At 37.6% G+C, this 115,343-nt stretch carries 105 protein-coding genes and 1 riboswitch (2 of these 106 cut by a window edge); of the genes, 21 read left to right on the top strand and 84 right to left on the bottom strand.

The features are described from left to right. The 4 genes from DS745_RS12550 to DS745_RS12535 all read right to left on the bottom strand — a co-directional run. Positions 1–10, bottom strand: the 5' end (the start) of a protein-coding gene (locus DS745_RS12550) for a sensor histidine kinase (protein WP_161568256.1). It extends 1,811 nt beyond the left edge of the window; 10 of the gene's 1,821 nt are visible here — the first part of the coding sequence; its start codon is at positions 8–10; the stop codon falls past the left edge of the window. Between the two features lie 139 nt (positions 11–149). Next, entirely contained in the window at positions 150–1,460 is a 1,311-nt protein-coding gene (locus tag DS745_RS12545; protein WP_129078588.1) for an ABC transporter substrate-binding protein, read from the bottom strand. 68 nt (positions 1,461–1,528) lie between these two features. Next, positions 1,529–2,356, bottom strand: coding sequence for a carbohydrate ABC transporter permease (locus tag DS745_RS12540; RefSeq protein WP_129078587.1), 828 nt, complete (start codon positions 2,354–2,356; stop codon positions 1,529–1,531). After that, on the bottom strand, positions 2,356–3,240 hold the full coding sequence (locus DS745_RS12535; protein WP_129078586.1) for a carbohydrate ABC transporter permease: 885 nt from the start codon (positions 3,238–3,240) through the stop codon (positions 2,356–2,358). Before DS745_RS12535 ends, DS745_RS12540 begins: the two co-directional genes overlap by 1 nt. Positions 3,241–3,534: 294 nt before the next feature. Here DS745_RS12535 and DS745_RS12530 point away from each other — a divergent pair, with 294 nt between their 5' ends. Beyond that, positions 3,535–4,074: a hypothetical protein gene (locus DS745_RS12530; RefSeq protein WP_129078585.1), complete on the top strand. Its 540-nt coding sequence runs from the start codon at positions 3,535–3,537 to the stop codon at positions 4,072–4,074. A gap of 281 nt (positions 4,075–4,355) precedes the next feature. Here DS745_RS12530 and DS745_RS12525 read toward each other — a convergent pair whose 3' ends face one another. The 10 genes from DS745_RS12525 to DS745_RS12480 all read right to left on the bottom strand — a co-directional run bounded on the left by DS745_RS12525 (position 4,356) and on the right by DS745_RS12480 (position 14,103). Beyond that, positions 4,356–4,988: a response regulator gene (locus DS745_RS12525; protein WP_129078584.1), complete on the bottom strand. Its 633-nt coding sequence runs from the start codon at positions 4,986–4,988 to the stop codon at positions 4,356–4,358. 2 nt (positions 4,989–4,990) lie between these two features. Beyond that, on the bottom strand, positions 4,991–6,022 hold the full coding sequence (locus DS745_RS12520) for a sensor histidine kinase (RefSeq protein ID WP_129078583.1): 1,032 nt from the start codon (positions 6,020–6,022) through the stop codon (positions 4,991–4,993). Further along, the gene (gene liaF / locus DS745_RS12515; protein WP_129078582.1) at positions 6,019–6,747 is read right to left on the bottom strand and encodes a cell wall-active antibiotics response protein LiaF; all 729 of its coding nucleotides are present in this window, start codon (positions 6,745–6,747) and stop codon (positions 6,019–6,021) included. The genes DS745_RS12520 and liaF overlap by 4 nt, the downstream gene beginning before the upstream one ends. A gap of 97 nt (positions 6,748–6,844) precedes the next feature. Then, positions 6,845–7,489, bottom strand: coding sequence for a PspA/IM30 family protein (locus DS745_RS12510; RefSeq protein WP_129078581.1), 645 nt, complete (start codon positions 7,487–7,489; stop codon positions 6,845–6,847). A gap of 26 nt (positions 7,490–7,515) precedes the next feature. Beyond that, the gene (locus tag DS745_RS12505) at positions 7,516–7,881 is read right to left on the bottom strand and encodes a lmo0954 family membrane protein (protein WP_129078580.1); all 366 of its coding nucleotides are present in this window, start codon (positions 7,879–7,881) and stop codon (positions 7,516–7,518) included. 278 nt (positions 7,882–8,159) lie between these two features. Beyond that, positions 8,160–9,611: an alanine/glycine:cation symporter family protein gene (locus DS745_RS12500; RefSeq protein WP_129078579.1), complete on the bottom strand. Its 1,452-nt coding sequence runs from the start codon at positions 9,609–9,611 to the stop codon at positions 8,160–8,162. 125 nt (positions 9,612–9,736) lie between these two features. Next, positions 9,737–10,225 carry a GNAT family N-acetyltransferase gene (locus DS745_RS12495; protein ID WP_161568255.1) on the bottom strand — a complete coding sequence of 163 codons (489 nt, stop codon included), beginning with the start codon at positions 10,223–10,225 and terminating at the stop codon, positions 9,737–9,739. A gap of 158 nt (positions 10,226–10,383) precedes the next feature. After that, on the bottom strand, positions 10,384–12,591 hold the full coding sequence (locus DS745_RS12490) for a TRAP transporter permease (protein WP_129078577.1): 2,208 nt from the start codon (positions 12,589–12,591) through the stop codon (positions 10,384–10,386). After that, positions 12,591–13,124, bottom strand: a complete 534-nt coding sequence (locus DS745_RS12485) for a DUF1850 domain-containing protein (protein ID WP_161568254.1) — start codon at positions 13,122–13,124, stop codon at positions 12,591–12,593. The genes DS745_RS12490 and DS745_RS12485 overlap by 1 nt, the downstream gene beginning before the upstream one ends. A 16-nt stretch (positions 13,125–13,140) precedes the next feature. After that, positions 13,141–14,103 carry a TAXI family TRAP transporter solute-binding subunit gene (locus tag DS745_RS12480; RefSeq protein ID WP_129078575.1) on the bottom strand — a complete coding sequence of 321 codons (963 nt, stop codon included), beginning with the start codon at positions 14,101–14,103 and terminating at the stop codon, positions 13,141–13,143. Between the two features lie 231 nt (positions 14,104–14,334). Here DS745_RS12480 and DS745_RS12475 point away from each other — a divergent pair, with 231 nt between their 5' ends. After that, positions 14,335–14,799: a DUF3052 domain-containing protein gene (locus DS745_RS12475; RefSeq protein ID WP_129078574.1), complete on the top strand. Its 465-nt coding sequence runs from the start codon at positions 14,335–14,337 to the stop codon at positions 14,797–14,799. Between the two features lie 171 nt (positions 14,800–14,970). Here DS745_RS12475 and DS745_RS12470 read toward each other — a convergent pair whose 3' ends face one another. Genes DS745_RS12470 through desA form a run of 3 tightly spaced genes read right to left on the bottom strand, consistent with a single transcriptional unit; the run spans position 14,971 to position 17,795 of the window. Further along, positions 14,971–15,570: a response regulator transcription factor gene (locus DS745_RS12470; protein ID WP_129078573.1), complete on the bottom strand. Its 600-nt coding sequence runs from the start codon at positions 15,568–15,570 to the stop codon at positions 14,971–14,973. Between the two features lie 3 nt (positions 15,571–15,573). Next, complete coding sequence (locus DS745_RS12465; RefSeq protein WP_129078572.1) at positions 15,574–16,707, bottom strand: sensor histidine kinase; 1,134 nt, start codon at positions 16,705–16,707, stop codon at positions 15,574–15,576. 47 nt (positions 16,708–16,754) lie between these two features. Beyond that, positions 16,755–17,795 carry a Delta(5) desaturase DesA gene (gene desA / locus DS745_RS12460; RefSeq protein ID WP_129078571.1) on the bottom strand — a complete coding sequence of 347 codons (1,041 nt, stop codon included), beginning with the start codon at positions 17,793–17,795 and terminating at the stop codon, positions 16,755–16,757. Between the two features lie 216 nt (positions 17,796–18,011). Between desA and DS745_RS12455 the strand changes: the two genes are divergently transcribed. Beyond that, positions 18,012–19,280 carry an S-layer homology domain-containing protein gene (locus tag DS745_RS12455; RefSeq protein ID WP_161568253.1) on the top strand — a complete coding sequence of 423 codons (1,269 nt, stop codon included), beginning with the start codon at positions 18,012–18,014 and terminating at the stop codon, positions 19,278–19,280. Positions 19,281–19,317: 37 nt separating this feature from the next. Here DS745_RS12455 and DS745_RS12450 read toward each other — a convergent pair whose 3' ends face one another. From DS745_RS12450 to DS745_RS12415, 9 genes are all read right to left on the bottom strand, one after another. Beyond that, complete coding sequence (locus tag DS745_RS12450; protein ID WP_129078569.1) at positions 19,318–19,926, bottom strand: class I SAM-dependent methyltransferase; 609 nt, start codon at positions 19,924–19,926, stop codon at positions 19,318–19,320. Between the two features lie 148 nt (positions 19,927–20,074). Beyond that, the gene (locus DS745_RS12445) at positions 20,075–20,341 is read right to left on the bottom strand and encodes a DUF6407 family protein (protein WP_129078568.1); all 267 of its coding nucleotides are present in this window, start codon (positions 20,339–20,341) and stop codon (positions 20,075–20,077) included. A gap of 17 nt (positions 20,342–20,358) precedes the next feature. Continuing rightward, positions 20,359–21,072, bottom strand: a complete 714-nt coding sequence (locus DS745_RS12440; protein WP_129078567.1) for a DUF2225 domain-containing protein — start codon at positions 21,070–21,072, stop codon at positions 20,359–20,361. A gap of 268 nt (positions 21,073–21,340) precedes the next feature. Further along, positions 21,341–23,830 carry a S8 family serine peptidase gene (locus tag DS745_RS12435; protein WP_129078566.1) on the bottom strand — a complete coding sequence of 830 codons (2,490 nt, stop codon included), beginning with the start codon at positions 23,828–23,830 and terminating at the stop codon, positions 21,341–21,343. A 66-nt stretch (positions 23,831–23,896) separates the two neighbouring features. Beyond that, positions 23,897–24,028, bottom strand: coding sequence for a hypothetical protein (locus DS745_RS25390; RefSeq protein ID WP_277750923.1), 132 nt, complete (start codon positions 24,026–24,028; stop codon positions 23,897–23,899). 1,606 nt (positions 24,029–25,634) lie between these two features. Continuing rightward, complete coding sequence (locus DS745_RS12430) at positions 25,635–28,067, bottom strand: S8 family serine peptidase (RefSeq protein WP_129078565.1); 2,433 nt, start codon at positions 28,065–28,067, stop codon at positions 25,635–25,637. A 143-nt stretch (positions 28,068–28,210) separates the two neighbouring features. Beyond that, on the bottom strand, positions 28,211–28,849 hold the full coding sequence (locus DS745_RS12425) for a response regulator (RefSeq protein WP_153188174.1): 639 nt from the start codon (positions 28,847–28,849) through the stop codon (positions 28,211–28,213). Positions 28,850–28,866: 17 nt separating this feature from the next. Continuing rightward, a complete protein-coding gene (locus DS745_RS12420; protein ID WP_161568252.1) occupies positions 28,867–30,516 on the bottom strand; it encodes a GAF domain-containing sensor histidine kinase in 1,650 nt (549 codons plus the stop codon). Between the two features lie 398 nt (positions 30,517–30,914). Further along, complete coding sequence (locus DS745_RS12415; RefSeq protein WP_129078563.1) at positions 30,915–31,676, bottom strand: transposase; 762 nt, start codon at positions 31,674–31,676, stop codon at positions 30,915–30,917. Positions 31,677–32,190: 514 nt separating this feature from the next. Here DS745_RS12415 and DS745_RS12410 point away from each other — a divergent pair. After that, positions 32,191–34,209 (top strand): alpha/beta fold hydrolase, encoded by a 2,019-nt coding sequence (locus DS745_RS12410; RefSeq protein WP_129078562.1) that lies wholly within the window; start codon positions 32,191–32,193, stop codon positions 34,207–34,209. A gap of 273 nt (positions 34,210–34,482) precedes the next feature. Here DS745_RS12410 and rlmD read toward each other — a convergent pair whose 3' ends face one another. Together rlmD and DS745_RS12400 are read right to left on the bottom strand one after the other, a co-directional pair. Further along, positions 34,483–35,868, bottom strand: a complete 1,386-nt coding sequence (gene rlmD / locus DS745_RS12405; protein WP_129078561.1) for a 23S rRNA (uracil(1939)-C(5))-methyltransferase RlmD — start codon at positions 35,866–35,868, stop codon at positions 34,483–34,485. After that, positions 35,865–36,734: a DNA-3-methyladenine glycosylase family protein gene (locus tag DS745_RS12400; protein ID WP_129078560.1), complete on the bottom strand. Its 870-nt coding sequence runs from the start codon at positions 36,732–36,734 to the stop codon at positions 35,865–35,867. Before DS745_RS12400 ends, rlmD begins: the two co-directional genes overlap by 4 nt. Positions 36,735–36,896: 162 nt before the next feature. On the opposite strand from DS745_RS12400, the gene DS745_RS12395 reads away from it, so the two are divergent. Next, positions 36,897–37,259 (top strand): GAF domain-containing protein, encoded by a 363-nt coding sequence (locus DS745_RS12395; RefSeq protein WP_129078559.1) that lies wholly within the window; start codon positions 36,897–36,899, stop codon positions 37,257–37,259. A gap of 47 nt (positions 37,260–37,306) precedes the next feature. On the opposite strand, the gene pdaA is transcribed toward DS745_RS12395, so the two are convergent. The 4 genes from pdaA to DS745_RS12375 form a co-directional block, all read right to left on the bottom strand. Next, complete coding sequence (pdaA, locus tag DS745_RS12390) at positions 37,307–38,098, bottom strand: delta-lactam-biosynthetic de-N-acetylase (RefSeq protein WP_129078558.1); 792 nt, start codon at positions 38,096–38,098, stop codon at positions 37,307–37,309. 138 nt (positions 38,099–38,236) lie between these two features. Beyond that, positions 38,237–39,772 (bottom strand): fumarate hydratase, encoded by a 1,536-nt coding sequence (locus DS745_RS12385; protein ID WP_129078557.1) that lies wholly within the window; start codon positions 39,770–39,772, stop codon positions 38,237–38,239. A gap of 329 nt (positions 39,773–40,101) precedes the next feature. After that, a complete protein-coding gene (locus tag DS745_RS12380) occupies positions 40,102–40,740 on the bottom strand; it encodes a histidine phosphatase family protein (RefSeq protein ID WP_129078556.1) in 639 nt (212 codons plus the stop codon). 28 nt (positions 40,741–40,768) lie between these two features. After that, positions 40,769–40,960: an SE1561 family protein gene (locus DS745_RS12375; RefSeq protein ID WP_129078555.1), complete on the bottom strand. Its 192-nt coding sequence runs from the start codon at positions 40,958–40,960 to the stop codon at positions 40,769–40,771. Positions 40,961–41,218: 258 nt separating this feature from the next. Here DS745_RS12375 and yfkAB point away from each other — a divergent pair, with 258 nt between their 5' ends. Next, positions 41,219–42,349, top strand: coding sequence for a radical SAM/CxCxxxxC motif protein YfkAB (yfkAB, locus tag DS745_RS12370; protein WP_129078554.1), 1,131 nt, complete (start codon positions 41,219–41,221; stop codon positions 42,347–42,349). A 15-nt stretch (positions 42,350–42,364) separates the two neighbouring features. On the opposite strand, the gene DS745_RS12365 is transcribed toward yfkAB, so the two are convergent. Both DS745_RS12365 and DS745_RS12360 read right to left on the bottom strand, forming a co-directional pair. Next, positions 42,365–43,162 (bottom strand): YfkD famly protein, encoded by a 798-nt coding sequence (locus tag DS745_RS12365; protein WP_129078553.1) that lies wholly within the window; start codon positions 43,160–43,162, stop codon positions 42,365–42,367. Positions 43,163–43,249: 87 nt separating this feature from the next. After that, a complete protein-coding gene (locus tag DS745_RS12360; RefSeq protein ID WP_129078552.1) occupies positions 43,250–43,858 on the bottom strand; it encodes a YczE/YyaS/YitT family protein in 609 nt (202 codons plus the stop codon). Between the two features lie 75 nt (positions 43,859–43,933). Here DS745_RS12360 and DS745_RS12355 point away from each other — a divergent pair, with 75 nt between their 5' ends. Together DS745_RS12355 and DS745_RS12350 are read left to right on the top strand one after the other, a co-directional pair. Beyond that, entirely contained in the window at positions 43,934–44,551 is a 618-nt protein-coding gene (locus DS745_RS12355) for a DUF421 domain-containing protein (RefSeq protein ID WP_129078551.1), read from the top strand. Between the two features lie 119 nt (positions 44,552–44,670). Next, complete coding sequence (locus DS745_RS12350; RefSeq protein ID WP_129078550.1) at positions 44,671–45,078, top strand: pyridoxamine 5'-phosphate oxidase family protein; 408 nt, start codon at positions 44,671–44,673, stop codon at positions 45,076–45,078. A gap of 48 nt (positions 45,079–45,126) precedes the next feature. Here DS745_RS12350 and DS745_RS12345 read toward each other — a convergent pair whose 3' ends face one another. Beyond that, entirely contained in the window at positions 45,127–45,519 is a 393-nt protein-coding gene (locus DS745_RS12345) for an OsmC family protein (protein ID WP_129078549.1), read from the bottom strand. A 144-nt stretch (positions 45,520–45,663) separates the two neighbouring features. On the opposite strand from DS745_RS12345, the gene DS745_RS12340 reads away from it, so the two are divergent. Next, complete coding sequence (locus DS745_RS12340; RefSeq protein ID WP_129078548.1) at positions 45,664–46,869, top strand: MFS transporter; 1,206 nt, start codon at positions 45,664–45,666, stop codon at positions 46,867–46,869. A 62-nt stretch (positions 46,870–46,931) separates the two neighbouring features. On the opposite strand, the gene cspD is transcribed toward DS745_RS12340, so the two are convergent. From cspD to DS745_RS12310, 7 genes are all read right to left on the bottom strand, one after another. Beyond that, complete coding sequence (cspD, locus tag DS745_RS12335; RefSeq protein WP_129078547.1) at positions 46,932–47,132, bottom strand: cold-shock protein CspD; 201 nt, start codon at positions 47,130–47,132, stop codon at positions 46,932–46,934. 133 nt (positions 47,133–47,265) lie between these two features. Further along, entirely contained in the window at positions 47,266–48,054 is a 789-nt protein-coding gene (locus DS745_RS12330; protein WP_129078546.1) for a VLRF1 family aeRF1-type release factor, read from the bottom strand. Between the two features lie 315 nt (positions 48,055–48,369). Then, positions 48,370–49,419 (bottom strand): Cj0069 family protein, encoded by a 1,050-nt coding sequence (locus tag DS745_RS12325; RefSeq protein WP_129078545.1) that lies wholly within the window; start codon positions 49,417–49,419, stop codon positions 48,370–48,372. Positions 49,420–49,798: 379 nt separating this feature from the next. Further along, on the bottom strand, positions 49,799–50,194 hold the full coding sequence (locus DS745_RS12320) for a hypothetical protein (RefSeq protein WP_129078544.1): 396 nt from the start codon (positions 50,192–50,194) through the stop codon (positions 49,799–49,801). 107 nt (positions 50,195–50,301) lie between these two features. After that, the gene (locus tag DS745_RS12315) at positions 50,302–51,267 is read right to left on the bottom strand and encodes an MBL fold metallo-hydrolase (protein WP_129078543.1); all 966 of its coding nucleotides are present in this window, start codon (positions 51,265–51,267) and stop codon (positions 50,302–50,304) included. Positions 51,268–51,383: 116 nt separating this feature from the next. Further along, complete coding sequence (locus DS745_RS24915; protein WP_196121246.1) at positions 51,384–51,533, bottom strand: hypothetical protein; 150 nt, start codon at positions 51,531–51,533, stop codon at positions 51,384–51,386. Between the two features lie 346 nt (positions 51,534–51,879). Next, positions 51,880–52,380 (bottom strand): ferritin-like domain-containing protein, encoded by a 501-nt coding sequence (locus DS745_RS12310; RefSeq protein ID WP_129078542.1) that lies wholly within the window; start codon positions 52,378–52,380, stop codon positions 51,880–51,882. 181 nt (positions 52,381–52,561) lie between these two features. On the opposite strand from DS745_RS12310, the gene DS745_RS12305 reads away from it, so the two are divergent. Beyond that, complete coding sequence (locus DS745_RS12305; RefSeq protein WP_129078541.1) at positions 52,562–52,702, top strand: FbpB family small basic protein; 141 nt, start codon at positions 52,562–52,564, stop codon at positions 52,700–52,702. Between the two features lie 58 nt (positions 52,703–52,760). Here the strand turns inward: DS745_RS12305 and DS745_RS12300 are convergent, their stop codons facing one another. The 7 genes from DS745_RS12300 to DS745_RS12270 form a co-directional block, all read right to left on the bottom strand. After that, positions 52,761–53,090 carry an SCP2 sterol-binding domain-containing protein gene (locus DS745_RS12300; protein WP_129078540.1) on the bottom strand — a complete coding sequence of 110 codons (330 nt, stop codon included), beginning with the start codon at positions 53,088–53,090 and terminating at the stop codon, positions 52,761–52,763. Between the two features lie 143 nt (positions 53,091–53,233). Then, the gene (locus DS745_RS12295) at positions 53,234–53,953 is read right to left on the bottom strand and encodes a lysophospholipid acyltransferase family protein (RefSeq protein WP_129078539.1); all 720 of its coding nucleotides are present in this window, start codon (positions 53,951–53,953) and stop codon (positions 53,234–53,236) included. A 105-nt stretch (positions 53,954–54,058) separates the two neighbouring features. Next, on the bottom strand, positions 54,059–54,217 hold the full coding sequence (locus DS745_RS12290) for a small, acid-soluble spore protein L (protein WP_241657806.1): 159 nt from the start codon (positions 54,215–54,217) through the stop codon (positions 54,059–54,061). A 220-nt stretch (positions 54,218–54,437) separates the two neighbouring features. Next, positions 54,438–55,673 (bottom strand): 2-oxoglutarate dehydrogenase complex dihydrolipoyllysine-residue succinyltransferase, encoded by a 1,236-nt coding sequence (odhB, locus tag DS745_RS12285; RefSeq protein WP_129078538.1) that lies wholly within the window; start codon positions 55,671–55,673, stop codon positions 54,438–54,440. Continuing rightward, positions 55,670–58,483 (bottom strand): 2-oxoglutarate dehydrogenase E1 component, encoded by a 2,814-nt coding sequence (locus tag DS745_RS12280; protein ID WP_129078537.1) that lies wholly within the window; start codon positions 58,481–58,483, stop codon positions 55,670–55,672. The genes odhB and DS745_RS12280 overlap by 4 nt, the downstream gene beginning before the upstream one ends. Before the next feature lie 195 nt (positions 58,484–58,678). Beyond that, complete coding sequence (gene adhE, locus DS745_RS12275; protein ID WP_129078536.1) at positions 58,679–61,282, bottom strand: bifunctional acetaldehyde-CoA/alcohol dehydrogenase; 2,604 nt, start codon at positions 61,280–61,282, stop codon at positions 58,679–58,681. A gap of 57 nt (positions 61,283–61,339) precedes the next feature. Beyond that, positions 61,340–61,567: a hypothetical protein gene (locus tag DS745_RS12270; RefSeq protein ID WP_129078535.1), complete on the bottom strand. Its 228-nt coding sequence runs from the start codon at positions 61,565–61,567 to the stop codon at positions 61,340–61,342. A gap of 166 nt (positions 61,568–61,733) precedes the next feature. Here DS745_RS12270 and DS745_RS12265 point away from each other — a divergent pair, with 166 nt between their 5' ends. Next, the gene (locus DS745_RS12265) at positions 61,734–62,912 is read left to right on the top strand and encodes a GNAT family N-acetyltransferase (protein WP_161568251.1); all 1,179 of its coding nucleotides are present in this window, start codon (positions 61,734–61,736) and stop codon (positions 62,910–62,912) included. A 178-nt stretch (positions 62,913–63,090) separates the two neighbouring features. On the opposite strand, the gene DS745_RS12260 is transcribed toward DS745_RS12265, so the two are convergent. After that, positions 63,091–64,242, bottom strand: a complete 1,152-nt coding sequence (locus tag DS745_RS12260; protein WP_129078533.1) for an FAD-dependent oxidoreductase — start codon at positions 64,240–64,242, stop codon at positions 63,091–63,093. A gap of 113 nt (positions 64,243–64,355) precedes the next feature. Between DS745_RS12260 and DS745_RS12255 the strand changes: the two genes are divergently transcribed. After that, the gene (locus DS745_RS12255) at positions 64,356–65,546 is read left to right on the top strand and encodes a GTP-binding protein (RefSeq protein ID WP_129078532.1); all 1,191 of its coding nucleotides are present in this window, start codon (positions 64,356–64,358) and stop codon (positions 65,544–65,546) included. 45 nt (positions 65,547–65,591) lie between these two features. On the opposite strand, the gene DS745_RS12250 is transcribed toward DS745_RS12255, so the two are convergent. The 3 genes from DS745_RS12250 to DS745_RS12245 all read right to left on the bottom strand — a co-directional run bounded on the left by DS745_RS12250 (position 65,592) and on the right by DS745_RS12245 (position 69,016). Next, on the bottom strand, positions 65,592–66,800 hold the full coding sequence (locus tag DS745_RS12250) for an SEC-C domain-containing protein (protein ID WP_129078531.1): 1,209 nt from the start codon (positions 66,798–66,800) through the stop codon (positions 65,592–65,594). A 3-nt stretch (positions 66,801–66,803) separates the two neighbouring features. After that, positions 66,804–66,932 carry a hypothetical protein gene (locus DS745_RS25385; RefSeq protein WP_277750922.1) on the bottom strand — a complete coding sequence of 43 codons (129 nt, stop codon included), beginning with the start codon at positions 66,930–66,932 and terminating at the stop codon, positions 66,804–66,806. Between the two features lie 191 nt (positions 66,933–67,123). Further along, positions 67,124–69,016: an ABC-F family ATP-binding cassette domain-containing protein gene (locus DS745_RS12245; protein WP_129078530.1), complete on the bottom strand. Its 1,893-nt coding sequence runs from the start codon at positions 69,014–69,016 to the stop codon at positions 67,124–67,126. Between the two features lie 76 nt (positions 69,017–69,092). On the opposite strand from DS745_RS12245, the gene DS745_RS12240 reads away from it, so the two are divergent. The 5 genes from DS745_RS12240 to cbiQ all read left to right on the top strand — a co-directional run bounded on the left by DS745_RS12240 (position 69,093) and on the right by cbiQ (position 72,131). Beyond that, entirely contained in the window at positions 69,093–69,413 is a 321-nt protein-coding gene (locus tag DS745_RS12240) for a DUF4870 domain-containing protein (protein ID WP_241657805.1), read from the top strand. A 90-nt stretch (positions 69,414–69,503) separates the two neighbouring features. After that, positions 69,504–70,121, top strand: a complete 618-nt coding sequence (locus DS745_RS12235) for a CbiM family transporter (RefSeq protein ID WP_129078529.1) — start codon at positions 69,504–69,506, stop codon at positions 70,119–70,121. After that, a complete protein-coding gene (locus DS745_RS12230) occupies positions 70,118–70,507 on the top strand; it encodes a hypothetical protein (RefSeq protein ID WP_129078528.1) in 390 nt (129 codons plus the stop codon). The genes DS745_RS12235 and DS745_RS12230 overlap by 4 nt, the downstream gene beginning before the upstream one ends. Positions 70,508–70,529: 22 nt before the next feature. Next, positions 70,530–71,351: a DUF4198 domain-containing protein gene (locus DS745_RS12225; protein ID WP_129078527.1), complete on the top strand. Its 822-nt coding sequence runs from the start codon at positions 70,530–70,532 to the stop codon at positions 71,349–71,351. A gap of 33 nt (positions 71,352–71,384) precedes the next feature. After that, positions 71,385–72,131 (top strand): cobalt ECF transporter T component CbiQ, encoded by a 747-nt coding sequence (gene cbiQ, locus DS745_RS12220; RefSeq protein ID WP_129078526.1) that lies wholly within the window; start codon positions 71,385–71,387, stop codon positions 72,129–72,131. A 41-nt stretch (positions 72,132–72,172) separates the two neighbouring features. Here cbiQ and DS745_RS12215 read toward each other — a convergent pair whose 3' ends face one another. From DS745_RS12215 to DS745_RS12205, 3 genes are all read right to left on the bottom strand, one after another. Further along, a complete protein-coding gene (locus tag DS745_RS12215) occupies positions 72,173–72,370 on the bottom strand; it encodes a hypothetical protein (protein ID WP_129078525.1) in 198 nt (65 codons plus the stop codon). Next, positions 72,345–74,114 (bottom strand): phosphomethylpyrimidine synthase ThiC, encoded by a 1,770-nt coding sequence (gene thiC, locus DS745_RS12210; RefSeq protein ID WP_129078648.1) that lies wholly within the window; start codon positions 74,112–74,114, stop codon positions 72,345–72,347. The genes DS745_RS12215 and thiC overlap by 26 nt, the downstream gene beginning before the upstream one ends. Positions 74,115–74,282: 168 nt before the next feature. Next, positions 74,283–74,391: riboswitch (TPP riboswitch) on the bottom strand. Positions 74,392–74,437: 46 nt separating this feature from the next. Beyond that, positions 74,438–76,024: an aspartate:alanine exchanger family transporter gene (locus DS745_RS12205; protein WP_129078524.1), complete on the bottom strand. Its 1,587-nt coding sequence runs from the start codon at positions 76,022–76,024 to the stop codon at positions 74,438–74,440. Between the two features lie 227 nt (positions 76,025–76,251). Here DS745_RS12205 and DS745_RS24590 point away from each other — a divergent pair, with 227 nt between their 5' ends. After that, positions 76,252–76,395, top strand: coding sequence for a hypothetical protein (locus tag DS745_RS24590; RefSeq protein WP_161568250.1), 144 nt, complete (start codon positions 76,252–76,254; stop codon positions 76,393–76,395). A gap of 129 nt (positions 76,396–76,524) precedes the next feature. Here DS745_RS24590 and DS745_RS12200 read toward each other — a convergent pair whose 3' ends face one another. Next, the gene (locus DS745_RS12200; RefSeq protein ID WP_129078523.1) at positions 76,525–76,965 is read right to left on the bottom strand and encodes a hypothetical protein; all 441 of its coding nucleotides are present in this window, start codon (positions 76,963–76,965) and stop codon (positions 76,525–76,527) included. A 137-nt stretch (positions 76,966–77,102) separates the two neighbouring features. On the opposite strand from DS745_RS12200, the gene DS745_RS12195 reads away from it, so the two are divergent. Beyond that, entirely contained in the window at positions 77,103–77,741 is a 639-nt protein-coding gene (locus DS745_RS12195) for a futalosine hydrolase (RefSeq protein WP_129078522.1), read from the top strand. Next, a complete protein-coding gene (locus DS745_RS12190) occupies positions 77,741–78,565 on the top strand; it encodes a 1,4-dihydroxy-6-naphtoate synthase (protein WP_129078521.1) in 825 nt (274 codons plus the stop codon). Before DS745_RS12195 ends, DS745_RS12190 begins: the two co-directional genes overlap by 1 nt. 227 nt (positions 78,566–78,792) lie before the next feature. Here DS745_RS12190 and DS745_RS12185 read toward each other — a convergent pair whose 3' ends face one another. From DS745_RS12185 to DS745_RS12115, 16 genes are all read right to left on the bottom strand, one after another. Next, on the bottom strand, positions 78,793–80,466 hold the full coding sequence (locus DS745_RS12185; RefSeq protein ID WP_129078520.1) for a PP2C family protein-serine/threonine phosphatase: 1,674 nt from the start codon (positions 80,464–80,466) through the stop codon (positions 78,793–78,795). Between the two features lie 153 nt (positions 80,467–80,619). Next, positions 80,620–82,089, bottom strand: a complete 1,470-nt coding sequence (locus DS745_RS12180; protein WP_129078519.1) for an acyl-CoA synthetase — start codon at positions 82,087–82,089, stop codon at positions 80,620–80,622. Positions 82,090–82,174: 85 nt separating this feature from the next. Beyond that, the gene (fabG, locus tag DS745_RS12175) at positions 82,175–82,915 is read right to left on the bottom strand and encodes a 3-oxoacyl-ACP reductase FabG (protein ID WP_129078518.1); all 741 of its coding nucleotides are present in this window, start codon (positions 82,913–82,915) and stop codon (positions 82,175–82,177) included. An 18-nt stretch (positions 82,916–82,933) separates the two neighbouring features. Then, a complete protein-coding gene (gene phaZ / locus DS745_RS12170) occupies positions 82,934–83,818 on the bottom strand; it encodes an intracellular short-chain-length polyhydroxyalkanoate depolymerase (protein WP_129078517.1) in 885 nt (294 codons plus the stop codon). A gap of 12 nt (positions 83,819–83,830) precedes the next feature. Beyond that, positions 83,831–84,853 carry a 3-oxoacyl-ACP synthase gene (locus DS745_RS12165; RefSeq protein WP_277750921.1) on the bottom strand — a complete coding sequence of 341 codons (1,023 nt, stop codon included), beginning with the start codon at positions 84,851–84,853 and terminating at the stop codon, positions 83,831–83,833. Continuing rightward, positions 84,850–85,017: a hypothetical protein gene (locus tag DS745_RS24585; protein WP_161568249.1), complete on the bottom strand. Its 168-nt coding sequence runs from the start codon at positions 85,015–85,017 to the stop codon at positions 84,850–84,852. The genes DS745_RS12165 and DS745_RS24585 overlap by 4 nt, the downstream gene beginning before the upstream one ends. Before the next feature lie 14 nt (positions 85,018–85,031). Next, on the bottom strand, positions 85,032–86,048 hold the full coding sequence (locus tag DS745_RS12160; protein ID WP_129078516.1) for a branched-chain amino acid ABC transporter permease: 1,017 nt from the start codon (positions 86,046–86,048) through the stop codon (positions 85,032–85,034). Continuing rightward, positions 86,045–86,914 (bottom strand): branched-chain amino acid ABC transporter permease, encoded by an 870-nt coding sequence (locus DS745_RS12155; RefSeq protein WP_129078515.1) that lies wholly within the window; start codon positions 86,912–86,914, stop codon positions 86,045–86,047. Before DS745_RS12155 ends, DS745_RS12160 begins: the two co-directional genes overlap by 4 nt. A gap of 24 nt (positions 86,915–86,938) precedes the next feature. Further along, a complete protein-coding gene (locus DS745_RS12150) occupies positions 86,939–87,643 on the bottom strand; it encodes an ABC transporter ATP-binding protein (protein WP_129078514.1) in 705 nt (234 codons plus the stop codon). Continuing rightward, positions 87,630–88,394, bottom strand: coding sequence for an ABC transporter ATP-binding protein (locus DS745_RS12145; RefSeq protein ID WP_129078513.1), 765 nt, complete (start codon positions 88,392–88,394; stop codon positions 87,630–87,632). Before DS745_RS12145 ends, DS745_RS12150 begins: the two co-directional genes overlap by 14 nt. 86 nt (positions 88,395–88,480) lie before the next feature. Further along, on the bottom strand, positions 88,481–89,746 hold the full coding sequence (locus tag DS745_RS12140) for a substrate-binding domain-containing protein (RefSeq protein ID WP_129078512.1): 1,266 nt from the start codon (positions 89,744–89,746) through the stop codon (positions 88,481–88,483). Positions 89,747–89,931: 185 nt separating this feature from the next. Beyond that, complete coding sequence (locus tag DS745_RS12135; protein ID WP_129078511.1) at positions 89,932–93,168, bottom strand: winged helix-turn-helix domain-containing protein; 3,237 nt, start codon at positions 93,166–93,168, stop codon at positions 89,932–89,934. 488 nt (positions 93,169–93,656) lie between these two features. Further along, positions 93,657–94,553: an IS3 family transposase gene (locus DS745_RS12130; RefSeq protein WP_241657731.1), complete on the bottom strand. Its 897-nt coding sequence runs from the start codon at positions 94,551–94,553 to the stop codon at positions 93,657–93,659. Then, positions 94,553–94,846 (bottom strand): transposase, encoded by a 294-nt coding sequence (locus DS745_RS12125; protein WP_129077324.1) that lies wholly within the window; start codon positions 94,844–94,846, stop codon positions 94,553–94,555. The genes DS745_RS12130 and DS745_RS12125 overlap by 1 nt, the downstream gene beginning before the upstream one ends. 670 nt (positions 94,847–95,516) lie before the next feature. Further along, positions 95,517–95,738: a YdbC family protein gene (locus DS745_RS12120; protein ID WP_129078510.1), complete on the bottom strand. Its 222-nt coding sequence runs from the start codon at positions 95,736–95,738 to the stop codon at positions 95,517–95,519. A gap of 235 nt (positions 95,739–95,973) precedes the next feature. Continuing rightward, positions 95,974–96,963, bottom strand: coding sequence for a sodium-dependent bicarbonate transport family permease (locus tag DS745_RS12115; protein WP_129078509.1), 990 nt, complete (start codon positions 96,961–96,963; stop codon positions 95,974–95,976). Between the two features lie 255 nt (positions 96,964–97,218). Here DS745_RS12115 and DS745_RS12110 point away from each other — a divergent pair, with 255 nt between their 5' ends. Continuing rightward, on the top strand, positions 97,219–97,419 hold the full coding sequence (locus tag DS745_RS12110) for an alpha/beta-type small acid-soluble spore protein (protein ID WP_129078508.1): 201 nt from the start codon (positions 97,219–97,221) through the stop codon (positions 97,417–97,419). Between the two features lie 94 nt (positions 97,420–97,513). On the opposite strand, the gene DS745_RS12105 is transcribed toward DS745_RS12110, so the two are convergent. The 11 genes from DS745_RS12105 to DS745_RS12055 form a co-directional block, all read right to left on the bottom strand. Further along, entirely contained in the window at positions 97,514–98,935 is a 1,422-nt protein-coding gene (locus DS745_RS12105; RefSeq protein ID WP_129078507.1) for a hypothetical protein, read from the bottom strand. Positions 98,936–99,056: 121 nt separating this feature from the next. Next, positions 99,057–101,285: a GGDEF domain-containing protein gene (locus tag DS745_RS12100; protein WP_129078506.1), complete on the bottom strand. Its 2,229-nt coding sequence runs from the start codon at positions 101,283–101,285 to the stop codon at positions 99,057–99,059. A 150-nt stretch (positions 101,286–101,435) separates the two neighbouring features. Continuing rightward, complete coding sequence (locus DS745_RS12095) at positions 101,436–103,796, bottom strand: bifunctional diguanylate cyclase/phosphodiesterase (RefSeq protein WP_129078505.1); 2,361 nt, start codon at positions 103,794–103,796, stop codon at positions 101,436–101,438. A 530-nt stretch (positions 103,797–104,326) separates the two neighbouring features. Next, positions 104,327–104,776, bottom strand: a complete 450-nt coding sequence (locus DS745_RS12090) for an NUDIX hydrolase (protein WP_129078504.1) — start codon at positions 104,774–104,776, stop codon at positions 104,327–104,329. A 119-nt stretch (positions 104,777–104,895) separates the two neighbouring features. Continuing rightward, the gene (hutG, locus tag DS745_RS12085; RefSeq protein ID WP_129078503.1) at positions 104,896–105,849 is read right to left on the bottom strand and encodes a formimidoylglutamase; all 954 of its coding nucleotides are present in this window, start codon (positions 105,847–105,849) and stop codon (positions 104,896–104,898) included. After that, on the bottom strand, positions 105,842–107,098 hold the full coding sequence (hutI, locus tag DS745_RS12080; protein ID WP_129078502.1) for an imidazolonepropionase: 1,257 nt from the start codon (positions 107,096–107,098) through the stop codon (positions 105,842–105,844). Before hutI ends, hutG begins: the two co-directional genes overlap by 8 nt. Further along, positions 107,098–108,765 carry a urocanate hydratase gene (hutU, locus tag DS745_RS12075; RefSeq protein ID WP_129078501.1) on the bottom strand — a complete coding sequence of 556 codons (1,668 nt, stop codon included), beginning with the start codon at positions 108,763–108,765 and terminating at the stop codon, positions 107,098–107,100. The genes hutI and hutU overlap by 1 nt, the downstream gene beginning before the upstream one ends. Then, positions 108,762–110,282 carry a histidine ammonia-lyase gene (gene hutH, locus DS745_RS12070; protein WP_129078500.1) on the bottom strand — a complete coding sequence of 507 codons (1,521 nt, stop codon included), beginning with the start codon at positions 110,280–110,282 and terminating at the stop codon, positions 108,762–108,764. The genes hutU and hutH overlap by 4 nt, the downstream gene beginning before the upstream one ends. 111 nt (positions 110,283–110,393) lie before the next feature. Next, entirely contained in the window at positions 110,394–110,861 is a 468-nt protein-coding gene (gene hutP, locus DS745_RS12065) for a hut operon transcriptional regulator HutP (RefSeq protein ID WP_277750920.1), read from the bottom strand. 298 nt (positions 110,862–111,159) lie between these two features. Next, complete coding sequence (locus DS745_RS12060; RefSeq protein WP_129078499.1) at positions 111,160–112,560, bottom strand: Na+/H+ antiporter NhaC family protein; 1,401 nt, start codon at positions 112,558–112,560, stop codon at positions 111,160–111,162. Positions 112,561–112,654: 94 nt separating this feature from the next. Continuing rightward, a protein-coding gene (locus DS745_RS12055; protein ID WP_129078498.1) for a tetratricopeptide repeat protein crosses the window boundary here: on the bottom strand, positions 112,655–115,343 show its 3' portion. Its footprint extends 1,478 nt past the window's final position; 2,689 of the gene's 4,167 nt are visible here — the last part of the coding sequence; its start codon lies beyond the right edge, outside the window; it ends in the stop codon at positions 112,655–112,657.

Here is a 115,343-nt window from a genome sequence, read left to right as displayed (position 1 = left end):
TAATACTCAACCGCTCACCCCATGTCATGATTAATTTCTAGTTATATCATATATAGTATTTAATGGTTTAGCTATACTTTTTTAAACATCAGTTTAATAGGAAAAAGACGTGAAAAGTACGAATGTACTCTCACATCTTCTTCAAATTGTTACTTCTTTAAATTATCCCATGCAGCTTGGAAATCCGTTAGCATTTGCTCACTAGTCTTTTGCCCACCAATGTAAGCTTGCATGATAGAACCAAACTCATTAGCTACTCCATCTGGATACTTAAACCAGTTCCAAGATAATGTTTTATCTTGACTAGAATACGTTAAGATGTCATCTGCTAAAGAACCTAAGCCATCTGCTTTAATGTTATCAAACGCAGGGATGAACTTAAATTTGTTTACTAGGTAATCTTGACCGATCTCTGAGCTTACCATCCAATCTAAGAAAGCTTTAGCTTCTTCTTTAACTGGCGAGTTCTTGTTAATTACCCAGTTATTTGGTACACCTACAGCTAGTTTATCCATAGCTTTTGCATCATTGTTGATTGGAATAGGTAAGAAACCAATGTTAATTCCAGGATTAATGTCATAAATCATGTTGTTCGTCCAGTTTCCTTGTTGCATCATAGCTGTTTGACCAGCCGCAAATTGGGTAACTTGTGTATTGTAATCTGTTGTTAATGGATTGCTGTTTCCAAATTTGATTGTTAGATCAAATAAGTCCATGAATTGTTTAAATTTATCATTTTCTTGAATTTTTGCTGTTCCATCGTTTAGAGCTTGAATAAATGCATCTGGATTATCTTGTTGTGCAAAAGGAATGTTTGCTAAGTGAATTCCAATTACCCACCACTCACCATAACCTACTGAAAATGGAGTAATGCCAGCATCTTGTAGTTTTTGTGCAGCAGCTTCTAATTCATCTAGTGTTTTAGGTAGTTCAGTAATACCTGCTTGAGCAAATAAATCTTTGTTATAGATAAAACCGTAACCTTCAAGGTTAAGTGGTTGACCATAAATTTTTCCATCAATCGTCATTGGAGCTTTTGCATTTTCAAACACATGTTTAACCCAAGGTTGATCAGATAAATCTTCTAAATGCTCTAACCAAGTTTCTGCTTCTGTAAAACCACCGTTATTGAAGATGTCAGGTGCATTCCCTGATGCAAACTGTGTTTTCAAAGCTGCACCATAATCAGCTCCTCCACCAACAGTTTGGATATTTAACTTAACGTGTGGATTAAGCGCCTCATATTCCTTTGCCATTTTAGCAAGGTCATCAGCAATTTCCACTTTAAATTGGAACATGTTAATAGTAACTGGGTCTTTTGCTGTATCTGTTTGTTTTTCCGTTTGTTTTGGTTGATTGTTTGTATCACTTGATGTTGTTTCAGTACCTGAATTGCCACCACATGCTGTGAAAAGTAGCATGAAAGAAATTATTAATGCTAGTAAACTAAATTTCTTCATTTTGTTACCCCCTGATATCGTTTTTTTATGTGAAGTGGGCGTTATCCCCACTATACACCAGCCTTGATTTACTTAATAGAGCCTGAAGTAATTCCTTTAATAATATGTTTTTGCATTAAGAAGAAAAAGATTAGTAGCGGTACAATTCCTAATACCAACGCCGCTAGTGCTAAATCCCATTGCTTTGTATATTCACCAAAAAAGTAGAAGGTCGCAAGTGGAATCGTACGCAAGCTTACGTCCTGTAAAACTAGTAATGGTAATAAAAAGTCATTCCAAATCCAGAGACTGTTTAAAATCACAATGGTTACTGTAATCGGTTTCAATAACGGAAAAACAATCCGCCAGAACACTCCGAATGGACTACATCCGTCAATGATTGCTGCTTCTTCAAGCTCTTTAGGGATTGATTTAATGAACCCATGATATAAAAAGATAGCAAGCCCCGAACCAAACCCTAAATACATAATGACAATCCCGTATATGCTATTTAATAGTCCAAGATTACTTGTTACACGAATTAGCGGGATCATTATCGATTGAAATGGAATAACCATTGCCGCCACAAACATGATAAAAATGATATTACTTAACTTACTAGTGCTTCGGACAAGCTTATAGGCAGCCATCGAGCAAAAGACTACAATTACAACATTACTAAGCGCAGTGATAATTAAAGAATTTAAAAATACTTTTCCATATTGAATTCGTTCTGCAGCTACCGTATAGTTACTCCATTTGATTTCTGTCGGTAGTGCAGATGCATTTAATAGTATTTCTGCAAAACTCTTTAGCGAGTTGACAATCACATAGTAGAAAGGGACAAGAAAAAGTATGGCTAACAAGATTGTCGCTATTTCTAGTGCAAACGTTCTCGCAGTATATTTGTTTTCCATTACGCTTGCACCTCTCGTTTCTTAGTAAAAATGACTTGGGCCGTCGTTACAGTAGCCACAATGATAAAGAACAAGAACGCTTTAGCTGCGCCAATTCCGTATCGGTTATTTACAAACGCTTCTGTATAGATGTTCAATGATAATGACTCGGTCGACTTGAACGGCCCCCCACCAGTTAGGGAAACGTTTACATCAAAGATCTTAAAAGACCAAGCAATCGTTAAGAACAAACATATTGTTACGGCAGGAGTAATTAATGGTAGAGTGATACTCTTAAAGATTTGCCAGCGATTAGCACCATCTACTTTTGCTGCTTCAATTAGTTCGTGTGGAACGTTTTGCAGAGCTGCTATATAGATAATCATGATATAACCAGAACCTTGCCAAACACTTACGATTACAATTCCCCAGAATGCTGTATTGGCATCTCCAAGCCAAGGTAATTGAAATAACGACAAGCCTGTTAGTTTTCCTATCGACTCAAATCCTCTAACAAAAATAAACTGCCAAATGAATCCTAGTAAAAGTCCACCAATTAAATTAGGTAGAAAGAAGATTGTTCGTAAAATATTGGTTGATTTTAGAGCTTGAGTTAAGATTACCGCAAGAGTTAACCCTATTAGGTTAGTAAGAATAACTGCAAATACCGTAAATTTGGTTGTAAAGAGAAAAGAGTTTAAAATTTGCGGATCACCCGTAAAGATATATTTAAAGTTGTCTAGACCCACCCAAACAATTTCCCCTGTTACCCCATTCCAATTTGTAAATGAATAATACATCCCTAAAACAAATGGAATGAGAACGATAACTGTAAAGACGGCCAGTACTGGGCCAACAAAGGCTAGATACAGTAGAGCTTCTTTAAGTTTCTTTTTGTTCTTCATGATCGCCCCTCCTTACTATTACACTTAGTTTAGCTTCAAAAGAGTGGAACGAATACGTACTCTATTGATCAATAGGGTGGAATAAATTGACCAATGTAAGCGATACCATTATTCATTTTTTCGAATCAGTCATCATATTAGTAATTGAGGTGATTTGATGAAGGGTTATAAAACAACAAATTGTGTAGTCTGCGGAAAAGTCCATGATACAGCCGCTAACTGCCCGTCCCACCAGGCCGTTTGTCAGGTATGTAGAGATTATATAGAGAAGCAAAAGCTTGAGGAGGAAGTAACATGAAGAGACTTTTCCCACTAGTGCTCGGAACAATCCTTACCATTGGTTTAATAGGGTGCAATGAAAAAGAAGCTGTTAACGAGAGCGCTATTGGTGAAGATACTCATGCTGATGATCATAGCCACGATGAACTTCCTTTTGAATGGGCAGGAAGCTATGAACTAGTAGCCGGAACCTATTCATTAGAATTTAAACAAAATGAGTTTGGTGACGAAACGATGTTACTAACTTTTATCAAAGAAGATAGTAATATTAAAGATCTTGAACATCATGCGGCTCATATTATGGATACTGGTGGTGAATTATTTCATGAAGGTGACTACTTTGCCGCCGAAAGTGAGTATGCCTATAACCTGTCTTTAAATGTGAAAGGGTCAACTAGCTACACGTTTACTATTCAAGAAGCTGGTACATATCGTATTTTTACTGAACATCACGCTGATGAATTTGAAATGGAAATTACAAACGAGAATAGCGACGTTATTATAGCAAAAAGTGTTCAAGAATATGAGGGACATGACCATGAGCATGGACATTAAGCGGTTTTTTTCCTTAAAAATAGATTTTTTGCGGTAAAATCTAAGGATTCGTATCTTAAGCTCGCTATGCGGGTTAAAATGTCTTGCTTTTGAGTAGGTAGTTTTTGTTTTATGAGCCAAAATTGATGATTTATAGTCCAAAAACTATACTTTATAATCCAAAACCGATGATTTATAGTCCAAATACGATGATTTACATGCCAAACGACAAAATACTAACATTTTCGACAAACCCAAAGCCCAAAAAAAGCACAGAGTTCTTCGCCAACTCTGTGCTTCTCCTATTTGATTAACCCATGCTTAAAGGCATAAATGACCGCTTGGGTCCGATCGTTTACTTCTAGCTTTCCTAATATATTGCTGACGTGAACCTTCACCGTTTTTAATGCAATAAACGCTTCATCAGCGATTTCCTGATTTGTTTTTCCCTCAGCAATTAAAAGTAATATTTCCATCTCCCGCTCAGTCAGTTGCTCGTGTGGTTGAATTACTTTCTTCTGACGCATTTTCGTCATCATTTTCCCAGTAACTTCAGGCTCTAGCACCGTTTGTCCCTGGAAGGTGGCACGTACCGCATTAGCTATGTCGCTTGCTTTTGAAGTTTTTAGCATGTAGCTGGTAGCTCCTGCTTCAAGAGCTGGGTAGACTTTTTCATCATCAAGGAAACTTGTCACAATGATGATTTTTGCTTCAGGCCACGCTTCGATAATTCTACGAGTTGCTTCAATACCGTCCATTTCCTTCATAACTAAGTCCATTAAAACGATGTCTGGTCTCAGCTCAAGGGCTAGCTCAACACCACGGGCACCATTATCCGCTTCAGCAACAACCTCGATGTCAGGCTGTGCCGATAAGTAGGAAGTGACGCCTATCCTTACCATTTCATGATCATCTACAAATAATACCTTTATCACTCTTAGTCACCCACCATTAATGGAACTTTGACTTCTAATCTAGTTCCTTTATTTTTTAGGCTTACTACCTTCAGGACGCCACCAATTTCTTTTGCCCGTTCATGCATGTTTTGCAACCCGTAGGATCCAGCTTTTTCCTCAGAAACATTAAAACCAACACCATCATCTGAAATTCGTAGAATAATTAAATCATCGCGGTTAATCAAAAGCACTTCTAGGCTAGTAGCTTTGGAATGTCGAAGCGTATTGGAAACAGACTCTTGTAAAATTCGAAACAAATGATCCTCTACCCCTTTTTCTAAAGGGACTTCTTCTATTTTCCATGATATTTCCATCGGAACTTTTTGTGATAGTTCGTTAAGAAGCTCCTGCATTCCTTCTTGAAGAGATTTTCCTTTAAGTGGAACTGGGCGTAGATGTAAAAGCAGTGCTCTCATTTCTAACTGAGATTGATGAATCATTTCTTCAACTAGCTTTAATTGTTTTGCTTCTCGGCTGTCTTCCTCTTGCTTCGTCTCTGTAATAGCACTCATCAACATAGATGCTGCGAATAATTGCTGACTCACTGAGTCATGTAACTCTCTAGCTAAGCGATTACGTTCTTGTGAAACAATCTTTTGTACTTCTTTCTCTTGATCAACGGCTTTTTCACTCGCAAGCTTCTGGGCCGTCTTTACTTGTTCGATCATCTGCCTTTGGATACTCTTTACTTTTTGGAAAACTGGAGCCAGTTCTTCCGAATAGGTGACTTTCTCTTCCTCAAAAAGCCGTCCCTGCTCAAGCTGTTGTAATGCCTCTTCTACGACTTCTAACTGTTTTTTAAAAGTCATAATGCCAGATAAGCCAAAGATAATCCCTAAAGCAATAGCAATCCCCGGTAAGAATATGTAAATTGGTAAGTCAAAGATTTTTGCATCAAGTAACAAACCCCAATTTTCTACCGGAAATACCGTTATGTATATAATGGTGAAAATAGTGAAAAGAATCAGAGAAAATACAATGCTCCAGATCATTTGCTTCTGCATAAACCTCATATTCTTTTCACCTCTAATCTACCAATCCCCATCGAGGTTATAATTTTTATTTTATGTGGTGCCTCCATATAGCCATTTGTTCTATACACCAATGTTTGATTAAACAATTTTTCATTTGCTTCTTCAAAAACAATCGTCGTACCCGCCAAGACTGAATGGGCAACATTTACTTCTACATCATACGGAACGAGAACTTGTATATTGCCAATAAAATTACGAATCGCTATCACAGCCTCACCTTTTGGGAGTACTGTATTACTTAGGTCGATTCTGGCGTCACCAATTCCTGTTTGGATATTTACATCCTGCCATTCGTAAATTTGCTCAGGTGTCGCTTGGCGTCCATAAAATAAATTTTTAAATAAAGGCGGTTGTTTTAACACTTGTATCCCGGTACGGTCCAAATCCTTCATTACAGGTTGGATCAGTAATGGACGATTTTTAGATTTATAAAAATAAATGATGACATAAGCAATCACTGCAAAAATTAAAAACTTAAAGACAATCATATCAATCGTGGTAAAAAATAAGACAAGACATCCTAGTCCAAAAATTAATTTACCGATGGAACTTTGCAGCCGTTTTCCACCAAAGTAAAGTAATGCCCCCGCAAAAATTAGTGTAAATGCTAAACCTTTGTTAAAGAAGGTAATTTCTACGACGAGAAGAAGTAATCCTATTAAAATGGTCCAGCTAATATAATCTGACTTTGTATGATTATCCATAAGGTCTCTCCCCGTTTCATCCTAACATTACACGTAAACGTTGCCCGCTAAACGTGGGCAACGTCATTAAATCTATTTAAAATATATCACGTTTCTACTAAGAAATAGAATGACTTTCTTGATTTTTTAGTTGTTTCTCTAATTGGGCAATTCGGCTGTCGATCGTATTACGGTGATACTGAGAGTTTGCTTGATGCTCAAGGCGGTCAAGGTAACGGTCCATCTCATCAAATTTCGACCCGGTTTTTCCAGTATAACCATTGTGTTCTAGCATTTGGTCCATGCGATGGTTAGCACGAGTCATATTTTCACGACCCATTAATTCCATTCGTTTGATGTGCATATCCTTTAGCTTATGCTTCATTTCTTCGTACTTTTGTTCAAGCTCATATAAGTGTGATGTTGCCTGCTCTAACGAAAGCTTTAAGCGGCTAGCACGCTCCTCGTAGTGAGTCTGCTCTTGGATCGCGAAATTCATTAATTCAGTTTCTCCAGCTCTAGCTGCAACCTCAACTTGATACTTACGTTTATCTGCTAGAAGCCTAGCATCATTATACTCTTTTGTGAACTCTTCTTTTAATAGATATTGCCTTTCAACTAACTTTCTAACCTTCTCTACTTCTTTCTCACAATCACGTAGATATTGGTTGAGTAGGGCAATTGGATTTTTTTGTTCTTTCTCATCTAACATCTCGTGTACGTCTGCTGCAATTGTGTTTTTAATTCTTGAAAATAAACTCATGTTCATTCGCTCCTTTTAATTTGTATTTAGAAGTTTCTTTTTAATTCAGCCCATTCTCTTTCAAAATTCACGAATGGATCTGTTGATTCTGTTTGTGTTTGTTTAGGTTCAATGATCGATGGTTCTTCATTCCATTTTTTATAGACGAAGTAAAGAACGACAGCTGCTAAAACTCCTACTAAAGCTGGTACGTTTGATGCTGTGATGGAAAATAGGATTAATCCTACAACAGCCCAAGCGACTTTACTTAACGATGTGTCTGCTTTCATAAACCCCTTAAATGCGTAGTATAAAATAGCCAGGCTAATTGCAAACATCGCCATCGGTCCTAAATTGGCAATCAAGATGATCGCTGCAATCCCACCTAAAATAAACAATCCAAATTTTTTCACGTTAATTCCTCCCTTCTTATGACTCTATCTTACCTACATTTCAAACTTCTCATAATGAACCTCAGATATATTTTGTATAAGACTTGAGGCTTAGTAGATTCTAAGTAAAACCAATTTTGAATTAGGAATTATGAATTTTAATTGGTGCGGGAGTCTAAAGGTTGCTCAGTTTCAACAAAAAAAGTAGCCACCGTTTTACAGTGACTACCCTTCTCGAAAGCATCTAAGAGATTCTTTCATCAATTGATAATTCATAATTGACAATTCATAATTCTAATTTACCCTACATTATCCTCTTTTTTATATTCATGCTCCCAATAATCAGCGTTTTTAATACCAAGCTTAACTGGGTCAAACACTGGGTCGAGGCCTTGTTTCTTTTGCTCTTCGTAATCTCTCAACGCAGCTAATGCTGGTTTTGCAAGAATTAGGATCGCGATTAAGTTTAACCAAACCATTAACCCTAACCCAACATCTCCTAAATCCCAAGCTAAACCTGTTGCTCTAATTGCCCCAAAGAATGTAGCTACAAGTAGAACTATTTTTAAAATAGTCATTGGGATTGTTCCATTCTTCCCACGTAACATGTAAGCAATGTTTGTTTCAGCCATATAGTAGTAAGCCATGATAGTTGTAAATGCGAAGAAGAATAATGCAATCGCAACAAACGATGCTCCAAATCCAGGCATAACAGACTCAATCGCATTTTGTGTAAATGCAGGTCCTGCATCAACACCTGGTAAATTTTCAACAATAAAATTCCCAGCTGCATCTTTCACGTTGTACATACCTGTTACTAAAATCATGAATGCAGTTGCAGAACACACAAGAAGTGTATCAATATAGACAGAAGCAGCTTGAACTAAACCTTGTTTTGCTGGATGCGAAACTTCAGCAGCTGCAGCGGCATGTGGTCCAGTTCCTTGACCAGCTTCGTTCGAGAATACCCCACGCTTTACTCCCCACGCAACAGCCAGACCAATAATACCTCCAAAGGCAGAGTCAGCAGCAAATGCGCTTCTTACGATTAAAGAAATTACTGCAGGGAATTGGCTGATGTTCATAACAACAATAATTAGAGCTACGAACATATAAGCTAACGCCATGAAAGGTACTACGTATTGGGCTACTGTAGCAATCCTTTTAATACCACCGAAAATAATAATTCCGATAAGTCCTACTAAAACAATTCCTGTTACTGACTTGCTTATACCAAATGCATTTTCCATACCTGATGCAATTGAATTGGATTGAATACCTGGTAATAATAAGCTAAGCGCAATTACTGCAGAAAAGGCGAATATTACGGCAAACCATTTCCAGCCGATACCCTTTTCTATGTAATATGCTGGCCCCCCGCGATATTGTCCGTCTTGGTTCACTTTATAAATTTGACCAAGAGTTGACTCGACGAAAGCACTACCTGCTCCAATAAAAGCAATTGTCCACATCCAAAATACAGCTCCCGGACCACCCATCGCAATCGCAGTTGCAGTACCCGCAATGTTACCGGTACCTACACGCCCCGAAAGAGCTACTGCTAGAGCTTGGAATGAGGAAATCCCTTGTTTAGAGCTTTTTCCTTGAAACATTAATACAAACATGTCTTTAATATGTCTTACCTGAAGAAAACGAGTTAAAACAGAAAATAAAAGTCCGACACCCAAAATAGCATAAATAACTGGCTGACTCCACAGAATACCATTTAACCAACCTACTAGTTCCTCCATGAAAAAACCTCCTTTTTTCAGATAATTTTAAAATATATTCGAATTATAATTTATATTCAGAAAATTTACAACAATCTAGTTTTCGACAAAAAAACTAGCACATCTCTTTAATAGATTGTGCTAGTCTATGAAAATATTTTGTCGTAGATATCAATGTGAAGGTTCTTTTGGTCAATGGTAGACATTACTTTTTTATAGCCATTTTGCTCCCAGAACCTTGCGCCCCGCTTATTCTGAACTTGAACACATAACCTTATTTTGTCTACGTTATGTTTCTCTCTTAAGAAATCTTCAAATAATAGATACCCTTTATAGCCAAGTTTATTTTTTTGATAGGCTTTATCTATGATAAATAAACTCAGCCATAATGTATGATCGTAAGGATTATATGGAACATAATGCGCTAACCCAACAATCTCCGTTGATTTCTTAAGAAAATAAAATTTTGCACCTAAAGACAAATATTCTAGGTTTTCCTGTATGATTTGTACTTTTGGTATTTCTATTTTCCCTTCTGCATGCTGTAAGAAATATGGGTCAGAATTTAAAATTGCATATTGTATTTCTAGGCTTTCTTCAGACAATGGATCTTGAAGTTCTTCAAGAGAAAGCAAAACATAACCACCCCCGGCTAATATAAAGTCAATTCTCTACAGAATATGCTCTTTCAAAATGGGGTGTTCACTAGAATTTTGTTTAAATTCTAATTGACTCAAGCTTTTAAAAACCTTCATTGTCCATTCCAAGTGGACACCTTAACGTTTTTGTCCATTTATGGTGCCTGGCACCCAACCTCGGTTTTATTTCCTATTTTCCCTGCTTTTTTTGCTCGTATATATTGTGAAATTACAAGTAGCACTAGGATTGTGATCCCTGTTATATCTGTCACCCAATGTCCATGTATTAAAACAAGAGCTGCTACTAAGGCACCAATGCGCTCAAACCAAGCATATTTTACGATTAGCCACTGTTGAATAAATGAGGCAAACGCAATGATCCCTATTAACGCTGTAAAGATGTTTAAAGTTACGTCAATCCAAGTAGCATCAGGGTTTAACAATAATATTGTTGGATTTGTGGCAAATGCAAAAGGCAACAGTAACGCACCTGAGTCGAATTTAAAGCCTTGGATACCTGTTCGGATTGGTTCAGCTTTGGCTATTCCTGCTGTTGCATAAGCTGGTAAGTTAATTGGAGGTGTATCATCTGCTAATACTCCATAATATAAGACAAATAGATGTGCAGCAAGAAGAGGTACACCTAAACCTACTAATGCCGGAGCAACCATTGCCGCTAAGATAACGTAAGTGGCTGTCGTCGGTAATCCTAATCCTAAGATTAAACATGCAAATACAGTCAAGATTAATGCAAAATACAACTGGGTGTTATCAAACACTAAGAAACTTGGTAGCATGGCCGTTACGCTTCCTGAGAACGATATGATCATGTTTGATAGTTTCAGAGATAATCCTGTTAAATTTACAACCCCTATTAATATCCCAGCCGTACCACAAGCAACAACTACTGCTAATGAGTTACGAGCAGCTAGTTCAAAACCTCTTATTAATTCTGTTACGCCATAACGAACAGGAGCAGACTCTACCTTTAATTTTTTCTGACCTACCGCAAATAGACTGGCAATTACTAAACTAATGACGACTAAAAATGGAATTTCGTTTCTCCAGAGTATATCCCGACTTAAAAACTGATTTATAAACAAAATGATATATTGAAGACTAAACGCAAAAGCAATTAAAATTCCAGCGTATAATAAACTTCTCCCAATATTCTCTTTAAATCGGTGGGCAAAAAACGCTAATACTAATATGACAACAATAGAGAAAAATGCTGAATTTGGTACAGTAAATCCTTTAATCAGAAAATACAGTAAAACGAAAATTGGTAAAATCAAATACCCTTGCTGAAGCAATGTTTTTCTTGATGAAACCAATTCACTTTTTTTCAGACCTCTAATATTATTTTTCGAAGCTTCTAAGTGGACCATTATTAGGATCGCTACATAACAAAGAATTGCTGGAATTAATGCACTTTTAATAATTTCTACATAAGGTATATTTGTGTATTCAATCATTAAGAATGCTGCTGCACCCATGACTGGAGGCAAAAATTGTCCACTTGATGAAGCAGCTACCTCAACCCCACCTGCAACATGTGGTTTAAAGCCAACCTTTTTCATTAATGGTATTGTAAACGTACCTGTTGTCACTGCATTCGCTGTAGAGCTTCCTGAGATACTTCCCAACATACCACTTGCAACTACTGCAGCTTTTGCCGGTCCGCCTTTGTATTTACCGAATGCCCTTAATGCAAGATCAATAAACATTTTACCTGCCCCAGTTGATTCCAAAATGGCGCCAAATAAGATAAAGATAAACACGTAGGTAGCAGATACACTAATCGGTGTACCAAATATCCCTGCAGTCGTATAGGTCATCTCATAAAAAAACCGTTCAAAATCAGCTCGAACATGACGGAAGGCACCAGGCATATAAGCCCCTAGGAAATAGTAACCAATAAACACACTCGCGATAATAACAAGCGGTTTTCCGACAACCCTTCTCGTAGCCTCAAGCACCAAAAGTACGAGTGCAACACCAACCGAAACATCTAAGGTTGTTGGCCTAGCACTTAAGATTGATGGAGATTGTTGATTTTGAATAATGTAAAACCCAACGAAAGCAACGAGCAAAGCTAGTAAAAAATCATACCATGGGATTTTCGTCTGCTTTAGCCCTTTTCTTATCGGATACATAAGAAATACAAGGGTTAACCCTATTGTTAAATGGAAAATTAAATGCGTCCTCGTCGACACTTGGAGTCCAAAGCCAGCCGTATAAAAATGATATCCTGACATAATTAAACTGACAATCAATATAATAACCGCCCATTTACCCACTAGATGACGATCACTGCCCTCTAGCTCTAATGGATTGGATACTTCTTGTTTTTCCTTACTCATCACACCGCTCCTTTCTTTCGCTTTACTAACATAAACTCAGGCCAGCTCATATTTTTCACATAAAACTTAATGTGTGTTCTTGAAAATGGTGGTTCGGATAGGACGATTTCAGTCTCACGAAAATGAAACGTATGCATCTGTAAATGAGAAGGTTGCATATGAAGAACATCAATTGGATCATAGATGTTTTTCAGGATATAAAAACCATCCTTCATTTCGAGGTCTCCTTTTAGTTCGTAAGGCAATCCCGCGCCAAATGACCTTGTCCAGCTTTCCATTGCAAAAATCGTTCCAGAATAGCCGAGCTTAAATTTTTCAATTACTAGTGACTTTTCAACAGAATGAATGTATTGGTGGTGAAACCATTCATCTCTGCTTATTTCATGTGCCCACAGAATGTTTCCAGTCTTAGCTTCTTCGATGACTAATACTTCATGATTACGAGGTAGCAATACTAGAAACAGACACAGACATATGAAAAGTAGACCGAATACTAGTTTCTTTTGTTTGAAAAGGACATTGCAAACTTGCAATGCCCTTTCTCCTATCTTACTTTGCTTCATCAAAATAACGTTTTGCTCCTGGGTGAAGCTCAATTGACATACCATCCAAAGCCGTCCCAAGAGTAATATCCTTACCACGAGCATGAGTTGCTTCTATTACATCTAGGTTCTCAAAAATCGCTTTTGTCATTGCATAGACTTGATCATCTGATAAAGATTTGCTCGCAATGATCATTGCTTGAACCGCAACAGTTGTAGCATCGCTACTTGTTCCATAAACACTGCTTGGTAAATCAAAGTGAGTGTAGTATGGATATTTATCCGTTAGTTCTTTAATCTTGTCAGGGCTAATGCTAACAATGCGTACTTCTCTACTAGCTTTTAGAGCTTCGATTGCCCCCGTTGGCGTACCAGCCGTAATAAACGCTGCATCAATGTTCCCATCTTGGATACCACCGGATGCGTCACCAAAACTCATAAACTCAATATTTAAGTCATCATAGGTAATTCCATGGACTTCTAGGATTTGTTTCGCATTTGCTTCAGTACCTGAACCTTGGTCACCTACAGCAACACGTTTACCTCTTAAATCTTCTACTGTTACAATACCACTATCAGCTGAAGTTACGATTTGAACAACCTCCGGATACAGTGTTGCTACTCCGTAAAAGTTATTCGTTACTTCCGTAAACATCGCTGAACCTTCGTGTGCGTAAAAAGCAATATCATTTTGCACTAAACCTAATTCTGCTTTCCCATCATTAATGTCATTACTGTTTACAACCGACGCACCACTGACTACTCCAGTAGCTGTAACTCCATCAACATTTTCACTGATGATACGTGCCATAGCACCACCAAGCGGGAAATATACCCCCTGCTCTCCACCTGTTAAGATGGTTACATCACTTACCCACTCACCATCACTACCTGAATTTGAAGAGCCACATGCAGCTAGTACCATTCCAACTGCCAATAGCAATACCAACAATAAACTATACCTTTTCAAAGTATTACCCCCTACTTTTTAATATACTTTCTCGGAATTAACCAAGTTGGTAAATTATATGTGGCAAAATGAAAAATATAATTCTTTTTTACTAGAGGGAGAAAATAATAGATGTTTTGAAAACGTTCTTGAGGTTCGAGACTTTGGAAAACCGCTCTTACAATCTCACTTGTGTCACTAGTAGTAAATTATGTATAGTAGGTTTAATAGCTAATGAAAGGACTGTTGGTAATGAATGAACTACATTCAGTTGTTAAAAAGTTGCAGTTCAAAGATCAAGGACAAGCGGTTTTAATCCTAAACGCACCTAAATCTTACGAGGAGGTCAGCACCACTTTTCTTGGAGAAGTTCACAGAGAAGCTACTCTTGATACATATCACTTTGTTCAAGTATTTGGCACCTCAAACGAAGAAATTAGAACGTTTGGAAAACAGGCTGCGGCTGTGGTGAAAGAAGATGGTTTACTCTGGCTTTGTTATCCAAAAAAATCATCAAAAACCATTAAAGGATCTGACTGTAGCCGTGATACAGTTGCTACCCTACTTGCTGAGGAAGGTTATGAACCTGTCCGACAAATTGCAGTCGACGAAGATTGGTCAGCCCTCCGTTTCCGTAAGGTTGAACAAATTAAAACACTGACTCGTGGCTTTGCCGTTACTGAAAAAGGCAAAGAACGCACTCAAAGTGAAAATTAAAAATCACAAAAGGTACACGCCTAGACTAGCGTGTACCTTTTATAATTCAAGAAGATAATATTCCAGCATATGTAATAAAACCATCTTTAGATGGTTTTATTACATATATTAACAAACTATCATAATTACAAAAAAACAAACCTCTTCCTATGAAGTGGTTTGTCGTTTCTTTCATTTGAACCATCCCTTATCTTTAAATCGGGTAATAGCTTCTATTCGGTTACTCACATCTAGTTTATCTAGAATAGAAGATATATAGTTTCTAACGGTTCCAGTTGTAATAAAAAGCGTATTAGCAATTTCTTTTGTGCTCTTTCCTTCTGACATTAACAAAAGGACTTCGCTTTCCCGCTCGGTTAGTGGATTTTCTTCACTATATACTTCATCTACTAATTCCGAAGCATAAATTCGTTTTCCATCCATTACACTGCGAATGGCACTCGCCAGGTCATCACTCGGGCTATCTTTTAGCATGTAGCCATTTACACCTGCCTTTAGTGCTCGTTCGAAATAACCTGGGCGCGCAAAAGTAGTTAGTATAATCACTTTGCAACCAAATCCCTTTAGTTCTTCAGCTGCTTCTAAGCCCGTTCTTGCAGGCATTTCAATGTCCATGATACATACATCCGGTTTGAGTTGGTGAACTAATTTGACTGCTTCTTCCCCATTGCCTGCTCTACCGACAACAGTCATATCCTCTTCAAGATCTAGTAAAGCTGCAAGAGCTCCTAGTAACATTTTTTGATCCTCGGCAATGACAATTCGAATCATAAGCTACACCTCCTCTTCCGTTTGTTTGTATGCATTTGGTACTTTAATAATAAGAGTAGTCCCTTGTACAGATGCAATTTCTAGGCTTCCATTAACGAATTCAAGCCGCTCTTTCATTCCTTGCAAACCATTTCCACTCATATTTTGCAGTGAATTACCAATTCCAACCCCATTGTCTTTTACTTTTACCAATAGTTCTGTCTTTAGTTGCTCAATAATTAATGAACACATTTTAGCGTTGCTATGTTTGACGACATTGTTTACCGCTTCTTTTAAGCACATACTTACAACGTTTTCAGCAATTAATGATGTGTTTGTTAGCCTTGGACTTCCTTCAAGGTTAAAATCTATTCCCGCTGCTTTCAAGATTTGTTCGACTCGAAACACTTCATCCTCAAGCTTAGTACCACGCATTTGCGTGACTAGTTCACGAACTTCTTTTAAAGCAATTCGAGCTGTTATTTGCACATCTTTTATTTCCAAGCGAGCTTGTGCCGGATTTTTATTAATTAACTTGCTAGCTAGGTCGCTTTTCAAGCCAATTAGTGACAGCTTTTGTCCGAGCGTGTCATGTAAATCACGGGAAATACGCTGACGTTCCTCAAGCTTTACTAATTCAGAAATTCGTTTATTCGCATCCTCCAACTGACCTTGAAGTTCGTCCTCTTTATTTCTATCATACGTACTCACAGGAAGGAGTATGACAGCAATAACACTTAGAACAACAAACGGTAGTTGTGTAATTAGCTCTCGGTAATGAACTGTAACAAACCCATAGTAGATACTACCAAAGGTACTAATAAGTAAAATAATATAAAAAATGATAAAGGCCACTTTATTTTTCAAATTCCCTATAAAAAACGCTAAAAATAAAAAGAAATAAATATAGCCAAACAACAAACTCATCGTTGTCGAAATGGCTATTTGAATACCCGTCCCCAAATAGATAAGCCATCCTCTAGATGTAAAGGATAGCACGTAACATATCAGGAACCCGGCAATCATAATGATTCCAGACACTATTTGAGGTGTAGATGAAGCTTGGAAAATAAAATAAAAAGGGAGAATGTAAAACACGATCCAAACATAGGGGCTAAGACCTGTGTTTTTCCGAACCTTCTGATTCCATTTTTTCATGTTTTTTCTCCCCTTCTTACCAATACCATTATATTACCATAATATGACTAATTAACTTTTCTCGCAAGTTCTACCGTTTTTTTGGTTGGCTCATTTACATAATTCTTAAGCTCTTTGAAATGAATGAATTTCTTATTTTTCTCATCCCATAAACGGTAATTCAATGATTTAAAACTTGTACTAATCGTAACAGTTGTTGCCTTTTTTAAATCCTCTGAAGCATTATGGGCTTTTTCTAAATTATAATTAGGCACTCTTGGGCTTAAGTGATGCACATGGTGAAACCCAATATTCCCAGTAATCCACTGCAATACCTTTGGAAGTTTGTAATAAGAACTCCCTTCAACAGCAGCTTGGATATACGTCCATTCTTCTTCATTTTCAAAGTAAGAATCTTCAAACTGATGCTGTACATAAAATAACCAAATCCCAAGTAACCCAGCTACAAAAAAGATCGGCCCTTGGATCATTACAAATGCTTGCCAGCCAACTAACCAACACATAATTGAATAAAGGGCAACGATGGATACATTTGTTACATACGTATTAATTCTTTCTTTCCTTTTCGCACCTTTACGGTTAAAGCGATATTCCAATAAGAAAATAGCAACTGGTCCAATGATCAGCATGACAAATGGATTACGATAAACGCGATAAGAAATTTTCTTCCATAGCGAAGCAGCCTTGTACTCTTCAACCGTAAGTACCCACATGTCACCAGTACCACGTTTATCTAAGTTTCCACTCGTTGCATGATGAACAGTGTGCGTATGCTTCCATTGTTGATACGGTACAAGTGTTAAAACTCCGGTAATTGTTCCTAAGATATCATTCGCTTTTCTACTTTTGAAAAACGATTGATGACAACAATCATGGAATAAAATGAACGTTCGAACCATAAAACCTGCTGCTAAAATAGCAAGTGGTAATGTAAGCCAGTAAGACACAGATAGGCTTAAATATGCTCCGACCCACAATAATACCAACGGTCCAAGTGTATTTAGTATTTGAATGATACTAGCTTTTATATCGATTTTTTCATATGGAGCCATTTCTTTTTTAAGTTCTGTTATTTTCGCTACACTCATTTTCTAAAACTCCCTTCAATTAAACACTAATAAACAATATATTCACTGTCTTTAGTATAGAAAATATTCTTGATTTCTATAAGGCATAAACGTCATACAGTTGCATGACATTTGTCATATAGGACACTAGACATAATTATTTTGTTCACTATGGAATGTATTGTAATTGCAGACATATTTTTATGGTGTAGCTATTCAATTTTTTGGAGGGATAAAATGAATCGAACACTGTTTAAACGATTATCTGTATTACTAACTGTACTTTTGCTGTGGTCTACTCTAGCTTTATCAGTTCATGCCACAGACACTGAAAAGAACATCCATTTTGTTGCTTTAGGAGACTCTTATGCAGCAGGAACTCTTTATGATTTATCAGCGGGGAAAGGCTATAACGATGTGATTGCAGGATATTTAGAGGCTCAAGGGAAACTCGCTTCTTACACAAAGGATTTTGCCAAGAATGGAGCGAAGACAACCGATGTCTTGTTACAACTCAAGGATGAAAAAGTAATGGCTGCTATAAAAAACTCCAACTTTGTGACACTATCAATTGGTGGGAACGATGTTCTTAATTTAGTTTCCATAGATAAGGCAACGGGAAATGTGAATGTAGATTTTACAAAAGTCCCAGCCGCCTTGGAAGAAATGGGGAAGCAGCTTGCACAAATCGTAGTTGGTATTAAAACAATCTCACCAGAAGCTGATGTCTATGTGTTTGGATATCCATTTGCGTTTCCACATGCTGAGGGCACTCTACAAAAAATGTTAGCTGAAGCTACAAACGCTTTAAATACTACGATTAAATTAGCAGTCCAACAAACAGGTGCTACATATATTGACATTGATTTTGGTGATAAAGGTAAGCTTTACTTGCCTAATCCAGTTGATATCCACCCATCTGAAGACGGTTATAAATCAATGGCTGAGCAGTTTTTAAAAGTATTTAACGCTCCTAAGTTTACGCTAGCTGATGTCCCTGAAAATCATTGGGCAGCTACAGCATTATATGGAGCCGTTCAAAACGGCCTGTTAGTTCCTTCTGAAGATGGTTTCGTTTATCCAAACCAAGCTCTTACCCGTGCAGAAGCAGCTATGGCTTTAGTCAAATTTGTACCTATGAAACAAGATGTTCCAAAAGCACCAGATTTTAAAGACGTTCCTGCTGAACATCCAGCATATATGGCGATTGCGGCCTTAACTGATGTAGGAGTGTTTAGTAATGGCGAGATGTTCCATCCGAATGCGCCTCTAACTCGTGCTCAAGCAGCAAAAGTTCTCGCACTAGCATTTCACTTAGAAAAACAAGGCAATGTACCATTTACAGACGTCGCCTCAAACCACTGGGCCTATGACCACATTCAAGTCGTAGCCTCAAACGGCCTAATCCGTGGCTTCTCTAACGGTAGCTATCAACCTGCAGGAGAAATTACAAGAGCACAATTTGCTGTCATTGCTTCCCGAATATTAGCTTTAAGCATGCAGTAAATAGCAAACACAAGGTTCAATATGAGCCTTGTGTTTTTTAGTATGTTAGGTGATAAATTAAAAATCTCTCATTTGGGTTTTGCTCATACAACTCTTCTAACCTCACCTCTTTTTTCAAAACAAATGATGTATAGTTCTCCAAATAATAAATATAATCCTCCGAAGGATAATATAAGACAATTTCCACTGTTCGGCTTGTTTCCTCAACAGAAGTAAGAATATTATTGATTACTTTGATAAATACCTGGATTGAAAAAGGATTGAAGAAATAAAAACAATTATCTAAGGGGTTCACTATATATTCTTCTGCTAGACCGCAATAAAATTGGATCTTCTCCCCGGCTTGCTTGTCTTTTTCTAAGTAACTACGGCGATTTTCAAGGGCCGCTTTGTAAAATAGCTCATTCATTTCAACCCCGACCACCGAAGAATTAAATAAACGTTTAATTAAAAAGTTCAATCGACCTTTTCCACAACCAAAATCTACGATCCGGTCACTACTGTTTAATTCGTACTCTCGAAATAAAACCTCAAGTGCACTATAAGGAGTGGGCTCATAGCGATGATAATGAAACGATTTTTGCACACGACTAGCTTCTGCGCTTGTATTAATATTTAATAACTTCTCATAGTACTGTTCATTCATTTCATATAAACTCCATCTAATCTTTTTTCGTATTAATCTATTATAGTTACTAATCTTTTATAATGTATACCACATATATTCCTCAAATTAGAATCGCTTTTTCTCTACTAAAAAGAAACCGAGAACGATTTTGTTCGCACTCGGTTTCCTAATGTTTTCTAATGATTTGACTGTTATAGATGGCTTCTAGGCTAATTTCTTTACCGCTAGCTAGTTCTAAAATTTTGGCAAGAATATTTTCCTCTGCCATTGAAGCTAAATATAAGTATTCAGAACCTTCTTCTTTTTTAACAATACTCTTTAGTTGAAATTGATCAATCGCTAATCTAGTTAATTCCTTTAGATGATCCATGTTATGTGGATTAAATTGAACAATGTTCTTAGTAGCCACTTGCACAAATTCCGATAAATTCATATAGCCTCCGTGTCTTGTTACACTTTTTTTGCTCTGTTTACTTTTGCCATATCATACCACTGGTCTCTTGCCAGTTCAATGAATAGTCGGTCTTTCATCGGCTGTTTGATATGTATAATCTTTGAAAAGAACTGACTGGCCTTTTGAAAATTTCCAAACTGACGGTGTAATTCACCAATTAAATAGCTTAGACGAATTGCAGACATTGATGAATTTTGAAAATCTCCTTGAAAATATGACTTCTCATACTGCTCTAAGGCATATCCTTTGAACCGTGTTTCTTCCTCTGTCATTTCAAGCGTACGATAGATCCATGACAACCTCATATGTAAACCCGCCATTACAATAGGGCGTTCCTTTTTAATACTCCCTGCTAGAATTGCTAATTTATAAGAATCAATTGCTACTTTTTTATTTCGAACATCACAAAAGTAATCTTGACCCTTCCAGTGTGTTGTAATCTTCTCCATAATTGCTTCTTTCGTTCCACTTAGAAAATAAGTATTCGCCTCATCTGAATAAGAATATCCACATGACGGACAGACGTTTACATAATATAGCAAAGGATTTATATTTTTCCCATTTGTATCATGGATATACTCCGTAAAGAAATCAGTCTCCATACTACGTGCTAGAGAAAACCTTGAACGAACCTTCTTTGTATGAAATTTATGATCGCATAGTAAGCATTTTGTTGTTTTATCATATAGTGGGTCTATATCACTATTCATAATCTTCCTCCAAGGTCATGGATAATTCTAATTTCCTATATAATATCACCTTTTCATGGAAAATAAAAGGAATAAATAGGACAATAGGGACAAAATGAGGACAGAGGGAGGACAGAGGGAGAGGACAGAGGGACAGGTCCCTTGTCCTATATACCAACTGGGACAGAGGACCTGTCCCTCTGTCCTATTCTAAGCAATCTAAAAAACCTAGAGTTTTGGCACTCTAGGTTTTTGGAGAAGGATAGGAAGGGACAAGGAACCTACCTCATTATTTTAAATAGGCATTGAAAAACCTTGTCATCGCTACAGCAAAATCTCCTCTTGTCACTACGTCGTTTGCTTTGAAGCTTGCATGTACAGTAGGTTCAAGATCGTATTTACCTTGCGATATTGTAAAATAGGCATTCATGATATTTAAGTCCAACGCCACTTGAACATACCCCTTTAATTCTGGTGAAATAAGGTGCTGGTCTTCAAGGACCAAACGCTCATTTCCATATTGAACGGTGACGTCACCTTTATGGCCTTGTGTCATTTGTTGTAACCCAAAGCTTTGGACAAGCGCGTAGGAAAGTTCTTCGCGAGAAACTGAACCTTTCGGATTAAACTTTCCACTACTCGTAAGCATTACACCGTTATTTAGTTGCTTACCATCACGGAGAGCCCCTCCTCTTGCAACTACTGCTTTAACGTAAGGCAGGTCTGCTCCAGAAACATCCGTAAGTGAGCTTTCTTTAAGCGATTGTCGTATTCCAGCTCCCATAACTAAATATTTAGCTAAATCTTTTCTTTCTAATTTTGCATCAGGTGAAAATCTTCCGTTTGAAAAGCCATCAAACAGTCGTTCATTAATCCCTAGTTTTATAGCATTTTCTGCAGGATGACCTGCAATGTCAGCTAATCCTGTGAAACCAGCAACCTTAGAAAATGACAATGTCCCACTCACTTCTTCTGGCAAACCAATACCAATAGGATTTAATTCATTTCCACGCAATCCCCGAATTTCAGCTTTCCACGTACCAGGTTGAGGACTACTCACTGATACTGTTCTTGTAAATTCTAGTCGAAATAATAAACTAACTCCAGAACTTACTTCAGTACCATCTGGTGCAATTAATACTAAATTTATAGGATTTCCTGTTTCACTCATTATTCCTTTTCCATCAACTTGAGCTACTACTCCTGATGTTCCTGGTTGAACGTCAAATTCGGTGTAATTAGAGCTTAGTGTTACTGGGTTATAGGAAACAGAAAATGGCATTCTATCTACCGATACATCTACATTACTATGAAAAGTTTGAAAACTATTTACTGTTTTCCCATACTGATTTGTGTAAAAAAAAATCTCTTCTAATGCTGCATAAGCATTTACGTAACCTGCTCCAACTTCCCATGCTTCACGTCCAGGCATGTTTGTTGCTGTTCTTTGTAGGATGTCTTTTACTTCCGCTGGTGACAGAAGTGGATTAGCTTCAAGCATTAAAGCAACGATCCCTGCCACGTGTGGTGTCGCCATTGAAGTACCGCTCATTGACGTATAATATGGTAAGTAAGCTAAATCAATTAATTCTAAGTCCTTATCTGCTGAAAGAGCCGACAGTGGAGCAATAACTCTTGTAGAAATAATGTCTACACCAGGTGCAGTAATTGTAGGCTCATCTTTCCAAGTCCACTCTTTTCCGTCGATTGTGAACGTGCCACCTACTCCTTTCGTTCCTCGAGATGAAAAGTTCGCTAGCGATCCATCCTTAACTCCTGCTCCAACAGAAATTACCCAAGGGGCTTTTGCATATGGATTGTGAGTATTTTCTGAAGGTCCTTCGTTACCTGCTGCAAATAAAACGACAATCCCGCGATCATAAGCTTTCTTACTAGCGATGTTTATTGGGTGATCTGGGTTAAAGTTTCCAGAAGATCCCCAAGAGTTTGTTATCACACGAATTCCATATTTTGCTTGATTTGTAATAGCATAATCAAATCCACCAATACCATCTAGGATAAATAACGCTCCACCCGAACCGTAACCAATAAGATTTGCGCCCGGAGCAACACCTTCGTATTTCCCTCCAGATTTAGCACCCGTACCTCCAACTGTTCCTGCTACGTGAGTTCCATGGCCTGAATTTGTATCTGTATTAATTACATTCTCTACATATGTGACTGGAAGAAGACCACTTAAGGCATTTAAGTTTGTTGTCCCCATTACGTTTTGGACTAAGTTATCACCAAACCTGTGATCATCATGTGTGCCATCCACGCCACTATCATTGATGACAACACCTATCCCTTTACCCGAAACAGGAAAACCACCATTTTGTTTTCGCATCTGGTCATCCGTACGTACTTTGTTAACTCCCGTAATATCTGTTGACTCAGCGTTATAGTATTCTAGTTTAGTATTTAAGTAGATTGAGCGTACTTCGCTGTTCTTAGCAAGTTCTTCAATTTGTTTTTTTGTTGCTAACATACCTGCGATAGGTAAGTTTTTCATAAGTAAAGCATCGTTAATGCCTAACTTTTGAAGTAAGGATATTTGTTGTTGATTTGCTGGACCATTACCGTGAAATGTTACAATTACTTCTGCTATTCCTAAATCGGTATTAAGTAGTTTCTCTAGTTCGGGATCAATCGTTGTTTTAATTGCACCTATCGTGCCTTTCAATAAACCTCCGATGGCGTTTGTTTGACTAGCGTTGAAACTCAATAATGGTGTAATTACCAATAAAGCTATTAGAAATTGCAAAAAACGTTTTCTCATTCTCTTTTCCCCTTTATCAAGATATTTTCTTACTACCCTTATTATCTAAAATTCAGAGATTTCTAACTATTCCACAAAGGTTGTAATCTCCTTTGCATCCGTACTATTTTCCATCGTACAAATGGCGTATTGGGAGTAGTTGTTTTGGTTGCGTCTAGGTGAAAGAGCGTTCCCGTGAGCTTTCGTTACCTTTTTCATTCCTTTCCACACATAAAGGGAATGCTAGAGTTCCTTGCGTTTCCTTTTTCACATCCTTCACCTCAGATAGGGAACGATAGAGCTCCTTGCGTTTCCTTTTTCAAAACCTTCACCTCATAAAGGGAACGATAGAGCTCCTTGCGTTTCCTTTTTCATTTCCTTCACCACATAAAGGGAACGATAGAGCTCCTCGCGTTACCTTTCTCACATCCTCCACCTCATAAAGGGAACGATAGAGCTCACTGCGTTTCCTTTTTCACATCCTCCACCTCATAAAGGGAACGATAGAGCTCACTGCGTTTCCTTTTTCATAACCTTCACTACTTAAAGGGAACGCTAGAACTTCTTGCGTTACCTTTTTCATATCCTCCACCACATAAAGGGAACGATAGAGCTCACTGCGTTTCCTTTTTCATAACCTTCACCTCAGATAGGGAACGATAGAGCTCCTTACGTTACCTTTTTCACATCCTTCACCTCAGAAAGGGAACGATAGAGCTCCTTGCGTTTCCTTTTTCACATCCTTCACCTCAGATAGGGAACGATAGAGCTCCTTGCGTTTCCTTTTTCATAACCTTCACCTCAGATAGGGAACGATAGAACTCCTTGCGTTTCCTTTTTCATAACCTTCACTACATAAAGGGAACGATAGAACTCCTTGCGTTTCCTTTTTCATAACCTTCACTACTTAAAGGGAACGATAGAGCTCCTTGCGTTTCCTTTTTCATAACCTTCACTACTTAAAGGGAACGATAGAGCTCCTTGCGTTTCCTTTTTCAAAACCTTCACATCATAAAGGGAACGCTAGAACTCCTTGCGTTTCCTTTTTCATAACCTTCACTACTTAAAGGGAACGATAGAGCTCCTTGCGTTTCCTTTTTCAAAACCTTCACATCATAAAGGGAACGCTAGAACTCCTTGCGTTTCCTTTTTCAAAACCTTCACCTCATAAAGGGAACGATAGAGCTCCTTGCGTTACCTTTTTCATATCCTTCACCACATAAAGGGAACGCTAGAGCTCCTTGCGTTTCCTTTTTCATAACCTTCACCTCAGAAAGGGAACGATAGAGCTTCTTGCGTTACCTTTTTCATTTCCTTCACCACATAAAGGTAACGCTAGAGCTCCTTGCGTTACCTTTTTCACATCCTTCACCTCAGAAAGGGAACGATAGAGCTCACTGCGTTACCTTTTTCATATCCTTCACTACTTAAAGGGAACGATAGAACTCCTTACGTTACCTTTGTCAAAACCTTCACCTCATAAAGGGAACGATAGAGCTCCTTGCGTTTCCTTTTTCATATCCTTCACCTCATAAAGGGAACGATAGAGCTCCTTGCGTTTCCTTTTTCAAAACCTTCACTACTTAAAGGGAACGATAGAACTCCTTACGTTACCTTTGTCATAACCTTCACTACTTAAAGGGAACGCTAGAACTCCTTGCGTTACCTTTGTCATAACCTTCACTACTTAAAGGGAACGATAGAGCTCCTTGCGTTACCTTTTTCTAATCTTCACCCCTAAAAGTGCATGCTATTAACTATTCCTCCTAACCACTCCACACAAAAAAGTACCAAACCAAAAGGCTTGATACTTTTAAAGACTATTCTATTGCAAATATGTTGCATAATACCTCGTAATAGCTACAGCAAAATCTCCACGAGTAATGGTTTCTTCTGGTTTAAATGCTGCATGAATAGTTGGAAACAGATCAAATCTACCTTGGCTTACTGAAAATGTTGCATTTAATATGTTTAAATCAAGGGCCAGTTGGACGTAGCCTCGTAAATCTGCTGGAATTTGGTTAGCATCTTCAATCTTAATTCGTTTGTCACCATAATGAACAGTAACATCGCCAGTAAAGCTTCTAGCTTGCTCCTGTAATCCTAAACTTTGAACCAATGAATAAGCTAATTCCGCTCTAGTCACTGATCCACTCGGGTTAAAACTCCCATTTCCGGCTAAACGCATGACACCATCATTGACCTGATAAACATCCTGAAGTGCAGCACCTTTGGCAAGAACTGAGTCAACATACGGATTAGTGGAATTATCAGTTAAACTCTGGCGAATACCAGCACCCATTACTAAAAACTGAGCCAATTCTGCTCTAGATAACTTTCGATCAGGACGGTACTGCCCATTATGGTATCCATCAAGGAGTCGGTTGGTAACCCCCACCTTTATTGCAGCTTCAGCTGGATGGTTAGTGATATCATTTAAACCTGAGAATTGTCCTGCTTTATTAAAGGTTAATTCACCTTGAATCGTCTCTGGTAAACTAATACCGTTTAAGCCATCTAGTTTTAGTGTCCATTTTCCTGGTGTTGGTCCAGCTACTTGAACCGTTCGATTCGGTGATAAAGTGAATAATAATGGGATGCCTGAACTATATTGTTCACCGTTTGGATCAACTAACGTCAAACGAATTGGATTCCCTGTTTCCCCAAGTAATCCTCTTGCATTAATGCGAGCTACTAATTCTGTTACTCCTGTTTCAACATCAAATGTGAAGCTGCTTCCTAGTAGTGGTGTATAGCTCATTGAGAAAGGTTCAGTTGTTGTTTCCATTGAAACACTTGAATGAAAAACTTGTTTCATATTCAACGTTTGCCCATACTTTTTCCCAGTAAGCGCTTGATCAACAGCTGCATGTGCATTCACGTACCCTGCACCAACTTCCCAAGCTTCATATCCAGGCATATTAGTGGCAGTACCCTCAATAATTTGTTTTACTTCTAGTGGCGATAACGTTGGATTAGCCTCTAAAAGTAAGGCAACAATCCCAGCGACATGCGGTGCAGCCATTGATGTCCCACTCATCGTTGTATAGTACGGCAAATACGCTAAGTCGATTAGCTCTAAATCCTTTTGTGCTCCCAACGCAGATGTTGGTGAAACGACTCTAGTTGAAACAATATCTTGTCCTGGAGCCGTAATCGTTGGGCGATCTTCCCAATGCCATATCTCTCCATCAACCGTTACTGTCCCACCTTTTCCTTTTTGTCCTCGAGAAGAAAAGTTTGCTAGTTTCCCTTGTTTTGTCCCTGCGGCTACGGTAATCACCCATGGAGCTTTTTTGTAATTACCAGTAATCGTCCCATCCCCAGGTCCTGAATTTCCTGCTGAAAATACAGTTACAATTCCGCGGTCATATAGTTTTTTTGTTGCTACATTGACAGGATGATTTGGATCAAAGTCGCTTCCAATATCGTTCGTAGCTCCCCAAGAATTGGTGATCACTCGGATATCATATTTAAACTGATTGGTTAGTGCATAATCAAATCCACCAATCGTATCTAATATAGCTACACCTGCACCTGATCCATAACCGATTAAATTCGCTCCTGGAGCAACTCCTTCGTGCTTTCCACCTGACTTAGCCCCTGTTCCACCTACAATCCCAGCTACATGGGTACCATGGCCAGAGCTACTATCTGTATTAGGAACACCTTCAACATACGTTACTGGCAAAACACCAACTAATGAGTTAAGATTAGTTGCTGCTAATACATTTTGAACAAGATGACTACCAAATTTGTGATCTTCATGTGTACCATCAACGCCGCTATCATTTACAACAACGCCTACTCCCTTACCTGAAACTGGCAGGCCACCATTTAGCTTTCGAAGTGTATCGTCAGTTCTAAGCTTATCAACCCCAGTAAGTGCTGTTGCTTCTGCGTTTTCAAATTTCACTCTACTGTTTAAGTATATCGATCGAACATCTTTTTCCTTACTAAGTAAGTCAATTTGGCTTGCAGTTGCGAGTACCCCTGCAATAGGGAAATTTTGAAAAGTTATTCCTGTCTCAATTCCCAATTTTTTTAAGAGACTAAGGTTGTCTAGTGTAGGCGCCCCATCTCCTGCAAACGTAACAATAACTTCTAGTGGAGCCGTCGCCGTTGCTAATACTTGCCTTAACTCTAAGTCAATAACGTCTCGTAGTAGTGATGCTTTCGCCTTTCCTGGTATGCTAGCCCCAAAGGCTGTTACTAAAAATACCAAGATCATAAAGATGGATAAATACTTTTTCTTCATTGATTTTCCTCCTTTTATAAAATCTAAATATTTTAAATATTAATACCATTATCACCTGTATTTCCAAACAAGACTATTACTCACAAGTTGTAAATAAAAAAGGCAGAAGTACTGTTATGTACTACTACCTTTGTATTATAGAGTTATGGAGTTGGTACGAGTTGATGCTGTATAGCATGAATGACAGCCTGTGAACGACTTTTGACATTTATCTTTTTGAAAATTTTACTAACATGAATTTTTACGGTCTTATCGCTAATAAAAAGCTGTTCAGCAATCTCTTTATTACTTAAGCCACGAACTAAACATGCTAGTACTTCTTTCTCTCGTTCCGTAAGTTCTGACTCTTTAGAACCCAAACTTTGCTGCTGGTGGAATGTAAAAAGCTTCTTTGTCATCGACGGATGAATAACACCTTCCCCCCGCATAACCATCCTTACCGCTTCAACAACTTGTTCTGACGGAGCATCCTTGAGAAGGTATCCATCTGCTCCTTCGCGGATGGCCGCCATAAAATACTCTTCATGGCTATGCATTGTTAAGATAAGGATCCTAATGTCCTTGTAATTTTCTTTAATCCTCCTTGTTAACTCTACACCGTTATGATCTGGTAAATTAATATCCATCAAGATGACATCAGGTTTTAAACTTGGAACCGCTCTTAAAGCAACCTCTCCTGATTCAGCCTCACCAATAACTTGAATGTCGTCTTCCATTTCAAAAATACTTTTTAAGCCATCCCTTAACACTGTATGATCGTCTATTAGCATCACTGTTATCAAGCTCTTGTCCCCCTCTCCTATGGTTTTGGTACCTTCAACATAATGACTGTTCCTTCTCCTGGGCTACTTTCAATTTGTAACGAGGCGTCAATTTTTTTTGCCTCCTCATTCATACTGATTATACCAAAATGAGTACCATCTCTCGCTTTAATCATGGCTTCCATGAGCGAGAAACCTACTCCATTATCTTTAATCTTTAATACTATATGTTCAGTTTGATAATTTAATTGCACATCAATTTTAGTTGCGTTTGCATGCTTAACGACATTTTGAATACTTTCTTGAAATGTATCAAACATTACCTTCTCAACTTCATTTTCAAGTATGACTGGACTCCCAACTACATGAAAATAAATAATATTTCCGTGCTCATCTACCAAAACTGAAATGCGTTTTTTTATTGCGTCTTGAAGACTAACTTGCTCGGTTGGATACGGCCTGAGAGCATAAATGACTTCTCGAACTTCTTTTAGACTATGCCGCAATTTTTCCAGACTATCCTCAATGGTGACTAATGATTGCTCAGGTCCCAATTGCCATTTACGTTTTACTGTTTCAAGCTTCATAATGCCTCCAGCCAAAGTTTGAGCAATGCCATCATGGATTTCACGGGCAATCCGATTTCTTTCTTCTAGAACAATTCGTTTTTCTTGTTCTGAGATTAATAATCTCGTTTTCACTACAACTGCCAGCTGATTGGCTAAGGCATTTATTAATTGGACATCTTCCTCATTAAAGCTATGTGTTCTCGTTTTTGCGACTACGAGCATCCCTACAAGTTCATCTTCAATATAGAGAGGAGCGTACACAGAGGCTTTTAATCCTTCATCAAGATATGTCGCTAGTGGCCCTACTTCTTTTCGATGATCTGGAAAAACAGTTGATTTCCCTATCATTTTAAAATCAATTTCTTGTCCTCTCTCAATGACTTCTCCTTCTGCTAGAACTAACTCCCATTTACCCTCCTCTTTGATCCACAACATCGTTGCCTCAACACCTAAGAGATCTTCAATACTATTTTTCAATGAGTCAATCCAGTTTTTAGAGGGTAAACGTTTATTTAATTGCTTTGAAATATTAAATAATGTCTTCAATCGATTTTTTTCTTTTCGTAACCGGGAGTTACTCGCACCTAGTAATGATAGTCCTATGAGAGGTGAGAAGAAGAAAAAGAAAGAAAAGCCGTCAATTATACCACGGTTTTGCCCACCTAAAATAAAAAGCAGTAGTACGTAGAAAATTGAAAATAGAAAACTGATTCCTTCTGTAAATGTCTTTTTTCGCCAGAGTGTGAAAGGGTAAGGTTGTGGCCGGATTATGAGCACAATATCTACTAATAAGTTATTAATGATATAGAAAAGAATTGTAATAACGATAATATCAATGAAAATAGAGTGTTCACCAGAATACAAGCTAAAGAAAATTAATAATACGCCTTTAGCTGCTAGATAACTTAATATAAGTTGGGAGGGATTAAATGCAATAACTCTAAAAGGTCGTTTATGTAAGATATTTATTATTAGGACAACCGCTGCATAGACAACTACCATCACAGGTAACCCATATACTAGATCAATTGTAAAAATAATCGGAAAACTCAGCGTAGTATAGCCTCTCCAGACTGGGAATGGATAGTATTCAGTAATTCCTAGAAATAAGACTAGCAAAGAAAAAATAACCAATTGTTCACTTACTTGAAAGTAATAGGTACATATTATAAGAGCAAGAAAACCTATTGTAGAAATAGTAGTCATGTATATATTTGCGAGCTTTTCCTTCTTTTGCGTATGCGCATTAGTGATATTAATCCCCTCCTATCCCCTATCTAGTTACAGTTATTATACTTATTGAGCGAAATATGTAAAAGATCTATCAATAAAAAACCGGCAACTGGTCGAATGAAGATGCACTAACCAATTGCCGGTAAAACGATTTTCATCGTTTCTTCAATTTAACTAGATATTCGTAAAAACTACAATTCCACATTTGATATATTTTTCTAGTACTTTAGTATTATTATAGGGACGGGGGGAGAGGGACGGGGGGACAGGTCCCTTGTCTTATCCTAGCGAATCCGTGCAATAACATTCTTTGAAATACCGGTAACACGCGATAATTGCCTTATCGACACGCCATTTATCTTTTTAAGCTTTCGCAAGAAATCATCTCGATCTTCCCTTTTCATTTGCTGCAATTGATTTGTATTAACAATACCATGGTCCAATAAATATTTCTTAATTTCTAAGTCCTGTACTCTAATCATATCAGTTTCTTCCATACATGCATCATCATTTGTCTCTTTATTGTATTCAATAAACAAACGGAGTGCTTCGTTCCGATTGTTTGAAAACAAATTAAGCGCGTAATCAGTATCGACGATTTTTGATTTGTTAATATACTCATTTATACTTGTCCATTTAGTATCAAAAATGTCGTTTGACAAACCCGCATTCTGTGGATTTTGATGAATATATCTAAGGACCGTTAAAAAATATCGTTTATCTTCCACAGTTTCACTTTTAAAACGTTCCTGAAATAAATGACCCTTTCTTTCATACTTAAAATTGTACCAATAAACATAACTTGAGCTTATTCGTTTAACTACAGTTGAAATTGTTTCTTCTAACTCACGGATCAACAAATGGATATGGTTATCCATTAAACAATAACCATATAGCTCAAATTTACAAATGTCTTTATACTTTTTTAACGTCACTAAAAACACTCGTTTGTCTTCTTCCTCTTCAAAGATAATTTGTTTATTTATTCCTCTAATCATAACATGGTAAATACCAGATCTACTTTTCAGCCGTGCTTTTCTTGGCATTTACAAATTCGCCTCCATAAGAAAAGATTTCATTGTTGAGACAACAAAAAAACATAACGCGGACAAACTAACGCTAATTAACCGTCTTAACCGTTTGGGTACTTTCCGTATTTTTAGAGAGCTACTAGGATGGGATATAGTGTAATAGAAAAAAAGTTGGATGTTTAAAATCTACGTGGCAATAGTTCAGTGGAAAAAAATATTGGTTGTTGAAAAAAGTATACTGAGGTAACTATTAATTTGACAAAAATCAGCAAATTCCTTCTAAACTTTAATAATTAATTGTAGATAAGGAAGACAAGGGACCTGTCCCCCTGTCTCTCTCTAACAAGTCTTTTTTGTTCTCTTCACAAATATAATTAGAGTAAACCTATGTTAAATACAGTTTGGAGGTGGAATAAATTTAGAGGTACTTATCCATCTTACATGTTTATATCTTGAAAATGGCATTAAACCAATTATTGTAGAGTTTGATGTATTTTAAAAAACAAATCTCAACTCGTAGGAGGGAATTATGAAAAATTTAAAGAACCCGGTCTCATGGCTTATTATTTCTTTATTGTTGATCTTAGTTGGTAGTTTTTCTGCTTATCAATTTAATAGTTCCAACGGAGACGTTAATGTATCACGTATTTATTTCGAAACTCCAAGAGGCGAACTATCAGGTCTACTGTATAAACCTACTGGAGCGGACCAAACTCCACGACCTACCATTATAGCCACACATGGTTACCTCAATTCTGGGGAAATGCAGGCTGCTCAAGCAATTGAAATGTCCAAAAGAGGTTACGTTGTTTTGGCGTTAGATCAATATGACCATGGGCATTCAAAAAACACTTTGGAAAAACCAATTCCATTTTTCTCATTTTGGCCACACGCTATCTATGATGCCGTTCAATACATGTATGAGCAGGACTTTGTACTGAAGGATGAAGAGGGGAATGGAATTATTGCCGTTTCCGGACATTCAATGGGCGGATTTTCCTCCACTCATGCTGTAATGCTAGATGAAGCAGATTTTCAAAACAATGGATTCAGAAAAGTTTTTAGTTCATTAACTTTTGGTTCTGATTATCTATGGTTAACTAGAATTGGTCATTCTACTGATGATATTAATAATGCATACGGTCCAAGAACAGCTGGGAAAATTGCGGGAGTATATGATGAATTTTTCTTTGATCGAGATGCGGCTAATGCTTCTAAAACTGTTGTGAGAAAAAATTACGTTGGAACTGAAGAAGGCCAAGGATTTTTAGGAAATCCAGATAATCCTATTGCTGCTGAAGTTTATGAAGTTGCTGGTGGAAAGAGAGTTATTTATCAACCGAATGAAACGCATCCTTGGAACCATTTTTCTAAAACAGCTACAGCCTACGCTGTAGACTTCTATGATATGACTTTTGCAGATTACAATCATCTAGTAGTTATCGGTGCAGATGACCAAACATGGATGTTTAAAGAATTTTCATCATTTGTTGCTCTAATAGGATTCTTCCTATTCTTTCTACCTTTTATTTTATTACTATCTAAGCTACCATTTTTTAAAAATATTTATACGCAAAAACCAGAAGCACTATCTGAACCAAAAACTAATGGTGCCAAAGTAGTAAACTATATTATCTTAATTTTTGGTGGCTTATTCCCAGCAATATTCTTCTCTTCCTTATATAGTGGAGATGTTTCTGGAATGAGAATATTAACTCAAATCAGTATTATTTTGATTATCACGTCAGTTATTGTTATGATTTATTCTTTCGTTAAGAATATAGACAAAAACATTAAATCTTGGTCGATTGTTATGCTTGTAATAAGTATTATTCAATTTTGGTTCCTTAGAAGACGAGACAGTTTTGTTGCTACTACAGAAAACTTCGGAGCTCCAACAGCTAATCCGATCCTATTCTGGGCCATTAATGTGGCGATTGTAATCCTAATGCTAACAGTTAGCTACCATTTTATCGTTAAGAAGCCGGAAGGAGCAACTATTGCAAGCTATGGAGTGAAGGCTAACGTCAAGTCTGTGCTAGCAGCTTTTGTAACAGCCATTGTCGCTATTTTAGCTGGGTATGTAATTCTTTTCATAATCGATGCTATTTTTAAAACAGATTTCCGAATTTGGACTATTGCCGTCAAAACATTTGAAGGTCATCATGTAAGCGCATTACTAAAATATGCTCCACTATTCTTCATCTACTACTTTATCATTGGTATTTCTGTCAATATGAATACAACTGGAGCTAAATTTAATGGATTTAAAGGATATATAGCTGCTATATTACATTTTGTTGGAGGTTTAATCCTTTACTTGGTTTATCATTACGGTTTACTGTTTTCAACAGGGATAGCAGGATATCCATCAGAAGCCCTTTCTTCTATCATTGTAATTGGACTGGTACCAATACTTGCTGTAGCTGGTATCTTTAATCTCTTCCTATATAGGAAGACAGGAAATGTTTATGTTGCTGCTTTCCTAAATACGATCCTAATGACAATGATTTTATTAGCAAATACAGCCCTTTATACAGTATTTTAATTGGTTTTTCTATTAGTTAACATCAAAAGCATGAGTTCGGAATTTTCCCCGAATTCATGCTTTTGATTGCATTGAGATATAAATAATACAAATTGAGGTATAAATAATATATGGGTTTTCGAGATAGATCTATTTAATTGAGCCACATGTTTGTGCTTCCTACGACCATTATTTCTTCTGATTATGGCCGGGAATCTCATTCCATTCCTTCACATTTTGAGGAACAGAGCGACAAATTTCCTGTCCTGAGACAAGGGACCTGTCCCCCTGTCTCTAAATACTCAACTGTGCGACAACTTCAACGTGAGCGGTATGAGGAAACATATCAACAGGCTGGAGATTTTCTACAACAAATCCTGCCTTCACTAGCTGATCTACGTCCTTTGCCAAAGTTGAAGGGTTACAGGAAACATAGACAATTCTTTTCGGTTTAACTTTAATCATCGCTTCTAATAATTTGCGATCACAGCCTGTTCTCGGTGGATCGACAACGAAAACGTCGGGGCGCCAGCCTTCTTTTAGCCATTTTGGAAGCACGTCTTCGGCTTTCCCAACGACATAATGGGCATGATTAAAGCCATGTCTTTTCGCGTTTCGATTAGCGTCTTCAATTGACTCTGCAATAACATCCATTCCTCGAAGCTCTTTTACATTCGGTGCAAGCCAAAGTCCAATTGTTCCAACACCACAGTAGGCATCAACTACTTTCTCATTTCCAGTTAGCTCTGCTGCCTCTTTTACTTCATCATATAATTTCACGGTTTGGATCGGATTTAATTGAAAAAACGCCCGAGCAGATAACTCAAATTGTAAATCACCCAATGCCTCTTGAATGACTTCTTCACCGTGTAGATGAACAGTCTCATCTCCAAATATCAGCGAGGTTTTTCTTCCGTTAATGTTCTGTAAAATTGATTTCACTTCCGGAAGCCTCTGCGTGATCTGTTCAATGACTAATTCTTTTCGAGGTAACTCTTTCGTTGCGGTAATTAACACTAACTGAACATCACCAGTTTTAAAACCAACTCTCGTAACGATTGTTCGAACGACACCTTTCCGTTTTCGTTCGTCGTAAATAGAGATATTTAGATCCTGAAGAATTTCCTTTACTGTTTGCGTTACCTTATTTGTAGATGGGTGCTGGATCATACACTCAGAGATATCAATGAGTTGATGTGAGTTCATTCCATAAAGCCCAGCTATTACTTCCTCTTTTTGCTTTCCTACTTGAAGCTGACTTTTATTACGATAGTTCCACGGATCTTCCATCCCAATTGTCTGTTTTAATGGTAGATTTTCACCGACAAGCTTTGTATGACGTTCAAAAGCCTGTCTCACAATATCCTGTTTCTCTCGTAATTGGGCTTGGTAATCTAAGTGCTGCAGCTGGCACCCACCACACTGTTCATAAATCGGACAAGGTGGTTTGACTCGATCTTTTGATTTCACACGGATCTTCTTGATTTTCGCTTCTGAAAATTTCTCTTTGACATCAGTCACAGTTACTACTACTTCTTCTCCTGGCAAGGCACCCGGTACAAAAACGACCTGCCGTTTGTAATAGCCTACACCTTCACCATTAATGCCTAGTCGTTTAATTGTTAACGGAAATTCCTGTCCTTTTTTAATTAATACTGTCTCATTCTTCACTTTTTTCAACTCCGTGCTTTCTGATTATCTAAGCTCTCCCATAAATAAAGTGATGCATAACTCCTATAAGGTGCCCAGCCCTCACTTAATTTGAGCATTTCTTCTAGTGTTGGCTTTTGTTCAAAATTGTAAAATTTTTTAATAGCATTTTGTATGCCAATATCTTTTACCGGAAATAAGTCTTTCCTAGCTAGTCCAAATAAAAGAATGTTCTCTGCTGTCCAGTAACCAACACCTCTTATTTTCACTAGCTTATCTATTGCTTCTTGATCCTGTAGCATTCTTATTTCAGCCAAATCTAGTTCACCATTAACAATTAACCTTGACGTGTCAATCACATACTCTGCCTTACGTTGGCTAAATTGCAACTCCCGAAGGTCTTCATACTTTAATTCACTTACCGTTTTGGCTGATGGGTAAAACCAGACACCATCTTTTTCGGTACCAAACGTTTTTACAAATCGTTCCGTTAATGTATAAGCAAAACGAATATTTAACTGCTGATGAATGATTGTTTTCATCATACAGAAATAGAGATCAAAATCACAAACGAGTGGTAGCCCTGAAAACTGGTTGAAAATTGGCTCTAAGTCAGTATGTAAAAAATGGTTATGTACCTGTTGTAAGGGGACTTCAAGCTGAAGAACTTCTTTAACCTTACGTATCCCTTCTTCTTCATAATCCTTTGGAAGCTCAACATAGCAAGTGGGGCTTGCTATCTCCCCCGAAAATGAAACATTGACTACTATAAGATCATCAAATAATTGTAAAGGAATTCTAATTGTATTATCATGAATAACATTAAGTGGGTCATAGCTTAGTCGCTCTAATACACGTGGATAATTATAAGGTCCTGACACTTGAATTTCCATCATTCACACTCCTTACGTACTAATATACCTGATCTTGGAATGATCTCCTAACATCTTCTTTTATAGAGAGTTTCCCACAAAAAAACTTCCTAAACTTACTATCTCACAGTTGAATAAATATTTGTTACAATAGTAGCAGTAAACAAGCTTAAGGGAGCGATACCATTGTCAATTTCAACTGACGTAGCATCACTACATATTATGGCTGATGTGTTTAAAAAGAAAGATTCAAAAGCTGTATTTGAGAAAACGGTTAAAAGTTTAGTAGATGAAGTGTCTTACATAGATTGGGTAGGAATTTATCTAATAAACGCGGATGGCAATCCACAACTTACAGTTTCCTCAGATCAAGAAAACGATTTAAGCTGGGAGTGTAATGGGGAATTAAAATTTCCAATTACAAATTCAACGCAACAAATTGGAGTATTGGTCGTACGAAGCAGGCAAGCAATCTGTTTTGATGTGACTGATGTTTCCACACTAGAGACAATTGCCGAAGCAATCGGACAAATTTGTTATGCAAATTAATTTATTATGTTAAAGAGGCTAGGTAATCATACTAGCCTCTTTTCATATCACTGAAAATTTCTTAATTGCTGATCAAGCATATAATCGTCTAAGCTTTTAAATTCATATCCTTGTTTACGGAGATCATCAATTACTTTATCTAAAGCTTCAGCATTATCACTAGAGATTGAGTGAATTAACATGACAGAGCCTGGATGAATTCTCTTCATGATTTGGTCATACGCATACTTCCAGCCTTTTTGATTATCCACTTCCCAATCTTTATAGGCTAATGACCAAAATACATTTACATACCCATGTTGCTGCGAAAGTGCTAATGAACGTTCGCTAAAAACACCACGAGGCGGACGCAAGTATACCATATCATTTCTTCCTGTTAACTCCTCGTACTTTGTTTTTACCTTCTCAAGTTCACGCTTGAGCCTCTCGTCATCAACCTGAGCTAAACTGGGATGATGCCATGAATGGTTTCCAACTATATGCCCTTCGTCCACCATACGCTTAATCAAGTCTGGCTGATCCAGCAAATAATGACCTGTAACGAAAAAAGCCGCTGGAACCTTTTTCTCTTTTAACACATCTAATATTTGTGATGTATATCCATTTTCGTAGCCATTATCAAACGTTAAGTATAGTTCTTTTTTGCTGGTATCTCCGATCCAAAAGCCCCCATACTTCTTAAGAAGTTCTTCGTAATGGGCTTCAGTTGTAGCTGGTTCATTGTTCGGCTTCGGGTTAAAACTCCAGTTATATTCCTTATTACTATAAGCCAAAGCACCCTGTTGCGCGAACATGAGGAAAAATAAAGCTAATAGTAAGATATATGATATTTTTTTCATCAAATCCAACCTCTCCACAGTAGTTTCTGTTAGTTTTTTCATTGAAAAAGAAATTATCCAATGTTTTTTACTGTAGATTGAGATTGAACCTCTAAAAGTAAAAGACCTAAAGCATTTCTGCTTTAGGCCCTCTTATATTTAAAATACTTTCTCAGCTAATAGAGCAAGCTTTTCGAATGAAGATTTATCAACATCAGCATGTAAGCTGTTGCCGTGCGAATCCATAGTAACGATCGCTGCAAAGCCTTCTACCTGTAAATGCCACATTGCTTCAGGGATACCGAACTCTAATAAGTCAACGCCTTCTACTTTTTTGATACAGTCAGCATAGTACTGAGCAGCTCCACCAATCGCATTCAAGTAAACACCACCGTGTTCTTGTAAGGCCTTTAATGTTTTTGGACCCATACCGCCTTTACCAATAACTGCACGGATACCAAACTTCTTCATGACATCACCTTGGTAAGGCTCCTCACGAATACTTGTCGTTGGTCCTGCTGCTTTCACGTGCCACTCACCAGCTTCGTCTTTTAACATGACTGGGCCACAGTGATAGATCACCTGTCCATTTAGGTCAATTGGTGCATCATGGTCCATTAAGTGGTGGTGGATAGCGTCGCGCCCAGTATGAAGTGCACCATTAAGAATAACTACGTCACCAACTTTTAAATCGCGAATTTGTTCTTCAGTAATAGGTGCCTGAAGGACAACCTCACGACTTGTAGACTTAGCTTCTGTAGCTGCAGCCACTTCATCTTGAGTAAATTTAATTTCTTCACCGTCTTTATATAACCATTCTCTGATTTCACCAGTATTAGCATCTAATACTACACCTAAGCGACGGAATGCCCAACAGTTGTAAGCTACAGATACGAAAAAGCTAGCCGGAAGACGATTTAGGGCACCAATTTTACAACCAAGTAGTGTAGCCTCTCCACCGAAGCCCATTGTACCAATACCAAGATTATTTGCATGCTCCATAACATAGTCTTCAAGCTGACGTAATTCTTCGACTGGATTTACGTCTTCAGATGAACGGAAAAGTTGTTCTTTTGCTAAAGAATAACTTGAGATGCGATCTCCACCGATACCTACACCAATAAAGCCTGCACTACAGCCTTGACCTTGGGCCTGGTAAACAGAGTGTAAGATACACTTTCTAATTCCATCTAAATCACGGCCAGCTCTTCCTAGCCCTTCGATTTCCATTGGTAAGCTATATTGAATATTTTTATTTTCACAACCGCCACCTTTTAAAATTAGGCGGGCATCAATTTCATCCTTTTCCCATTGCTCAAAGTGAATGATTGGAGTTCCATCACCTAAGTTGTTCCCACTATTTGCGCCAGTTAAAGAATCAACAGAGTTTGGACGAAGCTTCCCGTTTTTTGTTGCTTCGGCAATTGCTTCTTTAATCGCTTTTTTCATTTCAATTTGATTTGCACCAACTGGAACTTTAATTTCAAATGTTGGCATTCCTGTATCCTGACAAATCGGCGATACTTTATCATCAGCCATACTAATATTTTTTGTAATCGTCCCTAATGATAATGCTGCAGTTGTTCCAGCATTTTCTTTTTGTTTAGCCTGAAGGATTGCACGGCGTACATCGTTTGGAAGATTCGTAGATGTTTCAACAATCAGTTTGTACATACTCTCTTTAAATTTCTCCACTCCAATTTCCCCTTCCGAAGCAAAAAATGTTTTTTTCTTTTCCACTAGTAATTATACAACGATAAAGACACAAATTGTCCATAAATTTTCACCCAACATATGAAAACGGTTCCAACGAACAAAGTGCAAGCGCCCTGTTAGCCACGACAAGCAAATGTTCTGCGAGAAAAAAGTGCGCTTTTACACTTTTTTTTTTGGCAGGTTATTTGACTCGAGGGGCTGGGCGCTGGAGCTAGACTAACACTGTAATTAAATTAATCCACAGAAAATAAACTTTTAATTTCAAAGCAAATAGTAAGATTGTAAAAAGCAAATCTTTCTACAATCTCTTAATATAAAACACTCTCACTTCGCATATCTCCGAGTAAAAGATGCGAATCTTTATTTACATAATGAAAAATAGGTTTCCCATTCTCTAAGAACTCGACCTTCGTTACACCAGTATTCCCAATAATAAATGGCCGATGAGTATCGTTCCACTTTTCACCAAACATCAAATACATAAGAAAAATACTAATAAACCCTCCGTGAGAAACGAGAGCAATTCGATGGCGTTTGTGACCAGTTAACAATTGATCTAGAACATACTGACAGCGTTTTGTTATTTCCTCCACTGTTTCTGTACCAGCAATCCCAGTCGTTAAAATTGAGGTAGTTTCGTGTACTTCAGGAAACTGTAGCGTAATCTCGTTGCGTGTTTTCCCTTCTAGAGGACCTAAGCCTATTTCTCTAATTTTATCCCAAGGAATTACATCTAATGGTTGGTGAACACTGAGATACTTTGCTGTTTCATGTGCTCGCTCTAAGTCACTAGTGTAAATATAGTCAAGAGATTTAGACGCAAAGAATTGTCCTAAAAGCATTCCTTGCTTGTTCCCAGCAACAGATAAAGGAAATTCCTTGCGTCCTTGGATAACACCACTTTCATTTGCTGTGGATTGCCCATGGCGAATTAAATATAGTATCAAAGCTATCCCTCTCCCTAAAAAGACATCTCTATTCTTCTATTAGTTGATTTCTAAACTTTTTACATTTATTTTCGATTTCATCTAACATTTCGATAATACGGTCAATTTCTTCAACCCCAGCTTCTTCAGGCTCAATTGTATCTAACATCGTTAGAAGAAGCTCCATTCTTCCATATAAAAAATTAAGTTGCTCTTTTTGATCATAAACTGATTTACCCAAGTTATTATTACCCCTTTCAATCTTTTCATTTTATAGTATAGTACTGTTTTACCACTAAAACAAAGAATTTACACACATCCTAGCATAAATATATACAACCAAACTATACTTACCCGTAGACATAGGACATTATGGTATTCATTGTTATTATTTTATCCTAGATTTGACTGATAATTTCAGAACATTAAATTTCAGTTTTACATTTTCCACAATCCATTTTACACTTAATATAGATTTGCAATAGAAAGGAAGTTCTGTTTGAAAAACTTAAAAGAAATTACCCCAACGTATGATCCTTGGGAAGCATATATGGATATTGAAGATTATGGCGAAATGCGGTTAACAAACATCGAGTTTACCACAACAACTTTATGCAATATGCGCTGTGAGCATTGCGCTGTTGGTTATACATTACAGTCAAAAGACCCGACGCCACTACCAGTAGAGTTGTTACTACGACGCTTAGAGGAAATTCCTTATTTACGTTCACTTAGTATTACTGGTGGTGAGCCAATGCTGTCGATGAGATCCGTTGATGAATATGTCGTTCCTCTTTTGAAGTATGCCCATGAAAGAGGCGTTAGAACACAAATCAATTCAAACTTAACGCTAGAGCTAAGTCGCTATCAAAAAATTGTCCCTTACTTAGACGTACTTCATATCTCTCATAATTACGGTAGTGTAGAGGATTTTGTAGACATAGGGTTTGCGATGATGGATAAAAAACCATCCTACGAACAACGAGCCAGTTATTTTACACGAATGGTTGAAAACGCCAAAGCACTTACAAGCCAAGGTGTAATAGTCTCTGCTGAAACAATGATTAATAAACGAACATTGCCACATATCGAAGCAATCCATGATCAGATCGTCGAAATGGGTTGTCAACGCCATGAGGTTCATCCCATGTACCCAAGTGACTTTGCAAGTGCTTTAGAGGTAGCGTCTATTCATGAGCTTCAAGAAGGGATAGAACGACTACTAAATCATCGCAATCAAGATGTATGGATGTTGTTTGGAACCTTGCCATTCTATGCTTGTAGTGATAACCTAAGAGATCGTTCGTTACTAGAGAGGCTATACTCCGAAAACAATGTTACTGTGAGAAATGATCCAGATGGACGTTCAAGGTTAAATGTGAATATCTTTGATGGGGAAATCATTGTCACCGACTTTGGTGATGTACCCTCATTAGGGAATATCCAGGAAACTTCTTTAACCACTGCCTATCAGAACTGGATGAACTCAGGTATCGCCAAAAGTATCTCTTGTCATTGCAGAGATGTAAAGTGCTTAGGTCCAAACCTTCTTGTTAAAGATGCTTATTACAAAGATTTAGATTTCACGAAACGAAAATCAAACCTCAACGGAAAAATCTTGGGTGTATAAAACACCCAAGATTTTTTAACGAGGCTGGTTAGCCGAATAAAATTTTAATGCTACATGATCTTGAACTGGGATCCAAGCTCCAATTCCTTGTTGAGTTACATTCTTCACTTCAAGACGCTTTTTTCCGCCTTTGATGATTAGGTATACTTCACCGTAGGTAACTTTCCCTTTTTCACTTGCCGCTGGAACATACGAGTATAAATATCCTACTTGTTTCACAGGCACATTATAGATTTGTTCTTTCTTCGTACCATGACCGATAACTGTTGAAAGTGCTAAAGGTAAGCCTGTCTTTTCAGCCGCTTTTATCATCATCATCTTCTGAACATCATCACCATTAGGAATTTGTGCTGTTAAACCTCCAGTAACCTTCTTTTGTTGCTCTTGGCTGTAATGAATTCGTTTTGGTGTTGTTGCACCACGATTATCATGGTAATTCGTATTAACCTTCTGGTATTCCCAATTAACACTCGTTTCGTTTGATTCATATGCCAATGGCCATTGCCCCAAATAAATTGATGCATTTAACGTTAGTGCTAATTTATTTCCTTTAATAGATGACTCATTCAAAATCCGAATTAACTCTGGATTTTCAATAGGTACAGATGCCGTATCCAATAGCTCTTGTGCCATCTCACTAGGCTGTAATTGCGGTAAGTCTTGAGTTGGATTAGGATACGTGTTTTCCTTTGAGATATTTAAAACGTAGTTTGGCATACCGTTACTTTCTTTTTCTTCACCCTCTGCGAAAGCTAGAAGTGGCTGTGCTACTAAGAAACTAAACATAGTAAGTAAAATAACTAACTTTTTCATCTTTTCCTCCTAAAATTAACGATAGTAACATTAATGGTTACCGTTATTTTTTTCGAAGGGATTAAAAATTATCCACTTTTATTATATTTAATTGTTGCCATATACAAACCGTTCTAAATGGGGAAAAAACAATTGGATCATCGGTCCAATAGATAGTGTCACCACAATTGTCCCAACCCCCACGGGACCACCTACAAGAAACGCCAGCACTAAGGCAGTAACTTCACCAATTGTTTTAGCAACACCTAAACTAACTTTTGTTCGAAATTGTATCGCCATCATAAGCCGATCAATTGGTACGACCGCAAATTTGCCTTGAAGATAGGTTGATATTCCAAATCCCATAAGAATGACTCCAGATAACAAAACGATAATTTGCATGAGTAGTGCATCAACTACAAAATTAGGGAAAATAATTAGTAGCCAGAAATCTATAAAATATCCGATGATCAATACAGTAACCATAGCAATAAAGTCAGGCTTTTTCTTTAGAAGAACTGCATTGACAAATATTAAGATTACTCCTGTTAAAATAACCCACGTTCCTACTGTTAACCCCGTTAGATTAGATAACCCTACAGCTAAAGCATCCCATGCTCCTGCCCCTAACTGGGACAGAATTGTAAAACTAATACCTAGAGACAGGAGAATTAATCCTGCCAAAAAGCTAACCATTCGTTTAAGTTTTATATTCATTATTGATCTCCTTACATAATTGGTACTAATTTATGGAAAGTTATCCATATTACTTTATTTTAAGAAGGTGGGAACATGGACTTTCATTGGGTGTGGAAATCCATATTAATCGTCATTGTCGGATCCCTTGTTCTACGTTTGGCTGGTAGAAAATCCATTTCTCAGATTACCGTATCTCAAACAGTCATAATGATTTCAATAGGTAACCTTATGATTCAGCCGGTAAGTAACAGAAATATATTTGTTACATTCTTAATTGCCTTTCTCCTTGTCCTAGTCCTGATGTTAATGGAATACGTACAAACTAAGAATGATAAGTTTGAAAGTTTCATTACCGGTAAAGGCATACTGGTGATAGATAACGGTGTTATTCTAGAAGATAATCTAAGGAAACTTAGGCTTACGGTTGATCAACTTGAAGTCCGTCTCCGTCAAGAAAGTGTGAAACAGATTGCTGACGTTGAACTGGCAACGATTGAGCCAAGCGGACAAATAGGGGTTTTATTAAAAGAACATGCTCAACCGGCTACAAAGCAAGATATACAACTATTAATTAATTTCTTACATAGCAGACTACCGGGCGAACAAATTTCTCCTCCAACAATTATCAATTCTAAAAATCAAAATGAAAGTTTATTTTCTGAAGTTAAAACGAAAGGGAAAAGTCAAAGAAATCACGGAACCCTTCACTAATCGTATTATGCCCATTTTTTCTTTTTAAAAAGAAATGAATGAAAACGAATTTTGTACAGAAATTAATGAAAGGGACTTTTCCAATCATCCCCGAATACAACCGAAGGGAGTAACCACTCATGACAAACAACAATCAAATGCAAGAAGTGATAAATATCATCGATAGTGATCATGTTGGTGTTTTATCAACAATGCAGGGAAATAAACCTCATGCAAGATATATGATGTTCTTTCACGATGAATTACAACTTTATACAGCAACAAATAAGACAACGCATAAAGTTGATGAAATTCAAGACAATCCAAATGTCCATGTTCTTTTAGGATATGACCACAAAGGCGATAAATATATTGAGCTTCAAGGAAAAGCCAGCATTGTGAATGACCAACAATTAAAAGAAAAATATTGGAATGAACAACTAACACCATGGCTAGATGGACCAAATGATCCAGAGTACTGCTTGTTAAAGATTGATCCAGAACACATTGAGTTAGTTGATGGGAACAATGAAACTACCGTAATGTAACGTGAAAAGGCTGCGGGAACGCAGCCTTTTTGTTTTGGAATAACAATTTTAAACTGTTTCTTCAATAATTTCAAATGACTCGGTAATTTCAATACTACCTTCTACAGATTGGACCATAGAACAATTCTTCCGGGTTACGTGTAAACATTTTTCAATAACCTCACTAGTTAGACCTGTCCCAGTAATGACAAAATGCATATGAATTTTTTCGATACTATTGGCTTTCTTTTCATTCCTTACTATATCCGTTGTAACTGTAATATCTGAGAATGTTAGTCTCTTTTTATCTAACACTTGTCTCAGTACTCCACCACTACATACAGCAACTGCTGAAACTAGTAACTGATATGGACGAAACCCATATTTTTCATCTCCACAAACTTGAAGCTTTCCGTATTCAACTTCTGTTTCAAACCCTTTTTCTTTCATCATAAACTTCATGTTTTTCACATCCTTTTTTTCTTCCTGTTTTCCATTGTAAACATTCCCACATAATTCGTCATCCTTTTTGGTTTCCTTTATCAACTAGAAAAGTTAGAATATAGAGTGGATTTCCATTAAAATTAATTTGATTGGAGTTTTTTTATGTACGCAATAAAGCAAAACAACCCAATTTACCGCTATTGGGTTTTAGTTGGGATGGTTATGATTGCTGGGTTTTCTCAAGGAATGCTTCTTCCATTACTAGCCATCATGCTTGAACAAATTGGCTTCTCTTCGTCGTTAAATGGACTTAATGCAGCAGGTCTTTATATTGGTATTTTGTTAATCTCTCCTTTTATTGAAAAACCAGTACGCAAATTCGGGTATAAGCCTGTAATTGTTACAGGTTTACTTTTAGTGGTCACCTCTTTAATACTATTTCCATTTTGGCAGGTTTTTTGGTTTTGGTTTATTCTTCGGGTCATTGTTGGCATTGGTGACAATTTAATTCACTATGCTACACAAGTTTGGATTACTTCTACTAGTCCAAAGGAAAAACGAGGCCGAAACTTATCTATCTATGGTCTAGCTTTTGGAATCGGATTTGGAATTGGGCCATTAATGACAAGACTACTGGCAATCAATGAATACTTACCGTTTATTATCGCTTCTGCGACGAGTCTTTTCACGTGGATTTTCGTGATGATGTTACGAAACGAATGGCCAGATAACGAAATTGAAACTGGAGCACGTTTGAATACGTTAGCTAGATACAAAAAAGTCTTATCATTAGCATGGTTTGCTTTATTGCCTGGCTTTTGTTATGGATATCTAGAAGCTTCACTCCATGGTAACTTCCCGGTATACGCCTTACGCTCAGGTATTACCATTGAGTATGTATCAATTTTGCTACCTGCTTTTGTATTTGGTAGTCTTATAACACAGCTTCCTCTTGGAATGCTTAGTGATAAAATTGGTCGAAAAAAAGTATTACTATCCGTACTTTCACTTGGTTTTCTTTCATTTTTAACGATGGCATTTGTAGAGTCATCAATGACCGCATTACTTATTTGTTTTATTGTTGCTGGTATGTTTTTAGGCTCTCTCTTCTCATTAGGAATTGCCTATCTAGCAGACTTAATACCAAGTTCATTAATTCCTACAGGGAATGTCATGGTTTCAATCTGCTTTGCGTTAGGTAGTATTGCCGGACCAGTGGTTGGTGGAATTTTTATTGATCTATTTGAAAGTGGTAGTATCTTTTATTCAATTAGTGGGATGTTGTTCATCGTTCTAATGGCAGGTGTTTTCTTTACTCAGAAAGAATCAGTAGAAAGCGTTACTACTCTAAAGAAAAATGCAATCTAATAGTCTAGTAATGTAAATAGCCCTCACAAAAGATGTGAGGGCTATCGTATATTGTTTTAGAATTAAAGTTTAGTAACGTTAGCCGCTTGAGGTCCACGGTTACCTTCGACAACCTCAAAAGAAACTTCTTGGCCTTCTTCTAAAGATTTGAAACCATCACCTTGGATAGCAGAGAAGTGAACGAATACATCGTTTCCACCATCAACTTCGATAAAACCGAAACCTTTTTCAGCGTTAAACCATTTTACTTTACCGTTTTGCATGTAAATTGCCTCCTAATTTCGTGCCTTGACACATGTAAATTTCCACTCTATCAAAATATGGTAGAGTTACTAAAGCTTTGCTTTAGATATTATTTATACTAGCATAGCTATTTTTAAAATGCAAAATATTTAGTTATATTGCTTTTATTTCTTTGTAGATCATATCTTTTTGATCACTATCAGGAACAGTTTTTCGAAGAATACTTTTAATAGGAAGATCAAGTTCCATCTCCAATAAATTTAGGTAGTTTGCCTGTCCAATGATATGCACGTGTTGCCAGTTATTCAAAGCAGCTGCTTGCTCTATAGTAGGTAAGAGGCTGCGCATCCAACGTTGCTGATTAGCTACCAATCGATCCTGAAAATGATCTCGATGATTAGCGCCCGTTGCTTGTCTTTCTGATGCAGACATTCCTTCGAACATTCTCCAATCATCTGTATATGCTTCAAAGTAGAATTGGTTGATAGTCTCTAACTCTCCTAATTCAGAGTGCATAAGTAATAATTCATCTTCATTTGCAATAACTACACCGCTAGTTTCATAGGTCCTTTGTAACTGTTTTAATTGGTCAATGTGGGGTTTATCCTCCCAAAAAAACTCAGTCTTAACTGGAACCTGTAGAAAATGAACGGAAAACAGCTTGTCTTGGTTTGATGCAAAAATAATGACACTTTTTTGCAAATCGGTTACCGAATCATTCATCATCTTTTCAACAGTCTTCCTTGATTTTTTATATTTCCTTAGCTCATACTCGTTGCCACTCAAACTAATATATTCTTCTAACCTTTTCAAACCATTCTTCAATTTTATTTTCCAAGAGCCATTCTGACATTCTGCTCGATCGGTATTTAAATAAATGGTTAACACCTTTTCTTTTGCTTCTAATTCCTCTAATTCTTTAATTACGTTTCGTAAAGCCATTAATAATCCCCCTTAATGTTTGGATTACTATTGTTTAACCGTATATGGCTTCTTACAAACGTGTTTTTTATAAAGGCTGTTTTCGCAAAGTTTTTTGCTTTCGTAAAAATCCCAAAGCCGGATTTTTACACAAATTACTAAGAATTCACTACTAATTTAGTAAGTACTGCTCTTTTCTTACATAATTTATTGGCTGATATCTTCATCTAGGGTAATTTTCCGATTATTTTAGGATAAAAAGCCACAATGTTTACGAAAAGAGCCTTTATAAAAAAGATCCCAATAGGAACCAAAATTCCTATTAGGAATTAGATGTTACGCTAATTCTTTGCTTTTATTTTTCGTTACTAACTTAACAATTGCACGAGCAACATCATCACTTAACTCAAGGTGAGATGTAAAACCTACACAAGAACAATTCATTTCTCCAAGGATGTATTTGTCATTACCATGTTCATCTGTATCTAAAATAAAGTCTGCCGTCCAAATTAATGGCAAATCATAATCACCTAAAATTCCGATAATCATTGGTAACTTTTCTTTAAAAAGTTTTATTAAAACCGGCCAATCGGCTGGCGTATCATAGCGGTATTTAGCTCCAGAAAATAATGTAGCTGAAAAAGCATCGGCATCTTCTGCTGGCTTTTTATGAACAACATTAACTGGTTGATCATTAATCATTAATATTCGAATTTCTCCTTCAACAATTCTTGGTAAAAACTTCATATCCACAAGCATTCCATTTTCCCCTTCAATGTATTGCTCACAGAAATTCATAAATTCACCTAATTGAAAGTTATAAACTTGGTTATCCTTTGCTTCTGTGCATTTTACTTGCGCGGTAAACAAAGCACCATTAATGTCAACTTCTTCTTTATTAACTAATTCTACTCGCCAAATTCCCTCACCCGTTGAACCACGATTTTGCTTTAATACACGTTCTCCTTTAGCTAGATGTTTGGGAAAGTTCTCAATAAAATCAGTCATGTTGTAATAGGCAAAAGTATCGGTTGGAACTAAGCTTGTGTCACGAAGCTTCACAAGAACATCCTTAGCGCCATAACTCATCATTACTTCAGGGCGTTCTAGTCCAACTACCCCCCGGTTTGTCAGTTGGCGGAGCATTTCAAAATAGCTCGATTCATCATCTAAATTACCTGGATTGATTCTGCTAATATAAGCATCTGCTTCAGCTGCGATATGCTCAATTAACTCCTTTTTCTTAGCTTCTGTATAAAAAATGACCTCTGCTGTCCACCCTACCGCCTTTAATGAGTTAACGATAGGCATTGTATCTGGCCTTAGTCCATCAGTACCCTTATCATTGCCGCCCTCTACTTCTAAGAAAATGACATGCTTTTTCATTCAAGCACCACCGATCCAAGATAGTTAAAACCCCTCTTACCTATCTTTTTTTATATTGTGAGCCTGTTAAAGATTTAATAAAAAAGAAGGCAACCACGGCTGTGATTACCTTCCAAAACCATACTCACATTACTGCCTATTCAAAACGGATGTTCTAGGGCCGTATCGGTTTTTATCTGCTGGAAACACCTCTTTCATTGGTATCTTCTAATGATGAATTACCATGTTCAAGGCTACCACACCTCTCAATTGAGATGAACGCTTTTAAAAACATATTAACTTTCCTTACATCTTCTTGAATGATTGGCTAGTGACTACAGTTTTTTCGAAAAGGAGCAACCCCCTCTTCGCTACTTATCATGTGCAGAAAAGGAAAAGCTTATTCATCCTTTTTTTCTTCTTGTTGAGGTAGTGGTGTCTCATATTTTTGTTTACACGTCTCATACATAGTAACCAAGTGGTCCTTCGTGTCTTGTACTGTTAAGATCATTTGAGCAGAACTATCTTTCAAGTGCTTAATATTACTGGAAAGAGCTTTTAAATCGTTGTTCGTGTCATCAATAGCCCTCGTTACTTTATCGCTAGTTGTTTTCAACTGATCAATTATTTCACTCCGGTTTTCATTAACAAATTTCAAAATATCTGTCGTCTTTTCATAACAACTATTGATACAGGAACTAAGATTTTTTTTAGACCTTAGCGCTACAACAATCGATCCAACTACCCCACCAATAACGGCACTTCGAATAATAAGTTTTTTTCTACTCTCTTCCAAACTCCCCATCCCCTTAATTAAGATTGTACTTATATTTTAACAATATTTAGCACAACTAGTACAACCTTTTAATCAAGGAATTTATAACATTATGAATGAATGATCACTCATATCTTGTGATAAAAAATAAAACCATTCTTTTTCACAGTTGCTAGCTCTCCTCTAGACTGCAACAAATCTAAGTGCCCGATAATCTCTGACATAGTTAACGTCGGTTCTTTCTGATAAACATGAGGGAAATATTGTTTGCACAGCTCAAAGCTTGTTATACCCTCTTCAGGAATCATGTTTCTTAAACGTCTAGCTTTTTCCTCTTGCTCTTCGAAACGCCCTTGCAATAACCCCTGTAAATCTTCTACCGGCTTTCCATGACCTGAATACACTATATCAACATGTAAATCTAAACATTTTTGCAAAGCATTACGATACTGAACCAAAGTTAGCGGTCTACTCTCTTCCTCACTATACGGGGGTTCTAATATCGCATTTGAGGAAATATGAGCAATAATATGGTCTCCACCAATTAATATTCGGTCTTCCTCATGATATAAAGAGATATGACTTTGAGCATGACCTGGGGTTTCAATGACTTTCCATCCTGAAAGCCCATTAATCGTGTCGCCTTCCTTGACATACTCATCTAAGCCTCTAGTGCCTGTAAATGATAGAAAATACTGGTTTGCTTTTACCATCTTGTCAATCAGTTCAACTGGGACACTATGCTCTTTAAAAAAGCTATAAAAATAACCTTCAATAAATGAGATAAATTCGGGATCTTTTCTCAACCATTTATCACTTTTCTCATGACCGATCACTTTAGCGTGAGGGAAAAGTGACTCGACTAACCCAACATGATCAGGATGATGATGTGTCAATATAATTTGGTCAACATCTGAAGGTAAGTACCCAAGACTCTTAAGGGAACGCTCTAACTCCTCTTTTGCCTCTACTGTGTTTGGACCTGTATCGACTAATGTTACTAGATCGCCTTTTATGATATAGATATTTACTGGGCCAACTAAAAATGGCGTAGGTAAAATAATCTTCTCGATCGTTTTGGCTTGCGAGATCATCTTATCAAACTCCTCCTCTTATCATATAACTATATTTTACAATAACATTGTAGAAATTGTTAGTATTTTCTAAAAATAAAAAAGGCTTAACCTTTGTTAAGCCCTTACCAGCCGTTTTAATTGTATGCTTCAGTAAGAAAGACATCTGTATCCAGTTTTTCAAACCCGGTACTAACAGGTTTTTTAAGTTCCCTTAGTTCTTTGCTGAGATGCTCAATCTTTCTTTCCATTTCTTCAAGAACCTTTACATCGATAGTTACTGTCATACGTAGTCCTCCTCATTAAGTATTAGCCCGAAGGCTTTAATTCATTAAATTGTTTTACTTATGTGAATATTCTAATAAATTAATACTGATTTGTAAACAACAATTTAACGCTGTAAACGATTACAATTATGTCTTTTTTGTGAACAAATATAACAAGGTGATTTACAACTGTGGATAAATATGTTTATAACTTCATGTAAAATACAAGTTAATGTTAATAACTTTTATTGAAGCTTGTCCTACCTAGTTATTTTTTGTGGATAAAATTGTGTATATGTCACAACTTACCCACACCCACTAAAACAAATGTTGCCAGGAAAAGATCACTTACTCCTGGCAGATTTTTTTATGAGTATTCTATTGGATAGTAAGAAGGTACCAATTGAAAATCGTATCCTCTTTTTTCATCAGAATTTCTAATTAAAAGGTGGTTAATCATTGAGAGATGACGCATTTCATCTTGAATGAATTCATTCATTTTTTCACGTAGATCAGCGTAAGGGGATAATTGTCTGATTTTCTTATAAATTGCTATAATATCTAGTTTTTGTGCAAAAATGTCTTGAATCCCTTTTTCATATGATTCAGGAATTTCAAACGTTGGTGCATCTCCACCTGCCTGTTGACCTGTTAACGTAAAGTAAATCTTTTTAAATTCTTCAATATGATCTCGTTCATCCTTAAGCATTGATTGCAGATACATGGACGCTCGTTTTGTGGGTGCAACTACTGTTAAATAATCAAACGTAAGCTCAGTTATAGCCTCAAATCTTACTACATCGGTCATTAACTTGAGTATCTTTGAATTACCATGAAAAGAATCTTGGCGATAGTTATTAAAATACATATAATCACACTCCGCTCTTAGACTACTACACATTTTTCTTATACAATATGTATCTTTTTATAATAGGTGATTATAAAAATATTTACTGATAATTCGAATTATTGTAACAAATAGACCTCCAAATGTAAGCGTTTATCCTTTATAATAAAAGTGTCAAATACATTAAAAGGAACGATGCAAAATGAGAAAGACATTCAGTAAGTCATTCGAGGAATTAGTAGCGGAAAATAAAAAGCAGCTTTTGAACGATCCTGACGCACTTAGAAAAATTGAGCGTAAGCTAGAAAATAAGCAAGTCGATTATTCTAAAAAAATTAATTAAACGTTTATTTAATTTTGATAAGTAAGAAAAAAGCCCACTGAATGGTGGGCTTTTAGTATTACTCGTACTTCTTTAGAATTGATTGTAGCTTTAAAGCTAAACCTAACTCACCTTTTATTTTTAGTTTTCCGCTCATATAAGCCACTGTTGGGTTAAGCTTACCAGCGATAAGTTTTAATAAATTTTGATCTGATAATTGTAATGTACAATTAGGATCTTCTTGTACTTCATTGAAAACTTGTACTTTCTCATCTCTAATAATTACTTGGTACGTACCTTCCTCATCACCACTTAGATCAAATTGATAGGCTACATTAACACCTTGTATCCCTTCTGAATGGTCATTCATTTTTTGTGCAAGCTGAAGTAACGTTTCTTTTACTGTCATGGGATTGCCCTCCTAAAAATACAAACTTATATTAATATAATTACATCATAACATGAAATTACAGATTTGTTTTTGAATTTTTCTAAAAAATGAAATATTTAATAAAACACCTTAAGACCGACACGGTCTTAAGGCAAGGAATTTTATTGTTTTAGTTCACTTTCAATAATTGCGTGTACTTCTGATGCAAGAGTCTTGATGTCTTTTTCTAAATAGTCCGTGGGCTGAAGCGCAGGTAATATCGTCACTGAAACTTCCGCAGGTTTTATGATGTTTTTATTTTGCTCCATAATTTTAAATGATCCCTTAATGGCAATCGGAATAATTGGAACCTCCGCTTTCTGTGCTAATTTAAAACTACCTGCTTTAAAGAGGTTCATCTTCATCCCTTTACTTCTCGTTCCCTCTGGGAAAATCACGATTGAAGTGCCCTGTTTAATGTTTTCCGCTCCCTGGTTAATTGCATGTATTGCTTGGCGGCGATCCTTACGGTCAAGAAAAACACAATTCATATAAACCATCCAATCACGCACAATTGGTAGTTTTTTCACTTCAATTTTTGAAATAAAGCCAATTGGTCTTTCTAAATAACCAAGTAAAATTGGAATATCAAAATTTCCTTGATGGTTACTGACAATAACAAATGAACCTTGCTTAGGCAAATTTTCTTTACCTTTGATCTCAATTACTGAGCCAGTTAACTTCACAAGTTGTTTCGCCCAGTTGCTAGACGTTTTAAAAACTAACTGCTCCATCTCTTCTTTTCTACCAGCTTTTTGCAATTTTTTCACCTTCAATAAAGAAGGGTATGTAATAAAAAGATGATACCAGAAATAAACAAACCAAATAACCGTTCTAATCATACCGAACCTCCAAAAAATCTATTAACTCTACTATTATACTAGTTTGAAGAGTTTTTTAAAGAAAAAAATGGTCGGTATCTTTAGAAAAGATACCGACCAAGGCCATTATATCTTTGTATTACTCTTTTTTGCTAGAAGAGCACCTTTACTTAACGGTTCCGTTGAGAACTCATGATCAGGAGACACTCCCATTGGATTTACACTTGGCTCTCCCATAACCGCGTTATCTCGCTTTCCTTTTGTAGGCCTTGGCTTTCTTGCCATAAAAGATCACCTCCTATAGGTTGGACACCTTTTCTGTGCCAGACATACATAACTTTCCCTCTATAAGCGATGATTATTATTTTTGTTTTATAAAATTGAAACTAAATTGCAATCTGATTTAACTGTTGAAGGTTGTGTACCAATCAATATTACTTTGCAAATAATCCAGTTCAGTTAATAGCAAAAAAGGGCCAACCGCAGTGGTTGACCCTTACTTTTATTATCCAAGGAATAATGATTCTGGATCTTCTAATAACTCTTTTACTTTTACAAGGAAGCCTACAGCTTCTTTACCGTCGATAATACGGTGGTCATAAGAAAGAGCTAAGTACATCATTGGACGATTTTCAAAGCGCTCATCATCAATTGCAACTGGTCTCATTTGGATTTTATGCATTCCTAAGATACCTACTTGAGGAGCATTAAGGATTGGTGTTGACCATAAAGATCCAAACACACCCCCGTTTGTAATCGTGAATGTACCACCTTGAAGATCATCCAGCTTAAGTTTGTTATCTCTAGCTTTTTTCGCAAGGTCACCGATCTCGCGCTCGATTTCAGCGAAACCTAAGCGATCAGCATCTCTTACAACTGGAACCACTAAGCCTTCATCAGTTGATACGGCAACACCGATGTCATAGAACTTTTTCAGAACGATCTCGTCGCCTTGAATTTCCGCATTTACTAATGGGAATTTTTTCAACGCAATGATTACCGCTTTTGTAAAGAATGACATAAAGCCTAACTTTACACCATTTTGATCAAAGAATTGATCTTTGCGACGTTTACGTAGATCTAGTAACGCTGACATATCAACTTCATTATATGTTGTTAACATTGCAGCAGTTTGTTGTGCTTCAACTAGACGCTTTGCAATCGTTTGACGACGACGTGACATTTTAATTCTTTCTGTCGGTTTGGCAAATGAACCAGCGCTCGCCTTAGGAGCCTCAGGTGCTGGTTTTGCAGCTGGTGCAGGCGTTGGTGCTGGAGCATTCTGATATGCTGCTACGTCTTGCTTTCTAACTCTACCAAGCGGGTCATTTGTAGCCACTTCGTTTAAGTTGATACCTTTTTCACGAGCAAGCTTTCTAGCAGATGGGAATGCTAAAGTTCTTTCACCTTTCGTATCTTCTTCTACGACTGGTTGTTCTTCTTTCGCTTCAACTACTTTTTCTACTTTCGCTTCTGCTTGTGGTGCAGGTGTAGCAGCAGCTTCAACACCTTCAACAATATAAGCGATTACTTCACCAACTTCAACTGTATCACCTGGTTGTTTTAGTACTTCTTTTAAGATCCCTGAAGTTTCAGCATTGATTTCTACATTTACCTTATCTGTTTCTAACTCAACAATGTAATCCCCGGCATTAACTCTGTCTCCTGGTTGTTTTAACCATGCAGCAATTGTTCCTTCTGTTACTGATTCTGCAAGTTGGGGAACGATAATTTCGATCATCCCTGATGCCCTCCCTTTAACGTTTCCGCTATAATTCGTTTTTGTTCTACTTTATGAGCTGTCGGATCTCCTTCAGCTGGACTTGAACGGTAAGGTCTACCGACGTACTTAATTTTTAGATGTTCAGGGGCAACAGAGCGAATTTTTAAATTCATATATGACCATGCTCCCATATTTTGCGGTTCTTCTTGTACCCAAACTACTTCTTCAAGCGCTGGGAAACGTAACATGACTTCTTTCACTTTTTCTTTCGGGAATGGATATAACTCTTCCACTCTCACAATATGAAGCCAATCTGTATTTTCAGTTTGCTCCATCACTGCCTCTTGTAGGTCGATAGCAATTTTACCTGAACATAAAACAAGGCGTTTTACCGCTTCCGGTTTAGATGAGATCGTGTCTTCTACAATTGGGTTGAACTTTCCTTCTGCTAATTCAATAGCAGTTGAAGCTGTTAGTCGATGACGCAGTAAGCTCTTCGGTGTCATCAATACAAGCGGACGTACATATTCTTTTCCAAGTGTAGCTGCTTGTCTTCTGAGCATGTGGAAGTATTGAGCTGAGCTCGTTAAGTTACCAACCGTCCAGTTATTTTCTGCAGCTAATTGTAAGAAGCGTTCTAAACGAGCACTTGAGTGTTCTGGTCCTTGACCTTCAAATCCGTGTGGTAATAATAATACTAAACCAGATTTCTGCGACCACTTAGCTCTACCTGCAGCAATAAATTGATCAAACATAACTTGGGCACCGTTAGCGAAGTCTCCATATTGAGCTTCCCATAAAACGAGTGACTCTTGAGCTGTTACATTGTATCCGTAATCAAATCCAACAACTGCCATTTCAGATAATGGGCTATTATGAACAGCAAATGATGCTTTACTTGTACTTAACTGATGAAGTGGTGAGAACTTCTTACCAGTTTTATAATCATTTAAGACTACATGTCTTTGAGCAAACGTTCCACGTTCAGAATCTTGCCCTGTTAATCTGATCGGTGTTCCATCATGTAAGATTGTTGCAAAAGCAAGCGTCTCTGCTTGACCCCAATCAATCTTACCTTCGTCACCCATAGCCGCTTTACGTCGTGTTAAGATGTTTTCTAGTTTTGGGAAAACATAAAACTCATCAGGCCATTTTAATAATTCCTCATTTATATCAATAAGTATTTCTTTCGACACTTTTGTTTCAATGTGATCAAACGGGAATTTTACATTTCCAGAACGCTCACTAGAAGCAATCTTTTCAACGCCCAGCTTTTTAACAGTTTCATAACTTTGCTGTAACCTTTGCTTTGCTTCTTGCTCATACTGATTAAAGTCTTCTGTAATAATTCCGTCTTTAATTAATGAATTCTTATAAAGCGTTTTTACCGTTGGGTGTTGTCGAATAAATTCGTACATTTGCGGCTGAGTAGTTGCTGGCTCATCCATTTCGTTATGACCGTAACGGCGATATCCAATTAAATCAATAATAAAGTCTTGTTTAAACTTTTTACGATACTCAAACGCAAACAAAATCGCCGATAGACAAGCTTCAGGGTCATCAGCATTTACATGGATAATCGGCACTTCAAATCCTTTTGCTAAATCACTAGCATATAACGTAGATCTTGAGTCACCGCTATTTGTTGTGAAACCGATATTATTATTTGCAATTATATGAATACTACCGCCAATTGAGTATCCAGTTAAGCGGCTTAAATTTAATGTTTCGGCTACAATCCCTTGTCCTGGGAAAGCTGCGTCACCGTGTATGATAATTGAATACGCACTATTAGTATCCTGAACAGGATATCCCTTTGTTGATCGATTATCTTGAACAGCTCGAGTGTATCCTTGAACGATAGGCGCAACAAATTCAAGGTGACTAGGATTATTCGCTAATGACACCTTGGCTCTTTTCTGAATATCTAAATCTGCACCCAGATGGTATTTTACATCTCCAGTCCAACCAAAGTTGATACCAGTAGATCCTTCTGAAGGAACAAGTTCTTTATTTGGAGCTTGTTGGAATTCTGCAAAGATCTTTTCATATGGCTTGTTTAAAACGTGAGCTAAAACACTCAATCTACCACGATGAGCCATACCAATCATTACATTTTTTACACCGTCTTCAACAGATTGTCTAATTACTTCCTGTAACATTGGGATAAGTGTGTCTAATCCTTCTACAGAAAAACGTTTTTGTCCAACAAACGTACGTTGTAGGAAGTTTTCGAACTCTTCTACTTCAATCAAGCTTTTTAGAAGGTTCTTTTTGCGATCTTCTGGTAGGCTATGATACATTGCTCCCTTTTCAATTTGTTCAGTTAACCATTGGTTTTGGTCATCTTTATGAACATGGCTTAACTCAAAACCTAGTGTCTTTGTATAACAATCTTTTAAATAAAGATATGCATCATAGGCGTTTTCTAAATAAATTGGTGCAACGTTACAAATGACATTTGCAGGTAACTTTTCTAAATCTGATCTTGTTAGCTGAAAATCTGCTAAATTTAAATCCTGTCTTTTTGAATCTGTCTTAATTGGATTTAAATTAGCATAAAGATGCCCAAAATTACGGATATGGTCCGCTAATTTCGTAGCTGAGACTACTTTCATTAAATCCGATGTACTCATTGAACCAGTAGGTGTTGCTTGTTCCTCATTCCTAGTGATAGGAGGACCCCACTTCTCAAATAAGTTTCTAAGTTCCTCGTCTACCTGGTTAGGATCTTCTCTAAATAGATCGTAAACATCCATTAGGTAGGCTAAATTAGGACCAGAAAAGCTTTGCCAAGGATCTTCGTTGCTATCAAATAATCTTCCCATCCAACAAACCCTCCAAATAATTATACATACACTTATTCCTTGCTCATTTCATAACAAATCATTACATTATAATAATTTATAACACATTTACAACATTACCATAGTGTTTAGAATTTTTCAAAAGGAAAACGCTTAAATTGGCAAAAAAGGAAAAGTCAATCCCTACTTATGTAAGGATTGACTTTTATTTGATATTTAAACACCTTTAAATGCATTTCTGTAAATTTGAGCAAGCTCTGTCACTAATGGAAGTTTAGGATTTGCTGTAGTACATTGATCCTCAAATGCACGATCTGCTAATTGATCTACTCTACTATCAAAATCCTTCTTCTTAACACCGCAAGCTTCAATGCTCATAGGAATATCCAATTCTTTGGCTAACTTAATAATGGCTTGAATTAGGCTTTCTACACCTTCTTCAGTTGTACTTGCTGGTAAACCTAGCATTCTAGCAATCTCTGCATAGCGCTCATCGGCAATGTAGTGCTCGTATTTAGGGAAAGCTGTAAATTTCTTAGGTTTTGTAGCATTGTAACGAATAACATGTGGCATTAAGATCGTATTGGCACGACCGTGAGCGATATGGAATTCCGCTCCTAATTTGTGTGCTAAGCTATGATTAATACCTAAGAATGCATTGGCAAATGCCATACCAGCAATTGTTGACGCGTTATGCATTTTTTCACGGGCTACTTCATCATTTCCGTTACGGTATGCAGTTGGTAAGTGTTTGAATACTAGTTGTATAGCTTTCAACGCTAGACCATCAGTATAGTCGTTAGCCATTACTGAAACGTACGCTTCAATCGCATGAGTTAATACGTCCATACCTGTATCAGCTGTCACACCTTTTGGTACAGTCATAACAAATTGCGGATCAATAATTGCTACGTCTGGAGTTAACTCATAATCTGCTAATGGGTACTTTGTATTATTTGCTCTGTCAGTAATAACTGAGAAAGAAGTAACTTCAGATCCCGTGCCTGATGTTGTTGGGATCGCTACAAATTGAGCTTTTTGACCTAACTTAGGATATTTAACGACACGCTTACGAATGTCTAAGAACTTTTGCTTTAAGCCATGGAAGTCTGCATCTGGGTGCTCATAGAATACCCACATACCTTTAGCTGCGTCCATTGCTGAACCACCACCAAGAGCGATGATGCAATCTGGTTGGAAGTTGTGCATCATTTCTGCACCAGCCATAACTGTTTCGATTGATGGATCTGGTTCAACATTTGAGAAGATTTCACAATGCACATAGTCAGCTCGTTGTCTTAGGTAATATAGTACTTTATCAACATAACCTAATTTCACCATGAATGGGTCTGTAACAATTAAAGCTTTTGTGATATTTGGCATTTTTGCTAAATATTGAGTTGAATGCTTTTCAAAGAAGATCTTTGGTGGAACTTTAAACCATTGCATATTCACATTCCTTCTCGCAAGACGCTTGATATTTAATAAATGAACAGTACTTACGTTTTGAGAAACTGAGTTTTTACCATAAGAACCACAACCTAAAGTTAATGACGGTAAAAACGCATTGTAGATGTCACCAATAGCCCCTTGAGAAGACGGTGCGTTAGCAATAATACGGCAAGCTCTCATTCGAATACCATACTGAGTTAGAACTTCTTCGTTGTTAGAGTGAATAACTGCAGAGTGTCCTAAACCACCGAACTCTAACATTTCTTCAGCACGTTTGAAACCTTCTTCTGTGCTGTTTACTTTGTAGCAAGCTAATACTGGACTTAATTTTTCTCTAGAAAGCGGGTGATCCGGTCCTACTCCAGTTAACTCAGCAACAAGGATTTTAGTAAATTCAGGCACATTTACTCCTGCTTTTTTTGCAATTTCAAATGCTGGCTTCCCTACGATATCTGGATTCACAGCGCAAGACTGCTCGTTAATTACTAGCTTTTCTACTTTTTTCTTCTCTTCTTCGTTTAAGAAGTAGCAGTTGTTCGCAATCATTTCATTTTTAACTTCTTCGTAAATCTCTTTATCAACAATTACCGCTTGCTCAGAAGCACAAATCATTCCATTATCGAACGATTTAGATAAGATTAAGTCGTTAACTGAACGTTTCACAGACGCTGTTTTTTCAATGTAGCATGGTACGTTACCTGGGCCTACACCTAACGCAGGTTTACCTGTGCTATATGCTGACTTAACCATACCTGCTCCACCTGTTGCAAGTACTAATGCAGTTCCTGGATGGTTCATTAATTGTTGTGTCGCATCAATGGATGGAGCATCAATCCATTGTACACAATGCTCTGGTGCTCCAGCTTTTATTGCTGCATCACGAACAATACGGGCAGCTTCACTACTACATTTTTGGGCAGATGGATGAAAAGCAAAGATGATTGGATTTCTAGTTTTAACAGCGATTATTGCTTTAAACATTGTTGTAGATGTAGGATTTGTTACAGGAGTTACCCCTGCTACTACCCCTACAGGCTCTGCAATTTCAATGACACCACTATGTTCATTATCACTAATGACACCCACAGTTTTATCGTATTTAATATTGTGGTACACATATTCAGTAGCAAACATATTCTTAATGATTTTGTCTTCATATACGCCACGACCTGTTTCTTCCACAGCAAGCTTAGCTAACGGCATGTGTTGGTCTAGTCCAGCAAGAGCCATTTCTTTTACAATTCGATCAATAGTTTCTTGATCAAGTTGTAGGAATGCATCTAAAGCCTTTTTCCCATTTTCAACTAACGTGTTAATCATTTTTGAAACATCATCTTGTTTTTTTATCTCTTTTTCAATTACTGCCATTTTAACGGCCTCCCCGCAAAGTTTGTGAAGTGTTGAACATAGTCTATTAAAAATTTTTTATTCGCAAACCGGATTTCTTTGTATTTTTGTAATTGAGATATCCTTATACATTTTAGAATTTTCCTTAATGATACATACGTAATTTACTGTCCAGATATATGAAGGAATTTCTTTCCCGTCCTCAAACATCATCGCATCAAATTCGTCTCCAACAAGTTCTTCAAACATTTGTTGTGAATATGTTTCAGTATCTGTAGAGAAGTCTTTCCATTCGCATAAGATCATTTAGCTCAACTCCTTTTCTTTTCTTGTCTTCATTGTAGCACATTATATTTTTGGAAACAGTGAAGAAATAATGTCCGTTTTTAAACCGCTTTCAAAGTTATATTTAAAGGATTCCTCTAATATAGTAGCGAAATGGTACATACAAATTTCTATAGAGGTGACCAAAATGAACATTCGAAAGCTCTCGAAGGATGAGATGGATTACAGCATTTCAATGTCTGAATTTGCTTTTCAATTAGAATTAACAGATGAGCAACGCCAACAACGAAAAGACATGATGAACCCTGAAGAAACATGGGTCGCCGTAGAAAATGATGAAATCATATCAAAAGTAACTACCCTACCTTTTAAGACATACATTCAAGGAAAGGAATTTCTGATGGGCGGAGTTTCTGGTGTTGTAACATGGCCCGAAAATCGTAGAGGCGGGTTAGTGAAAACTTTACTAAAGAAGAGTTTAGAAGAGATGAAGGAAAAAGAACAAACGATTTCGTTTCTATTTCCTTTCTCTATTCCATTTTACCGAAAATATGGCTGGGAGCTTTTCACCGATAAAAAATTGGTTACTGTAAAGAAAGATCAATTTCCTCGCTTTCCTAAAAGGACTGGCACGATTCGAAGGGTTTCAAAAGATTATGAGTTACTCTCTTCTATTTATGAGAAATTTGCTCCTAGGTTTAATGGAATGCTTGTCCGGGATAAAAAATGGTGGAATGGTAGACTCTTTGCAAATATGAAGGGACAAATGGCTGTCTATTATGATGAACAAGGTGAAGCTCAAGGTTATCTCGCGTATGATGTGAAACACCGAGTTATGAAAGTCCATGAGCTCGTTTATTTAAATACTGATGCTTGGAAATCTTTGTGGCACTTCATTTCCGATCACGATTCGATGATTGAAACTGTCGAGTATAAAACATCGGCTAATGACCCTGCCTTATTTTTCATTAGTAACCCGTTAGTTGAACAAAAAGTTGAAGCCTACTTCATGGCAAGGATTGTTGATGTAAAACCATTCCTTTCACAATATCCTTTTCATTTGGCGGAAGGTGAAACGGTAGTTCTCCATGTTGAGGATGAGTTTTGCGAATGGAATAATGGAACGTATTTTATAACCAATCGTGAGGTAAAGTTTTTTGAGCAAGCCAAGGAGGGTGCTTCATGCACTCATCCACCGAAACGTGGGGTTACTTGTACCGTTCAGCATCTAACCGCTATGTTGTTAAACTATCAAAAACCAACTACCTTATTATATTTTGATGCGATATCGGGGAGCGAAAACGAGATCAAATTACTAGAAAAAGTGATTCCAGCTAGAGAACCAGCATTTTATGATTTCTTTTAAGGGGAAACCGGGCAGAGGCCCGGTTTTTTTGCTGTAATAAACGAAGTTTGCAAGGCGCACTTTATGTTATTCGATCATTTCATAACGTCTTTCTATCATGTTGTTTTGTTATTCGATCATTTCGGTGCATTATTCGATCATTTCATTGAGTTATTCGATCATTCACTATTTTAAACTGTTAAAACGAAGAAATTATCCTCTCGGCTCCTCTTCTTGCACCAGAAATATTTCTAGCCACTGGCCCCAATTGAAGCTCTGCTAATGCCCCTAACAAATAAAGTCCTTCATCCCATTCTAACGATTGTTTAGGAATTGGGTATCCGCATGAAGCGCAAGGTAAGCAATAGGTTTGAATAAGCTCTTGTAACCACTCCATTCCGGGCGGTTTCTGTTCGAACCCAGTGGCTAAAAGAATGGCATCTGCTGAAAGTACCTCACCTGACTTCAGTGTAAGTAACTCGTCTGAGACATCCATTACTTCATCTATTTTTACGTCTAAAATGCCAGATTTTTTACGGCGCTCAATTTCGGTCTTCAATTCTACTGGTAATGAACCTGAAAATCGTGCAGCTTTTATTACTTTTCTTCGCTCTTCGTAGCAATGAATTTGGTGAAACCTACTCATGTATTTTGGACCCAACCATCCCGGATCTGAGTCGAATTGGTGCACTTTAAGTGGATGCCTTGTCAGTATTGTAACGTTTTCCGGAAGAAGATTACTCCACTTGATCGCAGCGTGAGCAGCACTAATTCCTGCTCCAACAATTACAATCGAACTTCTTACAGCTATCTCTTCTTTATCATCAAACACATGTACGATGTTACTTCCCTCTTTTTTCCCTTCTCTCGCCCATTCCGGCCACCTTAGTTGGTCACTTAAGCCAATCGCAATCACAACATTTACAGCTTTTATTTCAACATTATTTTCAAGTGTAACAATCCAACCTTCGCGAAATTTTTTTAAGGCTTTTACTCTCCCTTGAACCCAACATTTATCTATATTAATTTGTTCTAGTACTTCATCACAATGTTGATTAAAAAGATGTAAATCTGGTCGATCATAAGGTGCATAAAATTTAACAAAACCTTGGTTTCGGTGTTGCTTTGCATATTTTTCAAGAGCAAATGGACTTGGATCTATATGATGAATTGACGGAGACCGTAAATATGACATCCCTATGGTTTTTGTGAAACTTCTCCAGTTCGATAATGGCTTTTCTTTTGGATCAATAATGTTTAAATCATGGGCTTTTATATGTAGACTTTGTCTTAAATAGCTAGCCATTGTGCAACCTTGGATGCCGCCACCGATGATAACCCATTTTTTCATGTCTATTCTCCTTTTTAAAACGTAATGATTACTAATTATTAAGATATATGATACTATATCTATATGCTAAAACACAAAACGAAATTATTACGTTTCTAGAAAGAGGTTACTAAATGACTGATCATCGTATTCCTGTTACCGTATTAAGTGGCTATTTAGGTTCAGGTAAAACTACAATTTTAAATAATGTTCTACATAACCGTGAAGGATTAAGGGTTGCTGTAATTGTCAATGACTTAAGCGAAGTAAATATAGACTCTACTCTTATTAAAGACGGTGCAGCCATTTCTCGAGTTGATGAAAAACTAGTTGAAATGTCTAACGGCTGTATTTGCTGTACGCTTCGTGAAGATTTATTAGTCGAAGTAAAGAGGTTAGCTGATGAAAAAAAATACGATTATATTTTAATTGAGTCTACTGGTATTGGAGAACCGTTACCGATTGCACAAACATTCTCTTATGTTGACGCGGAAAGTGGCATTGATCTGAGTGAGTACTGTCGTTTGGATACTATGGTAACAGTTGTCGACGCGTTTCGTTTCTGGAATGACTTCTCATCGGGAGAATCATTAATGGATCGCAAACAAGCGGCAAACGAGGAAGACCACCGGGAAGTAGTTGATTTATTAATTGATCAAATCGAGTTTTGCGATGTGCTTATTTTAAATAAATGTGACTTGGTTAGTGAGGAAAACTTAGCTGAACTAGAAGGTATTCTAAGGAAATTACAACCAAGGGCAAAGTTTATTCGTTCAGCCCATGCTAATGTTCAGACAAAAGATATTTTAAACACTGGCTTGTTTAATTTAGAGGAAGCAAGCCAATCAGCTGGTTGGCTGCAAGAATTACAGCATGAACATGTACCAGAAACTGAAGAATACGGCATTTCCTCGTTTGTATATAGAGCAAAACGACCTTTTCATCCAGAACGTCTTCTCGCCTGGATCGAGGCGTGGCCAAAAGAGATAGTTCGAGCTAAAGGGCTACTTTGGATTGCCACTAGAAACAACATAATTGCTTTAATGAGTCAAGCTGGGCCTTCAGTGTCTTTTGAGCCAGCAGGATATTGGATAGCATCCCTACCACAAGCAGAACAAGATGCTACACTAGAAGAAGAGCCAGAGTTGAAGAAACTATGGGATCCAGAGTACGGTGATCGTATTACTGAGTTAGTCTTGATTGGAATTCGTTTTAATAAAGAAGAAATTATTGCAGGTTTAAATGAGTGTCTACTAACTGAGGATGAAATGCAATCAGACTGGTCAACAATTGTTGATCCACTACCTGAATTTCTAGAGTTGTAGATAGATGAGAAAGGCTGTCCCTACGATAAAGAGACAGCCTTCTTTCTATTTTCTAACTTTCTGTTTTTCATTACGTTTTTTTGCCAGTTCATCTATAATAAATTCTTCTTCTAGGAAAAAATCGTCAAGGTCGATGTCATCGTCATCTTCATCTTCAAAGTCAAAAGGATCATAGTCTTCATCTTCTACAAGTCCAAAGATTAGATCATCAGCGATTTTATTAAGATCATCTTCAAGGACATCTTCTAATTTATTTATTGTGTCCGATAACCCTCGAATTTTCACATCATACATTTTAGCTAATTGCTGTTTTGACAGCTCATCTTCTCCGAAAGCAACCATAAAATGACCGATAATAAAATGAAGCGCAGCTGCGTATTTAGGGATATTTCTAATATTCCCGCCTGTTTTCGAGCAATAAACTTTCCAGAGAGTTATTGTTAGCCCTTCAAGAGTGGGCTTGATTTCTTTTGCTACCTTTAAATTCGCTCTTACAAGCTCACTTACTTGTTTTTGATTAGGATTGTCCCAGGGCATATCATTAAAATCAGGTAGCCCATTAAAAGCAACTTCAATGATCTCAGGAAAAAATTCATCTGTAAATTGTTGAGGTGATAGTTCATCAGAGTGTATCTCATAGAGACTTAAAATCTCACCAATCTGCACCGCACTTGTTATCACCTGGAAAGTACCGAAAAAGTAGGTTCGATTATGACAACTCATTGTCATTCCAAGTACGTAGTAACCATCTAAATCCTCACCGATCTTTTCATCGTTATTAGGTACCAATAATTGTATTTGTTTTTCTTCTTCTGTAAAAATATCTTCTACAAATAGAACCATTTGGTCGTCTCTTTTCACCTTAAAAACCGACGGTGCAGTCCCTGGCAATTTCTCTAACGCTTCTCTTAAAGCTGGCCTAGTAATTTTTTTGCTATGTTTTTTAATATATGACTCTAGTATCGTTTGTTTAGTTTCAGCAATTGGCAAAGAAAAAATAGCCCAAGTCATTAATAAAAAACCTGCATGATCAAATTGATCTTCATCTTCAAAGATGGCTTCTTCAAAAAATTCATTTATACACTCTTCCAAACCATCTTCGTAGTGTGATTGAGCATAATGGAAGATATCTTGTTGGAGCTCCAGGATATTGAATTCAATTAACTTATCAATATCAGTAGGAACTTTTGAAGCGCAACAATTTTTATACTTTTTGCTACTCCCACATGGACATGGCTCATTTCGTTTCGTCAATGTTTACACCTCTCTATCTTTATCAGCTATCTTTTTCACATATTCTTTTATTTCTCTAAGCTCACTTTTCGTCTTTACTAATTCTCGTAAAATAAAAATAGCTAAAACAGCAGTTATGATGTCAATAGTCATTATAAAATCCTCCTATGCCGTACATTTCCTCATAATTATTATTAACAGCAAGTTTCTATTATAAACATATTATTAGTAGTTTGTTAGCTTTAATAGTAGAGTAATTTAGACATTAAATCTAGTAAGAATTGTAGCTAAATTCCCCCCTATAAAAAAGAGAACCTGCCCTTTGCAGATCCTCCTAGCCTACCTTAACTATTTTCAATCTCTTCAACTAATAGCGACAGTTCTTCCCAGCGTTCCATTGCTGCTTCTAAATCTGCCTCTACTTGCTTTTGTTTTGCAAAGAGCTCATTAATTTTACCAATATCACTTCCGGAAGCAGCGATCTCCGCCTCAAGTGCCTCTTTCTTTTCTTCAAGACCAGCGATACGGTCCTCAATTTGGTTCCACTCCTGCTGATCTTTATACGAGAGCTTTTTCTTCTTTTCCTTGCGTGGTTGCTCCTGCTTAGCAGTCGGGACAACCGCTTCTGCTTCAAGTTCTCGGCGCAGTTGTTCCTCTTCCATATAATCTGAATAACTTCCTTGAAAACGCGAAATGGCACCATCGTTAAATACTAAAAGATGATCAACAACGCGATCTAGAAAATAACGATCATGGGAAACAGTAATTACGACACCTGGGAACTGATCTAGGTAGTCCTCTAAAATACTTAACGTTTGGATGTCTAGATCATTTGTTGGCTCATCAAGAAATAATACGTTAGGTTCTGTCATTAATATTTTCAACAGATATAATCTGCGGCGTTCCCCACCTGACAAGCGACGGATATAGGTCCATTGCATTGGTCTTGCAAAAAGAAAGCGCTCGAGCATTTGCTCAGCCGTAATGGTTTGGCCACCTGTGGTATGGACAACTTCAGCTACCTCTTTTATAAACTCGACGACACGAAGATCACCATTCATCTCTTCGTCCCCTTGCGTATAGTAGCCAATTTTCACGGTTTCGCCTACTTCCACCACGCCACTATCTACAGCTATACGACCAGCTAAGATGTTTAGTAGTGTTGACTTCCCACTACCATTTGGTCCAATAATCCCTAGACGCTCACCTGGAACTAATAGGTAACTAAAATTTTTTAAAAGCTCCAAACCACCTAAAGTTTTCGAAATACCTTCAACTTCTATGACTTTATCACCTAAGCGTTGTGACCCAATCGAAAATTCAATGTTCCCCTGTGTTGTCGGTCCTTTTTGATTTTGTAAATCTTCCACACGATGAATTCGCGCTTTTTGTTTTGTTGTACGTGCCTTTGCACCACGACGAAGCCAGGCTAACTCTCGACGCAGGATATTCTGTCGTTTGTCTTCATTCTGCTCGGCGATTATTTCTCGTTCTGCTTTTTTCTCTAGAAAGATTTCATAATTTCCTTCATAAGTGTAAAGACTTCCACCATCTAGTTCAAAAATATGATTCGTTACACGATTTAAAAAATAACGATCATGGGTAACTAATAGTAGAGCCCCTTTATATTGGGCTAAAAATCCTTCTAACCATTCAATCGTTTCATTATCTAAATGGTTGGTTGGCTCATCTAATATTAGAAGATCAGCTCGTTGAATAAGTGCTTTGGCAATCGCAACCCGTTTTTTCTGTCCACCAGATAATAGACCTACCGATTTTGTAAAGTCAGTAATTCCTAAGCGTGTTAAAACCGTTTTTGCCACCGTATTGGCTTCCCAAGCATCTAGTTCGTCCATCTTTTGTTGCTTTTGAAAAAGACGCGTTTGCAGCTTTTCGTCACCTAGATCTTTTTCTAAGTCAGCCAGTGCCGTTTCATATTCTCGCATTGCTGTCATAATGCTAGAGTCACCGTAATAAATTTGTTCAAGGACCGTTAATGCATGGTCTAACTCCGGCTGCTGTGGGAGGTACTCGATATGAAACTGATTTGCATGGATAATCTTCCCGTTATCCATAGACTCAAGTCCTGCTAGAATTTTTAATAACGTTGACTTCCCTGTACCATTAACGCCAATTAAACCTATGCGATCTTTCCCAGAGATGGTAAAAGAAAGCTGGTCAAATAGTGTCTTATCACCGTATGTTTTATATAAATTTTCAACTGAAAGAATACTCATGTAACTCATTCCTCATTTGCTTCGTATAGTAGGTATTATCTATTATAACAAATAAAACAAGAAGGAGGTGAATCCCTTGGTTGAAAGAGACGATCGTACCTTAGCCATGATGATTTATGTCATAAGTTTCTTCACCACATTTATTGGCCCGCTTATTATTTGGTTGTTGAAAAAAGAAGAATCAGACTTTATTGACCACCACGGCAGAGAGTATTTTAACTTCTTAATTTCTTTTACAATCTACTCGATTATTGGCGGTATTTTAGTTCTTGTCCTAGTTGGTATATTTATTCTTATTGTCATTGGTATTGCTGCCTTTATTCTAACTATTATCGCTGCAATTAAAGCATACGAAGGCGAATATTACCGTTTTCCATTCATATTCCGAATTTTATAACCAAACGTAAAAGTCCACCTCAGGTGGACTTTTACGTTTTTTTGTTCTTTTTCGGTGCCTGGCACCATAGGTTAGTATGGGGGTGATATTATGCATGTGGCGGATGGTGTGTTAAGTGTGTCTGTAGCTGTTGGGACATCCATTGCAGCAATAGGTCTCATTACATATTCTTTAAAAGGAATTAAAGAAGAAGAAGTACCCAAAATCAGTTTACTTACGGGAGCATTTTTCGTTTCTTCGCTCATTAATATTCCGATTGGCCCTACGTCTGTCCATCCCCTCTTAGGAGGTTTTCTTGGATTAGTGCTTGGACGCCGTGCTCCTTTAGGAATTTTTATCGGCCTAATTCTTCAAGCAACCTTGTTTCAACATGGTGGCTTAAGTACATTAGGCGCAAACACCTTATTAATGTCTATCCCTGCTTTATTTGTTTATTGGCTAGCAACAATTTTCAAGAATTATCCTGTGTTTTGGAAAGGATTTTTCTCAGGCTTTCTAGCGATTTGCGGTGGTGTACTTCTATTAATGGTACTGCTACTCTTTTCCGATTCACGGTACGGCGAAGGAACTTTCTCAGTCATCAACATTCTACTTATCGCCTATTTGCCACTTGCCTTTCTCGAAGGTGTGTTAACCGGATTTTCTGTAAAGTACTTATACTCTGTTCGACCAAGTCTTTTTGAAAGAGGTGTAGGACTGAAAAAATGAGAGTGTTTCTTTGCGTTCTCGTACTTGCTTTACTACAACCACACCTAGTATTTGCCCATCGAATGGTAGTTGAAATGAACGAACCCGGGACCATTCAAGTTCGTTATGATGACGGAACTAACTCTGCCATAGCCCTAGTCAAAGCGTTTGATGAAAAGGGTAACTTGTTGTTTGAAGAAACGGCTAATGACTTGGGGATCGTACACTTCGACTCCTCAATAGCCATTCATCATATAATCGCCGACGACGGCATCGGTCATAGAGCCTCATGGGTACTTGAAGAAAAAGTGAACTTACTTAATGCTGTCCCTATTTGGCTAAGAGCCCTATTAGGGATATCTATGCTTTTATTTATCTCTGCCTTATTTTATTATCGATTGAATTAACTAACTAGGAGGACATCAACTGATGAAAAAGGTATTAATCGTCACTTTATTAATGATTTCTTTATTGATTGCCCCAAAAGCATTTGCGCACGAACTCTTTATCCAAGTGAAGGAAGATCAGACGAGTAATGAACTACAAGTTGACGTTTTATGGGGACATCTAAGAGACTTTATAGATCAAGGGAATCCTGATAATTATGAATTGTTTGTAAAATTACCAAATGGTCAAACAAAGCAGCTTGAAATGGAGAGAATAGGAGTTCAAGCAAGAGCATTTATTCCCGCTTCCGAAACGGGTCAGTACGTATTCTGGGCAATGCGCAAACCAAGTACATATACACCTGGGGATGAACCTACGAGGTTGAGTTTACAAAGAGCGAAAACAGTATATCATGTTGGTTCAGGAGACAACATTACTAACCACCCTGTCGGACTTGATCTTGAAATTATCCCGGAAACTAACCTTGCTATTTTCAACCAAGGCTTATTGAAAGGGAATGTTCTTTTTGAAGGTAATCCCCAATCAAATGTAACTGTCACAGCTTACGGTCCTGCTGGAGAACATTTTGAAGGTGTCACTGGTGCTGATGGTGCATTCGAATTTAATCTAAGGTCAAACGGCGAATGGTTGATCAAAGCTAGTTTCCAAACAGATGAAAGCGGAACACTAGATGACACTGACTACGAATTAACTGGTCGAACAACCACGTTAATTTTCGATAATTCATACCCCATCGCTAATGAAAACAATTATGAGAACCCTTTAATGTATATCGCAGTACTATTAATTGGTTTGCTATTAGGTTCAGCATTTACATTTTTGATTCTTAAAAGAAAGAAATAAACCTTCATTGTTTCACGAAAGTGGTGAAGTAGAATGGCTAAAACGCAAGGGGATATCCAATCCGAACTAGAAGGCATTTCTCAATGGGCTTTATCATGGGAAGCAAGAGCGAAATTGATTGCAGTTATAATCTTTATCTTTGGAGTAATAAGTCTTAAAACCGTGTTGTTCGGAATGTTTGCATTTGCGATTGCAATCATAGGTTCATTAGCCATGGGGATATCCATTATTCTATTGCTGAAGAGATACTTAATCATCCTCCCTTTTTTACTATTAATGACGGTCCCATTAATAGTAGGGGGAGGTCTCCCTATTGAACTTGAGCGTGTCTCATTTGCAGCACTTATATTCTTGAAGGCAATTACCTGTATGACGGTGATGACAATTTTGCTTCATACGCAAACTGTTGATGAATTTATGGATAGCCTCACTCACTTAAAGGTGCCACCTATCGTCATTACCATATTGTTATTATCCTACCGCTATGTATTTTTATTTTTTGATGACATTCAAAAAATGCAGTTAGCGGCTAGATCTCGATTTTTTTCTGGTGGCATATCCATTCGTAATTTAAAAGTATATGGTCAATTGACCGGTGGACTCCTTATCAAATCCTTAGACCGAGCCGAAAATGTTTACAGTGCAATGACTGCTCGTTGTTTTAACGGCACCATTCGCTTTCGGAAAAAACGTGCTTTACACGGCTGGGATATTACAAAAACTATCATTCCTTTCTTACTAATAGCAACATTAATAACGATTGAAAGACTATATTTTTAGAAACAAAGAAAGCATCAGCTCTGCTGATGCTTTCTCTGTTTCTAGTAATACACGCTCTCTGTCCATTTACACTTACGACACTTGCGCAAAATTGCGGTTTCATGAAACTCATGGTCACAAGTTTGTTGAATCGACTTTAATTGTTTTTGAAGCTGTTGTTTTTTTATTTCAATCGCTCGGATTTCAGCCTTTATTTGACGGACATGATCAAGATTACTTGTAGATTTTTGCTCCATCATCAACGAACTCCTTCGCTTTTAGCTTCATACCTTCTTCAATGACTTCATCTTCTGTTTTTCCTTGTTCATTTGCAGTATTGCGAATGTCATGAGAAATTCTCATTGAACAGAATTTCGGTCCACACATAGAACAAAAATGGGCTGTTTTTGCCGCTTCCACAGGTAGAGTTTCATCATGATATTCTCTAGCTCGCTCAGGATCAAGTGAAAGATTAAATTGATCATGCCAACGGAATTCGAAACGAGCTTTTGATAAGGCATCATCACGCATTTGAGCACCTGGATGACCTTTTGCTAGATCTGCTGCATGAGCAGCAATCTTGTACGTAATAACTCCTTCTCGAACATCATTTTTGTTTGGTAAACCTAAATGTTCTTTTGGAGTTACATAGCATAACATCGCTGTTCCATACCAACCGATCATCGCTGCACCAATTGCAGATGTAATATGATCATAGCCAGGAGCAATGTCGGTTGTCAGTGGTCCTAATGTATAGAATGGAGCTTCTTTACAGATTTCTAACTGTAAATCCATGTTCTCCTTAATTTTGTGCATTGGAACATGACCTGGTCCTTCAATCATCACTTGAACGTCATGCTTCCAAGCTATGTCTGTTAATTCTCCTAATGTTACAAGTTCGGCAAACTGTGCTTCATCATTTGCATCTGCAATAGAACCTGGACGCAAACCATCACCTAATGATACGGCAATATCATAGGCTTTAAGTATTTCACAAATCTCTTCAAAATGTGTATAGAGGAAGTTTTCTTGATGATGAGCTAAGCACCATTGAGCTAAAATCGATCCACCGCGAGAAACAATTCCTGTCATACGATTAACAGTCATCGGAATGTAACGAAGTAGTACTCCCGCGTGTATCGTAAAATAGTCGACTCCTTGCTCTGCTTGCTCAATTAACGTATCACGATACACTTCCCATGTTAAGTCTTCAGCAATTCCATTTACTTTTTCCAGAGCTTGATAAATTGGTACAGTTCCTACTGGCACCGGTGAATTTCGAATAATCCATTCTCTCGTCGTATGAATGTTTTTACCAGTAGATAAATCCATAATTGTATCTGTACCCCAGCGTGTCGCCCACGTCATTTTCTCTACTTCCTCTTCAATCGAAGAAGACACAGCAGAGTTACCGATATTGGCATTAATTTTTACATGAAAATTGCGACCAATTATCATCGGTTCACTTTCTGGGTGGTTAATATTATTAGGAATGATTGCACGACCACGAGCAATTTCTTCACGAACGAACTGTGGATCCATGTTTTCACGAATGGCTACAAACTCCATCTCAGGTGTAACAATTCCTTGCTTTGCGTAATACATTTGCGTCACGGCGTTACCGTCTTTGGAACGTAGTGGTTTAGTTACTCGATTTGGAAACCACTCCATATTTGCACGTGGGTCATCTAGACGAAACCCATTATCTTCAGGCTTAATATCTCTTCCTTCGTATTCCTCAACATCATTTCGTTCTAAAATCCAGTTTTGTCTAATCTTTGGAAGTCCCTTACGTACATCTACTTCATAATTAACATCTGTATAAGGGCCGCTTGTATCGTATACTCTTACAGGTGGATTTTCCCTTTCACCTGCAATTCCAGTTGTAGCTGTTAATTCAATTTCTCGCATCGGTACTTGAATGTCCTTCCTCGATCCTTCTACGTAAACCTTTTTACTTGCAGCAAACTGTGACTTTAAATCGATCGACATTTCTTTTTGCATTGACAATGTAACTTCCTCCTCAAAAATATGTTTTTTTGGAACTGAAGATACAGCAACTATAAGGAATTGATTTTTACTTCATGAACGCAAAAAATCGGGCTCTGAATAACTCAGAACCCGATAATGGACAGAAGATAAAATCAAAGAAAGAGACAAAGAAATGCCACCTTCTTGTTTTTACTACTTCCCTACGCTGGTATCATCCAGATCAGGTTCCAAGGGTCAAAGAATGCATTCTTTTCTCAGTCCAGCATAATGGACTCCCCTAGTAGACTTTTCTATACTATCATATCGTAGTTTAACGGAAATTAATACCATTTTTTTTATAAAATCAATACCAATAACTGAGATGCAATCGCGACAAAAATAAGGGCAATAGGATACGCAGCTGCATAAGCAATCGCTGGATCTTCAGTGTCAACTAAATTGTTACATGCCCCAAGACCTGGTGTACTAGTCATCCCTCCACAAATTGCACCCAATGAGTGAATAACACTTAGATGAAACAGTTTCTTAGCAACAATAAAAGCTACAACCATTGGGATGATCGTGATCATTGCTCCTCCAATGATTAAACCAACGCCTTCATTTTTTACCACCTCTACTAAACCGCTTCCTGCTGTCGTGCCTGCACCTGCTAAAAACAGGACTAAGCCAACATCTCGAATGACCCGATTAGACGGTTGATAAAACCTGGCTTGTATTGGACCTAACTTTCCAAAATGACCAATAATAATCGCAATTAACAAAGGTCCACCAGCTACTCCCAACGTCATCGTTCCTAGACCTGGGATGTGGATTGGAATCATCCCTACAAGTATTCCTATCAACAAAATTAAACTTAGAGAAAAAATATGAATGTTCGCTTCTTGATGTTGTCTTGTACCAAACACCTCTTGAACTGCTTTTATACGTTCCGGACTGCACACTACAGTCAGTACATCGCCCCGCTCTAAGCGCCAATTAGGACTAGGTGGGAATTCATACCCAGCTCGTTCTAACCTCGTAACAGTGACACTAAACCTTTCCCTCAAATGAATTTCGCGGAGACTTTTTCCAATCATATCTTGGGCATCGACTGTGACACGAAAAATTTTTAAGTTTTCACGGATTTTTACATCTGTTGTAATCTCAGTGCCTATAGCATCCCTTAATTTATTTAAGTCTTCAGGGTAACCAACCGCTATAATTTCATCTTCTTTAAGTAATACCGTATCGTTTCTACCTAAGAAATTTCGATCACCGCGAATAATCCGGCTAATCACAGCAGTACTTTTTAACGTGCGTTGAAGCTCATTTATTGTCAATTTATGAACAGTATCGTCTTCAATTCTGATTGTCATTTTCTTAAGTGAGCTTTTATGCTTTACAGGGCTTACTGTTTTCTGTAGGTCTTTAACCAAATCTATCTTCAAGACTCTTGGGAACAACTGAACAAATAAGACAACGGCAATTACTCCAAAAGGATACGCAATACCATAACCAACGGAAGCAATTGGATCTTTGGTTGCTTCTAATGCAGCGGCCAAGCCCGGTGTACTAGTTAGCGCTCCGGTCATCAAACCAATGCTTAACGGAGCGGATAGGTTAAATATTTTTGAGACGATAACCGTCGTAATCACTGCAACGACAATAATTAAAAAACCTAAGATAGCAAAAACTAAACCACTACTACGCATCATTCGAAAAAAGCGTGGCCCAGCTTGTAAACCCACCGCAACAATAAATAAGCTTAATCCTAAGCTCTGAACAATTGCTGGTATTTGATAACCAAAATGCCCAAGCACCATCGCAAAGAGTAAAACACCAGATGCCCCAAGATTTATGCCTTTTATCTCTATTTGACCAATTAGCGAACCAATAAATAAAACGATAAATATCAAAATTAGTGGATCGTCTAGTAATGACATAAAACTCTCCTCCAAAAATTATTCCCGTGCTAATTATAACAAAACGAACGTGAAACCCTTCACATTTTTTTCGGATGAAAAGGCTTACTTAGTAAAATGTCAAAAAAGCGTCACAATTACTGTTTTTCATATTATTTACGAAAATAATGAAAAAAATCTAGGAAACAAGTTTAAATTTCCTAGAAGTGGATATGCTTATTAGTAGTTTACTAGAAAGGGTGTTTTCAATGGACTACTTAGACCGTTTAGATAAAGCGATTAAGAAAGAGAAGCTTCATATAAAGTACATCCAAGGAAAAATCTCAACCGAAGAGATGGAAATAAAAATTCGTGCAATCGGTGCAAAGCTTAAGCAGAAAAAAAGATCATAACGAAGTTTATTTCGATAAATAGTTAAAAAGAGGGGCCCCCTCCCCTCTTGCTAGCTAATATACTTACCTTCTTGCTTATAAAACCTAAAAGGACTTCATAATTGTGCTAAACAATTATGAAGTCCTTTATTAATTTCCATAAAACTCACTTGCGTTTACATTATAGGTTCTGAGAAGCTCTAGTTCTGCCTCTACCATTTTTTCTAACTGCTCGTTGGCTTCATCAGTGTAGCATTCACCACACTCTTGGTAAATAATGCGAAATTGTTGAGCATGATAAACTAAACCTTTTAAATGATATAAGATTAGTTTTTCGTTATCCGTTAATGGTTCGTCTGCTGTCGCCTCAGCACTATAACTATCAATAAACGCATTATATTCTGCAAATGTTTCTTCACTTAAAGGTTCATACGGTGAGGAGTTTACTAGTACATCAGTCATGATTAAATAACTTCTATCCCAAATTTCTGCTCGTACATCTGTTGGTAATTCAGAAGGCCCTTTAAAGAAAATCATAAAGTAGAAAACAAGGAAAATTCCGCCTATAATAATAACACTTTTCTTATCCATAATACTAACCCCCTATTACTACAATCGTACCACAGATGGGATAAGCCTTCAAAACTTCTGGTAAGTCTCGATATATGTCAACCCCTATTAGTTGGTGTATAATTGCCTTATGTAACTGTTAAAAAGGGAGAATTCATATGCGAATATTAGTTATGACTGCTGTTGCAGCTGAACAAGACGCTGTTTTACGAGGAATTAACAATGATCCAAGATTTGATGTTGTTGCAGGAGGAGTTGGACCAGTGGCTGCAGCGATTTCTACAACAAAAGTCATTGCCAAAGGCGAATATGACCTAGTGATTAGTGCTGGTATTGGCGGTGGTTTTATAGGTCGAGCTGATGTTGGTTCAATTGTCGTAGCAACAGATATTATTGCCGCTGATCTCGGTGCCCAAACAACTGAAGGTTTCGCTAGTATTGAACAGTTAGGTTTCGGAATTTCTAGAGTACCAGTGGACCAAGAGCTTGCCACCAAAGTTGCTGATGCATTTCAAAAAGCTGAGCTATCCACTTTTACAGGTCCAGTACTTACACTCTCAACAGTCACAGGATCTTTCGAAACTGCAGAAGATTTAGCTTTACGAGTGGAGGGGGCTACCGTTGAGGCAATGGAAGGGTTCGGAGTAGCATTAGCTGCTCACGACGCAAAATTACCCGTCTTAGAAATACGCACCATTTCAAATCCGGTTGGTCCTCGTGACAAGTCCTCCTGGAAAATAAAAGAAGCGTTACAACAATTAGAAAAAGCTAGTTCAGTTTTAGCGGAGGTGCTTTAATGAAAATTGTCTATTCCCCTTGTCCTAATGATACCTTTATTTTTCATGCACTTGTACACGGTTTAGTACCTGGTGCGCCAAAGTTTGATGTAACCTATGCGGATATTGATATAACAAACAAACTGGCTGTTGAAGCAAACGGACCCGATATTATGAAAATATCTTACGCAGCTCTACCTTGGATTTCTTCTGATTATACATTGTTGCCATGTGGCGGAGCTCTAGGAAGGGGTTGTGGTCCTCTCGTTTTAACAAATGGTTCTGAAGGGTCTATATCCGGAAAGAAAGTAGCTGTTCCAAGTGAACGTTCAACAGCCTATCTATTATTCCGCTTATGGGCAGCTCAAAATGTTCCTGGCGGTGTAGGAGAAATTATCGTCATGCCATTTCATGAAATCATGCCTGCTGTTCGTGATGGTCTTGTTGATGCAGGCCTAGTCATTCACGAAGCTCGTTTCACTTACCAAAATTATGGGTTAACCATGTTAACAGATCTCGGAAACTGGTGGGAAGAAGATACGAATTTACCAATCCCACTTGGAGCAATTATTGCTCGTCGTTCGTTGGATTTGGAAAAGGTCGCTGATTGGATTCGCCAGTCAGTTGAATATGCATGGGCTAATCCTGACGTTTCCCGTGACTACATTATGTGCCATGCCCAAGAGCTTTCACCTGAAGTAGCTCAAGCTCATATTGACTTGTACGTTAACGAATTCTCTGCTCATTTAGGGGATGATGGATACGCTGCCGTTTTTGCTCTACTAAGTCGTGCAGCTAAAGAAGGATTAGTACCTGAAATGGATCTAGAAAAATTACGTTATTAATAAGGCTCTTTTCGTAAAAATTGTGGCTTTATTATCCTAAAATAATCAGAAAAATACCCTAGATGAAGATATCAGCCAATAAATTATGTAAGAAAAGAGCAGCACTTACTGAATTAGTGGTAAATTATTAGTAATTTGTGTAAAAATCCGGCTTTTGGATTTTTACGAAAGCAACAAACTTTGCGAAAACTGCCTTTAATAAAGAAGAAGTAGCTCCTTACTTAGGGCTACTTCTTTATGTCTACAATCACAAGACATTTGTCATCTTCTGTTTTTTGAGTACATTTAGACAATAGCTTGTCTTTAAACTCGTGAATATCTTTTGCTTCATGCTCAAGTAAAAATTTTTCTAAGCAAGAGACCTTTGTTTGTGTGCTCCATACCGTTTCTAAAAACCCGTCTGTATACAAGACAAATCTCCCAGACTTTTCGTATCTAAACTCACTTTCTACTATAGGCGAGTTTTCAAAAAGACCTATTGGGGGACATGTTGATTCTAATTGCATGACCCCTTTCCCTTTTTCATTCCAAAGTACAGAGGGATGACCTGCATTAACATAACTGATTTTCTTTTCTTCGTTATCAACCAGAATGTAAATAGCGGTAAAGTAGTATGGGTTATCAGCTTGTCCAAACATTCGATCCATATGGTTTGAAAGTTCAGTCATCACACTGCTCGGTTGGCTCACTTTTGTGACTAAGCCATGCAGTAGAGATTTAATAGAAAGGCTTATAATAGATGAAGACAAGCCGTGACCCATTACATCTATAATCAAGATGCCATACTTTTTTTCATTTATTTTCTCCCAATAGTACAAATCTCCTGATAATTCTTCTGAGGGCTTAAAATATGAAGTGGTACCAATTGATTCGTTGCTAATATCTGAAGGTAACAATCCTTTCTGAACACTTTTTGCTAAGTGTAGTTCTTCTAATTTTCTGCTTAAAAGATCATCATTTTCCAGTCTAAATATAACAATCCGGATAACCATCAAAATTGTCCCTATTAATACTCCTATATCAATTAAATCTATTTGATTGTTAATCGTCTTATGCAAGACAAACCATAGTAATAGTACGATAGTTATTAATAAAGGAAATACCATCCGTGTATAGTAATGTCTATTCTGACTTTCTATTTTATTTTTTAAAGAGCTCTCAGAATATAGCCCCGACATTCCAACAAGGAATATCCCTAAAGAAAACAACGGATCAATCAGACTACCCGTCTGGTAACTATCAGTAACTAGCATAAAAGAATAGGCAATATGGGTAAAAACTAAGATAGATGTTCCAAGGATTAAAATTCTAACATGGGATTTAAACACTGTATAATAATTTAATACTAGTAGAGCAAAGAGGATTCCAATATCACTTACGGGGTATGCAAGCAAGAATACCAATTCTACCAAAGAATAAGTGGTCTTAAAAAAAGGAATGAACAAATACTCTAGACTAAAGAACATAACAATTAAAAGGATAGTAAGAACACCCATTTGATATTGCAAACTTTCAAACTTATTAAATTCTAACTTTAACTTATACATAATAGCTGTAAAAAAGAGAACTGCTTGCAACAAATAAAAAAGATCAGGGATACTGGGAAAAGGCGTTTGAATATTGAGGACTAGTTCATAATAGTTCCAGACTACTTGTCCAATGAAATAACTTATGCAGCCTAGAAATAAGAAAAGCCAGTAGAGTCTATTTTCGTCCTTTACTCTAGTCACAGGAATGAATAGAAGAAGACTAGCTATGAAAGGGGCTACTAGATGTAAAAGATTTCCCCCCGTTACAAGCCAAGTTGCGTGAGCTTGAAAGCCAATAATCCAAACGTAATAAAAGGTAATATAAAAAATAAGAAAACCAATAGCTAATCTACGCTGTACTGTAATCTTCATTGATTTCTCCTTTGGATTAGTAGAGGCTCGGTAAGCACTTTCATTTCTATCATAGCAAAGACACAATAAAAGGAGAATAGCCTTTTATTGGTAAAATAACTACATGCAAAAATTAATTGACTTAAAAACAAAATGATGACCTGAGATAAGATCTCAAGCCATCATTTCAACTAATTGTTTTTTATCAATTTTGCCGACAGCGGTTTTCGGTAACTGACTAACAAAGCGAATAACTTTTGGCACCTTATAGCTACCAAGATACGTCCTACAGTAGGTCAAAACCTCTGCCTCTGTTAGTCCACCTTTTGGTACGATAAATGCCGTAACGATCTCACCCCATTTTTCGTCAGCAACACCAACAACAGCCACTTCAGTGACAAGATCATGTTCAGCGATGACATGTTCTACCTCTAAAGGAAAAACATTTTCACCACCGGTGATGATCATATCCTTTTTTCGTCCAACAATATAAAAGTAACCATCTTCATCATACTTTCCTAAATCTCCTGTATAGAGCCAACCATTTTTTATCGTTGCTGCTGTGATAGAAGGGCTGTTCCAATAGTGATCAAAAAGATGATGCCCGCTAATCAAGATCTCACCAACCTCACTACTACCAACATCTCTACCATCGTCATCGATTATTTTTACGTTATTATAGAGCATAGGTTTGCCAACTGAACCACGTTTGTTCACAACATCTCTAGTATTAATGTAAAAATTATTTGGACCTGCTTCTGTTAGCCCATAACCTTCTTTAAATGCGAGACCCTTTTTGGCAAAGGCCTCGTAAATACGATAAGAACATGGTGCACCTCCAGATAAGAAGGTGTGCATTGATGGGAAAGCTGCCTTTTGAAATCTCTCTGACTGAATGAGAACATGATACATCGTTGGGACTAATAACAAAATTGTGCATTGTTCCTCATTGATTACATCAATTAAATGATTAGGCTCGAACTTATCCGCAATTACTACTTTTCCACCTATGTGCAATAACGGTAGCGATAAAGCATTCAGGCCACCTGTATGAAACATCGGCATGTAGGTGACAGTCGTATCTTCACATGTTAAATTCCAGCTAATAATCGTATTTATCGCATTGTAGAAAACTGACTTATGTGTCAAAACTGCTCCTTTTGGATGTCCAGTCGTTCCACCGGTATAGATAATCGCTAAAGGATCATTTTCTTCTATAGACACGTCAAAAGGAATTATCGGCTGGCTTCCTGCTAATAATTGCTGAACACCTAGGAGAATTCCCTCATACTTGTTAGGTATTAACGGAAGGAATTTATCGTCATAAGCCAATAACTTTGGTTGGCAATCTTGTAAAATATAGGCTATTTCTTTACTAGAAAGTCTCCAGTTTAAAGGGACAAAGATAGCCCCTAATTTCATACATGCAAATAATAAGTCAAAATAGCTAACTGTATTAGGTGCAAGAAGAGCGACTCTATCCCCTTTACCGATCCCCTGATCTAGTAACAAAGATGCTTGATGTTCTGCTCGCTCATTCAAATTGTCGTACGTCCAACGTTCCCTAGTTTCTCCATCAACCACTGCAACTCGATCTGGAGTAATCCGAGCTCGCTTTTTTAGCCAATCTGTGTCCCAGCTCATCTTACCTCCCCCTTTATTTTCTAATGTTTGCTAGAAAGCTTCTACCTTTATGGTATAAAAAAAGAGTTGCAATCAAGTTACAGATTTACATCATAATTCCGCCATCAACATGGAGGACTGTTCCATTTACATAATTCGATTCGTCTGATGCTAAATATAAATACGCATTAGCAATATCAGAAGGGCTGCCAAGACGTTTTAATGGAATGATGGCTTTCATTTTGTCAATGACCTTCTCAGGTACCTTTGCAACCATTGCTGTTTCAATAAAACCTGGTGCCACGGCATTGACGTTAATTCCTTTACCACCATATTCCTTCGCCCAAGTTTTTGTCATACCGACAACACCAGCTTTTGTAGCAGCATAGTTTGCTTGACCGACATTTCCGTAAACACCAGAAACACTTGAAGTATTAATAATCTTTCCTTTTCCTTCTTCTACCATCTTTCCTAATACAGCTTGCGTACAATAAAACACACCTGTTAAGTTCACATCTATCACTCTTTGCCATGATTCTGGAGTCATCTTATGTGTCATTGCATCAGCCGTAATCCCCGCGTTATTTACCAAGATTGAAACAGTTCCGAATGTCTCAATTGTCTTTTCTACTAATTGAGTAACACTCTCTTGATCTGCAACATTTACTTTTTGAAAAATGGCAGTCCCGCCACGTTCCTCAACTTCTTGCAAAACGCTAGTCCCTGCTTGTTCATCAAAATCAGCAATGACAACCTTTGCCCCTTCTCTCGTAAAAGTCAGAACGGTTTCTCTTCCAATTCCATTTCCTCCACCTGTCACAATGGCAACTTTATCTTGTAAACGCATGTTTCTTTCTCCTCCCTATTATCCAAGAAAATTCTCTATTTCTCTTTTTAGTAACTCTAGATTATCTATTAATGGCGAGTGTCCGCACCCTTGTAAGTAAACTGCTTTGGCTGTATCACCTAGGTCTTCCATAATCTCCTTAGTCATTTGTACTGTAACAACAAGGTCATTCTCACCCCATAAAACAAGGGTAGGCACTTGAATTTCTTTGGCTCTACCAGTTCCCTCTAGCAATCCATTATGAACATCACTGATATTAAAAGTATTTAGCGCATGATACACATCTGTGATATTACGCTGTGTCAACATATCTTCTAGATATTCATCATACAAATCCTCAGCTGGCTGATTTTTTGTATAAATTACTGCATTCCAGAGCGCTTTTAAAAAGGCCTTATTGCGAGTCTCATAGGCATTCACTACCGGTAACGATTTTACTGGATCCTGCTCGATTTCTGCTTTTGTTTGTATGCGAACTACCTCACCTGTTTTTTGAACGTTTACAAAAGGATACCCACGAGTTGAAGCTGAGGCTAGTAAAATTAGATTTTTCACTTGCTCAGGTTGGTCAATGGTAAATTGCATTGCAACAGCTCCACCTGTTGACCAACCTATTAATGTAACTGAGCCTAGCCCTAACTTCTCAACAAACATTTTGATGTCATCTGTAAAATCCTGAATTGAGTCCACTGGTTGATGATACGTAGACTCACCAAACCCTCGCATATCAACAGCATAGATTTTATATTTAGCATCTAAACTATCAATCAATAAATCCCAATGTTTTGAAGATGTCATATTCCCATGGACAAGCAGTAATACCTCTTCTCCACCTTCACGTTCACGATAAGCGAGAGTCTCACCGTTTGCGATTGTCACGGATTTCATCTGAACTTCAGCCATTTCATATACCTCCTAATGTTGTTTCCCCCAACGAATGGTCGTAGCGCCCCACGCATAGCCAATTCCGGCACTTACTAACACAACAACATCACCCTCTTTGATTTTCCCTTGTTCGAGAGCCAATTCTATTGATAAAATTTGGTCAATTTGTCCCATGTGTCCATAATTTTCTAAATATATCGATTGGTCATCACGAAGCTTTAATTCATTTAATACATAGTCATGAGCAGAACGCTTCATGTGCAAAATCGCTAAGTAATCAATGTCGGCTTCGCTTAACCCACTTTTCCCAAGAGAATCTCGAATAACTTGTAAGAAATTTGCCATCGATTTCGCTTCAAGTCGCTGTTTCATTCCCTCAGGATCAAGCACATCTAAATAATTTAAGCGCTTTTCAAGTGCTTCCTCCGTTACAGGATGCTTTGTACCACCGGCTACTACAACAACATCCTCTGAAAAAGAGCCATCCGTCATTAAAGCTGTTTCAAGCAGCTCGTTCTCTTCGTAACCTTTTTGAAGAATGATCGCTCCTCCTCCAGCGGAAAGATTGTACATGAACCGTGTTCGCGGATTTCCGTAATCGATAAAATCAACATTGCGATACCCACCAGCTAGCAAAACCGTTCTGATCGACTCATCCGAGGTCATCATGGCCTTTGCCACCTTTAGAGCCATCACTGTTGTGCCACAGCGGAGTGCCACATCAAAAGCCCAAGCATTTACAGCTCCTATCTCTTGCTGCAGCTTAATACCCGCTGTCCAGAGTGGATACTCTTTGTGCTCTTCACCGATATAAATAATGAGGTCAATATCTTCTGGATTGATGTTTGCTTTCTTTAACGCTTCTCTACTAGCCTCTATCCCCATTTGACAGGTATGATCATTTGGACCTGGGATCGTCTTTTCTTGAATACCCATTTTATCTGTAACAACGTGGATTGGTAGGCCTGACAAACTAGCAATCTCGCTTCCTTTCATCCGCTCTTTAGGTACATACATGCCTGTACTGACAATTCCTATCTTTTCCTTACTCACTCTCCAACCACTTCCTTTAAATAACGGAATGCTTCTTCTAACGTTATAAACGTGCTTTCTTCGTCTGTTTGAACGTGCTTTACTTTAATTCGTAGTTGCTCATTATCGTTTTCCACCGAATGAACGCGAATGACGAACGATTTCACTTGTGACTGACACTCCATATCTGACTCTCCTTCTATGAAACATCTTGGTGGAAATTTTTATCCGATGTTGTTACCTTTGCTTTTTTCATCTGTCTTTTTTCCCACCAATGTTTTGTTGATCCTACGATCCCCTTAGGGAAGAACATAACGACTAAGATAAATACTGTCCCTAGAAGAATGACCCAGCGACCAAAAATCCAATGAACGCTGGCTAAATCCATCAACGTGTGCCTAGCGTATTCAATAACAGCCGCTCCAACAATGGCACCAAATAGTGTTCCGACCCCACCAATGATAGTAATTAATAAGGCGTCGAGCGTCAGTTCAGTAGCAAACACTGATGTATTCACAAATCGTAAGCTCATAGCATATAAAATTCCTGCTAATCCTGCGACAATACCTGCAATCACATTGGCAGTAATTTTATAATGCATCACACGATACCCTAACGATTCAACACGAGCTTCGTTTTCACGAATTGCTTGTAGCACACGACCCATCGGTGATTGAGTAAATCGCTCTAAAAATAAATAGACAAGGATCATAAATACGAGTGCAACAATGTAAAACGTCAGACGATCACGAAATAGTTCTGGAATAGCGAATGTAAAGCCATCATTCCCTGCCGTTAACGAACGCCATTTTTCAGCAACAACTAAAAATAGGGCAGCCACGGCTAAGGTTAGCATGGCAAAGAAATGCGCCTTCAAGCGTAGTGTTAAAAGACCGACCAAAAAGCTAACAATGGCCGTGAAGACGATTGTAATGAGTGCTGCAAGTAAGACCACTGGGATTGTTGGACCAAATGCTTTTAAACATAAGGCAACCGTATAAGCCCCAATCCCAAAATACATCGCGTGCCCAAACGAAACGATACCGGTATATCCTAAAAGTAAGTCATAGCTCATCGCAAAAACAGCGAATATAAAAATTTTCGTTAGCATGATCATTGCTGTTCTCGAGTCATTTATAAATGGAAACATCAATAATCCAACGGCTACGACTGATAACGTTAATTTAAATCTTGATAACTGCTTTAGGCGGCTCATTTTAATGCCTCCTTCATCCCCATAATTCCAGAAGGTTTAAAGACTAGAATAAAGATCATCAGTAGGAAATTAACTGCTAAAGCAATCTCTGGTAGGAAATAAGCTGCATACGAACCTAATATTCCAACTAACAAAGCAGCTATCATTGATCCTAGAACACTACCCATACCACCTATAACTACAACAATAAAGGCCAGGATCCCATACTCTAAGCCTATTTCTGCGTAAATAACACCTGAATAAGGACCAAACAACATTCCACCTAGTCCTGCCATCCCAGCACCAAGAATGAACACAAATAAGAAAACTTTACGAATGTTAATCCCTAACGCTTGAACCATCTCTTTATCCATAACTCCAGCTCTTACTACCAGCCCAAGCTTTGTACGGTTTAAAAGAAACAATAAACCTGCAAAAACAATTAACCCAACGATGATAATAAAAACACGATATTTGATTAGAAAAATCCCACCTATTTCCCAACTACCTCGCAACCATTCCGGTGCACGTGCATGAATAATGTTTGGTCCCCAAACTACTTTTACTAGCTCACTTAACACGAGCATAGCTCCTAAAGTAATTAGAATTTGCTGAATATGATTTCCATACACAGGCTTTACAATAAACCTCTCTAATAAATAACCTAAGATACAACAAGCCACGATAGCGGCAATAATTCCGAATATAAAGCTTCCTGACGTTGTGTACGTCCAAATTCCCGCATAAGCTCCCCATAGAAACAGCGCTCCGTGAGCAAAATTTAAGACATCCATCAAACCAAAAATTAGTGTTAACCCCGCTGCCAATAAAAAGATTAGCATCCCTGTAGCTAACCCGTTAATTGTAATATTGATAAACATTTCCATAGCCTTCACCTACCTTTATATAAATTAAGCAATCCCTAAGTATTGTCGTTTTAATTTTTCATCTTGTTTTAACTCTTCCATTAACCCGTTGTGTACAGAATGACCATCATCAATAATATAGAAGCGGTCACCAATTGCACTTGCCATCATAAAATTTTGTTCTACTAGAACAACCGTTGTTTTTTCTTTCATTTGAATGATCGAATCCATAACTTTCTCGACAATAATTGGTGCTAAACCTTTACTTGGTTCATCAATGAGAAGCATTTCGTTGTCGTTAATATAAGCTCTTGCAATTGAGAGCATTTGCTTTTGTCCCCCACTTAAATGACCACCGTTCTTTTTCCAAAACTTCTTTAAATCTGGGAATAAATCAAGGATCCAGTCCATTCTCTCTAGTGTCGCTTCGTCTTTTTTCTTCATCGCAACTTTCATATTTTCTTCTACGGTTAATGCTCCAAAAATTCCTTGATCTTCTGGTACATAACCAATTCCGGCATTGGCAATCTTATGTGTCGGCCAAGCGTGAACTTCTTCTCCCTTAAAGGTGATACTTCCTGATTTAATTGGATTTAACCCCATAATCGATCGAAGCGTGGTTGTTTTCCCAGCACCGTTTCGACCTAACAACACGGTTACTTCCCCTTTATGGACCTCAAAGGAAACACCTTGTAAGATGTGATATTGTTGAATGTATGTGTGAATATTATCTACTTTAAGAAGCGTCATTGTGTAACCCCCCTAAATACGCTTTTTGAACTTGCTCATTTTTCATAATTTCTTCTGGGTCACCGTCAGCTAGTAATTTTCCATGGAACAAAACCATAATGCTATCAGATAAATCACGGATCATATCCATCTTGTGTTCAATTAAAACAATCGTACGTTTTCGTTCGTCGCGAATTTTCCGAATGACATCGAGGATCATTGGAACTTCTTCTAACGACATACCAGCAGTTGGTTCATCTAGGAGTAACACTTCTGTCTCTAACGCCAAAAGCATGGCAATTTCCAACTTCCTCTTTTCACCATGAGCCAAATTAACTGCTAGCTCTTGGGCTTTATTGTCTAGTAAGACCGTTTCTAAAAACTTTGTTGCCTTGTCGTTGACTTCTTTTAAACTAGTAAAATGTGAAAGCATGTTATAAAAAATTCCTTTTTGCGATTGCACAGCTAAACGAACATTCTCATGACAGGTTAAGTGTGGAAAAACATTTGTAATCTGAAACGATCTCCCAATTCCCATTCTCGTTCGATCAGTAGGTGACATCTTGGTAATGTCTTTTCCTTTAAATACCACTTGGCCTTTTGTCGGTTTCAATTGCCCGCTAATCATATTAAAAAATGTTGTTTTACCGGCACCATTTGGACCAATAATCGATTTTAATTTATTTCGTTCAATTTGAATATTGACCTCACTTACAGCCACATGTCCGCCAAAAGCAATGGTTAGCTCTTTTGTTTCTAAAATCGTATCCAAATTCACTCACCTCTTTTTCATATCTGTTAAAAAAGAGGAGCACGTCGTTTTATCGTCATCGTGCTCCCACATATTTTCAATACATGTTATCGGTTATTTTGAATTGCTGGTGCTGTCTCTTCTGGAGAAAGCTCACGTTTTAACACTGGCACTGGATAATCAAAACCATCTTTTCTCTCTAATCTAATTGAATACATCGTTTGCAGTGCTTGATGATCTTCAGGGCGGAATGTCATTGGTCCTTTTGGTGTCTCAAACGTCATACCTTCCATAGCTGAAATTAGAGTATCCGTATCCACATTTCCATTTGTTTTTTCTAGAGCTGCGACAATTGCCATTGCTGCAGCAAAACCACCTGGAGTGAATAAGTCTGGCATTTCGCCATTATGACGTTTCGCATGCTCTGCTACTAACCAATCATTTACAGCATTGTTTGGTAAGCTGTGATGGTAAACTGTAAATCCTTCCATTCCAATCATATCTTCCATTGTACGAAGCGCCGCGATATCTGGAGCTCCTGTAGATAACTTAATTCCTCTTTCTTGAACTCTCATATCTTCTAACTGACCCCAAGGGTTGTTTGCACCTGCCCAGATAACGAATAAATAATCTGGCTGAGCATTAATAATACGTTGGATATTTGAAGAAAAATCAACACCAGCTGGATCAGCAAATTCCTCATGAACGAGAGTTGCACCTAGAGCTTCAGCAGCTGTTTTGAATGCAGCTACCCCATCGCGACCAAAAGCAAAGTCTTGAGCTAATGTAGCAATTTTTACACCCTCTTTAGCAATTGCTGCCGCACCTGCAACAGCATCCTGTGATGAACTACGACCAGTTCGGAAGATGTATCTGTTCCAGTTAGCACCTGTAATACTGTCTGCTACTGCTGGTTCTACAATCATAACCTTTTTGTATTCTTCCATTAACGGTAATACAGCCAACGTATCACCTGAAGAAGAAGATCCAACAACGAAATCTACTTTATGATCCTCTAGTAATCTTGTAGCTTTTTGCACAGCTACATCCGCTTGTGTTTCTGTATCCTCAATAATAAATTCAATTTTCTTACCTGCCACTTCCATAGTTCCATTTGTCGCATATTCAAGTCCTAACTCAAAACCTTTCACCGTTTGAGCTCCATAAGCCTCAAGTGCCCCAGTTAATGATGTGAGTAAGCCAATCTTGACAACTTCTTTCTCCTCTTGCTTCACTTCAGTCGTCGGTTTCGGCGATTCGTTAGTTGCTTTCTTGTCATCATTACTTCCTGTTTCGTTCGAGCTACATGCCCCTAGAAAAAGTAAAAAGATTAGTGCAAATAGGAAGCCTACCCAAGTTTTCCTTGCCTTCATTTAAAATCCCCCTTTTTTTGAATTATCTACATTATCCTGGATACTAGTTACAAATTAGTTACAGGCAAATTTCTTTGCTTCTTTTTCTTTGTACTAGAACCCTTTAACCTATTACTACTGTTACTATAGTTTTAAGTAGTTACAATTTAGTTACAGAAAAGAAACAGTACATCTTGGACATACTGTTAACTTGTTCCTAATTCAACGGGTAGATTTTCTTTTATTTTTCGATAAAACTGTTTTGTCGCCTGGATTGGTTCAACCCCTAATTCTTCTTGAAGCTGCTTTACGCATCGATCATAAATACGCAAAGCGTAGGCACGATTTTTCTTTTGATAATAAGCGTACATTAACAGTCGATAAGCCTCTTCCCAGCAAGCATCTTTATTAAGGATGGACTCACACCAATAAATTACTTCGTCATACGATTTGGTTTCGATGTAAAGCTGGGCGAGTAGCTCAGCTCCACGTAAGTACAAGACTAGTAATCTTTCTCGTTCTTCGACACACCAGTCATCATAACGACGACTCGGCAAATAATCACCTTCGTATAAAGTTAATCCCTGGGTTAGTAACTCAATTGCCTCTTTCTTGCCCGGTTCTTTTAGACCTCTCTCGATTGTTGCTTCAAAAACCTCCGCATCAACTTCTAAAACCGCTTCCCGATTTAAACCATATAGTGAGTCTTCTCGCTGTATAAAGAATGGATTACTGCGCACTTGTCGTTCAGGCTCAATTGCTTTGTTTAGCGCATTTAGAGCAACCTTAAAATCTCTTTGAGCTGCTTCTTGATCAAGATCCCCCCATAGTAGCGATAAAATTTCCTCTTTTGGTAACATCTTAGATTTATAGGTCACAAGTAACTGAAATAATTCTTTCGCTTTCTCTCGTTTCCAGCTGCGATCATGAATTTTTTCATTGCCTAACCACACTTGAAAATCGCCCAATGTCTTTACCTTTATCGAGTACCCAGGATGAAAGGTCAAACCATCAAGTCCCAATGTCGTTAGATATCGATTTGCGGCTTTTATCCCTAATTCCTTTGCTTTAATAAGCATTGGGATAATCATTTGGAGATCCTTAGGACCGAATAATGTTTTCCTAGTTATGAAAAACTCGTAATTGTATTCTTGAGCAAATTGAATAAATTTCTCCATGCAAAGTTGAAATTCTACCCAGTCTTGCTCTTCAAAAGCTACTTTGCCTTGCCAAAAAAATGTCACTGTACGTCCATACTGTCCATCACATAATTCAAAACCTTTATATGCTTCATGTAAATAATTTTTGGCATGAATTAACTCATTACAATAAATCGCAGCGATACTTTGCGAAAGATAAACAAATGACGCTAGCCATTGATCCTTGACACGGTTAGGCTCTTCTAACGCCATAAGAGACATTTTTTGTGACATTTCATAATTCCCTGCCCGGCCATATAAAACCGTTAAACCCATGTATGCTTCTGACTTCCCTCTAGACATTTTGATTTTTTCCATAAGTCCAAGTGCTGTTTCATAACATTGGATCGCTAGCTCATGATTGTATTTCTCATTTAACTGAACCACATGCCCCATCCTAATCCAACCACAAGCCTCTACAAATGGTGACTTCCGTAAAGTCCCTCGCAAAATTGCTCGTTCAGCCAAACGCTTCCCTTTATCTAATTCGCCCATGAAAGAACAAATGATCGATAAAATCAGATCCGTTTCTCGATGAGACTGGGATAAGTGATTTTCTGAAGTCGATTGAGCAGTTACATTTTCAAGCAATAGTTTTGCTTCTTGCAGCTTTCCAATGCGTAAAAAATAGCGGGACTCTAACTCTACTTTGATGAAATCTTCTTTGACAGACTTACACTTGTTAAGCCACTGGATCGCTTCTGTCATTTTCCCTAAATTAACTAGGTTTTCAGCCATTAAGCTATACAGCTGGATTTGCCGCTCTTCGTTTTCATGTTCTTGCTCGATTAAAGCAATAGCTTGGCTCAAATGATTATCTGCTTTTGCTGGTTGAATTGTATCCAAATATATTTTTGCTTTTCCCTCATGAGCTAAACTTCCTGCGAGATAATCCTCTTTCAACTCAGCTAACTCCTCTAACTGCCGATAACACGTAAGCGCTTTCTCGTAATGGCAAAAATAGCGATTTATCTCTCCTTCAATAAACCAGAGCCTGATAAATTCCATTTTTACATTTACTGATAGTCTGTCTAACATCTTCGAAACAGCCTCTATCTTCCCTTGATGGAGAAGCATTTGACCTGTTTCCTCCAAAATGCGACCAATCTTATTATTTTCATCAATTTCTTGATAATGATAAATGGCCCGTTCGTAATTTTCTTGCTCTAGAAAATATGTAGCCGCCCCGTCTTGATATTCGTAAAAAAGTTCCTTATCAAGTCGCAACTGCTTCATTAAGAAATCTTTGAATAACGGATGGTAGCGATACTGTTTCGTGCCAATTGGGATGATGAACAAATTTTGAGAGAGTAAATCATCAATGACGCTTTGAGAATTACTTCTCTTTAGAACAGCATTACAAAACGGACTATTAAAATCTTCAAAAATACAAGTAGCTAAAAGAAACTGGCGAATTTCTTCTTTTTGCTTTGAAAATACTTCTAAAGCTAGGTAGCGAAAAAGTTCTTCAAGCGATCGAATGTTTAGATGGTGCTTTACCTCAAGGTCACCAGTGATCTTAAATTGCTGCCATATCATCTGTATCGCTATGATCCAACCTTCTGTTAATTCATATACATAGTGGATTTGCGATTCATCTAATTCAACCTGATAAAAGTCTACGAAAAGAACATCAATTTCCTCTTTGGTAAAAGCCAGGTCTGTTTCAGTAATTTCAATTAGTTCCCCATGTACTAATAATCTCGTTAAAATATCCCAAGTAGGTCTAATTCTGCCGCATAAAACAAGGTGGATATTTTTTGGTAGGTATTGAATTAATACACTTAACCATTGAATGCTAGTAACAGATGCCTCTAAGTAATGAATATCATCTAAAACAATGATAACCTCTTCTTCCATTGTTACTAATTCATTAATAAACTCTGAACATAAAAACTCTATTTCCTCTTCAACTTTATCAATTTCTTCTTTAAGTATGTACTCTAGAAGTCCTTTGCAAAAATTGGGATACCTTACCTGAACCGCATAAATCATATGGACAAGGAAGGGAATGAAATTATCCTCTTGTTTCGAAAGCGCGTACCAGCAATAAGGACCTTTTTGATTTTCAAGAAAAGATGCAATAGAAGAGCTTTTTCCGTAGCCTGGTCCAGAGTGAATTAACGTGATCGGCACTTCCAATATTCTACGCATCTTCTTAATCAATTCTGGACGATATACATTCGTGTCTTTGATCAGTGGCGGAATAAATTTCGTTTTGATTAAAGGATACCGTTTTAGCACCGAACATCCCCCTTTAATAGTCTTAATTTTCTATATTTTAACATATATTCTGGTAGCTGGACATTTAAAGTATAAGTTAGGTAGAGTCTTTCTGTTGGGGTTAGTAGTATGGTTTAGGAAAAAGTGGAATAACTTAGTAGTTTTAAGTACTTCTATTGGGATAGTGAATGTAACCATTTGTTGTTTTATAGTTGTTGGGGTGTTTCTCTCTTGAATTCGACTAATTTTTACAGTTGGTTAGAAGAAGACTGTTTAATTCCCTCTTGATTTTGACTAAATTTTACATTATTTAGGACAAACTTGTTTAATTACCTCTTGATTCCGACTAACATTTACAGTAATTAGGAGAATAATGGAGTTCTGTCAAGAAAGTGGACATAAATAATTGGAACTTTTTTAGGCGGTAACCTACCGCACTTCGTTTGGTGGGGTGTTAAAAATGATTACTCAAAAACATGACTAATCACTTTTAACACCAAATGGACCATTTATGAGACAGAGTTACACTCAACTTGACTATGTTTTCTCTCAAATTGGTTAGGAGAACAATACCCTAAAGTTGAGTGTTTCCTTCTCTCATTATAAAAACCACCAATATAATGATTGATTGCCTTTACTGCTTCACTACGTGTCTTAAATCGTCTTCGATGAACTAAATCTTTTTTCAAACTTGCATGAAAGGATTCAATGCATGCATTGTCATAAGGATCTCCTTTTCGACTCATACTAATTTGAATTTCATGCTTATTTAACAGATCAATATAACCATTGGAACAGTATTGAGAGCCCCGGTCTGAATGATGAATTAATTGATCTGTAGGTTGTGGCTGCCTGGATACAAGAGCCATATTCAAGGCTTGTATTGTAAGTTCTTTCTTCATATGTGCTTCAGCTCTCCAGCCGACTATTTTTCTAGAAAACAGATCCATAATGCTGGCTAAATAAACCCAGCCTTCTAGAGTCCAAATGTAGGTAATATCAGAGACCCATACTCGATTGGGTTCATCTACATTAAATTGACGCTTAACCAGGTCAGGGTAGACGTTTAAATCATGATTAGAATCTGTAGTCACGACATACTTTTCTTCAGGTATAGCTCTTAGACCCATTTCTTTCATCAGGCGGGCTACTGTTTTTTCTGAGATAGTATATCCCCATTCAACTAGATCATCATGAACTCTAGGGCTTCCGTAAGTACCCATGCTTAGATGATAAGACTTTTTAATCTTTTGTTTAACTTCTTCTTTGTAGGTCTCCTTCTCAGATTGAACACTACTATTCTGCTTATCTACCCACTTATAAAATCCACTTGTGGAAACTCCAAGTACTTTGCACATCTTCACAACAGTATGTTCATCTCTATGAGCAAAGATGAAGTTATAGATTACATGGGGTTTTTCGTGAAGATGTGCATTGCCTTTTTTAATATTTCGTTTTCCTCTTTCAATTTTTGGAGTTCTGCCTCGTGTTGTTTCTTTAACTTTTCTAACTCTTTTGGGGTAATATACTCTTCTTTTGAACTACTAGTATTACGTCTTTGTTTAAAGTCTCTAACCCAATTCCCAACAGTAGAATGGGAAATCTCTAACTCATATGACAGTTCTCGAATTTTTCTACCTTCTTCTACTATTAGTTTCGCTACATAATCTTTATATTCCTGATCATAATGTTTCCCCATGTGAACACGTCCTCTTAAATGATATTTGTATTATACTTTATATCCATTTTTACGTGTCCACTTTTTAGACTAACTTTAATAATGTTTAATTACCCCTTCATTTTGACTAAATTTTACATTATTTAGGACAAACTTGTTTAATTCCCTCTTGATTTTGACTGACTTTTACATTAATTAGGAGAATCCTGTTTAATCCCCTCTTTTTTTTGACTGACTTTTACATTAATTAGGAGAATCTTGTTTAATTACCTCTTTATTTTGACTGACTTTTACATTTATTAGGAGAATACTGCTTAATTAACTCTTTTTTTTGACTGACTTTTACATTAATTAGGAGAATCCTGTTTAATACCCTCTTGATTTTGACTGACTTTTACATTAATTAGGAGAATCCTGTTTAATTAACTCTTTTTTTTGACTGACTTTTACATTATTTAGGATAATTCTGTTTAATTAACTCTTGATTTTGACTAAATTTTACATTATTTAGGAGAATCCTGTTTAATTACCCCTTGTTTTTGACTAACTTTTACATTTTTAGGAAAATCCTGTTTAATTCCCTCTTAATCACGAATAACCTTTACATTAATTAAGAGATATCTGTTTAATTCCCCTCATGATCTAGACTATTATAATAAAAAAATAAATGGTGAGTTGCCTCACCACTAAGTTATATATCAATTTTATTTAAAATTTCCTTTAAGGCAACGATTTCTTCGCGTGATAACGTTATGCCTTTGCCCATTTTCTTGTGCTCAGGATCCCATTCGCGTAAATCAAACTTTGCCGGTCGCCCGTTCCAACTTATTAAATTAAGCTCTTTCTTCCAGCCTTTTGCACTCTCAGATAGTTCACCTAAGGTTTCTTCAATTTCATATTTAATCTCAGCCATTATCATTTACCTCCGAATAAAGTTTGTCATCCACCAAGCCACCAGATATTTTTGCCTTAATCATATAATTTTACTAACTGAATGAATTTCATAATTACCTAATGGAGCCATATCAAACTAAATGTAGTTGCGAATGTTTTAGCGCAACTACATTTAGTAACGTAATGGCGATACTTATGAATTATGAAATTCATTGAACTTCGCTAAAAAAGCTCGAGAAAATTCTCAAGCTTTCTTAATAAAATAGTGTAGCTACCCAGTAAAAATAAGGAATACCAACAATTAAATTAAACGGTAATGTTAAACCAAGAGCCGATCCTAAATAAATTCCTGAGTTCGCTTTTGGTATTGCTTGCTCAACCGCTGCAGGTGCTGCGATGTATGAGGCACTTCCTGTTAATATTGCCAGGATAAATGCACCTCCCATTGATAGACCAATGAAGCTTCCTGTAATAATTCCCAACGTTCCGCCAAAAATTGGTAAGATAAAGGCAAATAAGAAAGATGTTAACCGTAACTTCTCGATTTTCTTGATACTTTGTGTTGCAATCATTCCCATGTGCAACAAGAAGATACAAAGTAAACCATAGAACAAGTCGCCGAATAAAGGTTTTATTTTTGTTAGACCATCCGCATGAGCAACTAGCCCAATAAAGATACCACCTAACAATAAGAAAATACTCTTCCCAAAAAATGCCTCTTTAACAACATGACTTAATTTTGCATTAGGATTGTTAGTTTCTGTTCCATGTTTTTGCAAATACATTTTATAAAAAATAATCGCTAGAATTATTGCAGGACCCTCCATGACTACCAGAATAGCAGACATGTAAGCTTCGTAATGCACCTCGATTTTTTCAAGGAAAGCTAAGCCAGCGATAAATGTTACGGCACTAACAGAACCGTAGTGAGCGGCAAGTGCCCAAGATTCAGTAATTGAAAACTTAAAAATCTTAGAAACAAGAAAATACGTAACAAAAAGCATTAAAACACTTAGTACTACAGCTGATAGGATTGTTGGTAACATATCTATAAAAGATACATTTCTCAGCTCTACACCGCCCTTAATACCGATAGTAAAAAGTATGATCATGGTGTATCCAGTATAAAAAGCAGATGGAACTTTCAAGTCCGAGTTTACTAACACAGCAACAATACCAATTAGAAAAAATAAGATCATTGGCGACAATAAGTTTGCATAAGCAATTTCAACAATTTGTCCCATCTCAACACTCCTTTAAGCTAAATATTCAAAAAACTTATTTCAACAATACCATTACTGCCTTAGGCTCGTCTACATTCACAAACTTTTATCTGCTAAATTATTTCTTTATCAACATTATTATTGCCTCAATCTCATAAATATCAAGGCTTGTACAACTTTCTAATTTTTACCACTCAAAAAATATTTCTATGAACGTATAGAAACTTGTTATCTACATATTCTAAACTCACAACATACGAAAGGAGGTCGATTAGGATGAGAAACAACAACTCAAATAACAGCAATCAGCTTGTAGTACCTGGTGCACAACAAGCTCTTGACCAAATGAAGTATGAAATTGCACAGGAATTCGGTGTACAACTTGGAGCTGACACAACTTCTCGTGCCAACGGTTCTGTTGGAGGAGAAATTACTAAGCGCCTTGTACAAATGGCTCAACAACAAATGGCACGTTAATTTGTTATACCTACCTCCACTAGTTAGAACAAACTCTCTCTAACTACAAAAGAAAGGCCAGGGACTACCCCTGCCTTTCTTTTATTATTTCAGCCTACCATATTAGTAAGGCAGCAACTGTTGAAACAATTAACCCTATAATTACCGGGAAGAAGTTTTTTCGTACCAAGTCCATAACAGAAACTCCACAAAGCCCTGCAACTGCAACAAGTGAAGACCAGGCGATTAATGTCCCTCCACCAGTCCAAATTGAACCCATCTGCCCAATTGCAGCTAATGTTGAGGCGTCTACTGAACTAGAGGCAAATGCACTCGATAAAGCACCTGTTAACGGAAGGCCGGAAAAACCTGACCCATCTAGACCAGTAATAATTCCAATTATTAAAATACCAAAGGCTGTCAATATTGCATTTTCTGGTATGAATGTTTGGGCTGACTGAACAAGGTCGAATAAGAAAGCTGGTGGTGCTTCTTCACCGATAGAGAGAATGCTTCCTGAGAATTCTCCACTACCAAGGAAGAAGAAGCCAGCAATCGGTATAACAGGCCCCATTGCTTTAAAGGCAAATACAAAGCCATCTGTGATATGCTCACTAATTCGCTCTAACGATTGCATTTTGTTGTAGGTGATCGTCGCAAGTGCTAATAGAAGAACTGCAACACCTCCAATAAATGCCGCACCATCACCACCTTCGAAGCCTCCCATTCTACCACCGCTAGCCTTTGTATAGATCATATAAATCATCACGACTAGCATTGAAAGTGGCACTAATACAGCAAACACTTTCGTCCATCTAGATGTAGGTTCTGAGGGTTCTCGATCCTTTTTTTCCTTACCTTGAACTGCTGCTAGTTCCTTTTCGATCATTGGATGATCGGGCTTTCGCATCTTCTTACGTATAGTAAGGTATGCAATCAGGATTGCAACACCACCAGAAATCAGTGATAACACTAATGCTTTATCAGCAACAAGGGCCGTATCAAGTCCTGCCGATCTTGCACTTAAACCAGGGGCAACTTGCATTACATAGTCAGACGATAACGCCATACCTTGACCCGCTAATGCTACCGCCATAGCAGCGCCCATGAGAGGTAGACCTGCTCTTACAGCTGCTGGAACTAAAAGTGCACATATTAAAGGAACTGCAGGCGTTGGCCAGAAAAATAATGAGATGATGAAGGTAATCCCAATAAGAATAAAATAGGCAACATGCCCATTCGTCATAAATCTTTGAATCGGTGTAATCATTTGCTTATCTGAACCCAAATCTTTTAACGAGTGAAGCAGCGCTACCATGAAGGTAATGATTAGAAAAATACTAAATAATTCCTGGGCCGCTGTTAAATTTGCGTTAAAAACAGATGTAAAACCACTGACAATACTTTGGTTGTAAACCGTTGCTACTAAAAACGTTCCTAATAGGGTCGGTAATACAACCCCTTTTCTAAAAATCATTGTCAATATAATAATGAAGGTAACTATACCGTAAAGCCAGTGAGCTAGAGTTAATTCCAACTTGTTGTCCCCCTTTATTCTCTCGCACAGAGTTGGATTAGTCTATGCACACATGCCTAGTTTGGTGAGACTACTAAAAACAAAAAAACTCACCTATTCAGGTAAGTTTTTAAGTCGGTCTTTAATTTTCTCTAGCAAAATGCTCTACTCGATTCCGTCCATTTTCTTTTGCTCTATATAAGGCCTTATCCGCCATACGAAGAAGCTCTTCTCGATCCATTCCCAATTGGGGAGTGATTGTTGAGGCTCCAACCGTTAAGGTAATATAGTTGGCTACCTTAGAATACTCATGACTGATTTGTAATGAGACGATGTTTTTGATCATATTTTCTGCTACCTTTATTGCACCTTCAATATCGGTATTTGGAATGACTGCCACAAACTCATCTCCACCATATCTTGCTACAAAATCTGTTGGACGTTTCGGAACACTTTTTAATGTCTTGGCAACAGAGCATAGAACTTGATCCCCTTCTTGATGTCCATAATGATCGTTGTATTCTTTGAATTGATCTACATCGATTAAAATAACAGACAATGGTAATTGATCTCTTCTCGCGCGTTCCCATTCTTCAATGTACAATTGATCAAACCTTCGACGGTTTGCAATCTCAGTAAGACCATCAAGTTCTGAGATTTTAATTAATTTATTATTTAACTCCACTAGTTCGACTTGAGATTGTTTTCTAATTGTAATTTCTTCAGCTAGCTTTTGCGACTTTTCAGCATTGTTAAGAGCGATAACAATATAGGAAACTAGGGCTCGAATTGAGTCTAATGCGTGTTGGTCATATGCATTCTTCTCTTTACTCTGAACCGTAACGACACCAATAATTTCTTCCTCTAAAATTAGTGGACAGAAGATAATCGATGATCTAATCTTACCAAAGGTACTTGCCATTCCCTCTAAGTATTTTGAATATTCACGTTCGACATCATTTATCATAATTTCCTGCTTATTCTTAAAGCACCAAACTGCCCAGCTAGATTTACTACGAATAGGGATATCAAAAACAGGTGCGTTTTCTCCTTCTTCAATGTAAAGCTTGTATTCTATAGCTTCTTTTTGTTTGTTGTAAATACCAATACCTAAAACAGTAGCATCCATTAAGCTGTTAATGCTTTCGTAAATTCTTCTAAAGACTTTCTTTACATCTAAGGTGGAAGTAATACTTTGTCCAATTTCACTGATAATCTTCATCTGTGAGTATGACCTAGATAGCTCCTGTGTTTTTTGCTCTAGTTCTTTGGTTAAAATTTCAAAAGCTTTATTTTTCCGTTGCGATTCTTCAGCTTTTAACTGAACGGCAACACCACGTAGCTTACTTTCTTGTTCTAATCTAGTTACTTCCTTTGTTTGATTATGGAACTTCTTATAATAGAAGATTGTTTTATTTATATCTCCTACGTCTTCATAGCATTCTGCAAGTAAAGAACAGATATTGCTAATAAAGGCTTTTGCCTTAATTTTCTCTGCAAACTCTAAGCTTTGATTAAGGTAAGTAATCCCTCTTTCAACATCATTCAAATCTCTTGCTAAGTAATAATAATCGATGTAAAGCTCAACATCTAAGAATGCATCTCCAACTTCACGATTTAATTGCACACATTGTTCATAAAAGTCCTCAGCTTCTTGTAAATTACCCCTTTTATATGCCAGCCTACCTAGTTGGTGCAAGACACCACTTTCACGTAAACCATCTTTTTCTTCAATACTGATCTGTAAACAACGACGGAAATACTTTTCTGCTTCAGCATAGTTTTCAATGCTTAAATTTGCTGCACCTAAGTTAATCAAAGGAACAGTTTGAGCAACTCTGTCACCTTGTTCCTCGAATTTCTTCAGACTATCCTCATAATATTTTAAAGAGATCGTGTAGTCATGTAGTTGGTAATGAATTTCACCAATATTATTCAATAATCCGGCAATTAGCTTGTCATACTTAATAGCTGTCGCTAAATTTAAGGCTTGTCCGTAGTATTCAAGGGCACGATCATATATTTTTGTATATAGATTTACGTTTCCTAAGGCATTAAGAAATTCTACCTCATATTCAAGCTCATCATTCAGCTTTCTAACCCTAGTTAATCCGTCTAGTAACCGTTCAAGTGCTTTTTCAAGCTCTCCCGTTAGCCATAAACTTCTACCAATGTGCAATAGACTTTTCACAGTACCTTTTTCGTACCCATCTTCTATTGAAAGTTCTAAGGCCTTTTCCGATAAAGCTAGTGAGTGAAGAGGTTTGCGACGTTCCAATTCCTCTGAAAGTTTGTTTAATAACTGTATTTTTTCCTCTGTTTCACCACAGTCAATGAGTAGGGGCTCATATTCTTTTACTATTTCGTCCAAGTGTCTTCCCTCCACAAACCGAATCTTAAATTTTATATAGTAAATGTAAATAATTAATTTAGTTTGTATACCTATGTAATTATACTACTTTTCTCTTAATTAGTCATATTTTTTAAAAAATTCCAATTAAAAAAATAAGGCTTAAATTTTCTAAGCCTCGATTCTCTTACTTAGCTCTTTATTTTTAAATAATTCCTCAATATCTTCTGGATTTACCGGCCTGCTAATTAAAAATCCTTGAATTTTATCGCACCCCTGTTCCTCCAGAAACTTAACTTGATCGAAAGTTTCTACGCCCTCTGCTGTGGTTGCAATATTTATCGTTTTTGCCATGTTAATGATTGTTGTAATAATTGTTTTCGCATTTTCATCATGGTAAATTTCATTTACAAATGAACGATCAATCTTCAGTGTATTAATTGGGAATCTGGTAAAATATGCTAATGAAGAATATCCAGTCCCAAAGTCATCAATGGCAATTCGAATTCCCATCTCTTTTAACTTACTCATCTTCGCAAGTTTTTCATCTACCATTGTCATCGCATTCGTTTCAGTTACCTCTAACTCTAGAAATTCCGGCGACATTGACGTTTCTTCTAAGATTGATTTTACCATAGAGACAAAGTTAGGTTGATCAAATTGAATTGCAGAAATGTTAACAGATACAAACATTGACGAGTAACCAAGATCATGCCATTTTTTATTCTGCTTTAAAGCTTCCCTAAGTACCCATTTTCCAATATCGACAATTAGCCCCGATTGTTCAGCAATTTCTATTAGTTTAAGAGGGGTTATTTGTTTAAAATAGTCATGGTCCCATCTAATTAATGCTTCTGTACCAATAATCGTATTTGTTTTTAAATCGACGATTGGTTGAAACACTAAATATAATTCATTTTTTTCAATAGCATGAAACAAAGCATTCTCTACTTTTTGTTCAATTTTAATTGCCCGATCGATATTCTGATCAAAAAACTGATAACGATTACCGCCTTGTTTTTTTGCTTGGACCTTGGCGATGTTCGCTTCATTTACAATGTCCTCAACCTTTATGAGAGGATTATCAGTTATCGCAACTCCAATTGAAACTCTTAGACGATACTCAGTATCATTGATTGTCATTTCCGTACTACATTTATCCCATAGCAACTGAATTCTTTCTTCGATCTTCTCTAAAGAGTCGCCCTTTAACAATAAGATAAATTCGTCTCCAAAGTACCTTCCTAAGCCTTCTTCCTCTTTAACGAACTCCGATAATAGCTTAGCTAGTTTTAATAGAACCAGATTGCCTCCTGTATAACCACTGATACTGTTGATGCGTTTAAAATCATCTAACGAAACGACAACAATAGCAATATTGGAATACTTCTTCTTCAACTGCTTTGCTCGGTCAGGTAATTCTAGTAAAAAACCATTAAGGTTGTGTAAATTTGTTAGTGAGTCCCGATAGGTAAGTTTCCTTAGCTGAGTGAGCATCTTATTAAAACTCTTCGCTGCTGCTCCTACTTCATTTTTAACTGTCTCATCTGCGACAACATTTAAGTTTCCTGTTTCTGCTTTTTCAAATACCTTTTTTAAATGCAAAATCGGTTTTGAAATCGTTGTAGTGTAATAAAAAGCGAAGATACTCATTAAGACAATGCCTAAAATAAAGAACAAAATAATGCTTACGCGTGCATTGCTTACTTCTTTTAGCAATTCTTCATTGTTAATGGATAATAATAACGTCCATCCAGGAGAACTATCCATACTTTTATAAAAAGTCACTATTTCTTTACCTTGAACATTATTATGCTGTAGCCAGCCTAAGCCATTACCTGGATTGAATGCTTCTGTATAGGTATGATTGTTGGGAATAAACTCTGAGATATGCCGGTTAAATCCGACTGAACTGTCTGCATGAGCAACAATATTTCCTTCTCTGTCAACAATCCATGCAAGTCCTGTATTACCTAAATTGATGTTTTGAACCACTTTATTTAAGAACTCATTACTGATTACAATATTTACAAGTCCAACAATCTCTTCATTTCTCTTAACTTCATGAGAAATGATGATGATGGGGATATCTGTGTCTGCATAAGGACTAATAAATGGCTGAGAAATCCAAGAAGGATTGCCTTCTACTATAATCTTCTGGAATTGTTCTTGATCAGAAATATCGATGGAATTACCAAGCGTAGTCCAACCTTCCCCATCTGTTTTAGCAATGGTCATATTTCTATGTTGCCCATCAAGGACAAGCTTAGGTAGATAGTCTTTAATCACATCTAGGTCCATAGATTGTACAACCGGAGACTGGGAAACCATTTTCACTTCTTGTATAAAACTATGTAGTTCTTTATCTATTTCATCCGCTCTCGCATTAGCGATTTCTTGATATTGTAGCATCATATGCTCTGGTAGCTTTTGTAATTCTTTATCAACTACGTAGATTAGAAAGCCAAATAATGCAAGTAAAGCCACAATAAAATATATGAGCATTTGACTTCTAATAGATTTAATATTCACACAAATGCCTCTCCAATCCCCACATGCTGATTTTACTAGAATAATTTGACTCTAAAATAACCTTTCCTCTATTATACTTTACTATTGGGAACATTTGTCGACTTTTGTTGTATTTTTTAGGGAAAGTTCGCAAAAGACAAAAAGACGTAGAGTAGAACCCTATCGCCTTGTATCTCCTGTTATGCACTTTCAAGGTTTAAAGAGAATTGCAATAGAACTTAGTAGTAACGAACGCCAAAAAAACAGTACTAAACCTCTTAACTTCATTTAAGCCCACCACTCTAAGGCTACTACTAGAAGAAAACCCTCAGCAAACTAACTAGAAATCTTGGTATAGAAAACAAAAATTCTAGAAACAAAGAAGGGAATGTATCCAAGAGATATTCAATAAAACTATTCTTTTTTTCGTCCACATAATTCTCCTGCTTGTTCATTTACTTCACCCCAGTTAACTTTTTATAAAACATACGGGCATGGCGACCAAGAAGTTTCAAAATATTGAATGTTCACCCTAATAACGTTAACCAAATTTATTTTGTAAAAAACTCATTCAAGATAACTCTATGGCTTTTCACCATTTTTTCTGGTAACTGATCCTGATAGACAAATTCCAGTTTTATCGACTCTGTTTCGTCAATCTTTAGCGGGCCTTGATACTGGTTTGTATGATAAGCAACCGTGACTACATAAAATTGATCGCCATTTTCAGCGACGATAAATTGATCAGGTCCGGAGTAGACGTTAATTAGTTGTAAGTTGTCAATTCGTAATCCTGTCTCTTCAAAAACCTCACGTTTAGCAACGTCCTCAGTAGACTCACCTAATTCCATTAACCCACCTGGCAACCCCCACACTCCATTAGGGAACCGGCGTTGTTGTAATAACACTCTTCCCTTTTCGTCAAAAATGACCACAACGGAACCTACGAATATTAACGGTCTATGGCCAACAAGCTGTCTTAGCTCTTCAATGTATCCCATTGGTTTACCCCACTTCACATCTACATTTGTTATTACTATTTTAACAGAAAATTCCAATGCGGCAATTATTACTCAACCAAAAAAATAGCCGTATAGAATCTCCATACGGCCACCAGATATTACTTTATTCTCGCCTTCCCTTTTAAAAAATGAAGGATCACATGTGCTGCTAATCGACTTGTCATGTCGCGAAAATCCACAGTTGGATCAATCTCTACGATTTCTAAGCCTTGAACTTTTGGCTGTTCACCTAAATAAGTAATAGCCTCAATTAATGTAGCAGCACTCATGCCACCAGGTCCAATCGCTGGGCAACCCGGTGCCTCAGCTTGATCAACAACATCCATATCTAGCGAGACATAGATGACATCTACTTGACCTTTCATCATTTGAAGTGCCTCATCAATCATCTCAGTTATTCGTCTTTCGCGGACATTCTTCATTGTAAAAACGGTAACTCCATGACTGTCGACATACTTACGATAAAACTTACTATTTGAAAAATCACGGATACCGATTTGAACTAAATTTTCACCTAGAATTGTATTACTTTCTAGTAAGCTTCGAAATGGTGTTCCATTTGTTGTACCACCATCTTCGAGATTACGAACATCGTGATGAGCATCAAATTGGATTACTCCGACCCGACCCTTAGCTTTGGAGAATGCCTTTATACTTGGGTAAGTAATTGAATTATCACCACCAAGGATAATAGGGAGAAATTTACGATTCGTCGCGTAAATCTCTGACAGGGTTTTATATATTCGATCTTGTGAGTGAACGATGTCTGTTACGTGCATGACAATATCACCAAGATCCTGAATTTCAAAACTACTTAACTCGCAATCATCTTCAATAGAGTATGTCGTAAATGCCGAGAATGCCTTACGAATCGTACTTGGAGCAAGATGCGCTCCAGAGTGACTTATTGATGATTTTGAAAGAGGCGCACCAACAATTCCAACTCCAACAATTTCTTGTTCATTCCATGGCTTTACGATATCAGAAAAACGTGTCACATGCCGGTCAACAAAAGGTGAGCCTGTGGGCTTTAGATACTGAAAACTACTCACGAATTTTCATCCTTTCAGTAACTACCTTTCCATTTTTAATCACTTTGTTCACATGGTTGACTCCATAATGATAAGGAATATATAAATAGTTTGGTGCATCCCAAATCACGATATCTGCTTTTCTACCAACTGCTAACTGTCCTGCTTCGTTACCTCGACCAATGGCGTGAGCTGCATTTACTGTTACCGCATTCCAAATTTCCTCTGGGGACATTTTCAATTGCAATGCTGCAATCGACATAATCAACTGTAAATTCTCAGTCGGTGAGCTACCTGGGTTAAAATCAGTCGCTAATGAGACTGTAACACCTTGCTCAATCATCTCTCTTGCTCTAGCAAATGAACTTTTTCCCAGATAAAATGTTGTTCCTGGTAACAAAACAGCAATGGTACCATTCTCAGCTAACAAACGAATCCCTTCGTTAGAAGCACCAACAAGATGATCTGCTGAAATTGCTCCTAAGGAAGCTGCCATTTCCGTCCCGCCAAGCGGATCAATTTCATCAGCATGAATTTTCAAATCAAAGCCTTTTTCCTTGGCTTTTCTTAGATATTCACGAGATTGTTCAACTGTAAATACCCCTGTTTCTGTAAAAATATCTACAAACTCTGCTAGTTCAAGATTTTTAATTTCATCTAGCATGGCTAGCATTTCTTCTAAAAATAGCTCTGGATTTCCTTTATGTGTTTTCGGGATCGCATGTGCTCCTAAAAACGTTGAAACAATATCTATCTGATGATTTTTTTGAAGCTCTTTCGCCACTTGTAATTGTTTCAGCTCTGTTTCACGATCTAATCCATAGCCACTTTTCGCCTCAACCGTAGTTGTTCCAAAACTTAGCATGCGGTCAAGGTGGAAACTCGCTTTTTCATATAGCTCCTCGGAAGTTGCCTTTCTTGTTGCTTCAACAGTTGAGAGAATTCCTCCTCCTCGTTTTAAAATCTCTAGGTAAGGAACTCCTTGCTGTTTTAGAGCTAGCTCATGTTCCCGTGAGCCACCGAAGACAACGTGAGTATGAGGATCAACTAGTCCTGGAGTTACAAGCTTCTCCTTACAATCTATAAGTTTATCAAACTCAATATCTGAAGCATCGGTTCCGATGAAGGCAACTCTTCCATCTTTTATTCCAAGCACTGCGCCTTCAATGACCTCTAGCTCCTGCATTGCCTTGCCTGCCTTTGGGCCCTCAGAGCGCATCGGTAATAACTGTCCAATATTTGTTAGAAGTAGATCTACATGTACTGTCATCATTTCCCTCCATCCATTGGTATCACAATATTTTTCTCTTTCGCTACCTCTTTAGCAAGCTCATATCCTGCATCCGCATGGCGTATAACACCCATTCCTGGATCTGTGTTTAAGACTCGCTCAAGACGATCTCTCGCTCGATCAGTCCCATCTGCGACAACAACCATTCCAGCATGTAAAGAATAACCCATACCAACACCACCACCGTGGTGTACAGATACCCAGCTTGCACCAGCAGATGTGTTGACTAATGCATTCAATATTGCCCAATCCCCTACTGCATCACTTCCATCAAGCATCGCTTCTGTTTCACGATTAGGTGACGCTACTGAACCGCAATCAAGGTGATCACGTCCAATGACAATCGGCGCTTTGAGCTCACCTGTACGAACTAATTCATTCATCGCAAGGCCCATTTTCACCCGCTCACCATAACCTAACCAGCATATACGTGAAGGCAAGCCTTGGAAAGCTACCCTTTCTTGAGCCATATCGATCCAACGACAAAGCGCCTCATTCTCTGGGAACAACTCTTTAATTAAGCGATCTGTACGGTAAATATCTTCTGGATCACCTGAGAGTGCTACCCAACGAAACGGTCCTTTTCCTTCGCAGAACAGTGGACGAATGTAGGCTGGAACAAATCCAGGAAAATCAAAAGCATTCTCTAAGCCTTCATCTTTGGCTACTTGACGAATGTTATTTCCATAATCAAAAACAATTGAACCGCGTTGTTGGAACTCAAGCATAGCTTCAACATGCTTTTTCATGCTTTGGTTCGCAAGTTGAACATACAGTTCTGGATTTTCTTTACGTAATTCGTTGGATTGATCAAGTGAGTACCCTACTGGTACATAGCCATTTAGCGGATCATGAGCTGACGTTTGGTCTGTAACTATATCAATCTCGACTCCACGAGCTAAAATCTCATGATGAACCTCAGCGGCATTTCCAACGAGTCCAATTGAAAGTGGTGTTCCATCTTTTTTCGCAGCCAGTACCCACTCTAATGCTTCGTCTAACGAATGCGTCATCCGGTCACAATATCTTGTCTCGATTCGTTTTTGAATTCGCTCTGCGTCTACATCGACTGTTAGAACGACTCCATCATTCATCGTAACCGCTAGAGGTTGAGCACCCCCCATTCCGCCAAGACCTGCAGTTAGCGTTACTGTTCCTCTTAATGTGTTATTAAAATGCTTTTTAGCAATTGCTGCGAACGTTTCGTAAGTACCTTGTAATATCCCTTGCGTTCCAATGTAAATCCAGCTTCCAGCTGTCATTTGCCCGTACATCATTAGCCCTTGTTTTTCGAGGTGGTTGAAGTGCTCCCAATTCGCCCATTTTGGGACTAGTACTGAATTAGAAAGTAACACTCTCGGTGCGTGCTCATGAGTACGGAAGCGCCCAACTGGTTTGCCTGATTGGATCAGCAACGTTTCATCAGCTTCTAGTGTTTTTAACTGTTGAACGATCGTATCAAATGACTCCCAGTTCCGTGCAGCCTTCCCTATGCCACCATAAACAATTAAATCCTCTGGTTTTTCTGCTACTTCTGGATCAAGATTGTTACAAAGCATTCTAAGCACGGCTTCCTGTTCCCAACCCTTACATTGAAGCTCTAATCCACGATTTGCTCTTACTACTCGTTTTTTTGTCTCAGTCATATTTTTTCGCCCCTTATATATTGGTAATGTTCAATCTCGCAACTTTCTTTCAACCATGTATTCAGTGCTTCAATATCTTTTGAAAAAATTCGATCTGCGGTAATGATTGGCACTACTTTTCGGCCTTCATCTAAAAATTCACGTGTTGTCGTCGCCATTTTTTCTCTACCACGAATGTCACAAGCCTGCATCGCACAAATGGCTTCAATGGCAAGAACACGACGAACATTTGTGATAATTTGATAGGCGTGTCTAGAACCAATAGTCCCCATACTAACATGGTCTTCTTGATTTGCTGAAGATGGGATTGAGTCAACACTCGCTGGATGTGCCAACGTTTTATTTTCTGAAACAAGAGAAGCTGCTACATATTGCATAATCATTGCCCCTGATTGCAAACCTGGTTCTGGACTTAAAAATGGTGGCAAATCATTTAACTGTGGATTAACCATTCTTTCAATTCTGCGCTCAGAAATATTTGCAAGCTCGGCCATGGCAATTTTTAAGAAATCCATCGCAAATGCTATTGGTTGGCCGTGAAAGTTACCACCCGAGATCACCTTTTCACCGTTATCAAAAATAAGCGGGTTATCTGTAGCGGCATTCATTTCAATTTCTAACTTTTCTTTTACGTAACCTAGAGTTTGCCATGTAGCTCCGTGAACCTGTGGAATGCAACGTAATGAATAAGCATCTTGAACGCGTACTTCCCCTTGTCTAGTGGTGAGCTTACTGTCTACTAAATGAGTGCGAATTCGTTTGGCAACGTCGACTTGTTCTTGATAACCACGTGCAAGGTGAATATCTTCATCGAAGGCATCAATTATTCCTTGGAGGCCTTCCATTGTAAGTGAAGCAATAATTTCGGATTGAAGCGCTAGTTTTTCTGCTTCCAGATAAGCAACTACACCCATAGCTGTCATCGCTTGCGTCCCATTAATGAGGGCTAGCCCCTCTTTGGCAGTTAACGTGATTGGAAAGATCCCTTCACTTGTTAAAGCCTTCATAGCCGTTGTTTTTTCCCCTTTGTAAAATACATCGCCTTCACCAATTAGAACGAGGGCAAGATGAGATAGAGGAGCAAGGTCTCCGCTGGCTCCTAGGGAACCTTGTTGCGGAATGATTGGATGTATCCCTGCATTCACTATCTTCAGCAATTGTTCAATGACAATCGGGCGAACTCCTGAGAAACCTTTCAGTAATGCATTTGCTCTTAGAACGACCATAGCTCGTGAGACAATCTCAGGAAACGGCTCTCCTACACCACATGCGTGAGAGTAAATCAGGTTCAACTGTAGGGACTCCACATGCTCTTTATCAATATATACATCACTAAATTTCCCAAAACCCGTGGTAATTCCGTAGACGATTTTTTCGTCTTCCACTATTTTTTCTACCGCTTTACGACTAGCAATGACCTTCTCCATACTTTCTTTTGAAGCTGATACTTCTTCGCCGTCTAAGAGGATTTTTTTTATGTCGGGAAAAGTCAGCGACTGACCTGTTAATGTAACCATATCCACTTCTCTCCTTTATCAAACTAAAGTGACAATAGAAAAGGGGCTATATCAAGGAAATCGGGTGATTTCACTGATATAGCCCCCTAAATAACTAATTTACTATGGGCATTATATATGGTTGATACCTAAACCTATTGTTTCATGTTCGGACCCTTTAACCGGAGCACCAATTGTTCCATAAAGACAGACAGCAAGCCAGTCTCCTTCCGCCTCACTCTCATAAGGATTGCCACGAAGAATGGAAAAACTTAAGCCTACGGTTCTTAGTACAGAGCCGATTTGCACCTGCCCTCTCGTGACACCACTAAGTGCTTCCATGATGGCATGGTACAAAGCATGAGACTCGCGATAGACATCGCTCTTGATGACACCGTTTTTCTTTGCTGCGGTTTCAATTGCGGCAACAACTTTGTTGGTATCCATTGAACCAACTTTACCCGTACAGCCCAGCCAGCCTAAATCACTAATCATTTTTTGCTGCTCAGCCTGGTCGTGCTCACTAAGTAAAAGCATGATTGCTAATCGCCCAATCTGGCGATCTTTACTAAATGTTGTCATACGTAACAACTCTCTCATCGTCTAAAGTATCTAAAAGTCTACTATAATTGTAAGCGCTTCGTAATGTGAAGTCAATGAATATTCTAACTATTTATTGTGTTGACTTGGGAAAAATAGGGTATTTTAGCTGAACGTGGAGGTTTGGACTGTAAATTTCAATTTTGGATCATAAATCATCTAGTTTGGATCGTAAATTTCAATTTTGGACCATAAACTACCTAGTTTGGACCGTAAATAAAAATTATACTACTATTTGTCCCCTCCCCTTTTCGAAAAATCCGTACCATAACAAAAAAATCGGCCCAATCGGCCGATTTTACATTAAGAACGATACACCTGTATACAAAATTACGGTAATTCCAGCTGCTATCAGTGCTGGCTTTAACTTAAATCGGGCATAATCCATGACTGATAATCCTAAAATCTTCGCGATCGTATTTGTATCATCACTTAAAGGTGATGCAAATGCGCCAAAAGAACCGCTGGCAAAAACTGCACCAATAATGAGTGGCAACGATACATCACCAGCAATTGAAAGCGAGATCCCCAGTGGCATTAAAATCCCCCAGGTTCCCCATGCCGAGCCGATAAAATACGAAATGAGCGCGCCAAAAGCAAACATTAACGGTGTAATAAAGTTTGTTGGGATCCAATTGGTGTGTGCAGTCACAAACCCGGTAAACCCTAAATCATCCGTTACGGATGACAGACCCCAAACCACTGAGAGTAGCACGATGACTGACATTAAATCATTTCCACCAGAAATAAAACTATTTATTAGCCCTGATAACGTAAATTTTTGAAAAAGATAAAATGCCAGTGTGAAAAACACAGTTATTAGTAATGCCACAACCATCGCTTGCAGGACATTGGCATTAATAAACGCTTCAAAAAAAGTGAATCCTTTCACTGCGCCGTCCCACCATGTCAAAAATAACGTTAACCCAATGACAAGAATGATTGGTACGATTAAATTCCATGGTTTCGTCGGAAGTTCCTTTGAAACTGCTGGATGACACTCATGCCAGTCCTCTTCAGGATCTCCCTCAATTTGGGTCGGTGCATCAGTGTGTGATTTGTGAAAGAAGCTTAAGTAAATCCCTACTAAGATAATTGTAATTGCGAAAAAGTTAAACGGGATACTCTGAATAAATAAAGAGTATGGTTCAAACTGCCCGCCAACATTTTCAACGGAGATTTGAATAACCGATACCATGTAACCAACAAAGGCGGTAGCGACAGGAATTAACACAATGAGCGGTGTTGCTGTTGACTCAATGACAAAGCCTAATTCCTTCGTCGACATCGGTACTTTTTTCAATAAAGCTTTCATAATCGGCGTGATTGTTACGAAGCGAAAGGTCGGTGCGATAAATGTCCCGATTGTCGAAACGTATGTAATCGTTAATGCCTGTTTCTTCGTAGTAATTTTCTCAGCAGCTTTCTCAACAAAGCCTTTGATTCCTCCTGTTTCTTTAATCATGCCAACTAAACCTGCAAATGAATAAAGAAACACAACAATTTTGATATTATTTTCATCAATAAGTGCTTGTACAACATACAAAAGAAACGTCTGCATACCACCAATGAACGATGGTGAAAGTATATAGCAGCCTACCAGCAATCCAGCAATTAATCCCGGTAAAACCTCTTTTGTATAGATAGCAATTGGGATAACAACTAAAAAAGGAATAATGGATAACCAACTTGCCTCCATAACAAATCCTCCTACTCACACAAGATTTTTTTAGCTTGTGGCAAGTAAGGGTAATTTATGTATGTCAAAAAGAAAGAACCCCATGTAAGGGGTCCTAGCTCATTTTCTTTAAATTATCCAAGTCAGGATCACTTTCAGCCAATTCTAAATAATAATGACGATCGTCATCTTCACTTGTTGTAACAAACTGCAAATGTTCAGATGCTTCCTTTACTTGACCAATAACTGACAAGAAGCACGCCATATTGTAATGAGCGTTTAAGTTCGATGGATCACGCTCAAGCAATTGTTGCGTATACTCAATTGCTTCCTCTGTTCTGCCCTGAAGGTGAACCGCGATACTCAGCTGCGTATATGCTTGAAGATAGTCTGCATCCACCTGTAATGTCTGCCTTGCCCACTCTTCCATTTGTTCGTAATCACCTATATGTTCAAAAATACGACTTTTCACATAATAGGGATTACATAGATCCGGTTCAATTGCAATGGCTTGATCAACATGAACTAAAGCTTCCTCCACTCGAGCGAGATTTAAGAGTAGCTGTCCAAGATTGTTATGAATTGCCCCAAGCTCTCGACCTTCTTCAAGACAACGAACCAATAATTCTACTGCTTGTTCGTATTGATCTCTGTTCGATGGGTCCCAATATTCGAGCGTAAAATAACCAAAGAAAAATGCCAAATCAAAATTCCAACCATCTTGCAGATAATTCAACAGTTCTTTCTTCGCCATCTCTCGTCCAGCCCCATGATGAACGTAATACTCACAAAGCCAATGAACACCGGTGCCGTTGTCCGGATTCAACTCGTAAGATCGTTTGTATAAATCTATGATAATTCTATCAAAATCTTCGAGCTGAACACCCGTTAACTCTTGCTTTAATTCAATCATTTGCTGAACAACAGCATTTCCTGCATGCATAAAAACAGCACTTTTGTCTGGATCAGAAAGTTCTATTTCCATAAGTAATTCCGCGAGCAATTCCAAACGCTGTTTTTCAACTAACGAACCAACCAGTATACCGTGTAAATTCTCATTTTGACTATCAGTTGAAAGCAACTTCAAAGTTAAATCTACAGCTTCATCATACAGCTGTAGCTTATGACAAACGGAAGCATAATGGCTCAAAATCGGTTCACTCTCTGGCTCAATCGCTAATGCCGTTTCAAGTAACAAAGCCTCACGGGCTCCGTCTCCTCGTAACCCAGCAATAAACGCTAATGTCTGTAAGCGCCAAATCTCCGCCACCTCACCTTGAATGCCTTCTAAATAACTCTCAACGACATCTAATTTCCCTACTTGCTCAGTCAGCTGAAAGAAATAGTCCAAGACTAAATCATCTGGAGCTTTTTTCAAAACTATAAATAGGTAATCAAATTCATTTTCAGGGCGCTCGTTTAATTTTTCAATATAAGATAAGCGAAAATACGCCACTGTAAAATCCTCATCTAACTCTAAGCACTTCTGATAGAAAGGCTCTGCTTTCTGATAGTCTTCTTGATGATAATACATCTCTCCTAGTCGATAATAGGGAAATGTATTTGCCTCTTCGTTTTCCATCGCTTTGCTAAACCATTCCTCAGCTACATCAAGCTTGTCAGCCGTCTCATATAGACAGCCAATATAACACATCAAATTTACATCATCTGGATAGTCACTAGCCAACTGACCCTGTAAAAACAAACGCGCTCTTTCATTGTATGGAGTGTTCTCCACTAGATTTACATAGAGATTCCAGCTGTACTCTAAGTTGTTTGGCCCAATTGAAAGCCCAGACTCTAACCACTCCAAAGCCTGCAGTTCATCCTCTACACCTGAGGCCTGTTGATATAGCCATTCGCCTGCATCGAGCATAAATGAGGCATCTAACTGAAATCGCTTCGTTTCCTCTTTCAAAAAAGCTAGCGCTACTTCTCTTCCATCCAGCTCATAAACAACCTTGACATAGGATAAGATCGGCGAGCTTTCGTCCACATGATGCTCAATTACTTTTTCATAACAAGCTCTTGCCTGACTGTACATTTCTTGAGCAACATAAAGATCCCCGAGTGTCATTAGCAACGCATAGTCTGTCGGACTGCAGTTAGCAAAACCCTCCTGAAGCTCTATCATTGCAAGCTCACTATCATCGAAATGATCGGCGTAAATACTAGCTATTTCAGTATATGGGTAAGACATGTGTGGGTCTAAGCGCTTCGCAACATGGAACCCCCGTAATGCTTGATGAAAGCGCCCCATATTTTGATCACAACGAGCTCGCTCGTACCATGCATGACTATGATGTTTATACTCTTTTACTAGTTCACTATAAAGCGATCTAGCTTCTGTATATCTCTCTTCGTTAAATAACATAAACCCGTGGTTCATTCGGTTCCAGATATCACTGCGATTAATATCAAGGGAAATTTCCGAGTACTCTAACGCTTTTTGCTGATCATTCTCGTAGTATGAACATAGAGCTAAGTATGACCACGTATCATAATGGTCACTTTCCACCTTTAACGCCTCGTAAAAATGACTACTAGCTTCAATGTAATCATCTAAATCGTACGCCATTCTTCCAAGTAAAAAATGGTACAAATGAACGTTCTTATTTTTCACAGTCGTCAAAATGGCTTTTGCTTCTTTATATTTATTTGCACGTGCGAAGGCATAAGCAATAATGAGCTTGAAGTAGTCTGAATCAGGCTGAAGTTCAAGGATTTTTTTGCAAGTGTCAGTTAGAAGTTTTTCGTCACTATCATTTTTTCCAAAGAATTTCACCACATATCCCAGCGCATAT

Origin of the sequence: Anaerobacillus alkaliphilus (assembly GCF_004116265.1) — a bacterium.
GTDB lineage: Bacteria > Bacillota > Bacilli > Bacillales > Anaerobacillaceae > Anaerobacillus > Anaerobacillus alkaliphilus.
This window is presented reverse-complemented; position numbering and strand designations above follow the sequence as displayed.

Coding starts and splice junctions, on each gene's coding strand:
- DS745_RS12545 (WP_129078588.1), bottom strand. CDS start 1,460: ATGAAGAAATTTAGTTTACTAGCATTAATAATTTCTTTCATGCTACTT.
- DS745_RS12540 (WP_129078587.1), bottom strand. CDS start 2,356: ATGGAAAACAAATATACTGCGAGAACGTTTGCACTAGAAATAGCGACA.
- DS745_RS12535 (WP_129078586.1), bottom strand. CDS start 3,240: ATGAAGAACAAAAAGAAACTTAAAGAAGCTCTACTGTATCTAGCCTTT.
- DS745_RS12530 (WP_129078585.1), top strand. CDS start 3,535: ATGAAGAGACTTTTCCCACTAGTGCTCGGAACAATCCTTACCATTGGT.
- DS745_RS12520 (WP_129078583.1), bottom strand. CDS start 6,022: ATGAGGTTTATGCAGAAGCAAATGATCTGGAGCATTGTATTTTCTCTG.
- liaF (WP_129078582.1), bottom strand. CDS start 6,747: ATGGATAATCATACAAAGTCAGATTATATTAGCTGGACCATTTTAATA.
- DS745_RS12510 (WP_129078581.1), bottom strand. CDS start 7,489: ATGAGTTTATTTTCAAGAATTAAAAACACAATTGCAGCAGACGTACAC.
- DS745_RS12500 (WP_129078579.1), bottom strand. CDS start 9,611: ATGGAGGAACTAGTAGGTTGGTTAAATGGTATTCTGTGGAGTCAGCCA.
- DS745_RS12490 (WP_129078577.1), bottom strand. CDS start 12,591: ATGAGTAAGGAAAAACAAGAAGTATCCAATCCATTAGAGCTAGAGGGC.
- DS745_RS12475 (WP_129078574.1), top strand. CDS start 14,335: ATGAATGAACTACATTCAGTTGTTAAAAAGTTGCAGTTCAAAGATCAA.
- DS745_RS12470 (WP_129078573.1), bottom strand. CDS start 15,570: ATGATTCGAATTGTCATTGCCGAGGATCAAAAAATGTTACTAGGAGCT.
- DS745_RS12465 (WP_129078572.1), bottom strand. CDS start 16,707: ATGAAAAAATGGAATCAGAAGGTTCGGAAAAACACAGGTCTTAGCCCC.
- desA (WP_129078571.1), bottom strand. CDS start 17,795: ATGAGTGTAGCGAAAATAACAGAACTTAAAAAAGAAATGGCTCCATAT.
- DS745_RS12455 (WP_161568253.1), top strand. CDS start 18,012: ATGAATCGAACACTGTTTAAACGATTATCTGTATTACTAACTGTACTT.
- DS745_RS12450 (WP_129078569.1), bottom strand. CDS start 19,926: ATGAATGAACAGTACTATGAGAAGTTATTAAATATTAATACAAGCGCA.
- DS745_RS12445 (WP_129078568.1), bottom strand. CDS start 20,341: ATGAATTTATCGGAATTTGTGCAAGTGGCTACTAAGAACATTGTTCAA.
- DS745_RS12440 (WP_129078567.1), bottom strand. CDS start 21,072: ATGAATAGTGATATAGACCCACTATATGATAAAACAACAAAATGCTTA.
- DS745_RS12435 (WP_129078566.1), bottom strand. CDS start 23,830: ATGAGAAAACGTTTTTTGCAATTTCTAATAGCTTTATTGGTAATTACA.
- DS745_RS25390 (WP_277750923.1), bottom strand. CDS start 24,028: ATGAAAAAGGTAACGAAAGCTCACGGGAACGCTCTTTCACCTAGACGC.
- DS745_RS12430 (WP_129078565.1), bottom strand. CDS start 28,067: ATGAAGAAAAAGTATTTATCCATCTTTATGATCTTGGTATTTTTAGTA.
- DS745_RS12415 (WP_129078563.1), bottom strand. CDS start 31,676: ATGCCAAGAAAAGCACGGCTGAAAAGTAGATCTGGTATTTACCATGTT.
- DS745_RS12410 (WP_129078562.1), top strand. CDS start 32,191: ATGAAAAATTTAAAGAACCCGGTCTCATGGCTTATTATTTCTTTATTG.
- DS745_RS12400 (WP_129078560.1), bottom strand. CDS start 36,734: ATGATGGAAATTCAAGTGTCAGGACCTTATAATTATCCACGTGTATTA.
- pdaA (WP_129078558.1), bottom strand. CDS start 38,098: ATGAAAAAAATATCATATATCTTACTATTAGCTTTATTTTTCCTCATG.
- DS745_RS12365 (WP_129078553.1), bottom strand. CDS start 43,162: ATGAAAAAGTTAGTTATTTTACTTACTATGTTTAGTTTCTTAGTAGCA.
- DS745_RS12360 (WP_129078552.1), bottom strand. CDS start 43,858: ATGAATATAAAACTTAAACGAATGGTTAGCTTTTTGGCAGGATTAATT.
- DS745_RS12355 (WP_129078551.1), top strand. CDS start 43,934: ATGGACTTTCATTGGGTGTGGAAATCCATATTAATCGTCATTGTCGGA.
- DS745_RS12350 (WP_129078550.1), top strand. CDS start 44,671: ATGACAAACAACAATCAAATGCAAGAAGTGATAAATATCATCGATAGT.
- DS745_RS12345 (WP_129078549.1), bottom strand. CDS start 45,519: ATGAAGTTTATGATGAAAGAAAAAGGGTTTGAAACAGAAGTTGAATAC.
- DS745_RS12340 (WP_129078548.1), top strand. CDS start 45,664: ATGTACGCAATAAAGCAAAACAACCCAATTTACCGCTATTGGGTTTTA.
- cspD (WP_129078547.1), bottom strand. CDS start 47,132: ATGCAAAACGGTAAAGTAAAATGGTTTAACGCTGAAAAAGGTTTCGGT.
- DS745_RS12330 (WP_129078546.1), bottom strand. CDS start 48,054: ATGGCTTTACGAAACGTAATTAAAGAATTAGAGGAATTAGAAGCAAAA.
- DS745_RS12325 (WP_129078545.1), bottom strand. CDS start 49,419: ATGAAAAAGCATGTCATTTTCTTAGAAGTAGAGGGCGGCAATGATAAG.
- DS745_RS12315 (WP_129078543.1), bottom strand. CDS start 51,267: ATGATCTCGCAAGCCAAAACGATCGAGAAGATTATTTTACCTACGCCA.
- DS745_RS24915 (WP_196121246.1), bottom strand. CDS start 51,533: ATGACAGTAACTATCGATGTAAAGGTTCTTGAAGAAATGGAAAGAAAG.
- DS745_RS12310 (WP_129078542.1), bottom strand. CDS start 52,380: ATGTATTTTAATAACTATCGCCAAGATTCTTTTCATGGTAATTCAAAG.
- DS745_RS12305 (WP_129078541.1), top strand. CDS start 52,562: ATGAGAAAGACATTCAGTAAGTCATTCGAGGAATTAGTAGCGGAAAAT.
- DS745_RS12300 (WP_129078540.1), bottom strand. CDS start 53,090: ATGACAGTAAAAGAAACGTTACTTCAGCTTGCACAAAAAATGAATGAC.
- DS745_RS12295 (WP_129078539.1), bottom strand. CDS start 53,953: ATGATTAGAACGGTTATTTGGTTTGTTTATTTCTGGTATCATCTTTTT.
- DS745_RS12290 (WP_241657806.1), bottom strand. CDS start 54,217: ATGGCAAGAAAGCCAAGGCCTACAAAAGGAAAGCGAGATAACGCGGTT.
- odhB (WP_129078538.1), bottom strand. CDS start 55,673: ATGATCGAAATTATCGTTCCCCAACTTGCAGAATCAGTAACAGAAGGA.
- DS745_RS12280 (WP_129078537.1), bottom strand. CDS start 58,483: ATGGGAAGATTATTTGATAGCAACGAAGATCCTTGGCAAAGCTTTTCT.
- adhE (WP_129078536.1), bottom strand. CDS start 61,282: ATGGCAGTAATTGAAAAAGAGATAAAAAAACAAGATGATGTTTCAAAA.
- DS745_RS12270 (WP_129078535.1), bottom strand. CDS start 61,567: ATGATCTTATGCGAATGGAAAGACTTCTCTACAGATACTGAAACATAT.
- DS745_RS12265 (WP_161568251.1), top strand. CDS start 61,734: ATGAACATTCGAAAGCTCTCGAAGGATGAGATGGATTACAGCATTTCA.
- DS745_RS12260 (WP_129078533.1), bottom strand. CDS start 64,242: ATGAAAAAATGGGTTATCATCGGTGGCGGCATCCAAGGTTGCACAATG.
- DS745_RS12255 (WP_129078532.1), top strand. CDS start 64,356: ATGACTGATCATCGTATTCCTGTTACCGTATTAAGTGGCTATTTAGGT.
- DS745_RS25385 (WP_277750922.1), bottom strand. CDS start 66,932: ATGACTATTGACATCATAACTGCTGTTTTAGCTATTTTTATTTTACGA.
- DS745_RS12245 (WP_129078530.1), bottom strand. CDS start 69,016: ATGAGTATTCTTTCAGTTGAAAATTTATATAAAACATACGGTGATAAG.
- DS745_RS12235 (WP_129078529.1), top strand. CDS start 69,504: ATGCATGTGGCGGATGGTGTGTTAAGTGTGTCTGTAGCTGTTGGGACA.
- DS745_RS12230 (WP_129078528.1), top strand. CDS start 70,118: ATGAGAGTGTTTCTTTGCGTTCTCGTACTTGCTTTACTACAACCACAC.
- DS745_RS12225 (WP_129078527.1), top strand. CDS start 70,530: ATGAAAAAGGTATTAATCGTCACTTTATTAATGATTTCTTTATTGATT.
- cbiQ (WP_129078526.1), top strand. CDS start 71,385: ATGGCTAAAACGCAAGGGGATATCCAATCCGAACTAGAAGGCATTTCT.
- DS745_RS12215 (WP_129078525.1), bottom strand. CDS start 72,370: ATGATGGAGCAAAAATCTACAAGTAATCTTGATCATGTCCGTCAAATA.
- thiC (WP_129078648.1), bottom strand. CDS start 74,114: ATGCAAAAAGAAATGTCGATCGATTTAAAGTCACAGTTTGCTGCAAGT.
- DS745_RS12205 (WP_129078524.1), bottom strand. CDS start 76,024: ATGTCATTACTAGACGATCCACTAATTTTGATATTTATCGTTTTATTT.
- DS745_RS24590 (WP_161568250.1), top strand. CDS start 76,252: ATGGACTACTTAGACCGTTTAGATAAAGCGATTAAGAAAGAGAAGCTT.
- DS745_RS12200 (WP_129078523.1), bottom strand. CDS start 76,965: ATGGATAAGAAAAGTGTTATTATTATAGGCGGAATTTTCCTTGTTTTC.
- DS745_RS12195 (WP_129078522.1), top strand. CDS start 77,103: ATGCGAATATTAGTTATGACTGCTGTTGCAGCTGAACAAGACGCTGTT.
- DS745_RS12190 (WP_129078521.1), top strand. CDS start 77,741: ATGAAAATTGTCTATTCCCCTTGTCCTAATGATACCTTTATTTTTCAT.
- DS745_RS12185 (WP_129078520.1), bottom strand. CDS start 80,466: ATGAAGATTACAGTACAGCGTAGATTAGCTATTGGTTTTCTTATTTTT.
- DS745_RS12180 (WP_129078519.1), bottom strand. CDS start 82,089: ATGAGCTGGGACACAGATTGGCTAAAAAAGCGAGCTCGGATTACTCCA.
- fabG (WP_129078518.1), bottom strand. CDS start 82,915: ATGCGTTTACAAGATAAAGTTGCCATTGTGACAGGTGGAGGAAATGGA.
- phaZ (WP_129078517.1), bottom strand. CDS start 83,818: ATGGCTGAAGTTCAGATGAAATCCGTGACAATCGCAAACGGTGAGACT.
- DS745_RS24585 (WP_161568249.1), bottom strand. CDS start 85,017: ATGGAGTGTCAGTCACAAGTGAAATCGTTCGTCATTCGCGTTCATTCG.
- DS745_RS12160 (WP_129078516.1), bottom strand. CDS start 86,048: ATGAGCCGCCTAAAGCAGTTATCAAGATTTAAATTAACGTTATCAGTC.
- DS745_RS12155 (WP_129078515.1), bottom strand. CDS start 86,914: ATGGAAATGTTTATCAATATTACAATTAACGGGTTAGCTACAGGGATG.
- DS745_RS12150 (WP_129078514.1), bottom strand. CDS start 87,643: ATGACGCTTCTTAAAGTAGATAATATTCACACATACATTCAACAATAT.
- DS745_RS12140 (WP_129078512.1), bottom strand. CDS start 89,746: ATGAAGGCAAGGAAAACTTGGGTAGGCTTCCTATTTGCACTAATCTTT.
- DS745_RS12125 (WP_129077324.1), bottom strand. CDS start 94,846: ATGGGGAAACATTATGATCAGGAATATAAAGATTATGTAGCGAAACTA.
- DS745_RS12120 (WP_129078510.1), bottom strand. CDS start 95,738: ATGGCTGAGATTAAATATGAAATTGAAGAAACCTTAGGTGAACTATCT.
- DS745_RS12115 (WP_129078509.1), bottom strand. CDS start 96,963: ATGGGACAAATTGTTGAAATTGCTTATGCAAACTTATTGTCGCCAATG.
- DS745_RS12110 (WP_129078508.1), top strand. CDS start 97,219: ATGAGAAACAACAACTCAAATAACAGCAATCAGCTTGTAGTACCTGGT.
- DS745_RS12090 (WP_129078504.1), bottom strand. CDS start 104,776: ATGGGATACATTGAAGAGCTAAGACAGCTTGTTGGCCATAGACCGTTA.
- hutI (WP_129078502.1), bottom strand. CDS start 107,098: ATGACAGTACATGTAGATCTACTTCTAACAAATATTGGACAGTTATTA.
- hutU (WP_129078501.1), bottom strand. CDS start 108,765: ATGACTGAGACAAAAAAACGAGTAGTAAGAGCAAATCGTGGATTAGAG.
- hutH (WP_129078500.1), bottom strand. CDS start 110,282: ATGGTTACATTAACAGGTCAGTCGCTGACTTTTCCCGACATAAAAAAA.
- hutP (WP_277750920.1), bottom strand. CDS start 110,861: ATGAGAGAGTTGTTACGTATGACAACATTTAGTAAAGATCGCCAGATT.
- DS745_RS12060 (WP_129078499.1), bottom strand. CDS start 112,560: ATGGAGGCAAGTTGGTTATCCATTATTCCTTTTTTAGTTGTTATCCCA.